Genomic DNA, 115,343 nt, shown 5'->3' on the forward strand with positions numbered 1-115,343 from the left:
TCTTCGGTCGACCAACGCCTTCGGCCCGCCATCTTGCTCCTCTCTCCGGATTTCAGCCTAACCTATGCACTTGGCGTTGCACGCACCGCGTGCATAATGAGGACGTGAGCTGGCCGGGCGGCCCGGCAGGAAGCGGGACGGCCGGCCGCGCGTGCCCTGTTGACCGGGGGCGGGCGACCGTCGCGGAGCTCACCCCGGGGAAAACGAAAGGACGCATGAGGTGCAGAACCCACTGGATCCTTCGGCGCTGGACGCCGCCATCGAAAACGTCCACCGCGCCGGCCTGCCGGGCCTGTTCGCCGAGGTGCGGGACGGCGACCAGGTCTGGCGCGGCGCGGCCGGGACCGCCGATGTCGCCACCGGCCGCCCTGTTACCGCCGGCATGCGGCACCGCGTCGGCAGCATCACCAAGACCTTCACCGCCGCCGCGGTCCTCCAGCTGGTCGAGAGCGGTCGGATAGGGCTCGACACACCGATCGGCCACTACCTTCCGAAGCTGGTTCCCGGAGAACGCGGTGCCGCGATCACGGTCCGGATGCTGATCAACCACACCAGCGGCCTCGCCGAGTACCTCCCGTACGCCTACCCCTCCCTCAAGGCGTACCCCGCCCTCGCGGACACCGGACCCCAGAGCCTGGACGACCACCGGTTCACGCGGTTCGACCCCACTGAACTGATCGAGATGGGGGTCACCGCACCCGCCGTCGGCGCCCCGGGCGGTACGCCGGGGGTGTACTCCAACACCAACTATCTGCTCCTCGTCCAACTCCTGGAACAGGCGACCGGCACCACGGCCGAGCGGTACATCACCCGGAACGTCATCGAGCGCGCCGGGCTCCGGGACACCGAATTCCCCGCCGGACCGTACGTCAACGGGCCGCACTCGCAGCTCTACGAGGCGTGGTTCGGCATGATCGACCCGCCGCGCGACTACAGCGTCTACGACATGTCATGGGTGGGGCCGTCGGCCTCGCTGATATCGACCGTCTCGGACCTCAACCGCTTCTACGGCCTGCTGCTGGCCGGGGAGATCGTCAGTCCGGCGTCGCTGGCGCAGATGCAATGTACTGTCCCGGTCGTCTCCCAGGAGCAAAAGACGATCGACTACGGCCTCGGCCTGCACCCGATGGAGGGGCCTGGTCAGGGCACCTTCTGGGGCCATGGCGGCACGGTCTGGGGTGGTGGAGCGCTGGCCATGACCCGGGCCGACGGCAAGCGGCAGATGGCGGTCGCGGTGAACATGCAGAGGTGGAACAGGCTCGACTCCTCAGGCAAGCCGCAGCCGCATGCCATCGATGTCGCGCTGGCGACTCTGTACCGCGTGGCGATGTACGGCTGACGGGGCCGGTCATCCCACCTGCGGCGCGGCCGTGCGGGCGCCCCGCTCATCGCCGTCCGCCGTCAAGACCGGCCCTGGCCACGTCAGCAGAGCCGGGTGACCGGCCCGGTGCGGCGGCCTCAGGGTCGTCCGCACAACCGCCGCGGACGAGACCCTATGGACGACCGCATGGGCCCCGTACGGATGTCCGGTCACGACGCCCCCGAGCCCGCGCCCTCCTGCTTCAGATTGGTCACCTTCCGGGGGAGTGGCCCCGTGCCGTCGGCCGGCGGGGGAGTGGTGCCGGGCGGGCCGGTGCCCTGCTTCAGGCTGTCGAGAATGGCCAGGGCCTGGCCGACGATGCCGGAGACGATCTCGTTGACCCCGTCGGAGCCGTTGAGGACGGTCAGCCGGGCGCCGGAGAGGCCCTCGGCGGCGGACTCGGCGAGGGCGGGGAGGTTCTCGACGGTGCGGTTGGCGGCGATCAGTTCCTGGTTGCCCTCCCGCAGTGAGACCGCGAGGGCGGTGTTGGCGTCGGCACGTGCCTGGGCGACGGTCCGTTCGGTGTACGCGCGGGCGTCCGCCTCGTACCGGACCTGGTCACGCTGCGCCTCCGCCAGGGTGCGCAGCCGGTACGCCTCGGCGTCCGCGGGGCGGCGTACCTCGGCCTCCAGCCGCTGGGCGGCGAGCGAGGCCTGCCGCTGGGCCAGTGCGGTCTGCTCCTCGATGACCTCCTGCGAGGCCCTGGCCTGGGAGAGCGGGCCGGCCTGCGCGGCGCGGGCGTTGTACTGCTCGGTCTCGGCGAGGAACCCGGCCCGCTTGATCGCGGTGTCCCGCTCGTACTCGGCCTTCAACGCCGCCGCCTGCTGCTCGCGTTCGGTCGCCTCCTGGTCGGCCTTGGCCTGCGCGATCCGGGCCGTGCTGGCCACCGCGGCGGCGTGCGGTGCGGCGAGATTGGTGATGTAGCCGGAGGTGTCGGCGATCTCCTGGATCTGCAGGGCGTCAACGACGATGCCGAGCTTCTCCATCTCGGAGTGGCTGCCGTCCTTGACCTCCTGGGCGACCCGGTCCCGCTCCCGGATGATCTGTTCGACGGTCAGTCCGCCGACGATCGAGCGCAGATGACCGGCGAAGATCCGGCCCACCAGCTCTTCCATGGTGGCCTGCTCGGCCAGAAACCGGCGCGCGGCGTTGGCGATGGACGTCTGGTCGTCCCCGACCTTGAAGACGGCGACCGCCCGGACGCCGAGCCGGATGCCCTGCTGGGTGACGCAGTCCTCGGAGATCTCCGCCTCCCGCAGCGACAGCGACAGCACACTCGCCTTCTGTTTGACGGGCATGACCCAGCAGCCATGGCCGGTGACGATACGGAATTGGGCGTCCCCGGCCCGGCGCTTCGAGCCGGAGATCAACAGCGCCTCGTTGGGCGCAGGAACATGCCAGAACAACATCGGAAGGCTCCTGGTCCGATGCGACCGGTTCCGGTGGGGGTGCGGGCGCGGCCGCGGGAAAAGGGAGTGCTCACGTGGCCGGACACGGTCGGCGGGAGCGCCGGATCACGCGGGCAGCGGCGCGACGATCACCGACCGCGCCGAGGTGTGGTCCACCACGATGACCTGCGTGTGCCGGGCGATGGGCTCGCGGGACCAGGCGGCGAAGGCCTCGGTGCCGCCGCGCACGGGCAGCAGCACCTCACCCGGGCCGTCGGTCGGGATGGAGACGGTCACCCGCCCGATCACCCCGATCGGGCTGAAGTCCGTGTCATCCGTCGCGCTCACCCGGGCTCCGTCGCTGGTCAAAGCCGCTGCCGGCGCAGCCGCCGGACAGCGGGAAATCCTCGACAACTCAACGGTACTCCGGCCGGGGTGCCGCCCGCGCCGCCGGCCCGGCGGGCGTCGTCGACCTGGCTCAGGCGTCCAGCCGGGCGGGCCGGGCCGCCGGCACCGACGGCTTTCTCGGGGGCAGTACGTCGGGCGCACGATGGGGCCGCAGGGCCGTGAGGGCGGTCTCGGTCTCCTCCATCAGCGCGCGGTAGGAGACCAGGCGCTGCCACTCGGGATCGGCGACCCCGGGCACCGTGGCGGCGCGCTCGGTCCACTGCTTCACCAGCCCGGCGTACACCGGTGTCTGCCTGATGACCTCCGCGGTGATCCACCGGGGCATCTGCCCGGGGCGGGGGAGGGACGTCGGTCCGTGACCTGCGACGGTGCCGGAAGAGGGGACGCTCATGGCCGTAGAAACGATTCTTCGACGCTGGGGTCACTGCGTATTTTTGCAGCCGTCCCTAATTCCGCCAGGCAGGCAGGGACGCATCTCCCTCGAATATCACCTTATGCAGTGATCTATAGCCGGGAAGCGGTCCAATCCGGACGAAGGAACGTTGTCGCAGTCATGGAACCGAGGGAGTTGTGGGAGCGCCACGCGGTACTCGCACAGGCGTTTTGCAGCAGCGATGACGAGGTCCGCCGTACACAGGGACTCCTCGACGAGGCCGAGGCCCGTCGTTCGCGGACCCTGGCCGCCTTCGCCGTGACCGTGGGCAGCGACGCGGTGGTGGCGGATCTGCTCGGCCTGGAGGAACGCGAAGTGCGGCTGGCCCGGCGCACGGTGGGCAAGGAAGACGCCCGCGCGGTCGCCAAGAGCCTGCTCGCCCAGCCCCCGTGCGAGCCCGCCCCCGCACCGCAGCAGCCCGCGCCCCAGGCCCCCGCGGCGCAAGCCCCCGCACCGCAGCCCCCTCAGGGCGCCGCCGCGCCGGGCCCCGTCGCGCCGCCGCCCCAACAAGGCCCGGCCGCCGCCCCCCAGCCCTCCGAACCGGCCTGGGCCCCGGCGCTGGACGCGGTCCTGATGAGCAGCTGGCACAACGGCGTCGACCTCACCGCCCTGGCCACCGAACTCGGCCTCGACGTCCGGCTGCTGGTGGCCCGCGCACAACAACTGTCCGCAGAGAGCCGCCCGATGCCGCCCACCCCCTCGGACCGCACGGGACGGCACCGCCGGCTGGTCAATGTCCCGCCCCCACAGCCGGAGACGCCCCATCTGACATGGCGCGAGCGACCACAGCAGCCCCCACGGGAGCACTACGAGCAGGAGCACTGGAAGCAACAGCCGTACCAGCACTACCCGGACCAGCAGCAGTACCAGGAATACCGGGTGTACGAGGAACACCAGCAGTATCAGCAGCCCACCCAGCCCACTTGGGATGCCAATGCCATCACCGCCGCCCAGCACGACTGGGACGGCATCCTCAGTCAATGGGAGGCCACCGCCGCACCCCAGCCACCCCTTTCCGCGCCCGGTCAGGGCGGCGGGTAACGGGGCCGCGCCGCCGGGCGCCGGAGGCATCCGGGCCGGCGGGCGCGTCGGCCGCCGGGCAGTGGCCGGTGCCGCCGCTGGGCGGAAAACCGGACGCCGTTCCATCCTGACGTCGATTACAGTGGGCGCCGAGCCGTGACTGGCGCTTGGGTGGAGTACCACCGGGGAGCGGCTCGGCCATCCACGGTCCGTGCCGCGCGCCTGGGCGATCCCACACGACGCTCAGGAGCAGCCCATGTCCCCGGACGCCCGCCTCATGGACGGCAGCGCACTGGCCCGCAGCATGGTCGAAAAGGCCGCCCGGCGCGCGGCCGACCTCACCGAACGGACCGGCACGGCACCGTGTCTGGCGACCGTACTCGTCGGCGACGACCCCGCCTCGGTGACGTATGTCCGTATGAAGCGCAACCGCTGCGCGAAGGCCGGGATACTTTCCCGGCATGTGGCGCTGCCCGCCGCCACCACGACCGCGGAGCTGGTCGACACGATCACCGCACTGTCGAACGACCCCGCGGTGCACGGCATCCTGTTGCAGCACCCGGCCGGCCCGCACATCGACGAGCGCGCCGCGTTCGAGGCGATCGCCCCCGAGAAGGATGTCGACGGCGTCACCTGCCACTCCTTCGCCGCGATGAGTTTCGGCCTGGACGGCTTCGCCTCCTGCACGCCCGGCGGCATCCTGCGGCTGCTGGATCACTATGACGTCGACCTGGCCGGTAAGCACGCGGTAGTGGTCGGCCGCAGCGCGATCCTGGGCAAGCCCGTGGGGATGCTGCTGCTCGGCCGCAATGCCACCGTCACCTACTGCCACTCCCGCACCACCGATCTGGCGTCGCTCACCAGGGAGGCCGATGTGCTGATCGCGGCCGTCGGCCGGCCCCGGTTCCTGGGCGGTGAGCACATCAAGCCCGGAGCCGTCGTGATGGACGCCGGCTCCAACCCGGGCAACGTCGGTGATGTGGACTTCGACGCGGCACGCACCCGCGCCGCCCTGATCACCCCGGTCCCCGGCGGCGTCGGCCCCATGACCATCGCCACCCTGCTCACCCAGACCGTCGACGCCGCGTCCGCCCAGCTGAACGCGGTCTGACCGCCGCCCGACGCGGGGCCGGGAAGCCGCCCGGCGGAGCGGGCGGTGGCGCCGGGCGCGGCGGCGCGGCTGCGCCCGGCGCGTCCGGTGTCAGTTCAGCGTCCGCAGCATCGAGGCGTCGAACGGCACCAGGGCGTCGGTGCGGCCCTCCAGGATCTTGGCGGCCCACTCCGGGTCGCCGAGCAGGGCCCGTCCGATGGCGACGAGGTCGAACTCGTCCCGCTCCAGCCGGTCCAGCAGCCGGTCGATACCGGAGACCCCCGCCTGTTCGCCCTGGAACGTCCCGATGAACTCGTTGTCGAGACCGACCGAGCCCACGGTGAGGGTGGGCCGGCCGGAGAGCTTCTTGACCCATCCCGCGAGATTGAGGTCCGAGCCCTCGTATTCGGGCAGCCAGTAGCGGCGCGTCGAGCAGTGGAACGCGGTGACGCCGGCGTCCGTCAGCGGTGCCACGATCTCCTGGAGTTCCTCCGGCGTCTCGGCGAGCCGGGCCTCGTAGTTGCCCATCTTCCACTGGGACATCCGGAAGAGGACCGGGAAGCCGGGCGAGACCGCTGCCCGGCAGGCCGCCACGATCTCGGCGGCGAAACGGGTACGGGCGGTGCGGCTGCCGCCGTAGGCATCGGTCCGCCGGTTCGTGCCCGACCACAGGAACTGGTCGATCAAGTAGCCGTGCGCACCGTGCAGTTCGACTCCGTCGAAGCCGAGCCGCTCGGCCGTGGCCGCCGCCTCGGCGAACGCCGCGATGACCTCGTCGAGATCCCGCTGTGTCATGGCGTGCCCGGACGGGGTGCCGTCGAGGGCGATGCCGGACGGGCCGGACGGCGGGGCGTCGGGGAACGGCGGTGCGCCCGCCTTACGGGCCATGCCGACGTGCCACAGCTGCGGCATGATCGTTCCGCCCGCCGCGTGCACCGATTCCACGACCCGGCTCCAGCCGTCGAGTGCGTCCGCGCCGTGGAAGCGGGGGACGGCGCCGCTGGTGCCGGCGGCGGGGTGCCCGACGTAGGTCCCCTCCGTGATGATCAGGCCGACGCCGCCGGCGGCGCGGCGTGCGTAATAGTCCGCGACATCGGCGCCCGGGACACCGCCGGGCGAGAACTCGCGGGTCATCGGCGCCATGGCGATCCGGTTGGGCACGGTGCGGCCGCCCAGGGCGAAGGGGCGGGAGAGCGTCTGGGCCGCACGGGTGGCGGCGGCGCTGGCAGTCACGTGTGGGTCTCCTGGGAAGACAACGCGGGCGCGGAACGACGCCGGCCGGCAGACGTTCCGCTGTTCCGAACACCACACGGCGCTGCCGTCATCCGCCGCGCACTGTCTGCTGCGCCACAGTCGCCACCCCGCGGTCGTCGCACCGCCGCCACGCACCGCCGCGGGCACCCCGCCGTCGCCCCCGCGGCCGTTCCGCTGCCGCGTCGCACCGCCGGCCGCGGTCAGGTGGTGACCGGCTGGGCGGCGCGGGCGAGTTCACGGCGGAGGCGCATGAAGGGGCGGGGGCGGTTGAGGGCCAGGACGGCGGTGGTCCGCCCGTCGCGTTCGTAGCAGGCGAGGAAGCTGCGGTCGTCGGGCGAGCCCTCGACGATGCGCGGGGTGTCGGTGGGCAGGCGCCGGCCGGCGAACTGGATGCGTACGCCGTACTGGTCGGACCAGAAGTACGGCAGGCTCCGATGGGCCGCGACGGTGCGGCCGGCCAGCAGGTTCCGGACGGCGACGGCGGCCTGTTCGGTGGCGCTGGTCCAGTGTTCGGCGCGGGTGCCGTCCGCCCTGGCGACATCGCCGACCGCCACGATGTGGGGCTGAGGGGTGGCCCCGCCGGCGTCGCAGCACACCCCGTCGTCGAGCGGGAGTCCGGAGCCTTCGAGCCAGGCGGTGTGGGGGCGTACCCCGATGCCGATGACGACCACCTCGGCGGGGAGCAGCCGGCCGTCGGTCAGCTCGACCGCGGAGACACGGTTCCCGGTGCCGCCGTCGTGCAGGCGGGCGACACCGGTTCCGGTCAGCAGGGTGACGCCGTGGTCCGCATGGAGGGTGGAGCAGATCCCGGCCATCGCCTCGCCGAGTTGGGGGACGAGGGGGAGCGGGGCGGCTTCGACCACGGTGACGTCATGGCCGAGTGCGGCACAGGACGAGGCGACCTCGGCGCCGATGAAGCCGCCGCCGATCACCACGACCCTGACCGGCCCCCGGGTCAGCTCCGCGCGCAGGGCCTGGGCGTCCTCAAGAGTGCGCAGGGTGTGGGTTCCGGCGGGGGCCGGGCCGGGGAGGCGGCGCGGGGTGGCGCCGGTGGCGATCACCACACCGTCGGTGGTCAGGGACCGGCCTCCGTCGAGGAGTACCGCGCGCCCATGGGTGTCGAGCCCGGTGGCGCGGGTGCCGAGTCGCCATTCGGCGTCCAGTTCGGCGGTCTCCTCGGCGTCGGCGAGGGCCAGTTGACCCAGGTCAGCGGTGGCGCCGGTGAGGAAGCCCTTGGACAGCGGCGGGCGGTCGTAGGGGCGGTGGTGTTCCTCCCCGACGATCACCAACCGGCCGTCGAATCCCTGGGCGCGCAGGGCCCGCGCGGCGTAGAGGCCCGCCAGCGAGGCCCCGATGACAGCGACCGACTTCATGCGGCGGTGCCTTCCTCGGCGGCGTGGTGGTGGACGTAGATCATGCCGTCCTCGACGGTCACGGGGTGGGTGCGCACGGCCCGGCGGGCGGGCAGGCAGGTCGCCGCTCCGGTGCGCAGATCGAACGACGCGGCGTGCAGCGGGCATTCGACCAGGCATCCCTCCAGCCAGCCGTCCGAGAGGGAGGCGTCCTGGTGGGTGCAGGTGTCATCGATGGCGTACAGCTGCCCGTCGGCATGGAAGACGGCGATCGGAGGTGCGGTGTCGATGCGTACGGACTCGCCGGTGGGCAGGTCGGCGAGCGGGCAGACAGGAATCACAGGACCCCCCTGTTACTGTTCGGTATCATCGAGTTTCGCGTTGCGCACGATGAGGCGCCATGCGCAACAGAATCCAGCCGGGGAGCGCCTGCGTCAAGCGGTCCCCGGAAATGCCGAACCTTCGAATCCCGGGCCTCGGCCGGGGTGCCAGGTGGTGAGATCCAACAGATGACGGACAGCGTGGAGGGGCGGGCGGAGGCCAAGCCGCCGAAACAGCCGGGCGGTGTGCAGTCGGTGGACCGGGCCGTGACCGTGCTGGAAATCCTGGCGCGGCACGGCGAGGCCGCCGTGACCGAGATCGCCGAGGAGTTGGGCGTCCACAAGTCGACCGCGTTCCGGCTGCTCGGGGTGCTGGAGAACCGCGGGCTGGTCGGGCAGGAGCAGGAACGCGGCAAGTACTACCTCGCAGCCGGGGTGCTGCGGCTGGCCGGAGCGGCGGCCGTACGGCTGGACATCTCCCAGGAAGGCGCGCCGGTCTGCCGGCAGCTGGCCGAGGAGCTGGGGGAGACGGTCAATATCGCGGTGCTGGAGAGCGACGCCGCGGTCAACGTCACGCAGGCACGCGGCCCGGCCTCGGTCACCGCGCAGAACTGGCTCGGCCGGCGTACGCCGCTGCATGCCACCTCCAGCGGCAAGGCGCTGCTCGCGTACCAGCCCAGGGCGGTCCAGGAGGCCGTGCTGGCACGGAAGTTGCCGCGGCTCACCGAGCGGACGGTCACCTCGGCGGCCGCGCTGCGCCGTGAGCTCGCCGAAGTGGTCGAGCGGGGTTTCGCGGTGGCGATCGAGGAGCTGGAGCTCGGGCTGCGGGCGGTCGCGGCGCCGGTGCGGGGGCCCGACGGCTCGGTGATCGGGGCGATCAGTGTGTCGGTGCCCGCCTACCGGCTGGCCGAGGAGCGGCTGCCCGAGGTCGTCAAGGCCACCGTCTCCGCGGCCGAGGAGCTGTCGCGGCGGATGGGGTACGGCCGTTGACCCGGTGACGGGTCAGGGCGGCGGAGGCGGGGCCGGGGCGTACGTTCCGGCCCCGCCGCCGTGTCCGGGCGCGCGGGCAATCCGTTGCCAAGAGCTGGCTCGTACCTCTTGACGGTGCCGATCCGGCGTTCCCACTATGTCTCTCATCGCGCAACCAGTCGTGCAGTGCGCAACACTGAGGGGTAGGGCATGCCACACCACGTCCATGCCGTCGTCGCGGCGAAACAAGGCGCACCGGTCGAGCCGCAGACGATTCTGGTACCGGACCCCGGCCCGGGAGAAGTGCTCGTCACCGTGCAGGCCTGCGGGGTCTGCCACACCGACCTGCACTACCGGGAAGGGGCGATCAACGACCAATTCCCGTTCCTCCTCGGCCATGAGGCGGCCGGTGTCATCGAGTCCGTCGGCCCCGGCGTCACCGATCTCGCCCCCGGCGACTATGTCGTGCTCGCCTGGCGGGCGCCCTGCGGCAGCTGCCGGTCCTGTCGTCGCGGCCGGCCCTGGTACTGCTTCGACTCCCGCAACGCCACCCAGCCGATGACCCTGCTGGACGGCACTCCGCTCACCCCCGCGCTCGGCATCGGCGCCTTCGCCGAGAAGACGCTGGTCGCCGCCGGGCAGGCGGTCAAGGTCGACCCGCACGCCCGTCCCGAAGCGGCCGGTCTCATCGGCTGCGGAGTGATGGCCGGTTACGGGGCGGCGGTGCACACCGGCGGGGTCGGCAGCGGGGACACCGTCGCGGTCATCGGCTGCGGCGGGGTCGGCAACGCGGCGATCGCCGGGGCCTCGATCGCCGGGGCGCGCCGGATCATCGCGATCGACATCGACGACCACAAGCTGGACGGCGCCACCCGCTTCGGAGCCACCCACACCGTCAACTCCCGTGGCACGGACCCCATCGAGGCGGTCCGCGGACTGACCGGCGGCCATGGCGCGGATGTGGTGATCGACGCGGTGGGCCGGCCGGAGACCTACACCCAGGGCTTCTACATGCGGGACCTGGCCGGCACGCTGGTCCAGGTCGGCGTCCCCGACCCCGGCATGCGCCTCGAACTGCCACTCATCGACCTCTTCTCGCGCGGCGGCGCCCTGAAATCCTCCTGGTACGGCGACTGTCTGCCCAGCCGCGATTTCCCCGTGCTCATCGACCGCTACCTCAGCGGACGGCTCGACCTCGACGGATTTGTCACCGAGACGATCGGCCTGGACGAGGTGGAGTCCGCGTTCGACAAGATGCGCGACGGCCGGGTACTGCGCTCCGTCGTGGTCCTGTAACGGCGTCACACTCACCCCAGTGGACCACCCCGACCAGCAGGAGGAGGGACATGTCCCGTACGCCCGCCCCCAGTTCCCGTGTGGTTGTCATCGGTGCCGGCATCGTCGGCTGCTCCCTCGCCGATGAGCTGACCGCCCGCGGCTGGACCGATGTCACCGTCCTCGAACAGGGCCCGCTGCCGGCCCCCGGCGGCTCCACCTCGCACGCTCCCGGCCTGGTCTTCCAGACCGGCCCGTCCAAGACCCTGACCGAGTTCGCCGCCTACACCGTCCAGAAGTTCCGCTCCCTCGATGTGGACGGGCTGTCCTGCTTCAACCCGGTCGGCGGTCTGGAGATCGCCACCACCGAGGCCCGCTGGGCCGATCTGCACCGCAAGGCCGGACTCGCGGCCTCGTGGGGCGTCCGTGGTGAACTGATCGGCCCACAGCAGTGCAAACGCCTGTGGCCGATGCTGGGCGAGACCACGCTCCACGGCGGATTCCACACCCCCGACGACGGCCTGGCCCGCGCCGTGCTCGCCTGCCGCGCCCAGATCGCACGGGCCGAGAGCCGCGGCGCCCGCTTCCTGGAGCGGCACACCGTCACCGGGATCGAGCGGGCGGACGGCCGGGTCACCGGCGTCACCACCGACCGCGGCACCTTCCCCGCCGACCATGTCGTCTCGGCCGCCGGCTTCTGGGGCCCGGTGATCGGCGCGATGGCCGGGGTGGACGTACCGCTCCTCCCGCTGGCCCACCAGTACGCCACCACCGCACCGCTGCCCGAGCTCGCCGGCGTCAACGACCCGCGGACTGAGGCGAGCAAGCCGATCCTGCGCTTCCAGGACCGCGACCTCTACTTCCGCGAACACACCGACCGGATCGGCATCGGCTCCTACGCCCACCGCCCGATGCCCGTCGACCCCTTCACCGTCGCCGCCTTCGACGACGCTCCCGTGATGCCGTCCTCGCTGCCCTTCACCGCGGAGGACTTCGCGCCGAGCTGGCAGGACAGCATCGGACTGCTGCCCGCACTGGGCTCGTCCCGGGTGGCCGAGGGCTTCAACGGTGTCTTCTCCTTCACCCCCGACGGTATGCCGGTCCTCGGCGAATCCCGCGAACTGCGCGGATTCTGGCTGGCCGAGGCGGTCTGGGTCACCCACTCCGCGGGCGTCGCCAAGGCCGTCGCCGAGTGGATGACGGACGGCCGGCCCGCCACCGACATCCATGAGTGCGACCTCTACCGCTTCGAGGACGCCCAGCGCTCGCCCGCCTACATCGCCGACCGCGGCGCCCAGAACTTCATCGAGGTCTATGACGTCATCCATCCGCTTCAGCCCATGGAAGCGCCGCGGCCGCTGCGCACCAGCCCCTTCTACCCACGGCAGCAGGAGCTCGGCGCGTACTTCCTGGAGGGCGGCGGCTGGGAGCGCCCGCACTGGTACGAGGCCAACGCCCCGCTCGCCGAAGGGCTCCGGCTTCCCGAGCGCGACGCCTGGTCGGCGCGCTACTGGTCACCGATCGCCGCCGCCGAAGCCCGCGCCACCCGGGAAAAGGTCGCCCTCTACGACATGACCCCGCTGCGCAGGCTGGAGGTCACCGGCCCCGGCGCCCTCGCCTTCCTCCAGCGGATGACCAGCAACAACCTCGCGAAGAAGCCCGGCGCGGTCACCTACACCCTGCTGCTGGACGAGACCGGCGGCATCCGCTCCGACCTCACCGTCGCCCGGCTCGCCCCGGACCGCTTCCAGGTCGGCGCCAACAGCGGAGCCGACCTCGACTGGCTGCTGCGGCACGCCCCCGACGAGGGAGTCCAGGTCCGTGACATCACCTCCGGCACCTGTTGCATCGGCGTCTGGGGCCCGCTCGCCCGCGCCCTGGTCCAGCCCCTGACCCGCGACGACTTCTCGCACCAGGCCTTCGGCTACTTCCGGGCCAGGCAGACCTACCTCGGCCATGTCCCGGTCACCGCCATGCGCCTCAGCTACGTCGGCGAGCTCGGCTGGGAGCTGTACACCACCGCCGATATGGGCCTGCGCCTGTGGGACACGCTCTGGGAGGCGGGGCAGGAGCACGGGGTGATCGCCGCCGGGCGCAGTGCCTTCAACAGCCTCCGCCTGGAGAAGGGGTACCGCGCCTGGGGCCATGACATGACCACCGAGCACGACCCCTACGAGGCCGGGGTCGGCTTCGCGGTCCGCCCCGCCAAGGGCGACTTCATCGGGCGGGCGGCGCTGGAGGGCATGACCGAGGAGACCGTCTCCCGCAGGCTCACCTGCCTCACCCTCGACGACCCCGCGGCCGTCGTCCTCGGCAAGGAACCGGTCCATGTGGACGGCGCTCCGGCCGGTTATGTCACCTCCGCCGCCTACGGTTACACCCTCGGCCGCGGGATCGCCTACGCCTGGCTGCCGGCCGGCGCGGCGGCCCCCGGCACCCCCGTACACATCGAGTACTTCGGCGAGAAGATCCCCGCCACCGTCGCCCAAGAGCCCCTCTTCGACCCGCAGATGGAGCGTATCCGCAGGTAGCCCCGGGACCCGTCCACGGTGCTGGTGATCCGCTCGTCCTCCGTACGCAGAAGGAGCAACCGCATGGCTCCCACCTACGACGTCATCGTTCTCGGCCTCGGCGGCATGGGCAGCGCCGCCGCCCACCACCTCGCCGCCCGGGGCGCCCGGGTCCTGGGCCTGGAGAAGTTCGGCCCGGTGCACAACCGCGGCTCCAGCCACGGTGGTTCCCGCATCACCCGTCAGTCCTACTTCGAGGACCCCGCCTACGTGCCGCTGCTGCTGCGCTCGTACGAGCTGTACGAGAAGCTGGAGCGGGACAGCGGCCGGGAGATCGCCACCCTCTGCGGCGGGGTGATGCTCGGCCGCCCCGACAGCCGTACCGTCCGCGGCAGCCTGGAATCCGCCCGCCAGTGGGACCTCCCGCACGAGATGCTCGAACCCAAGGAGATCCGCCGCCGCTTCCCGACCCTGACCCCCGCCGAGGACGAGGTCGCGCTGTACGAGGCACGGGCGGGCCTGGTCCGGCCGGAGTACACCGTCGCCGCACATGTCCAGCTCGCCGGCCAGGACGGCGCCGAGCTGCACTTCGAGGAGCCGGTCACCCGCTGGGAGGAGCTGCCGGGCGCCGCCGGGGTCCGCGTCCACACCCCCGAAAACACCTACACCGCAGGCCAGTTGGTGATCTGCCCCGGTGCCTGGGCGCCCCAGCTGCTCACCGACCTGGGCGTGCCGTTCACCATCGAGCGGCAGGTCATGTACTGGTTCGCCCCGCGCGGCGGCACCGCGCCCTTCGTCCCCGACCGGCACCCGATCTACATCTGGGAGGACGACCGGGGCGTCCAGATCTACGGCTTTCCGTCGATCGACGGCCCCGACGGCGGCGCCAAGGTCGCGTTCTTCCGCAAGGGCACCGTCTGCACCCCGGAGACCATCGAACGCACCGTGCACGACCACGAGGTACGCGCCATGGCCGACCAGCTCGCCCCGCGCCTCCCCGCCCTCCCCGGCCGCTTCCTCAAGGCCGCCACCTGCATGTACTCCAACACCCCCGACGAACACTTCGTGATCACCCGGCACCCCGGGCACCCGGAGACGGTGACCGTCGCCTGCGGCTTCTCCGGGCACGGCTTCAAGTTCGTACCGGTGGTCGGCGAGATCGTCGCCGACCTCGCGCTGACCGGCACCACAGCGCACCCCATCGAGCTGTTCGACCCCCGCCGGCCCGCCGCCGCGGCCGCTTGAGGAGAGCCCCCATGACGACCACGCCCACCGAGTCCTCGCCGGCACCCACCACGCCCGCGCCCGCTGCCGCCCCGAGCCTGATCGCCACCCTCGCCGGACACCACTACACCGACCCCGGGATCTTCCGCCAGGAGCAGGAGAAGATCTTCGAGCGGCTGTGGTTCTGTGCGGTCCGCAGCGCCGACCTGGAGAAGCCCGGCGCCTTCCGCACCGTCCGGATCGGCCGGGAGAGCGTACTGATCACCCGCAACCGCGCCGGTGCGCTGCGCGCCTTCCTCAACATCTGCCGGCACCGCGGCGCGCAGCTGTGCACAGAGGAGTCCGGCGAGGTCCGCCGCAACCTCCAGTGCCCCTACCACGCCTGGACCTACGACCTCGACGGCCGCCTGGTGGCCGCCCCCAACCTCCAGAAGATGCCGGACATCGACCGTACCGAACGCGGCCTGGTCACCGTCCCGCTGCGCGAGTGGCTCGGCTACGCCTGGGTGTGCCTGGCCGACGAGCCGCCGTCCTTCGAGGACACCGTGATCGGCGCGGCCGTCGAGCGGCTGGGGGACGCCGCCTCCCTCGACCGCTACCGCACCGAGGGGCTCGCCCTCGGCAAACGCCTCACCTATGACGTGCGCGCCAACTGGAAGCTCATCATCGAGAACTTCATGGAGTGCTACCACTGCGGCACCATCCACCCCGAACTCACCGAGGTACTACCGGAGTTCGCCGACGGTTTCGCCGCCCAGTACTACGTCGGCCATGGCGCGGCCTTCGCCGAGGAGGCCACCGGATTCACCGTGGACGGCACCGACGGCTTCGGCCGGCTCCCCGGCATCGAGGACACCCAGGACCGCCGCTACTACGCGATCACCGTCCGCCCGCAGGTCTTCGTCAACCTCGTCCCGGACCATGTCATCGTCCACCGGATGTTCCCGATGGCCCCCGACCGCACGGTGGTCGAATGCGACTGGCTCTACCTGCCCGAGGTCGTCGACTCCGGAGCCGATGTCTCCAAGTCCGTCGAACTCTTCCACCGGGTCAACGCCCAGGACTTCGACGCCTGCGAGCGCACCCAGCCGGCCATGAGCTCCCGCGCCTACCGCGACGGCGGGGTGCTGGTGCCCAGCGAGCACCACATCGGCGCCTTCCACCAGTGGGTCACCGACTGCCTGGCGGGCGGGAGCGGCTGATCCGCGGCCTGAGTTACAGTCAGCCCCCGTTGGCGCTCGGGCACATACGAGCGCGGCACAAGGGGGAGCGCACCATGAACCTGTCGTTCGAGCGGCCGGCCGCGTACGACCTGGGCGCGGACGCGGATCTGGGCCTGTGGCTGGCCGAGTGGGCGGAGTACGCCGACCGGATCGTCCATCTCGGGCCGGACGACGGCCGGGACCACGGGCAGCTGTGCTGGGACGTCCTGGCGCCCACCGGCCTGCTCGCACCGCACTGCCGGGAGTGCCGGCACCCGCACGGCGGCCCGCGCCGACCGCAGCAGATGGCCTCCGCCCTGCACCGGCACATCCCTCCGGCCGAGGCATCGCCCTGGATCGCGGCCACCCTCATCCGCAGCCTCGTCTTCCCGGGCGGGGACGGCCCGATGCGGCCCGTGGCCGACGCGCTCGGCGACGGGCTGGTGGAGCTGCTCGGCCCGGACGCCCAGTGGCGTGCCAATGGCTACGCCGCGTACCGGGAAGGCGCCGAAAGGAACGTCTCCTGGAAACCGGTCACCGAGGCCACCTTCGACGCGGCCGTGGTCGGCATCGGCGGTGGCCATGCCGTGGTCGTGGTGGCCACCGGCGAGGACTGACCCGGCAGTTCGGCCTCGTGCGGTGCTGCGGCGAGGGGCCCGGCCTCAGCCGTCGTCGCGACGGCGCCGGGGCCGCGAGGACGGCTCCAGCGGCCCGGGCGGTGGGGTGAGGCCGGACGGGGGAAGACCGGAGGCGTCGAGCGGGGGACCGGCGGCGAGGACGTCCTCGCCGTACAGGTCCTGCACCCAGTTGTCGTGGTAGACGGTGTCGAGATAGCGCTCGCCGAGGTCCGGGGCGATGGCCACCGCCGTACGGCCCCGGGCGTCGTGCCGGGTCAGCCAGTCCGTCGCGCCGCTGACCACGGTGCCGGTCGAGCCGCCGAACACGAAGCCGCGTTTGGCCAGCCGGTGGCAGGTGCGGATGGTGTCCGCCTCCGCGACCCGTACCACGTCGTCGACATAGGACTCGTCGAGCAGCGGCGGCTGGACGCTCATGCCCAGGCCGGGGATCATCCGGTGCCCCGGAGTGCCGCCGAAGGTCACCGAGCCGACACTGTCCACGGCGACGATCCGTACCGGCCGGTGCCACTCCCGGAAGTAGCGGGCGCAGCCCATCAGGGTGCCGGTGGTGCCGGCGCCGACGAACAGCAGGTCCAGCCGCGGGAAAGCGCGGGCGATGGCCGGTGCCGTCCTGCGGTAGTGCGCCTTCCAGTTGCTCGGGTTGGTGTACTGGCTGAGCCACAGACAGCGGTCGTCGGAGGCGCACAGATTGCGGATGTAGGCGAGCCGGGCACCGAGGAAGCCGCCGTTGGACTCCTGGTCGGCGACCACATGCACCTGGCTGCCCAGAGCCTCCATCATCAGCCTGGTGGCCAGGTTGCAGCGGGAGTCCGTCACGCACAGGAAGCGGTAGCCCTTGCTCGCCGCGATCATGCTCAGCGCCACGCCGAGGTTGCCGGACGAGGACTCGACCAGGACCGTCTCCGGACGCAGGTCTCCGGCCCGTTCGGCGGACTCCACCATCTCGGTCGCGGCCTTCAGCTTGATCGAGCCGGCGAAGTTGAAGCCCTCGCACTTGAGGAAGAGGGAGTGCCCGAAGATCGACCGGAGGTCGACATAGAGATCCTCCTCGTTGAACGCGTAGGGCGCGGATATGACTGGCACGATGGTCTCCTCACCTGCGACAGCGCACCGTTGGACGGTCCGTCCGACCGTGGCCGCTCATCCGTACCGGCGCAGTTCGTGGAAGAAGCCGTCGACGACCCGCAGTTCCCCGGACCGGACCACCTCGTCGTAGACGTACTTGCCGACCGCGAGATCGAGCACCCCGAGGCCGAAGGGGGAGAAGACGGCGGTCCGGTCCGCGGGCACCGCGACCCGGCCGGCCAGCACGTCGTCCAGCGTGCCGTGCAGGAACTCCCGGTTGCCGGTGAGCTGTTCGGTCAGATGCGGGGAGGTGGCGGCGCGCAGACAGTGCTCGATGTCGTCGACGATATTGGTCGAGGTCAGCAGGATCTGCGGGGCGAGGTCGCGCAGCGACACATGCACCACCACCGGGTGGTGACCGAACCACGAGACCTCGTGGACATGGGGCCGCGGGGCGACGGTGGCGAAGACCACCAGATCGCTTGCGCGGATCAGCTCCTCCGCACTGTGGTGCACGGTGACCCGCCCGGTGGTCCGGGACTGCTCCAGGTACAGACGGAAGCCGGCCGCGCTCTCCGCGGAGAGGTCGTGCACGCCGATCTCGTCGAACGACCAGCCGGTGCCTTCCAGGAAGGTGTGGATGTAGCGGGCGATCAGGCCCGCGCCGAAGAACCCGACGCGGGTCGGGCGGGGGCGCCCGCGGCTGAGCCGGTCGGCCGCCGAGGCCGCCGACGCCGCGGTCCTGGTCGCGCTGATGATCGAGCTCTCCAGGCAGGCGAACGGGTAGCCGGTGTCATGGTCGTTGAGGATCAGTACGGCCGAGGCCCGGGGGATTCCGGCGGCCACGTTCGGCGGGAAGCTGGAGATCCACTTCAGGCCGTCCACCCGGGTCTCCCCGCCGATCGAGGCGGGCAGCGCGATGATCCGGGACGACGGGCGGTCGGGGAGGTGCAGGAAGGACGAGGGCGGGTTCACCGACTCACCGGCGCCGTGCAGCCGGTAGGTGGCCTCGACCACGTCCACGATCTCCTTCTCGCGGCCCTCCAGCGCCTGCTGCACCTGGGCACCGGAGATCACCGCGAAGGACGGCGTGGGGGGCGGCCCGGGTGTGGGCCGGGACGGGGTGGGACGGACGGTGGTCATGGGTCAGTTCACCTCAACGGTCGGCGAGCAGTCGGCCAGGCGTACGGGGTCGGCCAGGGCCACCACCACGTCCCGCGGCCCCTCGAAGGCCTCCCGGCTGTGCGCGCTGCGGACGTTGTCGACGAGCAGCAGGTCACCGGCCTCCCACGGCCGGCGCACGGTGTGGGCGTCGTAGACCTCGTTGAGCAGGAGGACGACGTCCTCGGCGAGGGGCTCGCCGTTTCCGTAGCGGGTGTTGAACGGCAGCCCGTCGGGCCCGTACTCGTCGATCAGGTACTCCCGCACTTCGGGCGCCATCGTCCACTCGTTGAGGAACGCGATCTGGTTGAACCAGCAGCGGCGGCCGCTGACGGGGTGGTGCAGCACGGCACTGCGGCGCTGGGTGGTGCGCAGACCGCCGTCGGGCTGCCAGGCGAAGTCGATGGCGTGGGCGCGGCAGTAGCGCTCGACGGCGTCCCGGTCCTCGGTGCCGAACGCCTGGTCCAGCGTGGCCCCGATCTCGGGGTGGTAGCTGCGGGTCAGCAGCCAGCCCTCCCGCTCGAACCGCTCGGCCAGGGCCGGGGGCAGCGCGTCCAGCACGGCCGCCGAGTCGGCCACCCCGGTGGCCCCGCCGGTGGTGGGGGCGCCCAGGCACGCGAACAGCATCAGCCCGGGGAACTCCAGGGTGTAACTCAGCTCGTGATGCATGCACATCGGCTGGTTCGGGGGCCACTTCGACGAGGAGTAGACGCCCTCGGAGTAGGTCTGCCGGAGGGCGAAGGCCTCCCGCTCGGTCAGCGGGGCGACGCCCAGGCCGTGGCGCACGGCGCCGACCCCGGCCGGGTCGCGCATCCCCAGGCCCCGGATCAGTACCGCACCGTGCTCGGCGACGACGGCGCGCAGGGCGTCCCGTCGCTCGGCCGCCCAGTGCGCCGCGCTGTCGGTGGTGCCGACCCGCAGCATCGGAGGTGTGCCGGGTTCCCGTTCCAGTTCGGGCAGGGAGATCGAAAGTGACGACACCATGGTGGTTCTCCTCTCCGTGGCGGCTCGGGACGCAGCCGGCCGTGCGGTGTCGCACCGCACGGCCCGTGCGGCGTCGTTCGGTTGGGTCCGTGGCAGTCCGGCCCGGTCGTCGATCTGCCGGGCGAGATCGGCGAGGACCGGATGCCGGGTGAGGTCCCTGACGGAGACCGCACGGCCCAGGGAGACCGCGAGGGCCACGGCGGACAGCGAAGTGCCGCCGCAGTCGAAGAAGTTGTCCTGCCGGCCGATCCGGTCCCGGGGCATGCCGAGCACCTCGGCCCAGGCCGCGGCCAGCCGTCGCTCCGTCGGCGTACGCGGTGCGTGGTAGTCGTCCTCGACCGTGTCGAGTCCGCCGGCGAGTGCCTCCAGCGCCTTCTTGTCGATCTTGCCGTTGGCGGTCAGCGGAAGACTCTCCCGCCAGAGGAAGACGGACGGGACCATGTACTCCGGCAGCAACTCGCCCAGCCGGCCCCGGAGGACATCGGCCTCCAGCGCGTGCCGGCCGGAGTAGAAGGCCACCAGGCGTTTGCCGTGTCCCGCCCGCTGGGTGACCACCACCGTGCCGTCACCGACTCCGGGCACCCGGAGCAGGGCGTTCTCGATCTCACCCATCTCGATACGGAAACCCCGGATCTTGACCTGGCTGTCCCGGCGGCCGAGGAACTCCAGCTTTCCGTCCGGGAGCCAGCGTCCGTGGTCACCGGCCCGGAAGAGCCGCTGCCCCGGACGGTGCGGATCCGGCACAAAGGCCAGCCGGGTGCGCTCAGGGTCGTTGATGTACCCGCGGCCCACGCAGACCCCGGAGAAGACGATCTCTCCGGGGGCGCCGAGCGGCACCGGCGCCAGGTGTTCGTCCACGACGTACACCCGCACATTGTTGACGGGGCGTCCGAGCGGCACCCGCTCGGTGTCCGGCACCCCGTCCATCACCTCGTGGTGGGTGTCGTCCGAGGTCTCGGTCAGCCCGTAGGCGTTGACCAGATGGATCCCGGGCCGGGCCGCGAACCAGCGCTGCACCAGCTCCTTCTTCAGCGCCTCCCCGGTGACCGACACACACCGCAGATCCGGCAGCGCGCCGGGCCGCTGCGCGAGGGCGGACAGCACGACATCGAGGTACGACGGGACCACCTGGAGCACCGTGGCCCCTCCCTCGCCCACCGTGTCGAGGAAACGTCCCACGTCCAGCACGGCGGCCTGCTCGACCAGCAGGGTCCGGCCGCCGACCAGCAGCGCCGAGAGCAGCTGCCACAGGGAGATGTCGAAGCACTGGGGCGCGGTCTGGGCGACCACCTGCCCCTCGTCGATCGCCAGGTCATCGATCTTGGCGTAGAGGTGGTTGAGCATGCCCAGGTGCTCACACATCGCGCCCTTGGGCTCACCGGTGGAGCCCGAGGTGAAGTAGATGTACGCCAACTGGTCCGGGCCGACCCGGACCTCGGGGTCGCTGTCCGCGGGGCTCGCCGCGCAGACGGCGTCGATGAAGAGGGTCCGGACCCCGGGCACCGAGGCGAGGGCCCGGTCGAGACCGGCGGTGCTGCCGGGTTCCGTCAGCACCTGCCGGCACCCGGCGCGCGAGAGCATCAGCGCGATCCGGCCGGGCGGAAAGTGCGGCTCCACCGGCAGGTACACCCCGCCGGCCTTGAAGATCGCGATCACCGCGGCCAGCCACTCCAGATTGCGTTCGGTGACCACCGCGACGACGTCTTCCCGGCCCAGCCCGCGGGCCAACAGGGCGTGCGCCAACCGGTTGGCGCGGACGTTGAGTTCCCGGTACGTCCACCGCCGGCTCCCGTGTACGGCGGCGATGGCGTCCGGGTGCGCCCGGACCCGCTGCTGGAACACCTCGTGGAACCGGCGGTCCGGCAGCGGCCGGCTCGGTCCGGCCAGTCCTTCGAGCTGACACCGGAGTTCCTCGGCGGAGAGCAGGGACTGCCGCCGGTGCTCGGCGTCCGGATCGGCGGCGAGCAGCGCGAGCGCCGTACGGTAGTAGCCGCCGATCCGGGCGGCGCAGTCCGCGTCGAGGACCTCGGTCCGGAACCGCAGCCGCAGCACCTCCCGGCCGTCGTGGCGCACGAGGGCGACCCACAGCACGGTGTCACCGACCGGACCGCCCTCCGCACCGGGCAGGTCGAACACGGTCTCCGGGTCCCCCTCGGCCGGAGCCGGTTCCGGCCCGGATCCGGCGGCCGGGAAGCCCCGGCGCCGCAACAGCTCCACCTCGGCCCGGTGGGTGTCCAGCAGGAGGGTCCGCCAGGAGCCGGCCGCGGTCGTCAGCCGGCACGGCAGCGGAGTGCCGCCCCGCTCGGCGAGGTAGCCGGTCGTGACCTCGTGGTCGCCGGACAGCACGGCCAGCACCTTGGCGTGCGCGGCCAGCAGCACCGAACTCAGCGGCATCCGCAGCCGGTCGGCCAGCCGGCGCAGGGTGGCCGGCAGGTGTTCCGGAAGGGCCGTCGTGTGCTCGGCGGTCCCCGGAACCGGGATGCGGGTCCAGCGCGGAACCCTGGTGTACGCGCCGTCGGCCGACCCACCGCGATCGCGGCGGGTGTGGGCTGTCATGGATGTGGTCATAGGCTCCTACCTCCAGCCCTCGCCGGTGTCCTGGCCGCAGGTCTGCCGGGCCGGATTGCCGCCCCAGTGCGTATGCGGCGGGACGGCCTCGCCCTTCATGAGGAAGGAGTCGGGCGCGAGCACCGCGCCGTCACCCATGGCCACGCCGTAATGGACGAAGGCGCCGACGCCGAGCGTGCAGCCCGCGCCGAGCGTGCTGCGGTCGGATTTGAAGGTGCCGTCCTCCTGCGAGTGGCACTGGACGACACTCCCCACGTTGAGGGTGCAGCCGTCCCCGATGGCGGCCAGGGTCCGCTCGGTCAGATAGCAGCCGTCGTCGAAGACCCTGCGGCCGATCCGGACCCCCAGCAACCGCCAGATCAGGTTCTTGAACGGGGTGCCGTTGAAGAACAGCAGATAGGTCTCCGAGGGCACCTTCCAGAAGCGTTCCCGCCGCCAGAAACGCGGATCGTAGATCGAGCAGAACAGCGGGCTCAGGGGATGGAACGCCGTCACGGCCCGTTCGACCAGCACGAAGTAGACGACACCGGACACCAGCACCAGGACGTTGCCCAGCGCGATCGCCAAGGCGCCGAGGGAGTCATAGAGCTCCGCGGCGACGGCCACGAGCAGGGTGACCCAGAAGAAATAGAGCCAGCGCACCAGGAGGTAGAGCGCCATGGTGGCGGCGTTGTGCCGGTTCTTGGCGGTGAGGTGGCGGCGCAGCTGCTCGCCGCTCTTCAACTGGTCGAAGGTGCTGTCCCGTTGGACCGAACGGGGGATCTCGAAGCTGGGCGAGCCGAGGAGCCCGACGCCCTCCCGGACCTCGCCGTCGACCGGGACCATGACCTTCGTCGCGAGCAGGCAGTTGTCACCCGTCTTCCCCCGCGAGGGGTAGGCGATCCGGTTCCCGAGGAAGTTGCGTGGCCCGATCGAGGTCCGGCAGACGCGGAAGGACGTGTCCGAGAAGTCGGCGTTCATGACGGACAGACCGTCGGCGACCATCGTCCCGCTCCCGACGGAACTCAGGTACGGGGTCTCGTGCTTGACCTCGGTACCGAAGTTCGACCCGGTCTGTTCGATCCGGGAGAGGTCGTAGCCGAGGCCCCGCAGGTAGTGCACGATGGCGGAGCTGTCACCGAACAGCCGCATCAGGAACTTCCGGTTGGTGGTGAGAGCGATCAGCCGGTGCACCGCGTAGTGGAAGCCGTACAGCGGATAGACCCTGCCCGGTGTGATGGTCCGGCTGAGCAGCCGGGGGACCGTGGCCTGGAAGAGCAGCCCGAGCGGCACGGCGGCGAAGAAGAGCAAGGACAGCAACAGGGCGTCCATGTAGAACGTCCCGTCGCCCAGCGCCGTGGGGCCGGGCTCCAGGACCGCGGTGAGCTGCGGCGCCTCGGCCAGCAGGATGCCCACACCGCCGACCGCCAGCGGCACGTACAGCAGCAGCACGGTCACCAACTGGAGTGCGCTGTGCACCGTCCTGCGCAAGGCACCGCAACGGGCCGGCCCCACCACGCGGTAGTCCACGTCGGTCCGCTGTGCCGGCGATCCGTGCCAGTGTTCGCCGTCCGGCACCACCTGCCCGCTGTGCAGCGACGAGGCATGGCCGAGCTGCGCCCCGTCACCCAGCGCCGTCTCGATGTCGAGCACCGTGGCCTCACTGATGACCACGTTCTTGCCGAGGACCACCGTGCCCGTCTGCATCAGACCGGCCTGTGCCCGGTAGCAGTTGAGGAACGCGTCCTTACGGATGACGGTGCCGTCGCCGAGGGCCAGCAGATCCGTGCACACCGGCACATTGCGCGAGAAGACCGTGACGCCGCGCCCGATTTTCGCGCCCAGGGCCCGGAGATAGAGCGTGTAGAGCGGCGAACCGACGAACAGCACCAGCGGGTTCGCGCGGATCAGCGTTTTGACGACCCAGAAGCGGAGGTACGGCAGGCTCCAGACGCGGAACTGCTGGGGCTTCCACCGGCCGATGAGGACCCACTTCACCAGGATCGGAAGGGCGCACAGCAACAGCAGACCGGCCGTGCCGCACAGCACCGAGCGCAGATATCTGCCGAACATGCCGGACCCGGCGGCGATCCACTCATAACCCCAGGCCGTGGCGACCGCGACGAGGGAGGTGTACCCGAGGAACGTCAGCAGTTGCAGCGCTCCGCACAGGACGTACCGAGAGGTGCCCCTGACAGCGGGAGCCGGCGCCGACGGGGGAGTCGGTGCCGGGGGCGGGGTCTCGACCGGGAAGGACGGTGGGGAGCCCGCCAACGCCGTGGCCAGCGCCCGGATCGTGGGATACCGGTAGATGTCCTTCATCGACACCGGCGGCAGGTCGGCACGCTTCCTGACCCGCGCACAGAAATGTGCCATCACCAAGGAGTCGGCGCCCAGGTCGTCGAAGAAATTCCGGTCCACCGGCGTCTGCCCCGTACCCATGACCTCGGCCAGCGTGACGGCGAAGGCGGCCTCGACACCGGGGGCCGGACCGTCCGCGCCGCACCGGCCGGCCGGGGATTCCTCCGGATACGAGGTCAGTTCTTCGACCGGCTCTCCGACCATGGCGACCTCCCTGACAAGCGCCGACGACCGTCGTCCCGTCACCGGGTCCCGCAGGCGCTCGATGGGCGTCGCACGGGCAGTTCCTAATGTGTATTCGAGGCCCGTACGGGTGTGGATTGCACCAAATGCCCATTTTCTCCTGCGGGGATCTCCCCGTTCCCTTACGCAAGAGCTCCGCAGCGGGGATGACCTGCTGCTTCGGCCCCTTGGAGACCCGGTCTACGGACGTCGTCCACATCCCGCACGCCATGGCGCGCCGAGCGGCACGGTGCGCGCGCCAGGAGGGCGCCCGCTCAGCCGAACGGGCCCCGACCGGCTGCGGTCCGCGTGAGGGAACGTCAGCCTGGGAGGGCGCGGCCGGTACGTGGCAACGCGTCCCGCCGCGCTCCATCCCGGGGAACCGGGCCGCACCGGACTGACGAGGGGACGGTCGACACGTCGTGAGGCGCATTTCGCACACCGCACCCGAGGGGCCCCGGCCGCCGGAGCGGTCTGCCGCGGACCGTCACGTGGACGATCTGCTCGTGCGGGTCGCCCAGGGTGACGAGCGTGCGTTCGTCGGCGTGTACGACGCCCTCGTGGTGCCCGTCATGGGCTTGGCCGCTCGGATCCTGCGCGATGAGGCGCAGGCTGAAGAGGTGGCTCAGGACGTGATGATCGAGGTGTGGCGGAAGGCCGACCGGTTCCGCCCCGAGCGCGGTGCCGCGAAGTCCTGGGTCCTGACGCTGGCCCACCGGCGAGCGGTGGAACGGGTGCGATCGGTGCGGGCCGGCGCGGAACGCGAGCGGAAGGCCGCGCAGCTGGCCCACCAGACCCCGTTCGACGAAGTGGTGGAGGCCGTGGAGGAGCGGGAGGAACGGGCGCAGGTCTACCGCTGTCTGGCCGGCCTCGGGAACACCCAGCGCCTGCCGCTGGTCCTCGCCTACTACCAGGGAATGACCTACGCGGAGGTCGCCGAGGCCCTGTCCACCCCCGCGGGCACGGTCAAGACGAGGATGCGCACCGGCCTGCGGAGACTGCGCGTCTGTATGGGAGGCGACTGATGTCTGCTGCCGAGGATCCGCACGAGGCGCTCGGGGCGTATGTCCTGCACGCCCTTCCGCCTGAGGAGGCGGCCGCCTTCGCCACCCACCTGGCCGGCTGCGACGCCTGCACCCGGGAGGTCGCCGACCTGGAGGCCACCGTCGCGTGTCTGGCCGAAGCGGAAGCGGTCACCCCGTCCGACGCGCTGCGCCGGCGGGTCCTCGAACGGATCGCGACCACCGCCCAGGAACAGCTGCTCCGCCGCGAGCCGTCCCGGCGCGAGGGGCCGCGACTGGACCTGGAGGTCTGACCCGCCGCGACGGCCGTACGCGCGGCTCGCGATCCGACGGCCGAGCCTCCCGTGGCGCCGGGCAGTGTGGTCCGACCACACGTCCTGTGTGACATAGTTTTTGCACGGGGGCATGAGGGCCGAGCCGGGGAGTTGGGGATGACCGCCGAATGGCGACCTGTGCGGCAGTCGCGTACGCATGAGCTCGTGCTGGAGCGCATCGAAGAGCGGGTGCTCGCCGGTGAGCTCAAGGCCGGGGACCGGCTGCCGCCCGAGCGCGAGCTGGCGCCGGTCCTGGGCGTCAGCCGGTCCGCGCTGCGCGAGGCGCTGCGGGTGCTGGAGACGATCGGAGTGCTGGTCGCCCAGGCCGGGCGCGGGCCGGACGCCGGGGCGCGGATCGTACGCAACCCGGACGACGCGCTGGGCCGGCTGCTGCGCCTGCACTTCGCCCTGGGCAGTTACCGTCTGCACGATGTGCTGGAGGCCCGGGTGGTCCTGGAGCGCTCCAGCTTCGAGGCGGCCGCGGAGCACGCCTCGGCGCAGGACCTCGACGAGGCGGAAGCGCTCCTGGAGCGGATGCGCGAGCCCGGCGTGGGGGCCGCCGACTTCAATGACCTCGACACCCGGTTCCATGTCGCCATCGCGCGCAGCTCGGGCAACCAGCTGACCTCCACCCTCACCTCGGCCGTACGGGAGTCGGTGCGCCCGCTGATCCTGCGGGCGCTGGAGACGGCGGAGGACTGGCCGGCCACGGCGGCGGCGCTGAACGCCGAGCACACCGAGCTGCTGCGACTGGTGCGCGCCGGCAAGGGAGCGAAGGCCGCCGATCTGGCGGAGGCACATATCCGTGGTTTCCACGGCCGGCTGGTCGACGAGAACGCCCCGGCGGAGCAGGAGCAGGAGCAAGGGGACGAGGGCCGGGCGGGCACGGACCGCTGAGCCCGCCCGGCCTCTCCCGTACGCCTACGGCAGCATCCAGGACAGCACCGGCAGCGACTGGAGATAGACCAGCACGCACAGGACCGCCAGCATCGCGACGCTGTAGCCGGCGACCTTGCGCAGCAGGATCCGCTCGGTGCCGGGCCGTTCCACCGCGGTCGCCGCGATGGTCAGGTTCTGCGGGCTGATCAGCTTGCCGACCACGCCGCCCGTGGTGTTGGCGGCCACCAGCAGGGTCGGGTCGATGCCCGCGGTCTTGCCGGCGGTCTGCTGAAGGGTGGCGAACAGCGCGTTCGACGAGGTGTCCGAGCCGGTCACGGCGGTACCGAGCCAGCCGAGGACGGGGGAGAGCAGGGCGAAGAGCCCGCCCGCGGCGGCGAGCCAGGTGCCGATGGCGAGGGTCTGCCCCGACTGGTTCATGACGTAGCTCAGGGCCATCACGGTGGCGACCGTGGCGATGGCGGTGCGCATGTTGCGCAGGGTGCGCACGGCGCAGGACAGTCCCGTGCGCGCGGTCATCGGGAAGCGGTCGGCGTCCTTCGCGCGGCTGTAGATCAGCATCACCAGGAGCCCGGAGAGCAGCAGCAGGGTGCCGGGATTGGCCAGGACCTCCAGCTTGTAGACGGCGCTGCCCGCGGGCGAGCCATCGGGGGCGAGGAGGTGGCCGTACAGGCCCGGCCAGTCGAGCTGGAGGGTGAGGGAGCCGAGCAGCCCGGGTATGTCGAGTCCGCCGACGTCGAGCTTGGCGAGCGCGAAGACCGCGATCACCAGGAGATACGGCAGCACGGCCAGGAAGGTGCGGCGGCGGGTCAGCGGTTCGGCCGTGACCTGGGAGCGCTGGTCGTCCGGTGTCGTGGGGGTCCAGAAGCGCAGCATGACCACCGCGGCCCCGAAGCCGGCGAGCGCGGCGACGACATCGGTGAGCTCGTAGGCGAAGTGGGCCGAGCACCAGAACTGGGCCAGGGCGAAGACGGCGCCGGTGACCAGGGCGACGGGCCACAGCTGCCGCAGACCGCGCCGGCCGTCGACGAGGAAGAGCAGCAGCTGCGGCACGAAGAGGGCGAGCAGCGGGCTCTGCCGGCCGATGACCGCGGCGAGGGACTCCGCGGGGATGCCGGTGAGGTTGCCCGCGGTGGTGATGGGAATGGCCATGGCGCCGAAGGCGACCGGCGCGGTGTTCGCGACCAGGACGGTGACGGCCGAGGTGAGCCGGGGCAGTCCGAGCGCCATCAGCATGGCGGCGGTGATCGCGACGGGCGCGCCGAAGCCGGCCAGGGCTTCGAGCAGTCCACCGAAGCAGAACGCGATGAGCATGGCCTGGATGCGCAGATCGCCGCGGCCGACGGCGTTGAAGGAGCGGCGCAGATCGTCGAAACGGTGGCTGACCACGGTGAGTTCGTAGAACCAGATGGCCGACACGACGATCAGCATCACCGGGAAGAGCCCGAAGGCCGCGCCCTGGGTGGCGGACAGCGCGCCGAGCCGCAGCGGCATGCCGAAACCGAGGACCGCGACCAGGAGCGCGGTCAGCAGGGCGCCGAGGGCGGAGTGCAGCGCGGAGCGCTTGGCCGCCATCAACAGCAGGAAGAAGGCCGCCAGGGGCACCAGGCCCAGTAGCGCGGTGGTGGTGAGGCTGTCCCCGACGGCGGCCACGTCGGGGGTGTAGGCCGCCAGGGCAGCGGGCGGAGTGGTGGCCACGGAGTGCTCCTCATCGAGTTCTGCGCGCCGTCCGGCCGGTGGTGAACGTCCGGTTCCGGCCATCGCGGCGCCGTGTGGCTGACGATCGGTCCTCAGTAGCCCACCGAAGATGTCGCATGTCAATAAGGTCGGACCAAACTGCGTCCTTACTTTTCTCTCTCGGTTCGAGGGGAGTATGGTCGGACCATAAGCGCCAGGGAGGCTCTATGCGCATCGCTCTCTTCGCCACCTGTCTGGGAGACACGCTCTTCCCGGAGGCGGTGAAATCCACCGCGGTACTCCTGGCCCGCCTGGGCCATGACGTGGTCTTCCCGCCGCAGCAGACCTGCTGCGGCCAGATGCATGTCAACACCGGCTATCAGCGGGAACCGGTGCCGCTGGTGCGGAACTTCGCCGAACAGTTCGGCGATCCGGCGATCGAGGCCGTGGTGGTGCCGTCGGGCTCCTGCGCGGGCTCGGTCCGTCATCAGCACGAGCTCGTCGCCGAACGCTACGGGGACGCGGCCCTCCGCGCCGGTGTGGCCGCCGTCCGGACCAAGACGTACGAGCTGTCCGAGTTCCTCGTCGATGTCCTCGACGTGACGGACGTCGGCGCGTACTTCCCGCACCGGGTGACCTACCACCCCACCTGTCATTCGCTGCGCATGCTGCGGGTCGGCGAGAAGCCGCTGCGGCTGCTGCGTGCCGTCGAGGGCATCGACCTGGTGGAGCTGCCCGAGGCCGACGCCTGTTGCGGCTTCGGCGGCACCTTCGCGGTCAAGAACGCCGAGACCTCCACCGCGATGCTGCGGGACAAGATGGACCACATCACCGGCACCGGCGCCGCGGTGTGCACGGCGGGCGACTCGTCCTGTCTGATGCATATCGGCGGTGGCCTCTCGCGCATCAGGTCCGGTACGCGGACCCTGCACCTGGCCCAGATCCTCGCCGCCACCCGCACCGCGCCGCACGTCCTGACGGAGGCCGCCCGATGAGCAGTCCGACCGGCCCCGCGACGCGGGGCACCTTCCTCGGTATGCCGGCCGTCCCCCCGCGCTCCCCGTACGGGACGGGCCATCTGCGCGGAGAGCACAGCTTCCCCCGGGCCGCTCACGACGAGCTGGGCAATGAGCAACTGCGCCGCAACCTGGGCAAGGCCACCCACTCCATCCGCGCCAAGCGCCTCGCCGTCACCGGTGAACTGCCCGACTGGGAGCAGCTGCGCGACGCCGGCTCGGCGATCAAGACCGACACCATGAACCGGCTGCCCGAACTGCTGGAGCAGCTGGAACGGAAGGTCACCGAGCGCGGCGGCACCGTCCACTGGGCCCGGGACGGCGTCGAGGCCAACGAGATCGTCACCCGGCTGGTGCGGGAGACCGGCAGTGACGAGATCCTCAAGGTCAAGTCGATGGCCACGCAGGAGATCGGCCTCAACGAGCATCTGGCGAGCCAGGGGATCGCGGCGCTGGAAACCGATCTGGCCGAGCTGATCGTGCAGCTCGCCGACGACCGGCCGTCGCACATCCTGGTGCCCGCGATCCACCGCAACCGCGAGGAGATCCGGGAAATCTTCCTCCGGCACATCCCGGGCGTCGACCCCGCGCTGGACGCCGACCCCGCCCGGCTCGCGGCCGCGGCGCGCGCGTTCCTGCGCGAGAAGTTCATGACGGCCAAGGTGGCCGTCTCCGGCGCCAACTTCGGCATCGCCGAGACCGGCACCCTGGCCGTGGTCGAGTCCGAGGGCAACGGCCGGATGTGTCTGACGCTGCCCGAGACGCTGATCACCGTCATGGGCATCGAGAAGGTCCTGCCACGTTTCCAGGACCTGGAGGTCTTCCTCCAGTTGCTCCCGCGCTCCTCGACCGGTGAGCGGATGAACCCCTACACCTCGCTGTGGACGGGCGTGACACCGGGCGACGGCCCGCAGGAGTTCCATCTCGTGCTGCTCGACAACGGGCGGACGGCGGCGCTCGCGGACCGGATAGGGCGCGCGGCGCTCCACTGCATCCGCTGCTCGGCCTGCCTCAACGTCTGCCCGGTCTACGAGCGGACGGGCGGCCATGCCTACGGATCGACGTACCCCGGCCCGATCGGTGCGGTGCTCACTCCGCAGCTGGCCGGAATGCACGGCGCCAAGAACGATCCCAACAGCTCGCTGCCGTACGCCTCCAGTCTGTGCGGAGCCTGCTTCGACGCCTGCCCGGTGAAGATCGACATTCCGTCGCTCCTCGTCGAGCTGCGGCACCAGCACACCGAACAGTCCGGGACGACCGCGGAGAAGCTGGCGATGAAGGCCGCGGCCGCGGTCATGAAGCGGCCGGGGCTGTTCACCGCCGCGCAGAAGGCGGCCGGACTCGGACGGGGGGCGGCGGGGCGGGACGGCACCCTCTCCCACCTGCCCCCGCCGCTCAACGGCTGGAGCGACAGCCGTGACACCCCCGCCCCGCCCAAGCAGACCTTCCGCTCCTGGTTCGCCTCCGCCGAGGGCGCGGCCGCGATGCGGGCCGCGGCCGAAGAAGGCGCCCGGCACACCGACGACGATCCGCAGGAGGCATCGTGACCGCGACCGCACGGGAGACGGTGCTCCACCGTGTCCGGGACGCCCTGGCCCTCTCCGACGGGCCCGAGGTGACCGTCCCCCGCGGCTATCGCACCGGCCGCTCGCTCCCCGACGAGGAACGGCTCGCCCTCTTCGTCGACCGGCTCGTCGACTACCGGGCGCAGGTCCGCACCTGCACCGCCGCAACCACCGCGGCGGTGCTCGCCGAGGTGCTGCAGGCACACGGAGCACGGAAGATCGGAGTGCCCCCGGGGCTCGATCCGGCCTGGCTGACCGGGTACGACGGGGAGACGGTGACGGATTCCGCTGACGTGCCCGCGCCCTCGCTCGATGGGCTGGACGGGGTGGTGACGGGCTCCGCCGTCAGCTGCGCCGAGACCGGCACGATCTTCCTGGACGGCGCCGCCGCGGACCAGGGGAGGCGCGCCCTGACCCTCGTCCCCGATCTGCACGTCTGTGTCGTCGAGCTGTCGTCGGTGCGGACCGGAGTGCCGGAGGCGGTGGCCCAGTTGACGCCGGAGCACCCGATCACGCTGATCAGCGGCCCCTCGGCCACCTCCGACATCGAGCTGGAGCGGGTCGAGGGGGTGCACGGTCCGCGCACGCTGGCGGTGGTGATCCGCACCGACCGCTGAGCGGCTCGGCGTCCTCCGGGGCGCGGCCGCCCTCACGGGACGGGCCGCGCCGCCCGCCGCCCATGCCGCTGCGCGCAGCAGCCGCAGGCCGTTGAGGCCGACCGCCGCGGCGAGTTGCACGGCGGCCGCGGATGGTCACCGGAAGGGCCTGCCTACAGGCTCCGGTTGTCCAGTACCGCCACCGCCCGTCGCACCCGGGCGGTCTCCTCGGTGTCCACGTCCCCGACGAGCAGGTCCGGCCGGTCACCCAGCTGTCCGCGTACGGTCCCGTCGGGGCCGATCAGCGCGCTGTGCCCGACACCGGTCGGCGCCTTGGTGGGGGCCTCGGGATCGGCCTGCGGATCCGGAGCGGCCTGATTGACCGCCGCCAGCCAGACCGTCGCGTCCAAGGCACGTGCCCGTACGAGCAGGTCCCACTGTGCGCGCTTGCCGGGCCCCGCGGCCCAGGCGGCGGGCAGCACCGACACCGTTGCCCCCGCATCGGCGTGGGCCCGGAACAGTTCGGGGAACCGCAGGTCGTAGCAGGTCGCCAGGCCCACCCGGACCCCGTCGACATCGATGGTCACCACGCGCTTCCCCGGGGCGACCGCGTCGGACTCCCGGAACCCGAAGGCGTCATACAGATGGATCTTGTCGTAGAACTCCTCGACCCCGGGCCCGGTGGCCAGCAGGGTGTTGGTCACCCGCCCGTCGTCCGCCGGGGTGAACATGCCCGCCACCACGGTCACGCCGGTCTCCCGGGCCACCGCCCGCACCCCCTCCGCCCACGGGCCGTCCAGCGGCTCGGCCACCTGCCCGAGCGCGGCCCCGAACCGCACCATGGCCGCCTCCGGAAGGACCGCCAGCCGGGCCTCCTCGCGTGCCGCACGGCGGACCTGGTCCTGGACGATCGCGAGGTTCTCCTTCGGATCGGTCGATGCCGTCATCTGGCACAGCGCGATACGCATGCGGATCTCTTCTCTCTCGTGCGGTGTCCTCAGGGCCTGGTTCCGGCGCCGCCCGGCCCGTCTCACCGCCGGGAGCGCCGGTGACCATCCTGCCTGCCGACTGCCCGGGGCCGGACGTCAGACAGGTGCACTCCTCCTCATCGTGCGCCGGAACCCGCCCCGGGAGCACGTCCGGGAGCACGTCCGGGAGGGGTACGGCGATCCCGGCCCCATCCGGACGGCACGGCGGGTGGCCTCCTCACGGTCGGTTACCGGGCTGAAATCCTGCGTGAGGCATCCCGGTGCCGGAGCCCTTCGGCGGACGGCCGGGCGGGCCGGTTTCAGACCGCGCTCAAGTCACCGCCCGTACCGGCGATTTCCTCCGGGCGCAGCAGTGCCGCGAGCCGGTCGGCCGGGAGCAGCCCCTGTTCCAGGACGAGTTCGGCGACACCGCGTCCGGTGGCGAGTGCCTCCTTGGCGATCGCGGTGGCGGCGGTGTAGCCGATGTGCGGGTTGAGGGCGGTGACCAGGCCGATGGAGTTCTGCACGCTGGCCCGGAGCGTCTCGGTGTTGGCGGTGATGCCCGCCACGCAGCGCTCGGCGAGGGTGCGGCAGGCCGCCCCGAGATGGGTGATGCTCTCCGAGAGGGAGTGCAGGATGACCGGCTCGAAGGCATTGAGCTGGAGCTGGCCCGCCTCGGCCGCCATGGTGATGGTGACGTCGTTGCCGATGACCTCGAAGGCGACCTGGTTGACGACCTCGGGGATGACCGGGTTGACCTTGCCGGGCATGATGCTCGAACCGGCCTGCACCGGCGGCAGATTGATCTCCGCGAGCCCGGCGCGCGGGCCGGAGGACAGCAGCCGCAGATCGTTGCAGCTCTTCGAGAGCTTGACGGCGATGCGCTTCAGGACGCCCGACAGATGGACGAAGGCGCCGCAGTCCTGGGTGGCCTCGACGAGGTTGGCGGCGGTGACCAGCGGCAGCCCGGTGAGGGCGGCCAGATGGGTGCGGGCCGCCTCGGCGTAGCCCTTGGGGGCGTTGAGGCCGGTGCCGATGGCGGTGGCGCCGAGGTTGATCTCGTGGATGAGCAGGACCGCCTCGGCCAGCCGGCTCTGGTCCTCCTCCAGCATCACTGCGTACGCCGAGAACTCCTGGCCCAGGGTCATCGGCACCGCGTCCTGGAGCTGGGTGCGCCCCATCTTGAGGATGTCGCGGAACTCCTCGGCCTTCGCCGCGAAGGCCGTACGCAGGACGGTCATCGAGTCGAGCAGTTCCCGGACGGCGATGATCGTGGCGACGTTGACGGCGGTCGGGTAGACGTCGTTCGTCGACTGGCTCAGATTGACGTGCTCGTTGGGGTGCAGATGGCGGTAGTCGCCCTTCTCATGGCCCAGGATCTCCAGCGCCCGGTTGGCGATCACCTCGTTGGCGTTCATGTTCGTCGAGGTCCCGGCACCGCCCTGGATGACGTCGACGACGAACTGGTCGTGCAGCTGTCCGCCGGACCGGATCTCCCGGCAGGCGGCGGCGATCGCGTCGGCCCGCTCGGTGTCGAGCAGTCCGAGGTCCTGGTTGGCCCGGGCCGCGGCCTCCTTGACGGCGGCGAGCGCATTGATCAGGTGCGGGTAGGTGGCGATCGGCGTACCGGTGATGGGGAAGTTCTCCACGGCGCGCAGGGTGTGCACGCCCCAGTACGCCTCGGCGGGTATCTCCCGGTCGCCGAGCAGATCGTGTTCGCGGCGGTGGCCGGCGGAAGTCATGGTGCAGCGGGTCCTTTGTGAGGTGGAGCGGAGGGGGAGGGGGCCGGGCGGGTGAGCCCGGCGGAGAGGTGATGGAGCGTCAGGTCACTTACGGAGCAAGGGTGTCCGCCGCCCGCAGCGCCCCGACCGGGGTGCCGCCCCCGATGACGGGTGTGGTGGCGAACGGGGCGAGGACGCCGGGATCGATGCCGCAGCGCGCCAGGGCCGCCGCGGTCACCGGCATCCGGGCGCGGTCACCGCCGTCGGCGATCTTCACGCCGACCGCCCGCCCGTCCGGCAGGGCCGCGATCTGCACGCCCTCGAAGCCGTCCTTGGCGAGCAGACCCGGCACCGCCCGCACCAGCCGGGCGACGTCCCGCCGGCTGCCGGACACCATCTCCGGGTGCGTGCGCATGGCGTGGGCGACCCGGCCCTCCTCACTGCCGGGCGCGGCCGTCGCCAGCCGGGCGGCGGCCCGGGTCAGCCCGTGGAGGGAGACGGAGAACAGCGGGGCGCCGCAGCCGTCGACCGTGACCCGCGCGATGCCCTGGCCGGTGAGGTCTTCGACCGTCGCGGCGAGTTCCCGCTGCAACGGATGGCCGGGGTCGAGGTAGCTGTCCAGGTCCCAGCCGCGGGCGCGGCAGGTCAGCAGCATGGCGGCGTGCTTGCCCGAGCAGTTCTGTGCGAGCCGGGTGGGCCCCAGACCGCGCCGGATCCACTCGTCGCGTACGGCGGGGTCGTACGGCAGATCGGGGACGTTGCGCAGCTCGTCCTCGGTCAGCTCGCCGGCGGCCAGGATGTCCCGGGCCGTGGCCAGATGCCGGTCCTCGCCGGAGTGGCTGGCCGCGACCAGGGCCAGCGACGGATCGTCCAGCGGCGGCAGGCCCGCGCGCAGCAGGCCGACCGCCTGGACCGGCTTGAGTGCCGAGCGCGGGTAGAACGCGGCCTCGATGTCGCCCGCCTGGAATGCCACGCTCCCGTCGGCCGCCAGCACCACGACGGAGCCGTGGTGGACGCCCTCGACGATGCCTCCGCGGACCACATGGGCGACGGGGACATGGGCCGGTTCGCGGACCGCGGGCGGCGCGCCCGCGGTCCGGTGCGGCGGCAGGGTGGTGCTCTGACTCATGATCAGTTCTCGGTGCTTTCGGTGCCGTGGGGGTTGTCTGTGCCGTGGGTGTTTTCGGTGTGCTGAGCGGGGGGTGCGGTGTGCGGGTGCGCGCCGCTCGCCTGCGCCGCCGCGGCGTCCTGGAGGATGCCGACCCGGCGCCGTACCAGGAACCAGCCGCCGACCAGCGCGGCCACGATCAGCGGCAGCGACAGCACGGTGGTGCGGCCGGCTCCGCCGTCGGCCCACATCAGGACCAGGACCAGGGCCAGGAAGGCCAGCGTCACGCACTCGGTCCACGGCGAGCCGGGGAGCCGGTAGCTGGGGCGGATGAGCTGTCCGGCGCGCGCCTTCCGCCAGAAGAGCAGATGACAGAGCATGATCATCGACCAGGTGCTGAGGATGCCGATCGCCGCGAAGTTCAGCACGATCTCGAAGGCCTCGCTCGGCACGACGTAGTTGAGGCCCACGCCCAGCACACAGACCCCGGAGGTGAGCAGAATGCCGCCGTACGGGACCTGGCTGCGGCTCATCACGCCGGTGAACCGCGGCGCGGAGCCGGACATCGCCATCGAGCGCAGAATGCGCCCGGTGGAGTAGAGGCCGGAGTTGAGGCTGGACATCGCGGCGGTCAGCACGACGAGGTTCATCACACCGCCCGCGGCCGGTATCCCGATCTTGGACAGCACGGTGACGAAGGGGCTCTCCCCGGCCGAGTACGCGCTCCAGGGCAGCAGCATCGCCAGCAGGACCACCGAGCCGACGTAGAAGACGGCCACCCGCCACATGATGGAGTTGATCGCCTTCGGCATGACCTTCTCCGGCTCCGCGGTCTCGCCCGCCGTGACACCGACCAGCTCGACCGACGCATAGGCGAACACCACACCCTGGATGACCAGCAGCATCGCCAGGGTCCCGGTCGGGAACACGCCGCCGTGGTCGGTGACCAGCGAGGGGCCGGGGGAGTGGCCGGCGACCGGGTGCTGGGTGACCAGCAGGAAGATGCCGATCAGCATGAAGACGACCAGCGCGCCGACCTTGACGATCGCGAACCAGAACTCCAGCTCGCCGAAGATCTTCACGGAGATGAGATTCACGGTCAGCACGACCGCGAGCGCGATCAGCGCGATCACCCACTGCGGTATCTCGGAGAACATGCCCCAGTAGTGCGTGTACGTCGCCACCGCCGTGATGTCGGCGATTCCGGTGGTCGCCCAGTTCAGGAAGTACATCCAGCCCGCGACGAACGCGCCCTTCTCGCCGAGGAACTCCCGGGCGTAGGACACGAACGCACCCGAGGACGGCCGGTGCAGCACCAGCTCGCCCAGCGCGCGCACCACCAGGAAGGCGAACAGGCCGCAGAGCGCGTACGCCACGGCCAGCGACGGTCCGGCACTGGCGAGCCGGCCGCCCGCGCCGAGGAACAGCCCGGTGCCGATGGCCCCGCCGATCGCGATCATGTTGATGTGCCGGGAGGTGAGGGACTTCTGGTAGCCGGCGTCACCGGCGTCCACATGCCCGCCCGCCTGCTGATGCGCGTCCTGTGAGGCGCTCTGTTGTTGCTGCCGTTCCGCCTGCCGGAGGGATTGCTCGCTCACGCGTGATCCTCGTCTTCCGTGGAGGGGTCCGTGCGGTGTTGCGACCGCACGATGGTGGTCAGCGTCGTCTCGACGCGGGCGAGGTGGTGCGCCATGGCTTCCACCGCGTCGTGTTCGGAGCGGTCGACGAGTGCCTCGACGATCGCCCGGTGTTCCCGGTTCGACTGCTCGCGCCGGCCGCCGAGCTCATTGAGGAAGGCCGACTGGCGGGCCAGCGCATCGCGGATCTCCTCGATGACCCGGCGGAAGACCGGATTGCCGGCCGCCTGGGCGATGGCGAGATGGAAGAGGCTGTCCATCGCCACCCACGCGGTGGTGTCGGTCTCCTGCTCCATCCGGTCCAGCAGATGGTTCAGCTGATCGAGGTCCTCCGCCGTGTGGCGCACCGCCGCGTAACCGGCCACCGGGATCTCCACATGGCGGCGCACCTCGAGCAGGTCGCTCGCCGCGTAGTCGCCGAAGGTCGGGTCCGCCACGGCGCCGTCGGAGATGACGAAGGTGCCCTTGCCGGTGCGCGAGACCGTCAGCCCCATGGTCTGGAGCGCCCGCAGCGCCTCCCGGAGCACGGGTCTGCTCACTTCCAGCCGTCGGCAGAGCTCCGCCTCGGAGGGGAGCTTGTCCCCGACCGCGTACTCGCCCCGCTCGATGGCGCCGCGCAGATGGTTCAGGACCGCTTCCATCGCGCTGATCCGCCGGGGCATCTCGCCAGCTGTCTGGCTGTCTGACAGGTTCACCCCGGGATCGTCGATTCCAGCCGGGGGAGCTGTCAAGGGGTGCGGCGCAGATCATCCTCGGATCCGGGCCCGGACCCGGGAGTCCCGCGCCCCTCCCTCCCGATGTCGTTCCGCTCCGTGCCGGATCCGCTACTGCGGGTGCGGCCATTCCCCGTCGTGCCGTCCGTCGCCGCGGAAGTCCAGCATGTAGAAGACCTTGTCGTAGCGGCGTCCGCCCATCGCCACGAAGTCGGGCAGCCGGCCGTACTCACGGAAGCCGAGCGACCGGTAGAGGGTCAGTGCCCTGGTGTTGTCGGCCCGGGCGTCCAGGGTGAGGACCTCGATCCCCGCACCCCGCGCGTCCTCGACCAAGGCGCTGGTCAGCGACCGTCCGAGGCCCTGGCCATGAGCCTCGGAGGCCACCGCGATCTTCTCCAGATCCGCGTGCTGCCGATTGGTCGGACGGGCATAGCGCAGCCAGTACCCCAGCCCGACCAGCCGGGGGCCCGCGTACGCCGCCCGCAGCGCCCCGTCCCCGGTGTGGGCGGCACGCACGACACGGTCGACCAGCTCCGCCACCTCGCCCCGTCCGGGCGGGTCGACCCAGCCGAGCGGTGCGCCGCCGCTGACCAGGTCCGCCAGGATCCGGTGGGCCGCCTCGGCGAAGTCCGTCGCCCGGTCCGCGTCGGCGGCCAGCTGGAGGGCGTCCAGGATCTCGGGCTCGGGGTCCATTCCGTTATGTGTCGTCGGATTCATGATCGGCAGCCTAGGGGGCGGTCGGCGTCCGCTGCCATGGAGCGGCGGAGGGAGCAACTCCGCCTGCGGCCAAGGGGTATGGGAGCGCCGGGGGAGCCGGCCGGGTCCCGCGAGCGCCGGCTGTGCGGCGACTGCGGGACGGCGCGCACCGGGCCGGGGGCGATCGACGGGGCGCACCGGGCCGGGGCGGTCAGTGGGTGCCGGCCCAGCGGTAGCGGTGTTCGGGGCGCCCGGTGTCGCCGTATTTCAGGGTGAGGATGATGTGGCCGCTGCGTTCGAGGTGCTTCAGATAGCGCTGGGCCGTGGAGCGGCTGACACCGGCGCGTTCGGCGACCTCGTGGGCGGACAGCGGGTGTCCGGACGCGCCCAGGACCCGGCGGATCAGGTCGACGGTCGCGGCCGAGTGCCCCTTGGGGAGCTCGGTGTGCGGGGAGTCGGTGGTCCGGAAGGCGCCGAAGATCCGGTCCACCTGTTCCTGGCCGGCCTCGCCGCGGCCGCCTATCCCCTCGACGGTCCGGCGGAGGGCGGCATAGCCGTCGAGCTTGGTGCGCAGACCGGAGAAGCCGAACGGTTTGACGAGATATTGCAGCGCCCCGGAGCGCATCGCGTCCTGGACCGTGCCGACGTCCCGGGCCGCCGTCACCATGATCACGTCGGTGCGGTGGCCGAGCTGCCGCAGCCGCCGGACCAGGCTCAGGCCCGTCTCGTCGGGCAGATAGTGGTCGAGCAGCACCAGATCGACATGGGTGCGCTCCAGTGTGGCCAGCGCCTGGGCGGCGGTGTGTGCGCGGCCGGTGACCCGGAAGCCGGACACCTGGGACACATACGCGGCATTGATCTCGGCGACGTGGAAGTCATCGTCCACGACCAGGACATCGATCATCGTGAGGTTCCGCTCCCCAAGGGTCTTCGCTTCCGTGACTCCATGCCTTCCGGGCGCTCCGGGCGCTCCGGACGCCGGGGCGCGCCCCGCACCGAGGCGTCCTCCGGGGCGAGGGCCTCGGGCAGGACGACGGTGAAGACCGCGCCGCCGCCCGCGCGGGCGGTCACCCTGGCCATCCCGCCATAGCGTTCGGCGAGCCGGCGCACCAGTGCCAGGCCGATGCCCCGGCCGCGGTGGAAGGCCACCGGGCCCGCGGGCGCTCCCTCCCCGGCAACGGGCCGGGCGGCCTTGGTCGACCAGCCCTCGGCGAAGATCCGCTCCCGTAGCTCCGGCGGCACCCCCGGCCCGGTGTCCGAGACCCGCAGTACGGCGGTGCTGCGCTCGGCCCGCAGCTCCACCTCGACGAACGGCTCGGCGCAGCGGCGCTCCGCGGCGGCGTCCAGCGCGTTGTCGAGGAGATTGCCCAGCACCGTCACCAGGTCGCGCGGGTCGACCACGGTGTCGGGCAGCAGCGTCGACGGTGACACCCGGAGCGACACACCGCGTTCGGCCGCGATCGCCGCCTTGCCGACGAGCAGCGCGGACAGCAGCGGATCGGACACCCGCTCCGCGATCTGTTCCGCGGACGCCCGCTGCGCACTGGCCGCTTCGGTGACGAACTCCACCGCCTTCTCGTACCGGCCGAGCTCCAGCAGCCCGCGCACGGTGTGCAACTGATTGGCGTGCTCGTGGTCCTGGGCCCGCAGCGCGTCCAACAGCCCCTGGGTGCTGTCCAGTTCACGGCCCAGCAACTCCAGCTCGGTACGGTCCCGCAGCGTCACCACCGCCCCGCCGTCCTGGGTCGGCATACGGTTGGCGACCAGCACCCGGCCGCCGCTGACGGCCAGCAGATCCGGGCCGGCCACCCGCCCGGCCAGCACCTCCGTCGTCCGGCCCGGCGGCAGCACCTCCTCCAGCGCCCGGCCGGCGGCCCGGCCGTCCAGCCCCAGCAGCCGTCCGGCCTCGTCATTGACCAGCCGGATCCGGCCGCGCCGGTCGACGGCGACCACCCCCTCGCGAATGCCGTGCAGCATCGCCTCGCGCTCTTCGAGCAGTGCGGAGATGTCGGCGAACGCCACCCCGTGCGTCCGGCGGCGAAGCCGGCGGGAGAGCACGATCGCGGCCAGCACCCCGACGGCCAGCGCGGCGCCCGCGTACCGCAGCAGCCCGGGGATGGTGCCGAGCAGCCGCTCCCGGACGCTGTCGTAGGCGATCCCGACCGATACCGCGCCGACGATCCGGCCGCGGGCGTCGCGCAGCGGCACCTTGGCGCGGGCCGAACGCCCCAGCGTGCCGGTGTCGATCTGGCGCACCTGCCGTCCGGCGAGGGTCCGGCTCGGGTCGGTGGAGACATGCCGGCCGATCTCGGCGGGGTGGGTGTGCGACCAGCGCACTCCGCGGGTGTCCATCACCACGATGTACAGCGCGCCGGTCGCGGTACGGATCCGCTCCGCGGCGGCCTGCACCGGTCCGTGGGTGTCTGGCGCGGAGGCGACCAGCTCCCGGGCGAGGTCCGGGTCGGCGGCGGTGGTCTGGGCGATGGACTGTGCCCGGCGCATCGCCTGGTCGTCCAGCTCGGTGCCGAGCGGGGCGAGGAAGAGACTGGTGGCGAGCACCATGACCCCGGTGGTCAGGGCCACTTGCGCGGTCAGTACCTGCGCAAAGACCCGTCGGGGCCAGCGGATCCGCATGGGCTCTCCCTTGTCTCCGGCCCTCCGCACTCTTGCGGAACCGAATCTTCCTTTTTCTTGGGGGTGCCGGCACCGTAAGCCGTGCGTGAGCACCTGTGTACCCCCTGGTAGCCCCTTAGTGGTTCTAGCGTGAGCAAAATGAGCACAACAGGGTTTGCGCGCAGAAAGGCGGCTTGCGCCCACAAGGCTGCCGTTGCGGCCCGTATCGCTCCTAGCCTCGCGGGCCATGAGCAGCCACACGAGCCCCGCGATCGAACTGCGGGGTACGAGCAAGGCATTCCGGACGCCGTCGGGGGCGCTGCACACCGCCGTCCGGGATCTGGATCTGGTCGTCGAGCGCGGTGAGTTCGTCGCGGTCGTCGGGCCCACCGGGTGCGGTAAGTCCACCACGCTGACGCTGGTCAGCGGCCTGGAGGAGCCCACGGAAGGCGAGGTGCTGGTCGGCGGTGAGCCGGTCCGCGGCATCGGGGACAAGATCGGGTTCGTCTTCCAGCAGGACGCTGTCTTCCCCTGGCGCACCGTGCTGTCGAACGTGATGGCCGGTCCCCGCTTCCGCGGCGTACCGAAGGCGGAGGCCCGGCAGCGGGCGCGGGACTGGCTGGCCCGGGTCGGGCTGGCCGCCTTCGAGGACCGCTATCCGCACCAGCTCTCCGGCGGACAGCGCAAACGGGTCGCCCTCGCCGCGACCTTCGTCAACGACCCCGAACTCCTGCTCATGGACGAGCCGTTCTCCGCGCTCGACGTCCAGACCCGGGCGCTGATGTCGGACGAACTCCTGGAGCTGTGGTCGGGGACCGGCGCCTCCGTCGTCTTCGTCACCCACGACCTGGAGGAATCCATCGCCCTCGCCGACAAGGTCGTGGTCATGACCGCCGGCCCGGCGACCGTGAAGGAGGTCTTCGAGATCGGTCTGCCACGCCCCCGGAAGGTCGAATCGGTCCGGCTGGAGCCGAGGTTCATCGAGATCTACCGGGAGATCTGGTCCTCGCTCGGCGAAGAAGTCCGGATCACCCGCGAGAGGGGTGCCGCAGATGTCGCCTGAGACCGTCGCCCCGGCCAAGACCCCGGCCGGCGCGGGCCGTACGGACCGCTCCCGGACCAGGGAACGGGCCGCGCGCCGGCACAGATTCCTGGTCCACGGCACCCGGGTGCTGCTGCTCGTCGGGCTGCTCGGGCTGTGGGAGTGGCTGGCCCGGGCCGCCGTCATCGATCCGTTCAACTTCTCGATGCCCTCGAAGATCTGGGACCAGATGAGCCAGTGGGCGCTGCACGGCACCCCGCAGGGCTCGCTGTGGGAGCAGATCTGGTACACGCTCCACGAGGCGCTGCTCGGCTGGGTGATCGGTGTCATCGGCGGTGTGGTGCTGGGCATCGCGCTCGGCCGGATCCGCTTCCTCGCCGATGTGCTCGGCCCGTACATCAAGGTGCTCAACGCCCTCCCGCGGATCGTGCTCGCCCCCATCTTCCTCATCTGGTTCGGCCTCGGACCGGCCTCCAAGGTCGCCTCCGCCGTCGTCCTCGTCTTCTTCCCGGTCTTCTTCAACGCCTTCCAGGGCGCCCGGGAGGTCGACCGCAACCTGGTCGCCAACTCCCGGATCCTCGGCGCGAGCAACCGCCAGGTCACCCTGCACGTGGTCATCCCCTCCGCCACCTCGTGGATCTTCACCAGCCTGCATGTCAGCTTCGGCTTCGCGCTGATCGGCGCGATCGTCGGCGAGTACATCGGCGCGACCAAGGGCCTCGGCCTGCTGGTCTCGGCGTCCCAGGGCACCTTCAACGCGGCCGGGGTGTACGCCGCCATGGTGATCCTCGCGGTGGTCGCGCTGCTCGCCGAAGGGCTGCTGGCCTTCCTCGAACGGCGGCTCTTCCGCTGGAAGCCCGCCGATCCCGAGGGCGGCCGCTGAGTCCATCCCACCGACCCGTTCCCACCTCACAAGGACGTGACCCATGCGCACCGCACGGAAGTTCCCGGCCGCTCTGGCCGCCGCCACTCTCGCCCTGACCACCCTCACCGCCTGCGGCGGCGCGTCCGGGGCCGGCGCCTCGGACGACGCGAACGGCAAGATCAAGATCATGGTGGGCGGGCTCGACAAGGTCATCTATCTGCCCGCGAGACTCACCCAGCAACTCGGCTATTTCGAGGACGAAGGCGTCCACGTCACCCTGCTCACCGAACCGGCCGGTGTACAGGCCACCACCTCGCTGGTCTCCGGTGACGTCCAGGGCGTCGTCGGCTTCTACGACCACACCCTCGATCTTCAGGTCAAGGGCAAGCAGGTCGAGTCGGTGGTACAGCTCGCGCATGCCCCCGGCGAGGTCGAGGTCGTCTCGAACAAGGCGGCCGGTGAGCTCACCTCACCCAAGGACTTCAAGGGCAAGAAGCTGGGCGTCACCGGCCTCGGCTCCTCCACCGACTTCCTGACCAAATACCTCGCGGTGAAGAACGGTGTGCGGACGAACGAGTTCACCCCGGTCGCGGTCGGCGCCGGCCAGACCTTCATCGCCGCCCTCCAACAGGGCTCCATCCAGGGCGGGATGACGACGGATCCGACGGTCGCGCAGATCGTGGACAAGGGCCTCGGCAGGGTCCTGCTCGACATGCGCACCCCCGAGGGCTCGCAGAAGGCGCTCGGCGGCCCCTACCCCTCGTCCAGCCTCTACATGAACACCGACTGGGTGAACAGCCACAAGGAGACCGTGCACAAGCTCGCCAACGCCTTGGTGAAGACCCTCAAGTGGATGTCCACGCACACCCCCGAGCAGATCGCCGCGAAGATGCCCGCCGACTACGCCCAGGGCGGCAAGAAGCTGTACGCCCAGGCGATCAAGGACACCCTGCCGATGTTCACCGAGGACGGCGTGATGCCCGCCGAGGGGCCCGCGACCGTCGAGCGTGTGCTGAAGGCCTTCAACCCCAACCTCAAGAACGCCACGGTGGATCTGAAGAAGACCTACACCACCGAGTTCGTCAAGAAGTCGGGCTGACCGAGCGGACCGGGCTGACCGGCGGACCGGGCCGCCCCGCGGACGCGCGGCGGCTCAGACGAAGTTGATCTCCGCCCGGGCCAGCAGCGGATCCTCCACCAGCTGCCACAGCGGTACGGCGAAGTTGCCGAAGCCGTAGCGGCCGCCGAAATGCAGCCCCAGGACCCGGTGGTCGGTGAGGTCGATGACGGGGGAGCCGCTGTTGCCGCCGAGCGTGGAACAGTCGTGCTTGATGATGTTCTGGCCCGGCACCAGCTCCGTGGCGGTGCCGGGCTGAAGCCGCTTGACGTTGTAGATGTCCATGAAGATCCGGCGCATCGACTCCGGCTCATTGCGCCGGCCGTCGTACGCCGGATAGCCGACGCAGTACACCGGACGACCGGGCAGATCGGCGGGCGCGTCCGCGGCCACGGCCAGCGGCGCGGGCAGCGCCCCGCCTCCGGCCGGCGGCGCGACCCGCAGCAGGGCCAGGTCCACGTCCTCGTGGATGCCCAGCACCTCGACGACGTCATAGGCGGGGCCGCCGCCTTCCGCGTCCCCGCCGTACTCCTCGCCCATGTCGAGCCGGGCGCTGATGCCCTGCTGGAAGGTCCAGCCGGCGCCGTCGCCACGGGCGAACTCCGCCGCCACATGACGGTTCGTCAACACCACGTCCGGACCGACCAGGAACGCCGTACCCAGCCAGTCCAGGCTCAGATGCCCGGACAGCTCGACCCGGCCCACCCGCGAGAGCGACTCCCGGATCGCCGCCCGGTGTCCGTCCAGCACCGCCCAGTCACCCTGCTGCGGTGCGAAGTCATGGTTCTGGACGAGGATGGCGGGGCGGCCTTCGAGCAGCACGATGGCTTCCATACCGAAGGACTCGTCGTCGCCGATCTCGTCCGCCCGCCCCTCGGCGAGCTTCTCCAGACCGCTGACGCCCGCCGACAGCACCCGGGCCCGCTCCTGCTGGGCGAACTGCGCGATCTGCCCGGCGGGCAGCTCCGCTGCGGGCAACTCCTCCAGAGATTCCGGGATCTCCCAGGTCAGCCCCTCCTTCACCCGCGCCGCGACCTCCCGCAGATCCGAGAAGACCTGCTCCGGACCGGCCGCCACCGGTGATCTGCGCCGACTGTGCATCTCGCCTCCTCAGCCGCGCTGGGCGGCCTGTTGCGCCGTCTCGATCTCGGCATGGACACCGGGACTGCTGGTCTGCAGATGGCGCATGATGCTGCGCATCTGGGTGCCGACATTGACGAAGGCCGTCGTCCTGCCCTGGAACTGCACGTTCTCCACCCGCCGCGTCCCCCGGTGGAGCGCCACCACCTGCCAGTCGTCCGTGAAGACCGGCGACCCCGAGGACCCGCCCCGAGTGTCGGTGAAGTAGCGGACATCGGTCTCGTCCGCCTCGTAGACGAGGTTGTTGCGCAGCGCGACCCGCTTCGGCTGGCCACCCGGGTGCTGGATGATGTTGACGGCCACATAGTCGCCGCCGGTGACCCGCAGCGGTTCCGCCGCCAGCTTCAGCACCGGCCGCGCGGGCTCGGCGGCCAGCCGCAGCACGGCGTAGTCCAGCTCCGCGTCCGCGGCGACGAGTGCGCTGACGGCGGCCTCCGCCGTCTCCACGTCCTCGGTGTCGAAGTCGAACCGGGCAAGGGTGTGCTGAGCCTGGAGGCCCAGGTCCCCGGCGTCGGCCAGCGGCCGCCCCGCCCCGGTCCCGGCCCTGGCGTTGACCACATGGTGGTTGGTGACGAGCAGATCCGGCGCGATCAGCCACCCCGTACCGGAGTGCGGGAAGCCGTTGGGCCGGAGCGGAGCGCCCCCTTGGTACGGCGGCACCTTGAGCCGGGCCACCGCGCCGCCCGCCAGCTCACCACCGCGGAGGAAGCCGATCGGCACCGTGTCGTCCCGGTGGACGATCTGTTCCTTGATCTCCGCCGTGGGCGAGGGCAGCCCGGCCAGCACATCCGGCTCACCGCCCGCCTGCCGCGCCACATCGTCCAGCGCCTTCTGGAACACGGTGAGTGGTGCGGCCTCGGTGGTCTCGGCGACGGCGTTGCGCAGCCAGATCTCCAGCGGCACCGAGCCGTCCACCAGCCGCTCCACCCGGTTCATCTCGTTCAGGTCGGAGTGCGTCTGCCGCCCGGGCGCCGGATGCAGCGGCAGCGTGCTGCGGTAGCGGGGCATGATGCCGTCGAGCAGCAGCGGCCGGACGGTGGGGTCGGCGAGCCCGGTCTCCACCGCGGCGTCCAGCACCCGGCGGATCTCGTCGGGCGAGAGATAGGCGGTCATCGGTCCTCCGGCCCCGCGGGGCCGCTCCCTTCGTCCTGGGGACGGCCCCCGTGCTCCGGCCCGGAGGCCGCGTGGCCCGCCGTCCGGGCACCGGTGCCCACGCCCATGGCCGCGGCCACCCCGGCGACGATCTCCCCGCTCTTGTCGGGGACCGCCAGCAGCCGCCGGGCGAGCGTGTCGAGGGTGCCGCGGTCCCGGGCCAGCCGCAAAATCCCGGCGATACCGGTCGGCGCGCCGCCGGACGGCTGCCGGGACGGTCCCGCCGCCTCGTCGAGGATCTCCATCACCCGGCCCAGCAGCGCCGGTTGCCGGCTGGTCGCGCGGCGCATCGCCGCGCCCAGCGCGTCCAGTGTCTCGTCGTCGGCGGGCAGCCCCACCACCTCCAGCGCATGGTCGAGCGCGCCGGGCGCCCGGTCGTAGATCTGCGAGGCGACCGCGCGCACCAGCACCGGCCGGTCGGCGAGCACGGCATCGGGCAACTGCCGCAGCCGCTCGGCGAGTTCCCGGTCCGCCTCCGGGTCGGCGCCGTCCGCGCCCGCCGTCAGCCGGGCGCGGGCCAGCAGCGCGCCCATCGCTTCGAGGTCCTGCCCCAGACCGACCGCGACGTCTTCCGCGATCCGCAGCGCACGTCCCGCGCTCGCCAGGTCGCCGGCCTCCTCCGAGAGCCGGGCGGAGAGCAGCAGCAGCTCCAGCCGGCGTTCCCCGCACCCCGCGCGCTCCGCCGTGTCGATGGCCTCCGCCGTGGCCCGGCGGGCCTCATCCTGCCGGCCGAGCCGGTTGAGGGCCTCGGCGAGCAGGGCGTGCAGGGGGCTGCACGGTGTCCAGGGCTGTCGTCTGCCCAGCCGGTCGAAGGCCGCCTGGGCGTAGCCCTGTGCGAGCAGATCCTCCACCTCGCGGGCCGCGATCCGTTCCCAGTCCTCCTGGTCGGCGCCCGCCGCGACCTGATCGGGGGTGCCGCCGCCGAGCCGGGCGGTCAGCAGGCCCGCGGCTCTCGGCGTCATGTCCTGCTGCGCCCCGGCCAGGAACTGTTCGACACCCGGCAGCCACCGCTCCTCCACCGAGCGCGGGTTCTCGTCGAGCCGCAGCCGGTGGTAGATCTCCTCGGCCCGGGCCTCCAGGCCGTCGCGCGCGGCGTAGTGCTCGACCGCGCGCCGCTCGACCTCGCGCATCACGGCGGTACGGTCGCCGCCCGGCAGCCGCAGCATGATGGCGCGGACATCGCTGCGGTAGCGCACGGCGTCCGGGCGGGTCGGCTCGACCAGGTCCAGGCGGCTGAGCTCCGCGAAGAGCGCGCGGGCCTCGTCCGGGGTCGTCACCCGCAGCCCGCACGGTTCGGCGAGCACCTCCTGGATGATCTCCGGGGTGATGAACCGGAGCACCAGCCCGGGGTGGGCGAGCCGGCGGACGTCCTCGTCGCTGATGTGGCTGAGGATGCGGTCGTAGAGAATCCCCTGGACCAGCAGCTGGTCGACCCCGCGGAAGACCTGATGACGGCGTTCGGGCAGGCTGCGGATCAGCTCGCAGGTCCGCTCGGCCCCGGCGCCCGCGAGGGTGGCGGCGCGGGCGGCCAGTTTCAGACTGAGCGGATGGCCACCGACCCGGTCCGCCAGCGCACGGGCCACCTCCGGGTCCTTGACCCCGCAGGACGTCAGCAGGCCGACGGCCGCCTCCGGATCGAGTTCACCGAGCTCGATGCCGAGCGATTCGACGGTCTTCGCCGGATGCTCCACCGGCGCCCGCCCGGAGACGATGAGCCGCATCCGCGGATAGATGCTCTGGAACGAGAGATAGATCGCCACCATCCGGCCCACCACTGGCGAACCGCGGTACTGAGCCTCCTCGAACGAGTCGACGACCAGCGCGAACGGCGGGTCCTGCGCATGCTCCCCGTCCTTCCGCTCCGCCACCGCCCGCCGCAGGACCTCGGCGAGCCGGCGGATCAGATCGGTCTCCCGTCCGGCGGCCAGCGACTGGAACTGCTGCGACGAGCGGCGCCCCAGCACCGCCCGGGTGGTGGCGAGTTCATGCAGCTGGCTCACCCGCTCCTGCCCCTCCCGCTGGCTGCGGGCCGCCTCCTGGCACTCGTGCGCCAGCGCGTCCAGCTCGGCGCGGTGGGCCGGGAACTGGATGCCGAGCTGCCGGGCCACCTCGGCGATCAGCGTGAGCGGTTCCTGGATGGAGAGGGTGGGCCGCTCGAAGTCGATATAGGCGAACGGGAAGCAGCCGGCCGGGTCGTGGAGGGTGTCGAGCACGAACTTGGCGAGGAGGGTGGTCTTGCCCATCCCGCCGGGCCCGTGCACCACCAGCGGAGGGACCGGGCCCGGATGCTGCGGAGCACCGCCCGGCCGGGCGCCGGGCGCAGTGGGCCCGACGGACGGGACGACATAGTCCCGCAGCTCCGCGAGTTCGCGGGTACGCCCCTGGAACGGCGACCGTACGAGGCGCTTCAGGGGATCGAGCAGCCTGGCCCGCTCCAGGGTGAGCTGGAGCTCCGCGAGATCCGGCAGCCCGGTCGTGCCCGGGACCCGTGAGAGCCACAGCACCGCCTGGAGGGCATCGGCCAGCTCGTCGGTGGTCAGCCGGTCCGTCTCCGGCGGGTGGCCGGAGAGATAGGCCAGCGCGAAGCGTTCCGGACCGGGTTCGCCGGGGAGCTGGTCGAGATGGCACTCCAGGACGTGCCGGGCGGCCGCGGGCCCGGCCAGCCCCCGGAGCGTCCGGTCCCTGACATCGGACTTGAGGGACCACCCGGCCTGGTCCTGCATCCCCAGGGTCGTACAGTCGTCGACCAGTTCCAGGACCGCGCCGCCGGTGGCGGTCTCCTCGCCGGGCAGCCGGAGCCGCTGGGGATCGAAACGGCTCAGCAGACAGACCGCCTCCCGGTAGGCGCGGCGGGCGTCGGAGACCTCCTGGGGCCGCTCGTCGCCCGGGTGCAGCTCCGCGCGCAGCCGGGCGACGAACAACTCCCGTGCCGCGGCAGGGTCCAGCGGGCGACCGTCAGAGGGACTGGTAGACACGGATGGCCCCCTCCGCTGCCGTGCAGAGCTTGCGCATATAGCTTTCGCGGTCCGCCCCGTTGGGCCCGGTGGCCCGGAGCACCTCGTGCACGGCCGCGTCCACGAGCGCGGTGATGGCGGATTCCCGGAGCTGCCCCGTACCGAGCATCTCCGGTGGCGACTCATGGAATGCCTGGTCGAAGAAGGTGCGCAGATCGTCGGGTTCGGCGATCCGCGCGGTGTCCCAGGCCAGATTTCCCCGCAGGTCGTAAGGGAGTTGACGCATCGAGCGCCCGTACCCGAGGAGCACCAGCCGGGGTGCCTGGTCGCCGCGGACGGCGGCGTGCTCGTAGATGGCCATGCCGAGTTGTCCGATGAAGTCCCACACATCGGAGCTGGGATCGAGCTTGTCGCATTCGTCGAGGACCAGCCACAGCCGTTCCTCGACGGCGGTGGCCCGGCCGGCCACCCAGTGCGCGGCCTCATCGATCGACGGCAGCGGGTCGTTGAGTTCCGTGGGATTCAGCGGTGCGGCGCCCTCCTGCGGATCGGCGACGAAATCGGCCAGCCGCCGGACGACCTTGGCGGCGGTGGCGGTGTGCGACAGGGTGACCCGCACCGGACGGAATCCGGCGTGCTGTCCGATGTGGCGGAGGAAGTTATAGGTGTACGACCTGCCGCTGCCCGGCTCGCCGTCGACCAGCAGAATGAACTTGTGCGGGTCCCCGACGAACCGGCGCAGGGTCTCCCGCAGGTCCTGGCGGTCGATGAAGGCCTCGGCGCCGTTCTTCAGCACGCAGGTACGGAAGTTGTCCCGCGCGGCATGGGCACGGAAGTCCTCCCGCAGCCGGCCCAGGAATTCCTGTGCCTTCACGATGTCCGGAAGCACGGCCAGCCGGTCGACGGTGGTGAGGGCCTCGACGAGCCGCAGCTGCCGCTGGATGTCCGTGCGGGACTGGTGCACGAGGGCGCGGGCGTTGTCCGAGCTGATCTGCGTCAGCCGCAGCCCGCCGATGAATTCCGGCGGGAAGCCGTACTGGGCGAGCTGGGTATGCGGATCGGTGGTGTCGAGCAGATAGTTCCGCGCCCATGTGGTGACCAGGTCCCACTCCGTTTCGGTCAACGGCATACCGCACCTACCCGGTACCGTCGAAGATCCGCTGAACCGGTGCCCTGACCTCGTGCTGCGACAGATACTCGCTGATGCCGTGGTGATTGCCGCTGTCGTTCGTGACCAGCAGATCGGTGACCCGTTCCTGCGGGGCGAACTCGGGCCGCAAGGTGTGGTCGAGAGCCACCAGATCCCGCAGGTCCGAGGCGTTGTGCCAGGCCGCGACCCCGGCCGGGACCGCCGGCGGCCGCGCCAGATGGTCCTGCACCTCGGTGATCGCCAGCGGCGATCCCACGGTGACCAGCAGCTCCACCTCCCGCCCCTGCTCCATCAGCACCTCGTAGGCGAGGATCGTGCCCAGGCTGTGCCCGACCACCACCAGCGGGCCGCCGTCCACCCCCGCCAGCGTCTCCTCGACCACCTCACGCATCGCCGGCCCCGACCCGCCGAAGAAATAGCCGTGCACGTCCTTGAAGGCGTGCTTGACCAGCAGCCGGAACACCGCCGTACGGCCGGTCCGGGGCAGCGGCAGCGTCTCCAGCGGCAGCTTTGCACCGGGCTCCTCGGGCTCGCCGGCCTGTGCCAGCGTGTCCGCGAGGTAGGTCATCTTCCGCAGCCAGTCGACCAGCGCGCTCTCATCGGCCCCGGCCCGTCCCTCCAGCGCGAACTCCCCGGCTTCGAGCCGCGCTTCCCCCAGCGTGCGCGCCACGAAGTCCTCCGGCGGCTCCGTCGCGGCCCGGTCCACGGCGGCCGGCGTCTCCTCGATCAGCTCGGAACCGCCGTCCAGCGGATCCGGCCGCAGGTCGGGGAGCGGCTCCGGATAGCGCACCGGGGCCCAGTACGCCATCCGCGAGGCCTCGGCCATGTCCCGGCCGAACAGCGCCGTGTCCCACTGCGATTTGAGCAGCTCCGAGCGGACCTTGTTCCCGTTCCCGTGGACGTAGACGACCCTGGGTCGCATCGCTCGCGCCTCCCGGCCTCAGCCGCGCCGCAGCACGATGTCGTCGTGCGACGCGAGCCGCTTCCAGCGCTCGGCCGGCGCAAGGGTGACGGGCATCAGATCGACGTCGGGCAGCGGCCCCAGGTCCAGCGAGGTCAGCTCGGCGACATCCCGCACCGGCACCTGGAACGTCCGGAACGCCCCCAGCGGCGGCGGCGCGCCCGCCTGCGCCCCGGCCAGCGCCCGCTCCGCGTCCCGGGTCAGATCGGGGCTCTGGTCGAGGACGTACCCCGTCGCCGCCAGCGCGCCGTCCTGAAGGAACGCCGCCACTTTCCAGAAGCGCAGCGGCACTTGCACGCCCCGGTACGGCGGATCGGAGTCGTGCAGTACCGGCCCGGTCAGCACGGCGAGCTTGCGGTCGAAGTCGGCGGCGTGGTCGAGCAGATAGTTCTCCAGCCCCTGCCACAGCTTCTTGCCCTGGTTGAAGACGTCCGCCTGCGGGGCCGCGTTCGTGTAGTGAAAGGTGTCCTCGTTGGCCTGGTCCGCCTCCGCGGCCGCACCCCACACGGGGTCGAGCCGGCGCACCAGATGTCCCTTGTCCAGCGAGTTGTCGCGGTACAGGTCATTGCCCGCCTGGTGCGCCTTGTCCAGCCGCGGATCGAACTGCCAGCTGCTCTCCCGCGGCACATGATCCAGCAGACGCCGGCCATCGATGCAGACCGCGGTGGCCGCCGCCATCCGCCGGTCAGGACGCAGCACCACGGTGAAGTGGGTGTAGGGCAGCACCACCGTCGCCACCTCGGGGCGGCTGGGCATCGGCAGCGGCACCGGAACCCCGAGGAAGTGCTCGTCATAGCCCGCGCGGTCCGCCAGCGGCGGCCGGAAGGTGGTCCCGGCCGCCGGACCGGCGGCCCGCGGGGAGTCTGATGGGATCATGGGATTAGCGCTTCCCGGTGGTGCGGACCGCCGATCGGTGCCCACCTCGAAGCCACTCGAACAGCCGGGCGCACCGGCGCCGCTCCGGCCGCGGAGGAACCGGTCAGGCGGTGGGGCGCGGCGCCGCGTACGGACGCCGGCGGGCCATGGAACGCAAGCAGCGGCCCTTCACGGTGTGACGGAACACGGCGGACGCGACGCGCCCAAGGGGTGCGTCCCGTCCGCCGTCTCCATCCGTGCTTCCGCTCCTCGGGCGAGCACCGTGGCCTTCAGTCGGCGGGGTAGATGTCTCCGCTGGCCATACCGCTTTCCTGCTCGCTCTGGGACCGGAGCCTGCGCGCCTTCTCCCGGAGCCGCTTCTGCTCCTCCGGGTCACTGGTCCGCTCCGCGGCGGCCTGGAGTTCCTGGGCCTTGTCACGCATCTGCTGGATTCGTGCGCGGGATTCTCCTGATGCGCTCATGATCTGTCCTTGAACGGTGTATGGAGAGCTGCACTTACCAGCTAAACAGGGTCGACGGCCCTTGGCACCTCGGTAATCACGCTCCGTATGGGCGGGTATCCGGGCGTGATTTCCGGAGCGGAACAGGCGCCGCTCATGCCGTTTCCCGGCGTGTCCGCAACCGGACCGAGTCCGGCCGGGACGGGACCGCCGACCGCGGCGCGCCCGGGCATTTCGGCGTGTCTCCACCGGATGGCCTTCCTGAATGGCGAGAGCGGCCAGTAGGGACGTTGGCTGAAGCACAGCACGCTCACAGTCCGCCGAGTGTCAGCGCTTCTGGTGTTTGACGCTCCCCTCGTTCAGTGGAGTCCCTCCATGTCATCCGAACCAGCTCTTTGTGGGGGCGACGCCGAACTGTCCTCGACAGAACCCGGCGAGCACTTTCCGCCCATGACCCCTGAGAAAAACTCGGCCCGCACACTTCTGTGGGAGGCAGTCACCCATCGGCCCTTGGAGGAAGTCGCCGCCCTGGTGGAACGGCTCAAGCGCAGTGGCGACGTGCCCAACCCCGGCGACGAAGCCCTGCGTATGGCGGTCGTTTCCCGGCCGGTGAGCGAGGTCGCCGCGCTCTTCGACATGCTCAGAGCCACCCCGCACACCGCGGAATCGAGCCATGAGGCCCTGCGCGCGGTGGCCGTCGACAGATCCGTGGAGGAGGTCGCCCAGCTGATCGAGCTGTTCGGCGGGGCGAGAGACGGCGGCGCCGATGTCCACGGCCTCGTCGAGCAGTTCCCGCCCGGCCCCGGTGGCTTCGGTGGCCCGGGCGGTCCCGGTGGCCCCGGTGATCCCCTCGAACCGGAGCGCACCGCGTCCATGCACGTCCTCGACCCCGACGTCCGCCCCCTGGGCCGCGACGGACAGCCGCTGTACGGCGCGCAGAGCGAAGCCCCGATGAACCAGCCGCCCAGTCGCCCCCCGTGGGCCCAGCGGTCCGCGAGCCCTACGCCGCAGGGCGGTCCGCGCTGGGCCCCCGCGGACGAAACTCCCCGCCAGCCGGGCTATGCGATGCCCGGTGTGCTGCGGTCCGTCCTGCGCTGGCCCGCGGCCCTGGCGCTGGCGCTGTGCGGGCTGAGCCATCTGCCGGTGAACTCGACGCACCTCCAGGGCGCCCAGGCGACCGCGGGGCTCTCGATGGCCATCGCCATCGTCTACCTGCTGCTGGCCGGCTGGCTGGCGATGCACGACACCGCCCTGGTCTGGACGGTGAGTGCCGCCGCGGCGATGATCATCATCGCCCTGCACGCCCTGTCCCGCGCCGGGGTCTTCGCCCCACTGGGCAGCGGCCTGGGCGACACCGGCATGTGGCCCGAACTGCTCGCGGTGGGGCTGGCGATCGTCAGCGCCGGGCTCGCGGGTGCGGCGCTTCTCTACCGCCCGCGCCGTATGGGCGCGGCCGCCGCGGGCGTGTGACCGCCGACAGCACACGGCCGCTCAGGGCGCGGGCCGGGACCTCATGTGGTCCCGGCCCGCGCCCTTGCCCGTGGTGCGGCAGCTCATTCCCGGTCCGAGTACCGGTGCAGCACCCAGGCGGGCAGCGCGAACCAGCAGAGCATGAACCAGGCGACGAGTCCGGTGACGATCCAGGGGACGGCGGTGTCGTCCATGGCGATGCGCAGGATCAGCAGCAGTGCGGAGGCGACCGTCGCCAGCAGGAGCACGATCCCCACCATGGCCAGCCGCCCGGCCCAGACCACCGTCTCCGGCTTCAGCCGGTGCCCGGTGACCAGCCGGTGGAAGGTCACCGTCCCGATCAGCGCGCCGGTCGTGGCCGCCCCCAGCAGGACCGTCACCACGTAGATGGTCTGGTCGGTCTGACTGAGCGTGGGGAAGCGCGGGGTGAAGGCGACGGTGAGCAGAAACCCGAAGAGGATCTGCACCCCGGTCTGGATGACCCGCACCTCTTGCAGCAGCTCGTTCCACCGCCGGTCGGCACGCTCCTCCGGCGACTCATGGCGTCCCTGGGACGTGTCACGCGGGCCGAGTGGCGTCACCCGGACTCCTGCTGTCTCTTGCCGGTACGGAACGCCAGCTCATTGGCCTCCACCTCGATGCGCACCTCGTCCCCGTTCGCCAGGGCGCCGTCGAGCAGCAGCCGCGAGAGCATGTTGTCGATCTCGCGCTGGATGGTGCGGCGCAGCGGCCGGGCCCCGTATTCGGGCTGGTGGCCGCGGTGGGTGAGCCAGTCCACGGCGCCGGGGGTGAACTCCACGGCGATGTCCTGGGAGTGCAGCCTGCGGCGGGTCCCGTCGAGCAGCAGCTCGGTGATCTGGCGCAGCTGATCGTCGGTGAGCCGGCGGAAGACGATGATCTCGTCGAGCCGGTTCAGGAACTCCGGGCGGAAGTGCTCACGCAAGGAACTCAGCGCCCGTTCCCGCGCGCCGTCGCCGGCCTCCGCCCCCGAGATGTCCGGGCCGAAACCGAGCACCCCGCGACCGCCGCTGAGCGCCTCGGAGCCGAGGTTGCTGGTCATCACGATGACGGTGTTCTTGAAGTCGACCGTGCGGCCCTGGGAGTCGGTCAGATGCCCGTCGTCGAGGACCTGGAGCAGCATGTTGAAGACATCGGGATGAGCCTTCTCCACCTCGTCGAGCAGCAGCAGCGAATAGGGGTGGTGGCGCACCGCCTCGGTCAGCTGGCCGGCGTCCTCGTGGCCGACGTATCCCGGGGGCGCGCCCACCAGCCGGCTGACGGTGTGCCGCTCCTGATACTCACTCATGTCCAGCCGCACCATGCGCTCCTCGCTGCCGAACAGCGCCTCGGCGAGCGCACGGGCCAGTTCGGTCTTGCCCACGCCGGTCGGGCCGAGGAAGAGGAAGCTGCCGATCGGGCGGGCCGGGTCGGCGAGCCCGGCCCGCGAGCGCAGGATCGCGTCGGAGACGGCCGTCACCGCGTCGTCCTGCCCGATCACCCGGGTGTGCAGCCGTTCCTCCAGCTTCAGCAGCCGTTCCTTCTCCTCCTGGGTCAGACTGCTCACGGGCACGCCGGTCTGCCGCGACACGATCTCCGCGATGTCCTCCGCGGTGACCTGCACGATGTGGCAGTCGCTCGGCGGCTCCGCCTGCCCGGCCTCGATCCGCGCGGTGAGGTCGGCGATCCGGTCCCGCAGCTCGGTGGCCCGTTCGTACTGCTCCGCGGCGACCGCCTGGTCCTTGTCCCTGACCAGCTGCTCCACCTCACGCTCCAGATCGCGCACATCGGTCGCCTTGGCACCCGTACGGAGCCGGACCCGGGCGCCGGCCTGGTCGATCAGGTCGATCGCCTTGTCGGGGAGGAAACGGTGGGCGATGTAGCGGTCCGAGAGCTCGACCGCCGCCACCAGCGCCTCCTTCGTGTAGCGCACCTGGTGGTGTGCCTCGTAGCGGTCCTGTAGTCCGCGCAGGATCTCCACGGTGTCGGAGACGCTCGGCTCGGGCACGAGGATGGGCTGGAAGCGACGGGCCAGCGCGGCGTCCTTCTCGATGTGCCGCCGGTACTCCTCCAGCGTGGTGGCGCCGATGACATGCAGCTCCCCGCGCGCCAGGGCGGGCTTGAGCATATTGCTCGCTTCCAGGGAACCGCCGTCCCCGCTGCCGCCGCCGGCCCCGACGACGGTGTGCAGCTCGTCGATGAAGACGATCAGCGAGTCGGGGTGCGCCCGGACCTCCTCGATGATGCCGTTCATCCGCTCCTCGAAGTCACCGCGGTAGCGGGTCCCGGCGAGCACCGCCGTCAGGTCCAGGGCGACGACGCGGCGCCCCGCCAGGGTCTCGGGGACGTCCCCGTCGGCGAGGCGCTGGGCCAGGCCCTCGACGATCGCCGTCTTGCCGACTCCGGCGTCGCCGACCAGCACCGGGTTGTTCTTCCCCCGGCGGGAGAGCACCTCGATGGTCTGTTCGATCTCCTCGCCGCGGCCGATGACCGGGTCGATCCGGCCCGCGCGGGCCAGGTCGGTCAGATCGCGGCTGTATTTGTCGAGCGTCGGGGTGTCGTGCTTCGGTGCGGCGCCGTGCTCGGAGCCCGGGTGCGGGGCGCCGTGGCCGCCCGGCGGGGTGCCCTGCGGCTCGAAGTGGGCGAGGTTGAGAATGCGCCCCGCCGCCGAGTCCGGATTGGCCGCCAGGGCGTCGAGCACATGCTCCGGGCCGATGTACGAGGCACCGTTGTCCCGTGCCAGCTCGTGCGCGCTCAGCAGCGCCCGCTTGACCGCGGGCGTCACGGCGACGCTGGACTGTTTCGGGCCCGAACCGGCGGCGCGGTCGATCTCGGCCGCCAGCGCGTCGGGGTCCGCCCCGGCGTGCTGGAGCATGCTGCGGGTCGGTTCGGACGCCAGGGCGGCCCGCAGCAGGTGCTCGGTGCCGAGCTCCGGACTGCCGTGCTCGGCGGCGTAGGCGGCTGCGGAGGTCACCAGATCCCGGGCGGGGGCGCTCATCATGCGCGCGATGTCCGCCTGCCGGGGCATGCCCTTGCCCTGCTCGCCGCCGGCGGACTGCGCGGAACCGAAGAAGCGCGCGAGGAAGTCACCGAACGGGTCCGGGCCGTAACCCTCCGGACCCATGAATCCATTGCTCATGTGTGTCCGTTCCGCTGTCACGGCGGTACCGCGACATGCTGCCTTGTCGGGTGCCTTGTGCTGTTGCCTCGTGCTCCTGCCCTGCCGGGTGCCCGGGAGACGCGATGCGACACGTCGTACGCGGCCCCACTGCTTCAGGATCAGGGCCAGCAACTCCATCCGCACCCGGGCGACGGGAGCCGGGCCCGCCCCTCCCGGTGTTCATACGTCCGGCCCGACGCGCACCACGGCACCGGACGGCGCGCGGCCGCGGCGGCAATGCTCCCCGGGCCCGGCGGCGACGACGTCACATCTCCTTGTGGAGACGGGGCAGATCGGCGGTCAGCGCGTCGAGCCAGATCACCGAGTCGAGCAGCAGCGCGGCGGAGAGCGCGCGGGTCTCCGTGTCGGGGCTGTGGTGCGGGATGGCCGGGGCGACCGCCAACAGGGCGCGGATGTCGAGCGGTTGCGGGTCGTCCCGGGGCGTGCCGTCGTCCGTGCGGAGGTGTTGGGCGAGGGACCGGTAGGCGGCCGCCGTCCGGTCGGCCGCGTGCCGTAGCCAGGCACCGACCTCCGGCGAGGCGATCCGGCCGGGGCGGCCGGGCAGCAGCCGCTCACCGCGCCGCGCGTCCTTCCCGGCGACCAGCAGTGTGGGCCAGTCCGGCTGCACGGTGTCCTCCCGTGGCTCGGACTGGTACTGGGCCAGGCTCTCCTGCGCGAGGCTGAGGGCCCGGTTGAGGGCGAAGAGCTCGGTGCTGCCGGAGCGTTCGACGACCCGCGTGGTGGTGTGCCCGATGGTGTCGGCGATGGCCGAGCACAGCGTCGCCATGCTGCGGCGCACCTCGCCGCTCGCGCCCCGTGGCCAGGCCACCAGCCCGCAGGCCAGCCCGATCAGGCTGCCGACCAGCACATCCACCAGCCGCACCGGCGCCAGCTGCCAGGTGACGGGGGAGACCTGGGCGAACAGCGTGGCGACGACCAGCGTGAAGCCGCCCTGCGCCCAGGCCAGCCCGCGCAACGGCCCCGCGGTGAACGCCACCAGCATGACCACGGGCAGGACGATGGCGTACACCGTGTCCCGGTCGTGGACCAGCGCCAGCATCCCGCCGGCCAGCACCGCGCCGACCAGCGTGCCGGTCAGCGCCTGCCGGACCGCGGACCAGGTCTCCAGGCTGGTGGTACGGGTCAGGGTGAGCGTGGCGAGCAGGACCCAGAAGCCGTGCTGGAGGTCGAGGAGACCGGCGATGGCCCGCGCCGCGGCCAGCCCGAGCGCGAACCGGCAGGCGTTCTGGAAGATCACCGAGCGAGGGGTGAGGTGCATGGTCAGCCGTTGCCACCACAGCTCGAGGGCGCCGGCCCGCGCGTACGCGAAGGTGTGCCCGGCGGGGTTCCGTTCGACGGAACGGTCACCGAGCATCAGCCGGGTGGCCAGGACGAGGACGACGGCACAGTCGGCGGCCTGCACCACCTGGGACCGGCGCCGCAGATAGACCAGCCGGTCATCGGTGCTGAGCCGTTCCAGGGTGTCCACGGCCCGGTGCGCCCGGACCGGGGCCAGCTCCTCCTGGAGGGCCTTGGCGGACGGTCCCTCGCCGGGCCGCAGCCGCTTCCTCCGCTGCCGCAGCGCGCCCGCCGCCTCACGGGCGGCGACGCTGATGCGCTCCAGCAGCGCCACCGTCTCCGGCTGGTACTCCCGCTGCGGCCCGGCCCCGGTGTGCAGGGCGTCCAGCCGCGCCAGCAGGGTGCGCACGGACTCGGCGGCGTGCGCCATGGCCTTGTGGGCGACGCCGGGGGAGGCGGGCCGGTCGGCGGGCGGCACACAGGAGGGACGCAGCGCCTCACCGGCCGTGCGCGCCGCGGCGAGCGCCTGTACGGGAGGAAGCCCGCCGTGGTGGTCCGCCAGGCGCGCGGCGGCGTCCGCGGCGTCGGCCAGCAGCCGGCGGAAGGACGGGGTGTCCGGTTCGGGCATCACGAAGCGCTCGCCCAGGGCGAGCAGGACCGCTCCCAGCAGGAAGCCGGACAACCGCTGCCCCAGGGTGTCCGGGGCGTACGGCGGGAAGCACGGCAGGATGTAGAGCAGCTGCATCCCCGGCGCCGCCCCCGCGATCCGCGGGCCGGTGGTGCCCGCGTAGGCCACCATGAAGCCGATGACGAGCATGCCGACGACGGCTGCCCAGGTCTGGACGGCGAGCAGGGTGCCCAGCGTGATCAGCACGAGCCCGGCGGGGAGCGCGGTGAGGACGGTCGTGGCACGCTGCCGTCCGGAGCCCGGAATCCGGGCGAGCGCACCGAGCGACACCACGGTGAAGGTGGCGTAGACGGACATCACGGTCAGCCCGAGCCCGTAGCGGCAGAGATAGAAGGCGGCACAGGAAGCGACCGTCACCCGGACCGCGTTGCCGACCACCGTGTGGTGCCCCTGCACTCCGTGTTTGCCGTGCTCCAGCAGGTAGCGCAGCCTGCGCAACCCGGCCCTGACGGGGCCACCGGCCGAACGCCGCGGTCCGGACCCCGGAGAACCCTCCTGCTGCGAACTCACCTTTCCACTATTGGCCAGCGGGTCCGGGTCCGCACCGCGTGACGCCTGCCACTCCCGCCCCTCCCGCCCCGCAGCGCCCTGTACCGCACCGAGACCGTCTCCCCGCAGTATTTCCAACCGGCATAGCTCTAGCAGGAATGCCAAGGAGCGGAACGGCAGTTGGCGATGAGCGGAGGGGCGCGGACCGTAGGATGCCGCACGTGACGGAGACGAGGGCGGACACCGGCGATGCCGAGCGACCGGCGCTGCCGGCGACCAGTTGGGCGGTACTGGGCCTGCTCTCCTTCGGCGAGGAGCTGTCCGGCTACGACCTGAAGAAATGGTCCGACTGGTCGCTGCGCCTCTTCTACTGGAGCCCGTCCTTCAGCCAGATCTACGGTGAGCTGAAGCGTCTGGAGAAGGTCGGTTATGTCACCTCGCGGATGGTCGCCCAGGAAACCGGCAACCGCGACAAGCGCGTCTACGTGATCACCGATGCCGGAATGGCGGCAGTACGCCACTGGGCCCGCGAGGCACCCGTGGAGCCCCCCGTCCTCAAACACGGCGTGATGTTGCGCATGTGGCTCGGGCACCTACTGGAGACCGACCGGATGCGCGACGTACTGGGCCAACACCGCCAGTACGCGGAAACCATGCGGCAACGCGCCGAGGTGGACGCCGAGGACACTCGCGACGAGGAGGCCTGGGCCTGTCCCGCCCTGGTCCTGAAGTGGTCGGAGCGCTACTACGCCGCCGAACGCGACCTGGCCGACGCCATGCTGGCCGATTTGGACGAGCGGGAACGGCGGCGTCTTTGAGGACTGTGCGGCGGGGCACGCCTCCCTCTCACTCCGCCAGGACCCGGGCGCGGCAGTCGGCCGGGGTGCCCCAGGCGTCGCGCAGGGGGCGGGCCTTGCGTATCCAGAGGGAGAGGGGCAGCTCCTCCGTGTAGCCGATGGCGCCGTGGAGTTGGAGTGCGGTGCGTGCGGCGGCGTACCCGGCCTCGCCTGCCGCGACCTTCGCCGCCGCCACCTCCCGGCCCGCCGATGGGGAACCGGCCGCCAGTGCCAGGGCCGCCGCGTGGACCAGCGGCCGGGCGAATTCCAGTCCGATGAGGGTGTCCGCCAGCCGGTGCTTGACCGCCTGGAACGAGCCGACGGGTACCCGGAATTGGGTGCGTTGCTTGACGTAGGAGACCGTCGCCGCGAGCAGGGCGCGGCCGAGGCCGAGGGACTGTGCGGCGGTGAGCAGCCGTGCGACCTCGACGGCATGCGCGGCGGCCGCGGTCACCGCGGGGCCCCGGGCCAGCACCGTGCCGTCGAGCGGGCGGGCCAACCGCCGGGCCGGGTCGAGGGAGGACTGAACCGGGCCGTGGGTGTCCGAACGGCACACCGTGTCGCCCTGTATGACGAGGACGGCATCGGCGGCGTCGGCGTCCAGGGCGTACGGTGCCGGGTCGGCGGCGTTCGCGTGCCGGGCGTACGGGCCCGCCCCGGCGCACAGGCTGAGGACGGCCCCGCCCGAGGCGATCCGCGGCAGCCATTCCCCGGCCTCCGTGCTCGCGCCGAGACGTTCCAGGAAAACGGCCGCCGCCACCGTCTCCACCAGCGGCCCCGGGACGGCGTGGCGGCCCAACTGCTCGAAGGACAGCGCCAGTTCGACCGGCAGTAGCCCCGACCCGCCGTGCTGCTCCGGAACGCCGAGCCCCCACACTCCCGCCTCGGCGATCCGCGTCCACAGCGCCCGGCCCGGCCGGTGGTCGCCGGCCGCCCAGGCCCGTGCCACGGCCGGGGTGCCGGACGTGCCCAGCATGCCGTCCAGCGCCTGTGCGAACTCCCGCTGCTCATCGGTCAGGAGGAACCGCATCAACGGCGTCCCTTCGGCAGGCCGAGCAGTCGCTCGGCGATGATGTCGCGCTGGATCTCGTTGGTGCCGGCGTAGATCGGACCGGCGAGTGAGAAGGTGTAGCCCTCGGCCCAACTTCCGTGTGCGGGCGCCTCGTCGGCGTCGTCGGCGAGCATCCCGTACGGGCCGAGCAGGTCCAGGGCGGTCTCGTGCAGGGCGAGGTCCAGCTCGGACCAGAAGACCTTGTTCAGGCTGGACTCGGCGCCGAGGTCGCCCGCTTTCGGCTGTGCGTGAGCGGGGGCGGCCCCCTCGCCGTCGGCGAGCCGGGAGGCATGGGCGTAGGTGAAGAGCTGGTAGGCGCGGGCGCCGATCAGGGCGTCGGCCACCCGGTCGCCGAGGGCCGGGGCCCTCCCCTCGGGGGCCTCGCGCCACAGTGTGGCCAGTCGCTCGGCGACCGCGGTGAAGCGGCCCGGACTGCGCAGCGTCAGACCGCGTTCCTTGCCGGTGGTGCTCATCGCGATCCGCCAGCCCTGGCCCGGCTCGCCGATGACGTCCGTGTCGGGCACGAAGACCTCATCGAGGAAGAGTTCGGCGAAGGCGGGCTTGCCGTCGAGGCGGCCGATGGGGCGTACCGTCACGCCCGGGGCGTCCAGCGGGAACATCAGATAGGTGAGCCCCTGGTGCGGCCGGGCGGTGTCCGGATCGCTGCGGAACAGCCCGAAGGCGCGGTCGGCGAAGGCGGCCCGGGACGACCAGGTCTTCTGCCCGCTCAGCAGCCAGCCGCCGTCGGTCCGTACGGCCGCCGAGCGCAGCGACGCCAGATCCGACCCCGCCTCCGGCTCCGACCAGGCCTGCGCCCAGATGACCTCGCCACGTGCCATGGGGCCCAGCACCCGGGTGCGTTGCTCCTCGGTGCCGTGCTCGAACAGGGTCGGGGCGAGCAGGCTGATGCCGTTCTGGCTGACCCGTCCGGGGGAGCCCGCGGCGTAGTACTCCTCCTCGAAGAGCAGCCACTGCCAGAGCGAGGCGGCCCGGCCGCCGTACTTCTCGGGCCAGGAGACGACCGACCAGCGGTCCGCGGCGAGTTGGTGCTCCCATTGCCGGTGGGCGGCGAACCCTTCCGCGGTCTCCAGTGACGGCAGCGGGGTGGTGGGTACGTGGCCGGCGAGCCAGGCGCGGGCATCGGCCCGGAACTCCTCCTCGGCGGCCGTGAAGTGGAGGTCCATCAGGCGTCCGCCTCCGGTGGTGGCCAGGGGAGCGGCCTGGCGCGCGGGGGTGTCTTGTCGTGGGCAGCGGGCATCGCCATCGCGCTCCTTCTCTAACAAGTGTTTGGTAGGTTAACGTAGCGCCATGAGCAGCGTCGAGGCCCCGCCGCTCGCGAGTGCCCGGGCTGCTCCGTGACCGGATCGCCCGCACCCGGACCGGCCCGGAGACCATCCGCTGGAGGCTCGCGTATGACACCGCCCCCGTACGTGCCCGGCCACCATCTGCTCGACGGCCGGACCGCCGTCATCACCGCGGCCGCCGGAGCCGGCATCGGTGGCGCCACCGCCCGCAGGTTCCTGGAGGAAGGCGCCCGCATCGTCATCGGTGACGCCCATGAGCGCCGGCTGAAGGAGAGCGCCGCGGCGCTCGCCGCGGAGTTCGGGGCGGGGAAAGTGGCCGCGCTGCCCTGCGATGTCACCGACGAGGGCCAGGTCAATGCCCTGCTGGAGCTGGCGGAAGAGCAGCACGGGCGGCTCGACATCGTGGTCAACAACGCCGGGCTCGGCGGTACCGCCGATCTCGTCGAGATGACCGACGAGCAGTGGGGCAAGGTGCTCGATGTGACGCTGAACGGCACCTTCCGCTGCACCCGGGCCGCGCTGCGCCGGATGAAGGCTGCCGGCGAGGGCGGAGTGATCGTCAACAATGCCTCCGTCGTCGGCTGGCGCGCCCAGCGCGGCCAGGCGCACTACGCCGCGGCCAAGGCCGGGGTCATGGCGCTGACCCGGTGCGCCGCCGTGGAGGCCGCCGCGTACGGCGTCCGCGTCAACGCGGTCTCGCCCAGCCTCGCCCTGCACCCGCATCTGGTGAAGGTGACCACCCCCGAGCTGCTCGCGGAGCTCACCGAGCGTGAGGCGTTCGGCCGCCATGCCGAACCCTGGGAGGTCGCCAATGTCATCGTCTTCCTGGCCGGCGACTACGCCTCGTACATGACCGGCGAAACGGTGTCCGTCAGCTCCCAGCATGCGTGAGCCGCAGTGGCCGGACCGGCACTGCCCGGGCCCGCCGAACGGCCTCCAGGAGTTCGCCGCCCGCATCCGCCGGCGGCACCGCCTTGCGGAACCGACCGGCACCTCCGCAGAATCTGACCAGGGAGACCACCATGCCCGAGGCATACATCGTTGACGCGGTCCGCACCCCGGTCGGCAAGAAGGGCGGCGGGCTCTCCGCCGTCCACCCCGCCGATCTGGGCGCCCATGTACTGACGGCGCTGATGGCACGCACCGGCGCCGACCCCGCGGCCGTCGAGGACGTGGTCTTCGGCTGTCTGGACACGGTGGGACCGCAGGCCGGGGACATCGCCCGGACGTGCTGGCTGGCCGCCGGGCTGCCCGAGGAGGTGCCGGGCGTGACGGTGGACCGCCAGTGTGGCTCGTCCCAGCAGGCCGTCCATTTCGCGGCCCAGGGTGTCCTCTCCGGCACCCAGGACCTGGTGGTCGCGGGCGGCGTACAGAACATGTCGCAGATCCCGATCGCCTTCGCCAGCCGCCAGGCCGCCGCCCCGCTGGGACTGACCGACGGACCGTTCGCCGGCTCGGAGGGCTGGCGGGCCCGCTACGGCGCGGCGCCCGTCAACCAGTTCCACGGCGCCGAACTCATCGCCGCCAAGTGGCAGATCTCCCGTGAGGAGATGGAGGAGTTCGCGCTCCGTTCGCACCGGCGGGCCGTCCGCGCCATCGACGAGGGCCGTTTCGACCGTGAGCTCGTCGCCTACGGGGACGTCACCACTGACGAGGGGCCACGGCGTACCACCTCGCTGGAGAAGATGGCCGGGCTGCCGCCGGTCGTCGAGGGCGGCCGGCTGACCGCGGCGGTCTCCTCGCAGGTCTCCGACGGCGCGGCCGCCATGCTCCTGGCCTCCGAGCGGGCGGTGGCCGGCCACGGTCTCACCCCGCGCGCCCGCATCCACCATCTGTCGGTGCGCGGCGAGGACCCGATCCGGATGCTGTCCGCACCGATCCCGGCGACGGCGTACGCGCTGAAGAAGACCGGGATGTCCATCGGCGACATCGACCTGGTGGAGATCAACGAGGCGTTCGCGCCCGTGGTGCTGGCCTGGCTGAAGGAGACCGGCGCCGATCCGGAGCGGGTCAATGTCAACGGCGGCGCCATCGCACTCGGCCATCCGCTCGGCGCGACCGGCGTCCGGCTGATGACGACGCTGCTGCACGAACTGGAGCGCACCGGCGGCCGGTTCGGACTACAGACCATGTGCGAGGGCGGCGGCCAGGCCAATGTCACGATCATCGAGCGGCTCTGACGGCCCCGCGGAACGAGGTCTTCACCCACCCTGCCGCGGGCCGGCCGGAAGCTCCGGCCGGTCCCGGCGGCAGCGGGCCGCTCAGCGCGGCGGGTCCGGCGGCGGCAGCCCGGCCAGTGTCCGGCGCGCCTCGGCCATGATCCGGTCGACGAGCTCCGCGCACGACGGCAGATCCTCGATCAGCCCGGCGACCTGGCCGGAGGCCATCACCCCGAGATCGGTGCGCCCCTCGACCATCGACGCCTTGAGCAGCATGGGGGTGTTGGCCGCGAGCAGGACCTGGCTCCAGGAGAGGTCCCTGCCATGTCTCATCGCCAGGCCGTCGCGGACCATCTGAGCCCAGCTCAGACCGGACAGCTTCCGGAACGACGCGGCATGGCGCACCGCCCGGAGCAGCGCGGTGGCGCGCCCGGACCGCTCCAGCGCCTCGACCAGCTCGCTGCGCAGCATCCGGTGCGGCAGCCCGTCCACCTTCGTGGTGACGGTGATGTCCTTGACGGCCGCCGCCAGATAGCGGGCCTGGACGGCGGGCGGCACGGTGCTGTCGGACGTCAGCAGAAAGCGGGTGCCCATCGCGACACCGGCCGCACCGTAGGCCAGCGCAGCGACCAGGCCGCGGCCGTCGAAGAAGCCGCCCGCGGCGATCACCGGGATATCGACGGCGTCCACGACCTGCGGGAGCAGTACGGTCGTGGCGACGTTTCCGGTGTGCCCGCCGCCCTCCCCGCCCTGGACAATGACCGCGTCCGCGCCCCAGGCCGCGACCTTCTCGGCATGGCGGCGGGCCCCGACGGACGGGATGACGACGACCCCCGCGTCCTTGAGCCGGGCGATCAGCTCACTGGAGGGGGCCAGGGCGAACGAGGCGACCCGTACGCCCTCCGCCACGACGAGCCGCACCCGCTCCGCCGCATCCCCCGCGTCCGCCCGCAGATTGACCCCGAACGGCGCGTCCGTACGGGACTTGACCTCGCGGACCGCCGCCCGCAGCTGCTCGACGGTCATGGTGGCCGAGGCGAGGATGCCCAGGGCGCCCGCGTTGGCCGCGGCGGAGACCAGCCGGGGCCCGGCCACCCACCCCATGCCGGTCTGCACCAGCGGGTGGCGCACGCCGACGAGCCGGGTCAGCGGGGTCTCGATGCCCGTAGTGGCCGTCATGCCGGCGGCACCTCGCGGTCGCGCAGCCCGTCCGGGTCGAGGACCGTACGGATCAGCCGCAGTTCCGCGACGGTGGGCTCCCGGGTGCACGGCACCTCGGGGGGCCGGGCGAGCGGGAACCCGGTGGCCGCCTGGACCTCCTCGGCCGTCACCCCGGGATGGACGGAGGTGAGCCGCATGGTCCGGTCCGGGGTCTCGAAGTCCAGGACGGCGAGGTCGGAGACCACCCGCGGAATGCGGTGGTAGCGGGTCGCGGACGGGCCGGCGGCGGCCGCGCTGTCGTAACCGACCCCGCTGATCATGTCGACCTTCTCGACGAAGACCCGCCGTGAGTGCTTCGGCACCCAGTAACTCACCGGATTGTTGAGGGTGTTGACGGGCGCGCCGCGTACCCCGAGGAGCTGGCGGGCGGGCTGCTGCCAGTCGCCGATGCAGGAGATGTTCTGGTTGCCGAAGCGGTCGAGCTGGCTCGCGCCCATCATCACATGGCGTCTGCCGCCGGTGACCATGGTCAGATGCCGGCGGTACGGCAGCCAGCCCTCGGGCGCCCCGTCGAGTCCCACGAGCGTCGCCTCGCCGTCGGTGAGCAGCAGATCGGGCGAGAAGGTGTGCTTGGCGAGCCGGGCCCCGATCGACGGGATCAGACCCATGGGGCTGGCGAGCACCTCGCCGTTGTCGCGCCAGGCGTCGGCGCAGGCGATCACGCAGTACTCGGCGCGGGTCGTCGTGGTGATGGTCCGGCTCACGTCTGCTCCTCGTGCCAGGTCTCGACCGCGGACTGGTAGCTCTTCTCGTCCCCGCCCAGGAACCGCTCGGCGAACTCCGGCCAGGGCGTGGTCGCGTACAGCTTCTGGAAGGCCTCGTCACGGCCGTAGTCCGGCACACAGGAGGTGAAGTGCGCGCCGTGGGGGGCCTCGACGACCCCGGTGACCGAGTGCCGGTTCACCAGCAGGGTCTGCGGGGCCGCGCCGGCGAAGTCGTCCACGAGCCGCTCGCAGGAGAGATACGCGCGGTCCGCGGCCTCGCAGAACAGATCGTCGAAGTACGGGTCGGGGCCCAGGTACTGGCCGTTGCCGAGGCGGTCGGCCCGGTTCAGATGGACCAGCGCGGCGTCCATGCGCAGGGCCGGCACGGCGACCAGGGTCTCGCCGTCCTCGTACGGTGAAGTGACGGTACGCAGGCCCGGGTTGACACGCATCACATCCGAACCGAGACCGGCCCGTACGGGCAGGAACGGCAGCCGGTTGGCGGCCGCGTGCAGGCCCCACATGAACATCGCCTCATCGATCTCCATCAGCTCGAACGCCCCACGCTGCCGGGCCGCGCGGAAGTGCGGTTCGAGCGGGATCGAGTCCAGCGTCGCGAACGCCGCGACCAGCTTGCGGATCCGGCCCGCGGCGGCGAGCAGGCCGACATCGGGACCGCCGTACGAGATCACGGTGAGATCGGTGATGTCGGAGCGGAGCAGCGCCCGCACCAGCGCCATCGGCTTACGGCGCGACCCCCAGCCGCCGATGCCGAGGGTCATTCCGCTGTGCAGCCGGCCGACGACGTCCTCGGGCGTCATGGTCTTGTCGGTCATCGCTCAGCCCTCCCTGTCCGGTGCGCCGTGCGGCGTACCGAAGGTGTCGCGGACGCGGTCGGCGACCCCGCTGAGGTTCGCCTCGAAGGTGAAGCCCTGCTCGAAGCGGTAACTGCGCCGCACGTCGACGGGGTCGATGCCGTTGAGGGCGGCCTTGGCGAGACGCAGGAGACTGCCGTCCTTCCGTGCGATCTCCCGCGCCAAGTCCCGTGCGGCGAGCGGCAGTTCGGCGCGTGGGACGACCTTCCAGACCGAGCCGTGCGCATGCAGTTCGGCGGCGGTGGCGGTGCGTGAGGTGTAGTAGAGCGCGCGCATCAGATGCTGGGGGACCAGCCGGGCCAGATGGGTGGCCGCACCGAGCGCCCCGCGGTCCAGCTCCGGCAGCCCGAAGGTGGCGTCCTCGCTCGCCACGATGGCGTCCGCGTTGCCGACCAGGCCGATGCCACCGCCCAGACAGAAACCGTGCACCGCCGCGACCACGGGCACCTCGCAGGCGTACACCGCCGAAAAGGCCTCGGCACAGCCGTGGTTGGCGCCGATCAGGACGCCATGGCCGCCGGCCGCGGTGTCCCGCTGCATCTCCTTGATGTCGACGCCCGCATTGAAGCCGCGGCCCGTGGCCGTCAGGACGACACAGCGGATGCCGGGGTCGTGGCCGGCCGCGCGCACCGCGTCGGCGAGGTCGTACCAGCCCTGTACGGGAAGGGCGTTGACCGGAGGGAAGTCGACGGTGATGACGGCGATGCCCTTGTCCGGTGTGGAGGTGGAGACACCCATGAGGCGATCAGCTACCTTTCCACCAAGCGTTTGTTAGGTAGCGAAGCTAGCAGCGGATCGCGCGCTGCGGGAGGGGTGCCGAATGAGCCTGACCCTCGATCTGAGCGGCCGGGTGGCCGTCGTCACCGGCGGCACCCGGGGCGTCGGCGCAGGCATCGCCCGGGCGTTCCTTCAGGCCGGTGCGGAGGTCGTGGTCTGTGCCCGCCGGCCACCGGACACCCCCGTCACCGCGGCCGGCCGCACCGCACACTTCCGCCCCCTCGACCTGCGCGACCCGGCCGCCGTCCGGGCCTTCTTCCCACAGGTCGCGGCGGCGCACGGCGGGCTGGACTGCCTGGTCAACAACGCCGGGGGCACGCCGTACCGGCTGCTCGGGCAGACCGCCGCCGAGCGGCACACCCGGGTCGTCGAACTGAACCTCCTCGCGCCGCTGACCGCCTCGCTCGCGGCGTACGAGGTGCTGCGCGACCGGCCGGGCGGCGGTTCGGTCATCATGATCGGCAGCGTCAGCGGCACCCGGCCCTCGCCCGGCACCGCCGCCTACGGCGCGGCCAAGGCCGGCCTGGACCACCTGGCCCGCTCCATGGCCGTCGAATGGGCTCCCAGGGTCCGGGTCAACACCCTCGTCCTCGGCATGGTGCGCACCGAACTCGCCGCTCTGCACTACGGAGACGAGGCCGGCATCGCCGCCGTCGGCGCCACCGTCCCGCTCGGCCGGCTCGCCGAACCCGCCGAGATCGGCGACGCCTGCGTCTTCCTCGCCTCCGACCGTGCCGCGTATCTGACCGGCGCGAGCCTGCTCATGCACGGCGGCGGTGAGCGCCCCGCCTTCCTCGACGCCGCCACCGTCAACCACCCCACCTCGCCCGAAGTCCCCGAGGAGATCCGCCATGACGGAACAGGAGATGTGCGATGACCGGTAACGGAATCTGCGCGGGACGTGTCGCCGTCGTCACCGGAGCGGGCCGCGGTCTGGGCCGCGCCCATGCCCTGGCCCTCGCCGCGGAAGGAGCCGACGTCGTGGTGAACGACCTCGGGGTGGCTCCCGACGGAGGCGGTGCCTCGGCCGGACCGGCCCAGCAGGTCGCCGACGAGATCCGCGCACACGGCGGCCGGGCCGTCGCCCACACCGGCGACATCACCACCACCGACGGCGCCGCCTCGCTCGTCACCACCGCCCTGGACACCTTCGGCCGCCTCGACGCCCTCATCAACAACGCCGGGTTCCTGCGCGACCGGATGCTCGTCAACCTCGACGAGGGCGACTGGGACGCCGTCATGCGGGTCCATCTCAAGGGCCACTTCCTGCCGCTGCGGCAGGCCGCCGCACACTGGCGCGCCGAAGCCAAGGCCGGCCGTACGCCCGACGCCCGGATCATCAACACCGGTTCGGGCGCCGGGCTGCTCGGCAGCGTCGGCCAGGGCAACTACTCCGCCGCCAAGGCCGGCATCATCGGCCTCACCCTCGTCGCCGCCGCCGAGATGGCCCGCTACGGCGTACAGATCAACGCCATCGCACCGGCCGCCCGTACCCGGATGACCGAGCGGACCTTCGCCGCGACGATGGCGGCGCCCGCCGACGGGGAGTTCGACGCGATGGCCCCGGAGAATGTCTCCCCGCTGGTGGTCTGGCTGGCGTCCGCCGGCAGCGCCGGGGTCACCGGCCGGGTCTTCGAGGCCGAGGCGGGCCGGATCACCGTGATGGAGGGCTGGCGCCCGGGCCCCACCGCGGACAAGGGCAGCCGCTGGACCCCCGCCGAGGCGGGCGAGACCGCCCGCAAACTGCTGGCCGATGCCGAGACGCCGCGGCCGGTTTACGGCGCACGGTGAAGGGGCCGGCGCGTCCGCAGGCCCGGCGGCCGGCCCACGGGCCTGCCGCAGGCGCTGCCGCGCCCGCCGCCGCTACTGACGACCTGTCAGGTGGTGTCCTCCGCTGCCACGCTTCGCGCCCGCAGCCGTGGCCGGCAGATCGCGAACAGTCCGAAGGCGCCGAGGAAGGCCAGTACGGACGTGCCGCGCAGAACGGCCTCGATGGCGGGGCCGTCGGCGGCCGCGGTGGTGGGGGAGCCGCTGACGGCCTCCAGTACCGTCGCCGCGATCGTCACGCTCACCGCACCGAACAGCACCAGCGACGTCAGCACCAGACCCGACGCCGCGCCCGTCCGCTCCGCGGGGACGTGCGCCTGGGTCGCCACATTCGTCAGCGCCCACCCCAGTCCGATGCCCACCCCGCAGATCACGAAGACCACCGCGTACCAGCCCAAGGGCCGCACCCAGGTCAGCGCCAGCAACCCGGCACCGCTGGTGAGCATGCCGCAGGCCATCAGGGTCTCGGCACGCCAGCGCAGGGCCAGGTGACCGGCCCGATAACTCGCCGCTCCGACGCCACAGGAGAGGGCCAGGAAGATCACCCCCGCATGGGCCGGTGACAGCCCCCGCGCCTGCTGGAGATAGAGGGCCGACAGCACCGCGATCAGGCAATAGACCACATTCGACAGCGAGCCCGCGAGGGTGATCACATCGAACTTCACATTGCGGAACAGCGACAGCTCGATCAGCGGTTCCGGCGCCCGCCGCTCCACCGCCACGAACAGCACGAGGAAGGCCACCCCCAGCGCGAAGGTGACCAGTGTGGGTGCGGAGGCCCACCCCCAGCCCGGCCCCTGGTCGACGGCGAGCATCAGACACGCCAGACCGAGGGCGACGGTCGCCGCGCCGGGCAGGTCGAGACGGCGGGTCGCGTGCTCGTCGCGGCTCTCGGGGACAAAGCGCAGCACCAGCAGCGTGGCGGCCAGGCACACCGGCACATTCAGCAGGAACACCGCCCGCCAGCTGACGTGTTCGGCGAAGACACCACCCACGAACGGCCCGAGCGCGGTACCGATGGAACTGAACGCGAGCACCGTACCGACCGCGGGCCCCTGCCGCGCGTCCCGGAAGTAACTGGTCACCACCGCCACGGACACCGGGAAGATCAGCGCCGCACCGGTCCCCTGCACGACGCGCGCGCCCACGAGCCAGGGGGCGTTCTGTGCGGCGCTGCACACCACGGACATGACGGCGAACACGATCAGGCCGATCACGATGACCCGCCGTCGTCCGTGCACATCGGCGGTCCGGCCGCCGACGATCATCAACGCGCCGATGGCCAGCATGTATCCACTGATCAGCCACTGGAGGTCGGTCGATGAGGTCCCGAAGTCCCGGGCGATGACCGGCAGCATCAGATCGAGCGCGAACCAGTCCATCTGCACGATGAGCATGGACAGCGCGGCAGCGGCGATCACTGCCCGGTCCTGACGCGAGAAGGAGCCGACCGATGCGGACTCCTCGACCTCATTCGCCACGCGCACTCCTCTGCGTTCCGCGGAAAGTGCCGAGCCGTCATGCGTCAGCGGCTGCGTCGTGGCGGGTCGCGCAGTTCCCCACGCCCCTCCGGGCGCACTGCCCACCGGTCCGTGCAGCCTGCTCCAAGGATAGAAGTCGGGGGCGGGGGCCGCACGGCGGCGGAGTGGCGCCGGGCCTGCTCGGTGAAGGCCTGGCGGGCCTCGGGAGTCAGCCCGCGGGCGGTGTCAGGCCGGCGGCGTCGGCGGCATGGGCGAGCAGCTCGATGAGCATGTCGGAGGTGAGCCGGCCGGTGAACGTATTGCGCTGGCTGGGGTGGTAGCTCCCGAACACCTGGAGTTCCTGCCGCTGCCCGGTGGCGGGCAGGGTCAGCCGCACCCCGTGGCCGAACGCCGGGCGGGGCCGGGGGAGGGGCCACCCCGTTTCGCCGAGTACGGGCAGCAGCGCCTGCCAGCCGAAGGCGCCCAGGGCCACCACCGCGCGCAGGCTCGGGCTGAGGAGTCGCAGCTCCGCCGACAGCCACGGCCGGCAGGTACGGCGCTCTGCGGGCGTCGGCCGGTTCTCCGGCGGAGCGCAGTGCACCGGCGCGGTGACCCGTACCCCGTACAGCTCCAGTCCGTCGTCCCGGTCCGTCGCGGTGGGCCGGGAGGCGAGGCCGACCGCGTGCAGTGCGGCGAACAGGAAGTCGCCGGAGGCGTCCCCGGTGAACATCCGGCCGGTGCGATTGCCGCCGTGTGCGGCCGGCGCCAGTCCGACGATGGCCAGCGCCGCGTCCGACGGCCCGAACCCCGGGACGGGGCGGGCCCAGTACTCCTGGCCCCGGAACGCCGCGCGCGGCTGTGCGGCGGTCTCCTCGCGCCAGGCCACCAGACGGGGGCAGGCCCGGCAGCGGACCAGCTCAGCGTCCAGCTCGGCGAGCCCGCCGCAGCGCCCCGCGTGATAGGCGGGAAAGCCGGTCTCGTCCGTGCCCGGCGGTGATCCCTCCGCCCCGGATTTCTCCATCCCCCCACGCTAGAGGACGCGAGACCCGCACTCGGTGTCTCGCGACACGACTGCCCCGGCGGCACGGCGTCACCACGTGCGCGGCGAAGGCGCCGTGGATCGCCGCCATCAGGCAATTGTCGCAACGTGACATTGTACGCTGGCACTTCGCGGCAACTCGGAGGAGCACGATGGGTGAACTCAAGCATCGCAGCCTGATCACCGCTCAGGAGCGGCTCCGTGATCAGGTCGCCCATCAGCTGCGCGCGGCCCTTGTGGCGGGAGAACTCCGCCCGGGATCGGTCTACTCGGCCCCGGGTCTCGCCGCGGACTTCGGGGTCTCCGCCACCCCGGTGCGCGAGGCGATGCTCGACCTGGCCCGGGAGGGGCTGGTCGAACCGGTCCGCAACAAGGGCTTCCGGATCACCGAGGTGAGCGAGCGCGACCTCGACCAGTACACCGAGATCCGGGCACTGATCGAGGTGCCGGTCGTCGGCCTGGTCACCCGCACCGCCGGCCGCGCCGAGCTGGAGGCCCTCCGCCCGGCCGCGCTGGAGATCGTCGCGGCGGCCCGTGCGCATGACCTCATCGGCTATCTGGAGGCCGACCGCCGCTTCCACCTCGAACTGCTCGGCCTCGGCGGCAATGACCGCCTCGTCGAGACCGTCGGCGATCTGCGCAAGCGCTCCCGGCTCTACGGCCTCACCCGGCTCGACGAGCGCGATCAGCTGCTGCCCTCCGCCGAGGAGCACGGGGAGCTGCTCGATGTGATGCTGACGGGCGATGCCGAGGCGGCCGAGTCCTGTATGGCCCGCCACCTCGGTCATGTCCGCTCGCTGTGGGCCGGGGACGGGGACGAGCCGCTGGTGCCGCGGCTCCATCTGCCGGGCGTGCGCCGGGCCTGAGGGCCGCCGGCTCAGGCCCCTCAGGCTCAGGCCCCGCCGGTTCAGGCCCTCAGGCGAGGAGTCCGGCCATCCACTCCTCCACGCCGTCGGCGGTACGCGGCAGCGCCGAGGACATCAGCCGTGCCCCGTCCGCCGTGATCACCAGATCGTCCTCGATGCGGATACCGATACCGCGCAGTTCGCGTGGCAGGGTCTCGTCATCGGGCTGGAGGTAGAGCCCCGGTTCGACCGTGAGGACCTGTCCCTCCGTCAGCACACCGTCCAGATATTGTTCCGCGCGGGCCCGGCCGCAATCGTGTACATCGAGCCCGAGCATATGTCCCGAACTGCACAGCGTGTAACGCCGGTACAGACCGCTGTCGGGGGCGAGCGCCTCCGCCGCCGGAACGGGCAGCACACCCCAGTCGGCCAGGCCCTCGGCCAGGACGGTCGTACAGGCCCGGTGGAAGTCGCGGAAGCTCGCCCCCGGCTTGAGGGCGGCGATGCCCGCGTCCTGCGCGGCGAGCACCAGCTCGTACACCCGGCGTTGGACCGGGGAGAAACGCCCGGACAGCGGCAGGGTACGGGTGAGGTCGGCGGTGTAGAGCGAGTCGGTCTCCACGCCCGCGTCGAGCAGCAGCAACTGGTCCGGGTCGAGCGGACCGTCGTTGCGGATCCAGTGGAGCACACAGGCGTGGGCGCCGGCGGCGGCGATGGTCTCGTACCCGGTGCCGTTGCCCTCGGCGCGGGCGCGCAGCTGGAAGACCCCCTCGATCCAGCGTTCCCCGCGCGGATGGCGCAGCGCGGCGGGGAGGGCCCGTACGACGTCCTCGAAGCCGGTGACGGTGTGATCGACGGCCTGCTGAAGCTGCCCGACTTCCCAGGCGTCCTTCACCAGCCGCAACTCGCTGAGCACACAGGCCAGTTCGGGATCGCGGGAGGCGTCCCGGTCGGCCGGGTGGCGTACCAGGTCGTCCAGATGGGCGCAGCGGATGCCGGTGAGTCGCGCGGCCTCGGCGAGATCGGGGCGTCGCCCCACCCAGAACTCCCCGTATTTGCGGTCCCGGTAGAACTCCCCGCCGCCGTCCCGCGGTGAGCGCGGGCGTATGTACAGCACCGCCTCGCCGTCCGGCTCCAGCACCAGTACATGTCCCGGCTGGTCCTCGCCGGTCAGTCCGGTCAGCCAGGCGTAGGCGCTGTGCGGCCGGAAGCGGTGATCGCAGTCATGGGATCGCACCCTCAACTCGCCTGCGGGGACGAGGAGTCGCTCGCCGGGGAAGCGGGCGGCGAGCCGGGACCGGCGGCCCGCGAAGAGCGCGAAGCCGGGGACACGGGAGCCGGCGGGGAGCGGGGTGGCGGCCCATTGGCCGGTCATGTAGTCGGCGAGGGCGTCCGAGACCGGCAAGTCATGGCTTCCGGTGTGGAGTTGGGCGGTGCGCGAGGTCATTGTCGACGCCTCCGGGAAAGGTGGGTTCTGAAGCCTTGTCAGTGCAATTTCACATTACTATGTTATAGGTCACACCTCGTTGAGTGAAGGCCCACACCCCCCACCCCCCACACAACCCCCCACCCCCTCCCGGAGGTTCAGGTGTCACATTCGCCCACGCCGCGCAGGATTCTGCTGGCCGCGACACTCGTCACGGCCCTCGCCCTGCCGGTCGTCCAGTCGGCCCAGGCCGCGCCGCACGCGCCGGCCACCCCCGCACAGCAGCTCGCACAGCGGGCCGCCGCGCCCACCCCCAACCCCTTCGACCATGCCCAACGCCTCGCCAGAACACCGAAGTTGAGCCCGTCCCCGGCGCCGGCACCCCGCTCGCTCACCGAGCGGGGCCGGATACCGGGCCCGCAGACCAGACCCGCCGCCGGGTCACCCGGCTCCAGACCCGCCGTCGCCCCCTGCACCCTCGACGGCATCACGGGGCTCAGTCCCGAACGGTTCGCGGACTTCCTCGCCGACCCGGCCGTCACCGCCGACGACTGTCTGCGCAAGCTCGTGTGGACGTGGGACGCCCGGCTCATCCCCGTCATGTCGGACGCCCATGTCCAGGCCGTGGCCCGTCGCATCACCGGGCTGGCCGCCGCCCACGACGGGAAGAACTCCAGCCATCTGTACGAGATGTTCACCTATCTGCACGCGGTGGCCTACCAGGACTTCTCGCACGACGAGATCGACATCACCGACGGCCCCACCGTCGACGCCATCCGCCGTGCGGTCGACGCCTTCGCCGCCGCGGCCCGTACCTTCGACGTCACCCGGACCAACGCCGACACTCTGCGCGAGGCCCTGTACGCCGCCAGCGCTCCCGGGCTGCGGCAGCATCAACTCGGTCTGATCCGCAAGGTCCTGGCGACCATGGACCCGTCCCACACCGCCACCCACAAGGACCCGGCATGGGGGAACGCCGCCCTCGCCGCGCTCTCCGTCAACTACCTGGGCGTCTACCCCGGCAACCAGGACACCGCCTTCCAGGCCGCGGTCACCGCCGACCCCGGCTACCGCGCCGTCTTCAAGGGCTTCGTCGGGTACACCCACCTCAAGGGCACACCCAACGCCTGGGTCGTCCGCGACGCCCTGAGCGAGTACGGCCGCTTCGGTGAGATCGCCTCGCTCAAGCCCGGCATCATCACCGACCTGGGCGTGCTGCTCCCCACCACCGTGCGGAACTACGGGGAGGGCAGCGAGCCCTGGGCCAAGATCGCCAGTTGGCTCAACTACTTCGGGGCCTGTGCCCCGTACAAGGTGTGCAAGGCGGACATCGAAAAGCGGATCTTCCCGCGCACCTACTCCTACGACAACGGCGCCATCAAGGTCCGCACCGCCCTCGACCGTGCCACCGTCGACCAGCTCTACTATGCGTCCAAGCAGGTCAGGGCGCAGTTCCACCGGGTGGTCGGCACCACGGAGCCGCTCGCCGGCGACCCCAACACCACCCTGAACATCGTGCTGTACGCCTCGCGCGCCGACTACGAGATCTACCACCCGCTGCTCACCGGCATGGGCACCAACAACGGCGGGGTCTACATCGAGCGCGGCGCCACCTTCTACACCTACCAGCGCCGCGTCCCCCAGGACTCCACCCTCACCCTCGAAGAACTCTTCCGGCACGAGTACGTCCACTACCTCAACGGCCGCTTCGCCGTCCCCGGCTTCTTCGGCGAAGGCCCCTGGTACCAGGGCGACCGCACCACCGCCATGGACGAGGGCAGCGCCGAATTCTTCGACGGCTCGACCCGTGACGACGGGATCGCCGTACGCCGGTCCCTCGTCAAGGGCATCATCGCGGACACGGCGGGCGGCGGACCGCGGATGAGCATCAACCAGCTGCTCCACGCGACCTACGACGGCGACGGCTTCCGCTTCTACAACTACGCCGGGACGTTCTTCGAGTTCCTGTGGCGCGACCACCCGGGGAAGCTCCAGGAGATGTACCGCCATCTGCGCGCCGACGATCCGGCCGCGTTCGACTCCTGGCGCAACCGCATGGGGTCCGATCCGGGGCTCCAGCAGCAGTACGACGCCTTCCTCAACGCCCAGATCGCCATCGTCGACGACCTCTTCGTACCGAAGACGGTCTTCGTCCCCAACGGCTCCCTGAAACTGTCCCGCCCCGCCGACGTCCAGAGCGCCTTCACCGCCGCCACCGCCGCCCGGCCCATCTGCAAGGACGGCGGCGACCCGGCCTACGGCCGGTTCATCTGCACCGGCCGGATCACCGCCAACCTCAGCAACTCCGGAAGTCCCGACCAGGTCTTCAAGGACATGGCCGAAACCGTCGACTACTTCATCCTCGACCGTGCCGAGCCCGCGGCGAACAACTTCGCCGATATGAACTGCTCCTTCGGCCCCACCGAGATCTGGTCCTCGGGCAAGGCCGGCACCGCGGACTTCAGCTGCGAGGGGCCGCTGCGGAGGTGATCGACCCGCCACCTCCAGGGGGGCACGGCCCGTCGTCCACCGGACGGGCCGTGTCCGGAGCGGCACCGAGGATGTCGAAGCTGCCGGTGAGACCGACGGCGTCCAGCGTGCGCAGGAAGCGGGGGTCGGTGATCACCAGGGAGAGCCGGCCGCCGTGCGCGCGGGCGCGGCGGCGGGCGCGGCACAGCACCCCGATACCGCCGCAGTCGAGGAAGTCCACCCGGCTCAGATCCAGGATCATGTGCGGACGGTCCCCGGCCGTCACCGGGTCGAGACGCCTGTTGGTGCGCGCCGCGCTCGGGTAGTCCAGTTCTCCGAAGAGTGTGACGACGATCGGCGCGCCCGTGGGGCGCTCGCGCCTAGGTGTCGTCGACTGCCGCATGGTTCTCACCTGTCCGCACGATTCCGGCCTCCGGGCCGCTGTCACCATGAAAGGCGGCAAGCACGCCGGGCAGGAGGGCCGGGCGGGCCATGACCGATAGGGCCCTTCGGCCCCCTCAGTCCCCGGGCAGGTCCAGCCGCCGGGACGTACCGGGCACCAGGCTGAACGAGCGGTCGCGCAGGTTCACCCGTACCGCGGCGTTCTCGGAGGCCGGTACCGCGATCCGTACCTGCTCGGCACGGATGCGCAGATCGATGTCCCAGTGACGTCGGTAGCGGATGCGCACCCCGAACTTGGAGAGCTCGCGCAGCGGCGCCGGATCGAGCCAGAGTGCCTGGTCACGGGTTTCCAGCCCGGTCATCCCGCGCTGGACGAAGTCCAGGGTGCCGGCCATCGCGCCCAGGTGGATGCCCTCCGCCGTGGTCCCGCCCTGGACGTCCGCCACGTCCCCGGTCAGCGCCTCCTCGCAGTACGTCCAGGCGTCCGGCCGGTGTACCCGGGCCAGGACCCAGGCATGGACCAGGGCGCTGAGCGTCGAACCGTGACTCGTGCGGTGCAGGTAGTAGTCGACCGTGGCGTGCCAGGTCTCCTCGTCGAGGGGGTAGCCGAGCCTGCGGAACACCGAGGCGAGCTCCGACGGTGCGAAGAGATAGCCCAGCATCAGGACATCGGCCTGTTTGGAGGCCTGGTAGCGGTTGACCGTGTCGCCCTCCGCCTCCAGGATCCGGTCCAGCCGGCGGATGTCGCCGTAGCGCTGCCGGTATCCGTGCCAGTCGAGCTCGGCGAGCTCCCCGTACCCGGCGAACTGGCTGATCACCCCGCGGTGGTAGGGCACATGGAGCCGGTGTGCGACGTCCTCCCAGCGCTCGGGCTCCTCCGGGGCGAGCTGGAGCTGTTCGAAGAGCTGCCGCTGATGGGGCTCGGGCAGCGTGCGGCACAGGTCGAGCGCGCGCATCAGCACCCAGGCCGCCGTGACATTGGTGTAGGCGTTGTCGTCCACCCCCGGTTCGGCGGCGTCCGGATAGCCGTCGTGGTACTCGTCGGGACCGACCACCCCACGGATGCGATAGCGGCCCAGGGAGGCGTCCCAGTCCGCGGCCGCGGACCAGAAGCGGGCGATCTCCAGCAGCATCTCGGCACCCCTGGTGTGCAGGAACTCGGTGTCGCCGCTGGCCTGGCCGTACTGCCACACGTTGTACGCGATCGCCGACCCGACGTGGTGCTGGAGCCGGGAGTGATCGGGCAGCCAACGCCCCGAGCGCGGATTGAGATGGAGCTGCTGGGTCTCCTCGCGGCCGTCGCCCGCGCTCTGCCACGGGTACATCGCCCCGGTACGGCCCGCCTCCCGCGCCGCGTGACAGGCCGCCGGCAGCCGCCGGTAGCGGTAGTCGAGCAGGGCCCGGGAGACCTGCGGGAGGTGCAGGTTCAGGAACGGCAGGACGAACAGCTCGTCCCAGAAGACATGCCCGCGATACGCCTCGCCGTGCAGGCCCCGGGCGGGCACCCCGACATCCAGCTCGGCGGTGTGCGGCGAGAGGGTCTGGAGCACATGGAAGAGATGCAGCCGCAGGATCCGGCCCGACTCTCCGGGGACCTCCAGCTTGGCCTGCCGCCACAGGTTCTCCCAGGCGCGGCGGTGGGCGGCGCGCAGCTGCCGGAAGTGCGGGGCGAGGGCCACCGCGTCCACGGCCGTGTGCCGCGGGCTCTCGATCGCCGGGTCGCGGGAGGTGTACAGCGCCACCGTTTTGTCGACGACCGCGGGGGAGCCGGGGACGAGCGGCACCACCAGGGTGTGGAACGCCCGCAGTGCGGACAGCTGCGGTCGGGCCACCCCGTTGTGGCCGGCCGGGACCCGGGTCCGGGCGGCCAGCGCGATACGGATGTCCGAGTCGAGGGTGCGGCAGCTCAGCCACACCGCGTCCGGCTGCTCGGCGCCGGTCTCCCAGCCCGTCAGATGCTGGTCCGCCAGACCGCGGTAGCGCGCCACGCCGGCATTGCGGACCGCACCGTCGATCCCGGACTCCACCTCCACCGCGCCCGTCCACCCGTCGGACGCGAAACAGGTGCGCAGCGCGGCCAGATGAGGCTCGCCCATGTGCACCAGGCGGCACTGCTCCACGGTCAGCCGCCGTCCCGCCTCGTCCTCGTAGACCGACCAACGGGTCAGGGTGCCGTGCCGCAGGTCCAGCGTCTGCCGGTGCTCCGTCAGATACGGGTGGTCGGGGGAGAGCCAGGGGCCGGGGGCCGCGTCGGCGGGGCAGATCCGGTAGCGCAGCGGGAGCCAGTTGGGGAGGTTGACCATGTCCTCGTTCTCGACGGAGCGGCCCGCCACGGTGGAGAGGAGCCGGTTGTAGCAGCCGGCGGCATAGGTGCCCGGATAGTGCACGGGCCCGGCGAGCACCTCGGACGCCGCGCCGCGGGTGGCGAAGTAGCCGTTGCCGAGGGTGCACAGGGTTTCCCGCAGCCGCTCCGTCTCCGGGTCGTACCCCTCGTACGACCAGGTCCAGGCGTGGGTCATCCGTCCTCTCCCGACGTCAGCAGCTCGCCGGGGTCGGCCACGACCACATCGGCGCCGCGGCGGCGCAGGGCGGTCGCGCTGTACGGGCCGGCCGTCCGGTCCACGCCCACCACCAGGCCGAATCCGCCGCGGCGGCCGGCCTCGACCCCGGCCAGGGCGTCCTCCACCACGGCGGTGTCCGCGGGCGGGACCCCGAGCCGCCGGGCCGCCTCCACGAAGAGCGCCGGGTCCGGTTTCCCCGGCAGTTGCAGCCGGTTCGCCTCGTTGCCGTCCACTACTGCCCCGAAGAGCGGACGCACCCCGGCCGCGGACAGCAGCTCGGTCGCATGGCGCGAGGCCGAGACGGCGGCACACGGCACCCCTTGGCGCCGCAGCTCCTCCAGCAGCCGCACGGTGCCGGGGAAGGGGGCGACGGGGTGGTTCCGCAGGCGTTCGCTGAACAGCTCTTCCTTGCGGGCCGCGACGGCGCCGACGGTGTCCGTGCCCGGCGCGTCGTCCGGGTCGCCGGGCGGCAGGTCAAGGCCCCGGGAGCGCAGGAAGGCGGCCGCGCCGTCCTGCCGGGACCGGCCGTCGACATGGCGCAGATAGTCGTCCACCGGGTCGAAGGGGCGCTGCCCGCCCACGGCCGCGAGGCAGGCGTCGAAGGCGCCCTTCCAGGCCGCGGCGTGTACCGCGGCGGAGTCGGTGATGACCCCGTCGGTGTCGAAGATGACGGCCCGCAGGGAGTGCAGGCACGCTGCCAGGGACGGCGCGCCGGTCATGGTGACGGTTCCGTTCGTCGGTGTCCCTTCCATGGCACCACGGCTGCGGTCCATGGGCGCGCCGCACGGAGCCCCGCGCCGGACCGGCCCCGGTGGCAGCCCGCCGTGTCACGTCGCCCGCTGCCCCCAGCGGGGGTCCTCCGCCGCCCACTCCCGCTCCCACTGGGCGTAGCGGTGGCGGTTCAGCAGGGCGCGGCCGGTGCGCTGGGCGCCGAGGAGCAGCAGCCCGGCCGAGGTGCCGGCCACGGTGCCGACGGCGATGCTCTCGCCCGTCGCCTCCCTGGGGGAGACCGGGTCGCGTACCAGCGCCCCGTGGCGGTCGAGCCAGGCGGTGGTGCGGTCACCGGCCCGCAGCTCCGGCGACACCGTCGTGACGCCCGTCCGGGCCGAGCCGTCGGCGGCCGTCCAGCGCACCGTGGCATGGACCCGCGTGCCGACGCCGCCGGAGACATCCACCCCGATCCGGGACGGCGGGTTCTCGGTCAGTACGGCCGATACGGTCTGCCGGCCCTGCCGTTCCTGGCCGGTTCCGGCGTCCACCGCCTGCGCGGCGGCCAGTCCGGCGGCCGGTGCGCCCAGGGCGATCAGCACGGCGGTCACCAGAACCAGCCAGGCCTCCGCCACGTCCGAACGCCGCCGGAGCGGGCTGTGCCGCCACGGCCGGAGGAACTCGCTGCGAGCCATCACGCACCCCCTGCGCCTGTGGCCCGACCGTCGCACGCGGCGCGAAGCCGGCAGGAGGGGCCGAACGGCCCTCGCGGGGGGCCGGTCGGGGTCGGCCCGGCGGGGGCGGCGGCCCCGTTCGGCCCTGGTGTGGGCACCGTGGCAGGACGACGATGAGAAGCACCGCCGCACCGGACGAGGAGAGCGTGGAGGACGCCATGGGCGACGTACGCGAGTTCTCACCGCAGCGGCCGATCCGGGTGTTCCTGCTCGACGACCACGAAGTGGTGCGCCGTGGTGTGCAGGACCTGCTCGACGCGGAACCCGATATCGAGGTGGTCGGGGACGCGGGCACCGCCGAGCGGGCGCTGGCCCGTGGTCCGGCCCTCGACCCGGATGTCGCCGTGCTCGATGTGCGGCTGCCGGACGGTGACGGGATCAGCGTCTGCCGGGAGTTGCGGTCACGGCTGCCCGGACTCGGCTGTCTGATGCTCACCTCGTTCGACGACGACGAGGCGCTGCTGGATGCGATCATGGCGGGCGCGGCGGGCTACGTCCTCAAGGAGATCAAGGGATCCGACCTGGTCGCCGCCGTGCGTACGGTCGCGGCCGGCCGCTCGATGCTGGACCCGGCGACCACCGCGCGGCTGATGAACAGCCTGCGCGGCGTGGACACCGACGAGGCGCCCGCGGCGGACGCGCTGTCCGGGCTGTCACCGCGGGAGCGGGAGATCCTCGGGCTGATCGGCACAGGGTTGACGAACCGTCAGATCGGGCAGCGGCTCTACCTCTCCGAGAAGACGGTCAAGAACCACATCTCGCGGCTGCTGGCCAAACTCGGTGTGGAACGCCGTATCCAGGCGGCCGTCCTCGCCGCCCAAGGACCGCCGCCGGCCGCCGGGGACACCGGGCCCTACCGCCTCTGACCCGGGAGCGGCTCAGGCCGACGGGAGCGGCGCCTGCCACAGCAGGAGGGTGCCACCCTGCGCCGGTGCCGCCAGCGTCATCTCGCCACCCACGCTCGCCGCCCGCTTGGCGAGATTGCTCAGCCCGCTCCGCCGCCCGTCGCGCGGCATCCCCACCCCGTTGTCCGTGACGCTCAGGCTCAGCGCACCGCCGCCGACGGCCAGCGAGACCTCGACCGTGGTGGCGTGCGCATGCCGCGCGGCATTGCTCAGCGCCTCGCCCAGCACCGCCACCACATGTTCCGCGAGCTCGGCCGGCACATCGGTGTCGATGAGGCCCTGCATCCGGAGCGACGGGGTGAACCCCAGGGCGCGGGCGGCCTGTTCGACCACCGTGACGGTGCGGGCCCGCAGCCCGTGGCCGGCCCGGCCCGGCGTATGGGCGCGCAGCCCGAAGATGGTGGACCTAATGATCTTGATCGTCTCGTCCAGATCGTCCACCGCGCGCAGCAGTCGCTCGCGCGCCTCCGGATGATCCACGAAACGGACCGCGCTCTGGAGCGTCATCCCCGTCGCGAAAAGCCGCTGGATCGCCAGATCGTGCAGATCACGGGCGATCCGGTCGCGGTCCTGAAGGAGGGTGAGCTGCTCGGCGGACCGGCGCTGGTCGGCCAGTTCCATGGCGAGGGCGGCCTGCCCCGCGAAGGTCAGCAGCGGGCCGGTCTCCAGCTCGGTGAACGGGGGCCGCTCCAGCACCCGCGCCACCAGCAGCACACCACGGGGCCGGCCACCGGTGATCATCGGCACGGCGACCGCAGGCCCCAGCCCCATCCACCGCGGCGGCCCCGCGGTGATCCGTGGATCCTGCTCGACATGGGTGCTGATCATCGGCTCCCGTGCGTCGAGCGCCGCCCCCATGAACGACCCCTGCCGGGGGAGGACCAGCCCGCGGTGCGCCTCGGCGTCGACCCCGGATGCCAGGGCGACATGCAGCGCCCTGCCGTCCTGCTCGGGGAACGCGATCACACCGAGATCCGCGGTGAGAATCTCCCGCGCCTTGTCCACGATCAGCCCCAGGGCCGCCATCTCGTCCGTCCCCGGCAGCAGCAGCCTGGCGACGATCTCACCGTTGGCCTCCTGCCACCGCTGCCGGTAGCGCGCCTCCTCGTACAGCCGCGCGTTCTCGATGGCGACTCCCGCCGCCACCGCGAGCGTCGAGAGCACGGTCTCGTCCTCGGCGTCGAACTCGCCGCCGCCCCGCTTCTCGGTGAGGTAGAGGTTCCCGAACACCTCGTCGCCGACCCGGATGGGCACCCCGAGGAAGGAGTGCATGGGCGGGTGGTGCGGCGGAAAGCCGTACGACGACGGGTGCTCGGACAGCTCCGGGAGCCGCAGCGGCCGGGGGTGACGGATGAGCTCACCCAGGATGCCGTGTCCCGCGGGCAGCCGGCCGATCGCCTGCTGCTGTGCGTCGGTGACCCCCACCGGCAGGAACTGGGAGAGCCGGGTGCCCTCCGAGACCACGCCCAGCGCCCCGTACTCGGCGTCCACGACCATCACCGCCGCTTCCACGATGCGGCGCAGCACCTGCGGCAGATCCAGCCCCCGGCCCACCGACAGAACGGCTTCCAGCAGCAGATTCACCGGCTCGCCGGGACCCTGCCGCAGTGCGTCGAGGCGCTGTTGCAGCTCGTCCGGCAGCGCATCGAGCCGACGCCGGGCGGTATCGCGCCGGCCGTTTCCGTGGTCGCCCACCTTGGCCTCCGCTGGAGGGCCCCTCACGCGTGCGGGGCCGTACTTCCACCGTAGCCGCGGTGACCTTGCGGGGCTTGGCGCGGCGGCGCGGGCCCGCCGCCGCGCCACGGAGGACCGGGCCGCCACCGCCCGGTGTCCGTCCGGACCTGCACGCACCCCGGACCCGGTGCGACGGTGGCAGTAGGGACATGTCCGCGCCGATGCGAGGAAGGAGGTGGGGGCGATGGAGCATCCGCTGGTCGTGGGCACCGATGGATCGGATTCCGCATCCCGGGCGCTCGACTGGGCGGCGGACGAAGCGGCGCGCCACGGCCTGCCGCTGCGGGTCGTCTACGCCTCCCGATGGGAGCGTTTCGAGGGCGAGGTACCGCCGGACGGCGGGGAACGGCCCAGCGAGCAGGTACTCGCCGAGTCCGTCGTCGCCTCCGCCGCGGACGTCGCCCACCGCCGGCAGCCGGACGTCAAGGTCTCGGGCGAGGTGCTCGCCACCGACGCGGTCACCGCCCTGCTGAACGAGGGGCTCCATGCCACGGCGCTGATCCTGGGCTCCCGGGGGCGTGGCGAGATCGCCGGGCTGCTGATGGGCTCGGTCAGCCTGGCGGTGTCGGCCCGCGCCCGGTGCCCGGTCATCGTGGTGCGGGGGGACGTGGCCGGACTGGCGGGCACACACGGCCGTATCCTCCTCGGCGTTGCCGACCCGGCCAGGGAAACGGCGGCCGTCCGCTTCGCCTTCCACGAGGCGGCGGCCCGCCAGTGCACGCTGGAGGCGGTATGCGCCTGGCCCCTCCCGATACGTGACGCGACCGAGGCCCCGCTGCTCGCCGCGGACGCCCGGCGCTACCACGAGAAGCAGGCCTCGGCGCTGCTGGACGCGGCGCTGGACGAGGTGGCCAGGGCGTTTCCGGCGGTGCGGGTGCGGCGGGTCACCGTCGAGGGGCCGGCCCACAAGGTCCTGGTGCACCGTACGGCCGCAGCGGATCTGCTGGTGACCGGAGCACAGCACCGCCAGGGCCACTTCGGCCTCCAGCTCGGGCGGGTGGCGCACACCGCGCTCTGCCACGCCACCTGCCCCGTGGCCGTGGTGCCGCAGCAGGCCTGAAACGGGACCGCGGCCCCGTCGTCACTGCTCCAGCCCGGCCGCGTGATCGGGAACGTAGGTCTGTAGGTCCCGGGGCGGCCGCTGATAGCCGGTGGCGGACGGCCGCGGCGGGAGTTCCAGCGACGGCGGGGTGATGTCGCGATAGGGCACCGTCGACAGCAGATGGGCGATCATGTTCAGCCGGGCCCGGCGTTTGTCATCGCTCTCGACGACGAACCACGGTGACTCCGCGATATCCGTGTGGACGAACATGTCGTCCTTCGCCCGCGAGTACTCCTCCCAGCGGGTCAGCGACTCAAGGTCCATGGGGGAGAGCTTCCAGCGCCGCGTCGGGTCCTTCAGCCGGCGCCGGAACCGCTGCTCCTGCACCTCGTCACTCACCGAGAACCAGTATTTGCGCAGCAGGATCCCGTCCTCCACCAGCATCCGCTCGAAGACCGGGCACTGCCGCAGAAACCGCTGGTGCTCGGCCGGCGTGCAGAATCCCATGACCCGCTCGACCCCGGCCCGGTTGTACCAGCTGCGGTCGAACAGCACCATCTCGCCCGCCGCGGGAAGGTGCTCCGTATAGCGCTGGAAGTACCACTGGGTGCGCTCGCGCTCGGTGGGCCGGGGCAGTGCGACGATCCGCGCCACCCGGGGGTTGAGGTACTCGGTGACGCGCTTGATCGTGCTTCCCTTGCCGGCCGCGTCGCGCCCTTCGAAGACCACCACCAGCCGGGCGCCCTCGGTCCGTACCCACTCCTGGAGCTTGACCAGCTCCGTCTGGAGCCGGTACAGCTCCCGCTCGTACAGCGACCGCGGCAGCTTCCGGGGGCCGTTGCCGCCCTGTTTCTCCGCCATAGGACGACGGTACGGAGAAAAGCCCCGGCGGGCCTCCCGGCCTCAGTTGTGCGAGCCGAACGGGGCCAGGACCTCGCGCTCGATCCGCCGCCGGACCCGGTCGGTCAGGGCGGAGAGCCGCTTCGACATCCGCGGCCGCACCGCGTGCGGCGACCGGATGTACCGGGCCGTCGCGGGCAGCTCCGCGACATCCGCCACGACCCGCCGCCGGGCGTCCGGCAGCCGGCCACGGGGGGCGCTGCGCACGCCGTCGCGCATCAGCGTCTCCAGCAGCGGTGTACTGCCCGCCGGGAGCGGCTCGTCGGCCAGGCCGATCACATCGTGGCACCCGGGCCGGCGGAAGACCTGCTTACGCCCCGGGGCGGTCATCTTCGCCGACGACAGCTTCATCACGGGCCGGCCGTCGTAGGCGACGAGCTTGTACGCCGAGTCCAGGGAGGGCGCGTCGGCGCTCACCCCGACGCGGGTGCCCACGGCGTAGACATCGATCGGCGCGCCCGCCCGTACCAGGTCGTGCACGGAGCACTCGTCCAGTCCGCCGCTGGCGATGATCCGCACCTGCGGCAGCCCCGCGTTGTTCAGGATCGAGCGGGCCCGTACGGCCAGTTCCGCCAGGTCACCGCTGTCCAGCCGGATGGCCGAACCGTCACCGCGGCCCAGCCCGTTGAGCACCCGGGCCGCCGCCGCGACACCCGACTCGGTGTCGTAGGTGTCCACCAGAAAGGTCACCGGCCCGGGGTGACAGAGCGCGAACGCGGTGAACGCCGCCTCCTCGTCCTCGAACGCCTCGATGTACGAGTGCGCCATCGTGCCGACGGCCGGCAGATCCTCGGCATGCGCGGCCGCCACATTGCTGGTGCCCGCGAAACCGGTCATGGCGCCGAGCCGGGCCACCTGGAGGGCGGCGGCGGTGCCGTGGGTGCGCCGCAGCGAGAAGTCCACGACGGGGCGGCCCCGTGCGGCGAGCACACAGCGGATGCACTTGGAGGCGATGGCCGTCTGATGCGTGAGGTGGTTGAGCACGAAGGACTCCACCAGCTGCGCCTGCGGCAGCGGCGCGGTGATCTCCAGCAGCGGCTCACCCGCCAGCACCACCCGCCCCTCCGGCACCGCCCGGACCTCGCCGGTGAACCGCATGCCCAGGAGCGGGGCCAGGTCGCGTGTGGGCCGCTGCAACGCCTCGGCGAACACCTCGACATCCTCGTGCCCGACCGTGAAACCGGCCAGGAAATCGAGGACCGTTTCGGCCCCCGCGGCGATCAGGAAGCCCCGCTCCGGCGGCAGCGCCCGCACAAAGCAGCTGAAGGTCGCCGGTTGCGTCATGCCCTCGTGGAGATACGAGAGGGCCATGGTGACTTCGTACAGATCGGTGGTCGTCGCATCCGACATGGCCGACTCCTTCCACGGACGGCGAGGCCACCGCCTGCCCGGTGCCGCCGCCCGCACCGGGCTCACGCCATGGCGTCCGTCCAGCCGTAGGCGACCCGACGCTCACGCCGGGGCGGTGCGGCACCGATACCTTCGAGGTCGCTGTCGGCCACCCGCAGCAGCTGCCCGGCGAGGTCCTTCACCGCACGCCCGGCCGCGATCTCGTCGCCGATCTCCGGTACGTCCCGGTCCTCGGGGCTGCACCGGGCCCTGCCGTGCCCGGTGAGGGTGGTGGTTCCGGTACGGAGCTCCACACGCGCCTTGGTCGTCCCGTCCTCCTCGAAGAGGTAGAGACGGACGGGCCACTCGACTGTCTTTGCCATGGTTTGCCTCCGCTTCCTTGCCGAGGGCTGCCACCGGAGGACGAGACCCGGACACACGACCGGAGCCGCCGGGCCGTCGGCGGCTGAATCCGCTGGATGAGCCCTTACCGTCATCATCCGCCTTCTGCCGCGGCGCGTCCTGGCACGGCCCCTGGGCCGTCACGGACCGTGGCGCCCGCTGCCGTGCGGTCATTCATGGGGCACCACGGCCACCGGACACGGAGCGTGGTGGACGACCGCCTGCACGACATGGCCGATCTTGGGCCCCGGCAACCGGTGCCGGTGCCGGTCCCGGTGCCGGCGGCCGACGACGAGCAGCCCCGCGTCCGCGGCACTGTGCAGCAGCGCCGGCGCCGGACTCTCCATCACCACCCGGTCGTCCACCCGCACCTCCGGGAACTTCTCGCGCCAGGCCTCCAGGGCGGCGGCGAGATCCTCCCGCGCGTCCTGCGCCGCCTGCTCGGCGGCGATCGGCTCCACACCGCCCCCGCGGTTGTAGGCGTACGAGGGAAGGTGCCGGCCATGGATGGCGCGCAGGGTGACGCCCCGTCGTGCGGCGCTGGCGAAGGCGAAGGCGAGGAGCGCCTCGCACGGCTCATGGAGGCTCAGCGCCACCATCACCTCGCCGGCTCCCTCGTTCGCCGTGGAGTCCTGCCGGGCGCGTACCAGGACGGTGGGGCATTCGGTGTGCGCCACCAGTTGCAGCCCGAGCTCACCGAGCCCATAGCGTGCTATCGGGCCCAGATCCCGGGAGCCGAGGACCAGCAGATCCGACTGTTCCGCGGCTTCGTGCAGGGCGTCCAGTGGGTTCTTGGCAACCAGCACCTCGTCCACCGGAAGGTCCGGGAAGCGCGCGCGGGCCGTCGTGGCGGCCTCGTCCATCATCCGGTGGGTCCAGTAGTTCTGGCCCTGGCCGGCCTCGGGGTGGGACGCGGGCTCCGGCGCGAGCAGCACCCAGGCGTGCAGCAGCCGCAGCCGCGCACGACGCAGCCGGGCTTCCTCGGCCGCCCACCGGATCGCGGACAAGGACTCGGGCGTACCGTCCACACCGGCGGTGATGACATCCTTCATGGCTCGCTCCGTTCCCTGCGCGCTCGTCGCTTTCGCGCCCCCACCTCAAGGGTGCTCGACCTCGTCCGCCGCGGCATGAGCCACTCGGCCCCCAACCCGCCGCCGGAGGTCCGCGCGTCCGCTGTGCCCGCGGCCCGAACTCCCGCCGTCGCGGCGCCCCGTCAGACCCGCCCGTGTGCCCGTTGAGCCCGCCGCGACAGCGAGTCGATGACCACGGCGATCAGCAGCACACCGCCCGTGATCATGAACTGCACGGCCGTCTGGATGCCCATGAGGGCCACGCCGGAGGCGATCGACTGGATCACCAGCACACCGAGCAGGGCCGACCAGGTCCGGCCCCGTCCGCCGAACAGACTGGTGCCACCGATGACCGCCGCGGCGATGACGTCCATCAGCAGCAGGCCCGCCCCTGAGGTCTGGCTGGCCGAGGTGACGCGCGAGGCCAGGAAGAGACCGCCGACCGCCGCCATCGTGCCGGACATCATGAAGACCGAGATGCGGACCAGGTCCACATTGAGGCCGGTGCGGCGGGACGCCTCGACGCTGCCGCCGAGCGCGAAGATCATGCGGCCGTAGCGCGTGCGGCGCAGCACACAGTCGAGGCCGACCAGCACGACAAGGAAGATCAACAGGGCCAGGGGGAGCCCCAGGAACTGGTTGAGGACGAACGCCGAGGCCATCGCGATCGCCGCCAGCACGCCCGTGCGCAGCAGGATCTCGTTCAGCGACCGGGCGGGCACACCGGCCGTCCGGCGCCGCCGCGCATCGTGGTACGACGCGAGGAAGTACCCGGCGGTGCCCAGCGCCGCCAGGCCGTAGGCGGCGGCCACATTGTGGAAGTAGTAGCCGGTCAGCATCGCCAGCAGGCCCTTGTCGTCCAGGTTGATCGTGCCGTTGGCGCCCAGGATGTAGAGCATCAGACCGTTCCAGCCCAGCAGGCCCGCAAGGGTGACCACGAACGCGGGCACCCCGACCTTGGCGAGGAAGAAGCCCTGGACGGCTCCGATCGCCGTGCCGCCGAGCACCGCGATCAGCAGCGCGAGCCCCTCCGGCACCCCGTGGCTCACGTTCAGCACCGCGAACGCGGCCGCCGCCAGGCCGCTCACCGAGCCGACCGACAGATCGATCTCGCCCAGCAGCAGCACGAAGACGACACCCACCGAGATCATCCCGGTGCCGACGATGTCCACGCTCAGATTGGAAAGGTTGCGCGGCGAGAGGAAGTTCTCGTTGAGGCTCTCGAAGATGATCCACACCACGATCAGTCCGAGGGCGACCGGGACCGAGCCGAGCTCACCGCTGTGGAATCTGCGCTTGAGGATCACCAGGGGGTTCTGTGCGCCGAGCTCGGGCGTGAGCCGGCGGCGGTCGGCAGCGGTGACCGCGGCGCCGGCCGCCTTGTGCTTCCGGAGCGCCCAGGTCCGGCTCATGGCTCCGCGTCCCACTCCGGCGCCTTGCGGCGGGTCACGGCGTTGTCCGTGGCGCCGGTGATCGAGGAGATGATCTGTTCGTGGGAGGTGGTCGTCACATCGAAGAACCCGTTGTTCCGGCCGAGCCGCAGAACGGCGATCCAGTCCGCGACGGCCTTGATGTCCCCCATGTTGTGGCTGATGAGCAGCACCCCGAGCCCGCGCTCACGGAGCTGGTCGACGAGGTCGAGGACCTGGGCGGTCTGTTCGATGCCCAGGGAAGCGGTGGGCTCGTCGAGGAGGACGAGCCGGGGTTCGCCGAGGAGTGAGCGGGAGATCGCGACGGTCTGGCGCTGGCCGCCGGAGAGCGAGGCGACCGGGAGGCGGACGTCGGGCATCCGGATGGCCAGCTTGTCCAGCAGGTCGAGGGTGAGGCGCTCCATCTCCACCTCGTCGAGGACGCCGGCCCGGTGGATCTCGCGGCCGAGGAAGAGATTGCCGACCACGTCGAGGTTGTCGCACAGCGCGAGGTCCTGGTAGACGGTGGCGATTCCCAGGTCCTGGGCGTCGTGCGGGCGGGTGATCGGGGCGGGCCGGCCGTCCCACTCGATCACGCCCCCGTCGGCGGGGTCGACCCCGGCGATCACCTTGATCAGGGTGGACTTGCCGGCGCCGTTGTCGCCCACGAGAGCGACGACCTGACCGGCGCGGACCTCCAGATCGACATCGGCCAGGGCCTGGACGGCGCCGTACCGCTTGAAGATGCCGTGCAGCGCCAGCAGGGGCGGTGCCGGCCTCGGCCGCCGGAGGGTTGCGCCGGACTCCATGAATGCCTGCCTTACCTGAGGAGTCCCGCCTTCTTGCAGGCGGACTCGAATTTCGGGGTACAGATCTGATCGATCGTGTACATGCCGTCCTTGACCACGGTGTTCCTGATGTTGTGCACGTTCACGGAGACCGGGGTGAGCAGCACGGCCGGGATGCCGCGGTGGGTGGGGCTGTTGACCGTGTGCGTCGTGATGCCTTTGAGCTTCTCGCCGCGTCCCAGCGCGACGGCCATGGCGGCGGCGGTGCCGGCCTCGGGCGCGAAGGGCTTGTAGACGGTCATGATCTGATCACCCTTGACGAGGCGCTGAATGGCGGCGAGTTCGGCGTCCTGACCGGTGATCGGCGGCAGCGGAGTGACCTTCGCGGCCTGAAGGGCGGCGATGATGCCCGCGGCCAGGCCGTCGTTGGCGGAGTAGACACCGTCGATGCGGTCCGCGCCGAGGGCCGAAATGGCGGCGGCCATATTGCGATTCGCGTTCTCCGGCCGCCAGTCGCCGGTCTCATAAGCCTTGCCGATCTTCACCTTGCCCTTGAGCGCGGCGAGCGCACCCTGCTTGAACCAGGCGGAGTTGGGGTCCGTCGCCGCGCCGTTCATCATGACGATCTGGGCGTCGCGCGCCTTGGGACCGAGCGCCTTGAGCAGCGCCTCGCCCTGAAGCCTGCCGACCGTCGCGCCGTTGAAGGAGACATACGCGGACACCGGCCCCTCGACGAGGCGGTCATAGGCGACCACCGGAATCCCGGCCCGCCGCGCGCTCTCGACCGACGAACGGAGCGACTTGGAGTCGACGGCGTCCAGGATCAGCACCTGCACCCGCTTGGTGATCATCGCGTCCATCTGCTGCTGCTGAGTGGCCACATCGTGCTGCGCGCTGACGGTCTCCACCGTGCACTTGGGGCACAGCCGATGGATCTTCTTCTCGATCAGGGGCTTGTCGAAGTGGTAGAGGCGCGAGGTGTTGTCGGGGAGCAGCACCCCGATCTTCGGGGCGCCGCCGGAGGCGGGCCCGTTCGGCTCCCGGGCCCCGCCGGCCTCCCCGCAGGCGACCGGCCCGGCCACCAGACACACCCCGACCAGGACGGCAGCGGCACCACGCAGGCGAGCACGCACCTCAGCGCACCTCCTCACCGTTCTGCCGGCCGTCCGCGGCGGCCGGTGTCTCCGTGCCGAGCCGCTCGCCCGGCTCCACGGTGATCTCGCTCCACACCTGCTTGCCGCCGCTCAGCGGCACCGAGCCCCACGACACCGACATCGCCTCGACGAGCAGCAGCCCGCGGCCACCGGTCGACTCCCAGTCCACACTCGTCGGCTTGACGGGGGCACGCGGCGAAGCATCGTTCACCCCGATCCGCAGCCGGTCCGCGGCCAGCGTCAGATCCAGCCGCACCTCGCCCTGGGTGTGCGCGATGGCATTGGTGACCAGCTCGGACACCACCAACAGGGCCACGTCCTGCTCCTCCGTCACGCCCCAGGACCGCAGGGTGCGCCCGGTGAAGCGCCGGGCGTGCATGACGGCATCCGGGAGCCGCCACACCGTCCAGCGGGCGCGGGTCGGACGCACCCGCATCCCGTCGTAGCGCAGCACCAGCAGGGCCACATCGTCGTCGCGCCGCTTCGCGCCCCCGAGCAGCGCATCGGCGAGCTGACCGGCATCGGCCGGATCGGCCGCGGCCAGCGCCGCACGCACCCGGCGGATGCCGTCCTCCAGCGGGAGGGTGGAGGACTCGGCCAGGCCGTCCGTGAGCAGGGCGAGCACGGTGCCGGGGGCCAGGCCCACCTCGGTCAGCGGGAACTCCCCGGCCTCGGCCACCCCCAGCGGAGGGCCGCCCTCGACCGGCAGTTCCTCGGTGCTGCCGTCGGGGAGCCGCAGCAGCGGCGGCAGATGCCCGGCCCGGACGAACCAGGCGATGCCCTCCTCCATGTCCAGGTCCACATAGCAGCAGGTCGCGAACAGATCGGTCTCCATGCCGAGGAGCAGCCGGTTGGCATGGGCGATCACCACATCGGGCGGGTGGCCCTCCACCGCGTAGGCCCTGATGGCCGTGCGCATCTGCCCCATGATCGTGGCGGCGCCGGCGCTGTGCCCCTCCACATCGCCGATGACGAGCGCGACATGGCTGTTGGAGAGCGGAATGACGTCGTACCAGTCGCCGCCCACTTCGAGCCCCATCGTGGCGGGCAGATAGCGGGCGACGGCCACCCCGCCGGGCAGTGACGGCAGCTTGCGGGGCAGCAGACTCCGCTGGAGCATCGTGGCGAGCTCGTGCCCGGCGTCCAGCGCATGGGCGCGCACCAGGGCCTGCCCCACCAGGCCCGCGGACGCGGTCAGCAAGGACCGTTCCTCCGGCCCGAAGTGGTGCTCCTCGTCCCAGCCGATCAGGCACACCCCGACGATCCGGCCCTCGGCCGGCAGCGGCAGCACGGCGAGCCCACCGGGCCCGATGCCCGCCAGATCGGCTTCGAGGGCAGCCCCCGGCGGCCACAGGGCGACATGCCCGGAGCGCAGCACGCTCTCCAGCGTGGGCATCGAGTGACAGGCCGCATCGGGCCACTCGGACCGCCATTCGGACCGCCATGCGTCGGGCCAGGCCGCGGGCTCCGGCGGGTCCAGCACGGACACCACGATCCGGTCGGCCTCCAGCTCGGCCACCGCCACCCGCTCGGCCGCCAGCGGAGCCCGCAGCGCGGCGACCACCACCCGGCTGACGTCCCGGATCGTCGTGGCACCGGCCAGCGCGGCCGACAGCCGCTGCACGATGGAGACCTCGTCGGCGGTGGGCCGCAGATACGAGGCGTCGGCGACCACGCCCAGCATCCGCTCCGGGGTGCCGTCGGCGTCGAGCAGCACCCGGCAGCGCAGGCTCAGCCAGTGCAGCTCGCCGTTGGGCCGGCGAATACGGATCGACAGCTGCTGGCCGGACGCGGTCAGCCCGCCGGGCTCCACGATCGACATCAGCGCCGGCACATCGTCCGGCACGGTGCGCTCCAGCAGCGTCTCCACCCGCCGGTCGAACTCCTCCGGGCTGATACCGAACAGCTCCAGCACCTGGGCGTCCGCGTCCATCCGCCCGGTACGCAGCACCAGCGTGAAGGCGCCGCCCCGGAGGGTGTCCAGCCCCGGGCCCAGCAGCGAGCGCCGCTCCGTCTGCGCCATGACCCGGGCCGCGACGGCCTCCAGCCCCGCGGCCACCTGGTCGGCGTGCAGTTCCAGGAGATGGCGACGGTCCGCGTCGAAGGCGTCGGTGGCCTTGTCCATCACCACCAGGCACCCCAGCCGCCGGACGGTCCCGCCCAGGGGCAGCACGCACAACGAGACATCGGCCGGCGGCTTCCCGGCACCGTCCCAGGCGTCCGCACCGGGGCTGTCCGCGGCACCGCTGAGGTCGTACTCCGCGAGCTCCGCCGGGCTCAGCCACAGGGCGTCGCCGCTGCGGAAGGCCGCGGCCACCGGAGAGTTGCCGGACAGCGGATAGCTCGTCGGCAACCCATAGGGGACGCCGGAGCCTCCGACCATCTCGGCCAGCTGAAGAACGCCGTCCCCTTCGGCCGGCACATAGACGGCGGTCAGCTCAGCCCCGGTAGACCCAAGGACTCGTGCGGTCACTGCCTGCACCGCCTCCGTACGCCGGAAGCCGTCGTCATAAGCCACGGTCGCCGTATCCGCCCTCGGGGGCCAGGGCGTCCACCCCGCCACCGCCTCATCGGATATGTCGTGAATTAACCGTCTTCCCTCCATGGTGCGGCACGCAGGGAGCCGGGAGCTAGTCGGCGCGGTGGTCACGGTGTGTGATCGGGGAAGTCCTCCGCCAGCAGCACGGCGAGGTCGAGGAACGCGTCCTGCGTACGGGACCGCAGCCGGGCGAGATCGATGTCCCGCTGGCTGTCGAGGCGGTAGTCGAACGGGATGAAGACCATCCCGCCCGGATGGCCGCGGAACTGCTCGGCGAAGTCGTCCCGCCGGGCCGGCCGGTCCGGCCCGGGAAGGCCGGTGACCGCGAGGACGGCACGCTCCGCCAGCTCCGGATAACCCCGCTGCGCGAGACGGGTCAGCAGCGCCTGGGTCTGCCCCATGCCGCGCTCGGTCATCCGGGCCACGACGACCAGACGGTGCGTCATCGACAGCGCGGTGTCGGTGACGCTCTCCGTCCGCAGATGCGCCCAGTCCGCGAGGACGACGGAGAAGTGCCGGCTCAGCAGCTCCATCAGCCGGCGGTACTCCTCCTCGTACACCGGAACCGGCGTGGTGCGGCCCAGGCCGTGGGTGAGCGCACGCAGCCCTGACGGTCCGTCCAGCGTGTGGCGCAGCACGTCCTCGTAGCTGTCGACCGCGGGCAGCGTACGGAGCAGATTGTGGCGCAGACCGGCGGTGCCGCCGCGGTTCAGCCGGGCGGCCAGCTCACCGACCGCGTGGCCGGCGTCGAGCGCGATCACCCGCCCGCCGCGCGCCGCGGCCAGCAGCGAGCCCAGGGCGACCGTGACGGTGCTCCGGCCGACCTCGCCGTCGACGCCGACGACGGTCGTCCGATAACTGAACCGCAGCCGGGCACGGATCACTTCCAGCTTCCGCTGCTGCTCCGGCCCCATCCGCCGCCGTCCCAGCCGGGGCGCCGGCGCGCCGCCCCGCGACGGCCCGGCCGCCACCGCGTCGGACGCCGCGGAGTCGTCGTCGAGCGGGATCTGCGGCCCCGGACGGAACGAGTAGTGCGCGGCGCTCCGGGGGCCGTCCGCGCCACCGGCCTCGCCACCGCCCGTCCGCAGCTCCGTCGCCATCGGCACGTAACGGGCGAACGCCTCGGCGACCTCACCGGCGGTCGGGCGCCGGGCCGGGTCCTCGGACAGACACGCCGTGACGATCTCGCGCAACGGCCGCCAGGTGTCGCCCTGCCACAGCGCCATGTCGCTCTCCGCGGACACCGGGACATGGTGCTTGTCCCCGAGCCGGCGCAGGATCTGGCCCAGGGACTCGACGTTGTCCGCCATCGTGGGGACGGCTTCCGCCCCGCGGGCCCGGAACTCCCCGTCGATGCCGCACCGGCCCAGCCCGGTCAGCATCAGGGAGCGCCCGACGACATGCACGCTCTGCGGTGTCAGTTCGGGGAGCACCAGCCCCTTGAGGTGGCACAGGTTGACGGCGCTCGCCAGATGCCATCCGTAGGCGATGGACAGCAGGGTGTCGCGGCGCAGCTGGGAGCCGGTGGCGGCCCGCAGCAGGCTGCTGAGCTGCGGCGGCGGCCCGCCCTGGTCCTGCCCGGACGGACGGTACAGCTGCATGGCCAGCCACGGCGGCTCATCGTGCGGGCCGGTCGCCAGCAGCAGCGGCGCATACTGGCCGGCCATCCGCCCCAGCGCCTCCGCCTCGGTGGCGAGCATCGCCGCCGCCTCGTCCGGCGCGCCCGGCCTGATCACCCGGACCGCGGCCTCTTTGCCGTGGCGATCGCGGCCCAGATACACGAGCGAACGCGCGCCGGGCTGCCGGCCGTGCAGGGTGTACGGGCCCAGCCGGCGCGGATCGCGCGAGGTGAGGGGGCGCCAGCCGTCGGGGCCCGCGGGCTCGGTGTCGTCGTCCGGCGGCGCCACCTGCACGGAGGCGCCGAGCCGGGCCATCAGCCGCCGCTCCACGGAGGAGAAGGCGCGCGAGCCGGCCGGGAGGTGGTCCATCCCGTCCGGATGCGCCAGCCAGGCGGGGAAGTCGGGGGAGCGCCCGGCCAGTTGCTCCAGACGGCGGCCGATGTGCCAGCCGGTGCGCAGGAGTTCGGGCGTGGACACCGCGTCCAGGAGCGCCGACTTGGCCGCCTCGGGGAAGTCGAAGATCCGGTGCTGATCCCGCAGCGGACCGGCCACCGGCGCCTCGACGGGGTGCATCAGCCCGCCCAGGAACACCTCGGCCAGATGGGCGGTGTCCGCGGACCACGGCACCGCGGACTGCACCAGCCGCATCACCGGCACGGAAGCGGGCGCCACCGCCGCGATATGCGCGGCGAGCCGGTACGCCTCGGGCGAGGCCGCCGCGCGGAAGTGCCGTACGGAGTCCGTGCCGTCGCCGGACGGGACGACGGGGCGCCCGGCCGGGGCGTGCAGCAACGGGAGCTGGACCGTGCCACCGGTCGAGGCGAGCAGCCGGGACCAGGCCGAGACGGGGCCCGCGGAAGTCTCCAGCACCGGCACCGGCAGCCCGTGGAACGGCGCGAGATCGGCAGGCAGAACCGGATCGCTGACGCTCCACGAGGCCCCGGCGGCACCGCGCCGGCGCGTCGTCACCCGCCAGCGGCCGGCCTGGATGCCGGAGCCGCCCCACAGCCGCGGCGGCAGCGCATGCAGCACCGCCACCGGCCCGTTCGCCGCCCAGCGCCCCAGCACCCGGTGCATCCGGCCGTCCCGCCAGGCGGCCCCCATACCGTCGCTCAGCAGCAGGATCAAGGTCTGGCCCGACGGGTCGGCCAGCACCGCCGGCGGCAGCGAGGTGGTGTCCGGATCGAACGGCCGGCCGCGCAGCAGCGGGGCATCGGGCCCGCGGGTGTCCAGCCCGTGCACATGGACCATGCGGAACGCCCCGACCCGCTGCATCATCGTCCGCCACTCGACGGCGAGCCGCCGCCACAGCAGCATCGACATGCCGTCGTCCACCACGAGCGCCAGGTCGAGCCAGCGCTCCTGCCCGGGACGCAGCACGACATCGGGCAGCCCGCTCTCGGCCAGCGCGGCCGCCGTCGCCGCCTCGTCGAACTCCTGGATGCGGGTGGTGGTCCGGCGCTGCCGCAGCGGGCGCAGGGCGCGGCCGACGCCCAGTTCGCCGAGGAGCGCCTTGTTCTCCGGGACCCGCAGCGGGATGGCCGCACTCGTCTTCGGCGGCAGCGGGAACTCCCGCCGGGGCGGCCGCGGCACCGTTCCGGTCTCCGGCGCGGCGTGCAGATCGCCGCCGAGGTCGTCCAGCGGCAGGACGTCAGGGGGTTCCGCTTCCGCCAGGGCACCGTCGTCCGGCGGGGGCGGCGGCGGTGGCTCCGGGCACGGCTCGCCGGCCACCGACCGGTGCCCGGGGCCCAACGCCCGGGCGAGAGGCGCCGATTGCGGGCCGGTCGGCAGCCGGCCGGCCAGCCAGAGCGCATCGAGCAGGGAGTGCCGGTCGAGCTGGACACCGGCCCCCGCGAAGACCGCGAGCACCTCCCGGAGCCGGTCCGATCCGCCCGTCATCGCTCAGACGGTCCCGCCGAGTTGGTGGAGCACGGCGTCCAGCAGCCCGTCGGCGTCCAGATCGACGCCGCCGGCGCGCAGGAAGACGGCGTTGAGCAGCTGGTCGGTGGCGAGTTCGCCCGGACCACGGCGCTGGAGGAACGACCGGAGCAGGTCCTCGACACCGTCCAGCGCGCCGTCGCCGAGGTGGGCCGCCACGATGGCCCGCAGCCGCTCCTCGTCGGGAGTGGGCAGATCCAGCCGGATGCAGCGGCGCAGGAACGCCGGCGGGAAGTCCCGCTCCCCGTTGCTCGTGATCACCACGACCGGGAATTCGGTGCACAGCACCTTGCCCCGCTCCACCGTGACCGGGTCCTGGGAGTCGGCCACCAGCACCTGGATCACCGACTGCGCCTCGGGCAGCCTGGCCAGCTCCGGGATCTCGAAGACGCCCTCCTCGAACACGGTCAGCAGGTCGTTGGGCAGATCGACGTCCCCCTTGTCGAGTTCGTCGACGAGCAGCACCCTCGGGCGCGGGCCCGGCACCAGCGCCGTTCCCAGCGGGCCGAGACGGACGAAGCTGCCGATGGAGGGCTCGGCCTCCCCGCGGTCCCGGCTGAGGGTGGTCTCCCGCAGCCGCCCGATGGCGTCGTAGCGGTACAGGGCGTCCTGGACGTTGGCCCGGCTGTTCACCGGCCAGCGCAGCACCTCACCGAGGTCGAGCTCATGGGCGACCGCCCGGGCGAGCGAGGACTTGCCGGTGCCGGCCGGCCCGGTGACCAGGAGCGGCCGGCGCAGATGCAGCGCGGCATTGACCACGTCGGCGTGCTCCGGAGCGATCAGATACGGCAGCGGCCCGGGGGCGCCGCGCCGCGAGCCGCCGAACCTGCGCCAGGGCGGGGCCTGCGGCAGGGTGACCCGGCGCTGGGTGCCGTCTCCCTGGAACAGCCGCCAGTCGGCGGCCGGTTCGGCGTTCATATGAGCTCCGTGGGTTCGGAAAGCTGGAGTTCGGGCAGGGCGCGGTCGGGGTCGGCCCAGGCGAGCACGGGCCTGCCCGGGTGGTCGGCGGGCCGGTGCAGGGTCTTGGCGCGGTAGGAACGGACCTGCTCGGGAAGGGCACGGGCCGGGGCGTCCGACACCTGCTGGACGGCGTGCGAGACCTCGTGCGCCGGCCCGCGGTCCCACAGCACGACGGGAACGCCCATGGCCAGACACACCTGGATGATCTCCATCCGGGCCCGTGCGGACACCTCGACCGACACCCGGGCGGCATCGCGCCGGTCGAGCAGCTTGCCGTACACCTCGCGCACTCCGGTGGACGGGCCGGTGATGCGAAGGGGGCCAGAGGACTCCAGATGTTCCCAGCGGTGGCGCCAGTCGGCGAGAAAACGCTCGTTGCGGCGCAGGAGTTCCGGGCAGTGCACCACCAGGGCGTACTCCGCGCCCAGCACCCCCGGGATCAGCCCGTCCGCATCGGCGAACTCCCACTCGTCCACGGGGAGTTCGAGGCAGTCACGGTCGAGGAGGACCTCGACGACCGGCCGGACGCCCTCGGGAGCGGACCGGCAGAGCCGTTCCAGGAGCGCCAGCACCGCCCCGGCGGTCTCGGCCGCGCTGTACCGGCGGCCGGTCTCGGTCGGCGCCCGGTGCGGGCCCATACCGTCATCGCTCCACAGGCGCAGATGGAAGGCGTCCGCACCGGCCTTGACCAGATGCACCAGCAGCCTCGGTGGCCGGGTGCGCCGGCGCCGCCCGAGGGCCCATTCGTCCGCGTCCGCACGGCGTTCCCGCAGCGAGGACGGGGGGAGGCCGAGCCGGGCGGCGACACCGTCGGCCCACAGCCGCAGCCGGGCCCGCTCCGGGGCGGGACACAGCACCGCCACATACTCGACCGCCCGCAGCAGGCCGGGCACCCGCAGTTCGCCCGGCCCGGAACGGCTGTCGCCGGAGAGCTGCTCCAGCCTCCCGAGCAGCTCGGGAAACCCGGCGTCACAGGGGAGTTCGGCGACCAGCGGCAGCGCGGCCCGTACGGCTTCGGGCAGCAGATCCACGAGCTCGTCCGACAGTCCGGTGAGCAGGGCCAGTAGCCGGTCGTGCTCCCGCGGCGACAGCAGCCGGGGCACCGCGGACAGCTTCCCCGCCGCGATCAGCGCGGTCACGGCTCCCGGGTCCCTGGAGCGCAGGACTTCCGTCAGCGCGGCCAGCGCCCGCTCCTCGGTCACCAGGATCCGCGCGAACTCCTCCGGAGACGGGGCGGACCCGTCCGTGGGGTGCCCGAGACCGCAGCGTTCGGCGACCGCCCTGGCGTAGTCGGCCCGGAACATCGGCGCGGGCAGCACATTCGACAGCAGATCGGCCAGGACGGTCTGCGCGGGATCGTCGTCGCACACCGGCCGGTCGAGCAGGGACCCGGCGCCGGCCGCCCGCAGCTCCGCCTCGATCCGCTGCCACGGGATGCCCCAACTGCGGCGGGTGACATGCCGGGAGTCGTAGACCTGATCGACGGGCGGCAGCATGCAGGCGGCGACGAGTCCCACGACGGCGCCCTCGGCCTCCGACCACAGGGGGCCGCCGCTGTAGGCGGGCCCGATCGCCATCCCGGACAGTGCGCCGTCCAGGTAGCCGACCCGGCTGTCACAGGTCTTGACCCGGACATCGGCGTACGAGCCGCTCAGCGCGCTGCCGTGCCAGGCACGCACGGACTGGCCGACCCGCATCTGCCGGAACTCCGGCGGAGCCGGGCAGCTCAAAGCGGCGCCGACCTTGAGGACCGCCAGATCGCCCGCCCACTCCAGCTCGCCGCGGCCCGGTGGCCCGTCGCCTCCGTCGAGCCGCCGCGGCGGGATCCAGTGGACGGTCTGCGCTTCGTGCAGCTGCGCACCGGACGGACCGTGGGTCTGCACCCGCAGAGTGGCCCCCTCCGGCCGGCTGTCGTCGAAGAGCTCCTTCCCGAGCGCGTCATTGACCACATGGGCGCAGGTGAGCAGGTGATGCGGCGTCAGCACCACGGCCGCGCCCGCCGCTTTGCAGTCCCCGGCATCCAGCACCGACGCCACCCGGAACCGGGGGTCCGCCGGATCGTCGGTGCCCGATACGGCGCGGAACCAGCCCATTACTCCGCCCGCTGCGGCTGCCAGGTCGCCGTGATCGTCAGACTCGCATGGCCGTTGGCCCCGACGATCCCGAGCTTGAGGTCCTGGCCGACCTGCACCCCGAACTGCACCGACATCTCGTGCGGCGGTCGTTCGGACGCGGTGACCGCATCGTGGATCTCCTGGAGCAGGGGCCCGAGCGGACGCAGCGTCGTGCGCATCGCCGCGACGGCACCGGCTCCGGCCGCCGCACCGCCACGGGCCACGGGTACGGTCGGGCCCATGCCGTCCGGCAGGTCGGTCTCCGGGGACTGCGCCGGGGGTGCGGCGGCGGCCGCCGGGGCCAGCTCCAGGCGGACCGACGTCCCGTCGGCAAGGCTGAGTTCTGAGAGTTGGGGCACGCCTCCATTGTGCCGATCGGCCGTGCTCACGGCAGCGGAACGGACGGATCATCCCCACGGACCACCGTGACGCGGTCAGCGTGTGTACGGCTGAATGGACTGGGCGTGACGGAACACATTGCGTGGGTCCCAGTGCTCCTTGACCGCTTGTAGGCGCGCGTAGTTGTCGCCGTAGTACAGGCGGTGCGAGGACTCGCCGGAACGGTTCCACTCGGGGTCGTCGAGGTCGGTGTCCGGATAGTTGATGTAGCACCCGTCGGTCATCGGCTCCGGCTGCCCGCCTGCCGGGCCGCCGGTCGGCGCCAGGATCGGCACCCCGCCGGTGTCCCGGTAGACGTCGCGGTAGAACTCACGGATCCAGCGCAGATGCGGCGCCGCGATCGCGGGGTCGATCTCGGCGTCGAGATGGTCGGTGACACCGTCGTGGTTGGCGTCCTGATCCCAGCTCCAGTACGTCTGGTACTGAAGCTTGAGTACGGAACTGCGTTGGTAGACCGCGGTGGCACCGCTGTCGGGGAGGTTGATCGCGCCACCGTACGAATCGACCTGGAGCAGTGCCTGGGGGTTGTCGTAGTCCTCGGTCGACAAGTGGTCGTAGATGGCGTCGAGTTGTGCTTCGGTGAAACCGCGCCGCATGTACGCCGACTTGTACTTGCCGCACTGGTTGTCGCCGGAGCCGTTGAGCGTCTGCGTGGCGGTGAGCCACGGCAGCCGGGTCGGCACCACCAGGCCGCACATGGGGGCGTGCTCACCCATCCGCCGGTCCAAGGGGGTGGGCTCGACGCCCAGATCCTGGGTGATCCAGTCGAGGAAGGCGTTCAGCCGCTCCACGCTGTCCGGCCTGGTGGCATCGAGCTGGGTGATCAGACCGATCTTGCCGTTGGCGCGCTGGTTCAGCTTCAGCAGGGTGAACATATCGCTGTAGTCGCCGCGGAGGGATGCCGGGAGCCGGGTGGTGTTCTCGTACTCGAAGAAGAGCCCGTAGTTGCGCACCAGCGACTTCAAGCGCTCCGGGTACCCCAGCAGTTCCTCCCACGGCCATGCCACGGCGTGCAGCAGGACCTGGGAGGGGGGCTGGGGCAGGCCCTTGAACCAATACCGGGTGACCACACCGAAGTTCCCGCCGCCCCCGCCGGTGTGGGCCCACCACAGCTCCCGCAGCTCCGGTTCGGGCGAGTCGCGGCGCGCGATCACGACCTCCGCATGCTGCCCGTCGCGGACCACGACGACCTCCACCGCGTAGAGATAGTCGACGGTCAGCCCGTGCTGCCGGGACAGCAGCCCGTAGCCCCCGCCGGCCACATGGCCGCCGGCGGCCACGGAGTAACAGGAGCCGCCGGGCAGGGCCACCCCGAACGGGGCGTAGAGATGCGTGGCGACATGCCAGTTGTTCGCCCCCGACTCCACGCAGTACGCGCCCATCTCCTGGTCCAGGTAGGCCCGGTCCAGGAGACCCAGATCGACGATCACGCCCACGTCGTTCCCGCAGACGAAGTTCTCGTAGCAGTGGCCGCCCGAGCGGACCGTGAGCCGCCGGTGGAGATCCTCGTCGGAACGGTGGCTCGCCAGATACTTGTTGACCGCGGCGACGACCTCGGCTGTGGAACTGACCACCGACACATAGTCAGGTGTCGCGATGAAGCGCTGGTTGAACCCTCTCCGCAGGGCCTCGTAGCGGGCGTCTCCCCGGCCCACCTCGATCCCGCACTCGACTCCGGCCTGGACCTGCTCGACGGCCATGGGGCTCCCCTCGTCCGCACACTCGAAACACACGAACTGACAGCATTGCGTAACCGGTGACTACTATCCGTGACGGTTGTGGGTGTGGCGAGTACCCGAAAGGGGTCATCTCGTGGATCAGGGTTGACGCTCGCCGTATGTGCGCAGGGCCTGGTGGCCGCCTCCCCTCCGGTCAGCCGGGCGTCAGCACGGCGGCCCCGTGAACCCGGTCCGCGGCCAGGTCCGCGAGCGCCTCCGGGGCGCGGCTCAGCGGGTAGCGGCTGACGGTGACCTGGATGCCGATCCGCGCCGCGGTCGCCAGGAACTCACGGCCGTCCTCCCGGGTATTGGAGGTCACGCTGCACAGATTCCGCTCGTAGAAGAGATGGCGTTGATACGTGAGCGGCGGGATGTCGCTGAGGTGGATCCCGGCCACGGCGAGGGTGCCGGAGCGGTCCAGCGCCTCCAGTACCACCGGCACCAGGTCACCCACCGGCGCGAAAAGAATCGCCGAGTCCAGCGGTTCGGGCGGCCGGTCGTAGGCGGCGCCGGCCGAGGACGCGCCCAGTTCCAGGGCGAGTTCACGGGCCTGCGCGGACCGGGTGAGCACATGGACGGTGGCCCCTTCGGCCAGGGCGACCTGCGCGGCCAGATGCGCCGAGGCCCCGAAGCCGTAGATGCCGAGGCGGCCTCCGGCGGGCAGCGCACTGCGGCGCAGCGCGCGGTAGCCGATGATCCCGGCGCACAACAACGGCGCCAGCAGGGTGGCATCCTCGGTCTCCGGGAGCGGGTAGGCGTAGTCCGCGGGCACGAGGACGGCCTCGGCGAAGCCGCCGTCGGCGTCCCAGCCGGTGTACACGGAGGCCGGACAGAGGTTCTCGTGGCCCGCACGGCAGTAGCGGCAGATTCCGCAGGTACCGCGCAGCCAGGCCCCGCCAACCCGGTCCCCGGCCCGGAACCGGGTGACCGCCGCGCCGGCGGCGGTCACCCGGCCGACGATCTCATGGCCCGGAACGGTCGACGGGTGGTGCGGGGGCAGGTCGCCCTCCGCCAGGTGCAGATCCGTACGGCAGACACCGCAGGCCTCCACCTTGAGCAACACGTCATCGGGGCCCGGCTCGGGAGCGGGGCGGCGGACCGACGCCAGCGGCCCGGAGGCAACCGGGCCAGGATGCCGGACGGCCCACCCGGACAGGGTCTCCGGGCCTGAATCGGGGGCCATGACTCCAGGATGGCGCCCACCGGGGAGTCGGACAAACGGTGCGCCGCCGGGGCCTGCTGCCGCTCCGCCGGGTTCGCCGTGTGGTGCCGCCCACGGGGACCGGGCTGCCGGGTCCGGGCGCCCGCCTCAGCCGATGAACGTGGTCAGCTTCTGCATCAGCCTGCTGAGCGGATGCCTCCTTTTGGCGGGGGGAGCGGGGGCGGCGGTGGTGTCCGGCGGTTCGACCGGCGGGGGTGCCGGGCTGTTCGAGCGCTGTGCCGGAGGCTGGTCCGTGGGGGGCTTCGCGGGCTTCGTTCGGGTGCGTGCGGCCTCGGCGCGGACGAGCGCGCCAAGAGCGGCAAAGACGTCGAGGGGCATGCCGGATCTCCTGCGGTGGTGGTCCCGAGAGCTGATGACGGCAGGCCGCAGTCGCCCCGGGCCCCGGTGCGGGGAGGGGTGGACGCATGCGGCCGGGCCCGCTCAGCAGCGCAGGATGGCCACGCGCTTCGGCGATGCGGGGGCGGCGGCGGTGACGACAGCCGTGACGGAGGCGTTCTCCGGCGCGCTGATGGTTTCCTCGACGAGGGAGTCCCCGAGCGCCTTGCCTCCGGCGCCCGTGGGGATCTGATGGCGGAGATGGCAGGCCGAGGCGTCGCACTTACGGCGGACGCCGCTGCCCGGATGTTTCCCGCCGCCCTCGGTGGACGCCAGCACCGGCCCCGCCGGAAGGCAGGGCCGTTCGGCCGGGACGGTCACGGCCGGAGGACCGCTCTGGACACGGCAGCCGGCATCGGTCATCAGGACTTCGGGGCAGCCGGTGCTGAGTGCGGCGTGCAGCAGGGCCAGTAACGCGAGCAACACCAGCACGCGCCCGCCAGTTGCCGCCGAGCGGCCGGTGCTGACGGTGTGGCGCATGCGAATCTCCCAACCCTCTTCCAGGAGGGGATCCCCTGGAAGGTGCGGGGGCACGCCAAATACGCCGCAAGAGGCGACAAAATCACCCGTTCCGGCTATCTGCCCGCAACATGCGCACCGTGCTTCGTACGCATGTCCGCCACGAGCGTGGTGGGTTGCCGGTCGGTACTGTCCGTCAGCGCCGTCGGCCCGTGGAGCCGCTGTCGGGGTCGCCGGTCGCATAGCGGCCGTGGTAATGCGAGAACCGCTCCAGCGCGTCCCCGTCCAAGCTCCACGGCCAGGGGGTCACCACGCCTCCGGTGGCCCGCAGCACGGTCCCGGCCTCGGTCGTCCGGCCGGCCTTGATCAGGGCGTACGCCAGCAGGTTGAGATCGGCCAGGGCCGCCGCGTGGGTCAGGAACCCCGGGCCCGGCCAGTAGTGGGCCGCGTGGTCAAGGGCCTTGGCGGCGTCGGGCCGCCGCCAGATCTCGCCGGCGCCGAGGGCCATCAGACCGCCGCCGAGGACCGCCCGCTGGTGGCTGCTGATGAGCGCGGTGAGCTCCAGCCCGGCGGCGGGGGCGTCGGGCGGCATGGCGGCGCGGACGCCGTCGAGCAGATCCAGGACCAGTGCGCTGGAGCCGCACTCGTCCGGCGACAGATAACCCAGCGCCTGTAGATGCGCCTCGCGGTTCCACGGATCGCGGGCCTTGATCTCGCGCCAGATCGCCGACAGCTCCGTGGAAGGACGCTGCTCCAGGCGGAGCGTGGCCAGGTGCAGGATCCACGGGGTGGGATCGGCGGGGAGCATGTCGGCCGCGAGCCGGCAGGTCTCACGGGTCTCGTACAGATCGACGCCGGATCCCTCCTGCCGCGCCTGCATCAGATCCGACCAGGCGTGCAACAGCAGCGCGTTCTGGTCCTGCGGGTTGTGCTGCCGCCAGATGCCGGGCAGCGACCGCCCCGCGGCCCGGGCGAGCACCGCCAGCCGGTGGGCCTTGCGGTCCCAGTCCTGGCCCGCCTCGTTGATCACGTCCGCCATCGAGGCCATCACGGCGGTGTCGAGCGAACCGCGGGACCAGCACGTCTCGACGCGGCGCCGGACCTGTCCCAGTGTGCGGTCGTCGAGCTCGGGGACCAGGCGGGGAAGGCTGCCTTTGCGGCGTCTGAAGACGGGCATGTGTTCGGGGAGCCTTCCGTTGGTGGGTCGTATACGGAGATCAGCAGGAGTGCTGCTGAGAGTGACGCTCAGGCGAGACTACGGGCAGGGGTATGCATAGGCATACCCCTGCCCGTATGGCAGACGGTTCGGTCAGCGGGAGGCGACGGCCTCCTTCTCGGTGGCGCCGCGGCCGAGCCGTTCGCGGACCAGGGAGACCGCGACGACCACGGTGGCGAGCAGCACCGACAGCACGACCTGGATCCGGCCGCCGCCCTCACTGTCGTCGGTGAGCATGTAGACCAGCACGAACGAGATCATCGCGATCGTCGCCCAGGTCAGGTACGGGAAGAGCCACATCCGGACGATCAGCTTGTCGGGGTTCTCGCGGAGGATGATCCCGCGCATCCGCAGCTGCGAGAAGCAGATGACCAGCCAGACGAACAGCGCGACCGCGCCGGACGAGTTCAGCAGGAACTGGAAGACCGTGGTCGGCCACAGGTAGTTGAAGCCGACCGCGATGAAGCCGAAGAGGACGGAGGCGAGGATCGCGGCCTGCGGGACGCCCCGCGTGTTCGTCCGGGCGAAGGCCTTGGGGGCGTCGCCGCGCTGGCCGAGGGAGAAGGCCATCCGGGACGCGGTGTAGAGGCCGGAGTTGAGGCAGGAGAGCACCGCGGTCAGCACGATGACGTTCATGATCTGGCCGGCGTGCGGGATGCCTATGGAGTCGAGGGCCGCGACGTACGAGCCCTTCTTGGCGATCGACGGGTCGTTCCACGGCAGCAGGGAGACGACCACGAGGATCGAGCCGAGGTAGAAGATGCCGACCCGCCAGATGACGCTCTTGGTGGCCTTGGTGACCGCGCGCTGCGGGTCCTCGGACTCACCGGCGGCGAGGGTGACGATCTCGCTGCCCATGAAGGAGAAGACGACCATCAGCACACCGGTGAGGATCGCGCTGGGGCCGTTCGGCAGGAAGCCGCCATGGGAGGTGAGGTTGGCGAAGCCGGTCGCCGCGTTGTCGGAGCCGGGCAGCACACCGAAGATCGCCAGACCGCCGAGGACGATGAAGGCCGCGATGGCGACGACCTTGATGCCCGCGAACCAGAACTCGAACTCACCGAACGAGGAGACCGAGGCGAGGTTGGTGGCGGTGAGCACGACCATCACGATCAGCGCCCAGGCCCACTGCGGGACGGCCGGGACCCAGCTGGTGAGGATGGCGGCACCGGCGGTCGCCTCCACGGCGAGCACCACGACCCAGAAGAACCAGTACAGCCAGCCGATCGAGAATCCGGCCCAGCGGCCGAGCGCCCGGTCCGCGTAGGCGGAGAACGAACCGGAGGTCGGGTTGGCGGCCGCCATCTCACCGAGCATCCGCATCACGAACACGACCAGCGCGCCGACCAGGGCGTACGACAGCAGGATGCCGGGGCCGGCCGCGGTGATGCCGGAGGCGGATCCCACGAAGAGGCCGGCGCCGATGACCCCACCCACGGCGATCATGGACAAATGGCGGTTCTTGAGGCCCGACTGAAGACCTGACTGCTGCGGAGACTGCCCGTGCCCCGGCGGAGCGGGCGGAGCGGCCACGGGGCTGGGGGGAGGTGTAGTCATCTTCGACATCCATTGAGGGTTGGAGGGGTCATGCACGTGGTGACTGCTGGGATCGCCTCGGTAGGTGGACGCACGAAAGGGCCGGGTGCTGGTGATGGCGATCGTGGCCCTGACGATGTGCGAAGGAGCGGCGAGTGGCCGTGGCCTTCGGATGCCTGCGCGGGTGGGGGAGCGCTTCTTTGCGCCGCCGCGCTGATGCCCGACCTCCTCGTGAGAGGTGAGCCGCATCACGTCCGGATTGGGATTTGCGTAAGCGTATGTGGCGGTGCGCGGCGGCGTATTTGTGAGACCGGACAAATTCGTCCCCGATGGCTGTCCGTTCGGCTAATGCGGAGGGCCGGAACGGAGGGCTCGCACCCGGGGCGCACGAGGAGACGCGGGTGCGCCGGCGACGCGCCACGCCCGTCCCGGCGGGCATCGGGACGGGGCTGGTGCGGGCGGACAACGCCGTCGGCGAAGCCTTGGCCGACGGAACAGATGCCCCGGACCACCCGCGCTCTAGCGTGAGTTCGGCCCTGGGGCCTGGTGACCGGCCCCGCCGCCGGCCGACGAGCAAGGGGACTCCATGGCCACCCTTCCCTCCGCCCGACAGACCCGGACCGCTCCCGCGACCGCGCCCGCACCCAGACCACCAGGGGTGGGCGACCGCCGCGCGTCGGAGGACGGAATGCCATGTGAACGGCGCGGTGAACCTCCGGAGCCGCACCAGGCGCAACTGGTAGATGAAACCGTAGAAATGGTGGCAAATCAGACAGAAGGGGATGCCGGGATCCTCGTGATCGGCGCAACGACGCTGGCGCGCCGGGTCTGTGCCTCTCTGGGGGAGAGCGGGCATCCGGTCGACCACCTCGCCGCGCCGGACGACCAAGACCTCCGCCGCGCCCTCGCCACACCGCCGGCCGCCCTCGCGGTCCTGGTGGGCGACGATCTGTCCGCGCTCCGCTACGCCCTCGCCGTACGCCATGTCTGCGACTCCGTCCGGATCGTCGTCACCGTCTTCGACCGCACCGTGGCGCAGCAGCTCCGGCTGCTGCTGCACGACTGTGTGCCGGTCTCGCCCGCCGACCTCCTGGCGCCGACGCTGGCCGGACTGTGCGTCGACCCCGACGCGCTGGCCGTGTGGGACGACGGGCAGGGGGCGGTCGCGGTCCGCCCGCGGGAGGACCGGCTGGTGGAGACGGCGTGGCGGCCGAGCCCGGCCGCCCGGCGGCGGGCGCTGCTGGGACGGCTGCGGGGGCAGCTTCAGCCCCATGACGCGGACGCCCGCCTGCTGCTCATCGGACTGCTGGGCATCGTGGCCGTCTTGGTCCTGGACTGGATCTGGCTGGTGGGTGTCTTCCACAAGCCGGTCAGCACCGCGTTCCTGGAGGCCGCCCGGGTGGTGGCGGGCGTGGGTCCGGCCGCTCCGCACGCCGGCCATCCCGGGTACGAGGTGGTGTCCGGCGTGGCGATGCTGGTGACCGTGGGATTCACCGCGCTGCTGACCGCGGGCATCGTCGACCGGCTTTTCGGCCCACGGCTGGTCGGAGTGCTCGGGCCGCGGGTGCTGCCGCGTGCCGGGCACGTCATCGTGGTGGGGCTGGGCCAGGTCGGCCTGCGGCTGTGCCAGACCCTGCGGCAACTGGGGGTCCCGGTCGTCGGGGTCGAGCGTGAGCCCGCCGCCCCGAACCTGCGCCTCGCGCGGTCGATGGGGATACCCGTGGTGCTGGCGCACGGGGAGGACCGTGCGGTGCTGGCGCGGCTGGGCCTGGGGCGGGCCCGTGCGCTGGCCGCCGTCGGCTCCCATGAGCTGGACAACATCGCCGTGGCGGTCGCCGCCCACGGCGTGGCACCCGACATCCGGGTGGTGCTGCGGGCCGGCGAGGACGAGGCGACCGCCGAGACCCGCGCGCTGCTTCCCCTCGGGCTGACCCGCGACATCATCAGGACGAGCGCGGCCTTCGTGACCGCCCAGCTGACCACTGAACGGGCCGGCGCGGCGCCGCGCCGCGTGGTGGCCGGCACCGACTGCGACTATGTCGAGCTGCCCGGACGCGGACTCGTCGGCTGGCCCGTCCCGGCCGGGGACGACTGCGGCCATGTGCCCGGCGGGGGCGAGCGCGACGGCGTGCGGAGCGCTCTCGGGGCGGGGTGAGCGCGGCGCCCCGGGGTGCTCCGGGGCGCCTGGAGGTGTCCGCCCGCGAGCCCGCCTCAGTCCTCCTCGTAGGCCCCGCCCGCGTCGGACGACAGGCTCTGCTCGGTCCAGATGATCTTGCCGGTCGGGGTGTAGCGGGTGCCCCACCGCCGGGTGAGCTGCGCGACGATGAACAGTCCGCGGCCGCCCTCGTCGGTGGTCCGGGCGTGGCGCAGGCGCGGCGACGTACTGCTGGCGTCGGAGACCTCGCAGATCAGCACGTCCTGCCGGATCAGGCGCAGGGTGATCGGCGCGGTGGCATGGCGGATGGCGTTGGTGACCAGTTCGCTGACGATCAGCTCGGTGGTGAACAGCAGAGCGTCCATGCCCCACTCGGTCAGCTGCCGGTCGGCGAGGCCACGGGCGGTGCCGACGACGGCCGGATCGCAGGTCAGCTCCCAGGAGGCGACCTGTTGCGCGTCCAGGGCGTGGGTCCGGGCGAGGAGCAGCGCGGCGTCGTCGGACGGCGGGCCGGTCAGCAGGGACTTGATCACATTCCCGCCGAGCTCCTTCAGCGTCTCCCCGGGCACCGCGAGGGCATCGCTCAGCCGGGACAGCCCGACCTCGATGTCCCGGTCGCGGGTCTCGATCAGCCCGTTGGTGTAGAGCGCGATCAGGCTGCCCTCGGCCGGCTCCAGCTCGACGGCTTCAAAGGGCAGCGATCCGAGGCCGAGCGGCGGCCCGGCGGGCAGGTCCGGGCAGTCCACGGCGCCGTCCGGGCCGACGATCAGGGGCGGCAGATGCCCGGCCCGCGCCATGCTGCACCGCCTGCTGACCGGGTCGTAGACGGCGTACAGACAGGTGGCGCCCATGAACGTCGAGGCCACGCTCGGGTTCCCGGCGTCCGCCGCCGGGTCGGCACGGTGCGTCTTGACCAGGCCGATGACCAGGTCGTCCAGACGGGCCAGCAGTTCATCGGGCGGCAGATCCAGATTCGCCAGTGTGCGGACGGCGGTACGCAGCCGCCCCATGGTGGCCGCGGCGTTGATGCCGTGGCCCACGACATCCCCGACGACCAGGGCGACCCGCGCCCCGGACAGCGGAATCACATCGAACCAGTCGCCGCCGACCCCGCTCGGCGCGTCCGCCGGGAAGTACCACGACGCCACCTCCAGCGCGGACCCGCCGGTCAGCTCGTGCGGCAGGAGGTTCTGCTGCATCACCCGGGCCGCGGCCCGCTCGCGGGTGAAGCGGCGCGCGTTGTCGACACACACCGCGGCCCGTGCGACCAGTTCCTCGGCCAGCTGCACATCGTCCGGCGCGAAGGGCCCCAGACGCCGGGAACGGAAGAAGGTCGCCGCGCCCAGCGTGATCCCACGGGCCTGCACCGGTGCCACCATCACCGAACGGAACCCGAATTCGCGGATGACGGCGGCCCGCACCGGGTCCTCGGTGACCCAGGCGCTGGTGGTGAGGTCCAGGACCGGCTCCACCAGGGACGCGCCCTTGAGCAGACAGCGCGCGATCGGTGACGAGGGGGACCGCTGGACGGCTTCGCCCACGGCCGGACCGGCCTCCGGACAGCCTTCGTGGACCGACTGCTGACCGCAGCGGCGCAGGGTGGGCGTGCTGTCGACCGGCCCGGGCACCGGCTCCTCGCCCCGGAGAACCGAATCCAGCAGATCGACGGCGACGAAGTCGGCGAGCGCCGGCACCGCCACATCCGCCAGTTCCTGTGCGGTCCGGGTGACATCGAGCGTGCTGCCGATCCGGACGCTGGCGTCGTTCAGCAGGGCCAGACGCTCCTGCGCCCGCCAGCGCTCGGTGACATCGATGACCATGTACCAGAGGCCGATCCGCCGGCCCCGGGGGTCCGCCAGCCCGAAGAAGGACGCCGAGTAGGCACGCTCCTGGTGGGGGTCCGCGTAGGTGGGGCTGCGGAACTCATAGTCCATCACCGGCGACCCGGTCCGCAGGACCCGCTGCATCCGCTCCGCGAACGCCGCGGCCTCCAGCCTCGGCAGGACCTCGTGCACCCGCTTCCCGAGCCGCTGGTCCAGGGGGATCAGGCGCTCCAGCACGTCGTTCACCCAGACGTACCGCAGATCGGTGTCGAGCACCGCCATGCCGACCGGCGCGTGCGCCAGGAACGGTTCGAGCATCAGCTGGTTCACCCCGCCGCCCGGCACCCGCCACTCCTCCATGGCGAGGACGGACCACCGCTCGGGCCCCGCGCCGTCGAGCACGGGCGTGACCTGCACCGCCAGCTGCACCTCCCGCCCGTCCCGGTGCCGCGCCGCGACCGAGCCGCCCCAGCCGTCCCCCGCACGGCACCACCGCGCCACTGCGGCCACCCGCACCTCGTCGCCCGGTATCGCCAGCAGCTCCGTGGCGGGGTGGTGCAGGATCTCCGCGGCCGGATAACCGAGCAGCCGCTCCGCCGCCCGGGTCCAGGCCACGACCCGGCCGTGGCCGTCCAGTTCGGCGGTGGCCGCCTTCGCGATATCGCACGCGCGGTCCGAGCCACCCGTCAGGGCATTCTCCGCACTCATCATCGCCAGCCCGTCAGCTGAATGGAGCAATATCGCCCAGTTTAGGAGAACCGCTGATGATCGGCGGTGCGGAGGATTCGAGGGCCCGGGCACCGGACCCCGCGGCTCTGCCGGGCCCGGGCATTGGACCCCGCGGCGCTGCTGCCCGACCGGCGTTCCCGCTCGGACCGGCGCGCCACCGGTGTCTGCCCGCCCGCTTCAGCCGGCGGGCGGCAGCCGCAGCTGGAGCATGGCCAGCAGCCGCTGATCCGGGCGGCTGAGGTCGAGACCGGTCAGATCCTCGGCCCGGCGGATCCGGTAGCGCAGCGTGTTGGGGTGCACATGCAGCTCGGTGGCGGCGGCCCGTACGTCGCCGAAGGCGTTCAGATAGGCGAGCACGGTCTCGGCCAACTGCCCCTGGTTGCGGCTGTCGTGGGTGACCAGGGCGGTCAGCCGGGGGTCGCGCATCTCGGGGTGCGCCGACAGCAGCGCCAGCACCTCGCTGACGAGTACCTCCGCCTGGATGTCCGGCAGCGCGGCGACCGTGGTGGCGACCCCGACGCTCAGCATGGCGTCCAGGATCCGGTCCGCCTCCCGGCGCGACTCGGGAACGTCCCCGAGTCCCGGCACGATGCAGCCGACGGAGCCGCGCAGCGACAGGCCCAGGTGGCGCCCGGTGGCGTCGGTGATCTCCTGGCCCCAGCCGCGCAGTGTGCCGGTGTCGATGCTGCGCGGCAGTTGCGGCAGCAGCACATAGATCCGCGCGTCGACCTGGGTGACCACGGCGCTGCTGTGCCGGGCGGCGGTGTGCACCGAGATCAGGTTGCTGACCTCGCCACGGGTCAGCTCCGGCGGGGTCGCCTCGGCCGTCCCGTACGAGAAGCCCAGGACGGCGGCCGGGCGGGCCGCGTCCAGGGCCAGATGGCTCGCCAGCGGCTGCGGCCCGGTGCTGCCCTCCAGCAGTCCGGCCGCCAGCGTGCGGGTCAGCGTCAGATCGGCGGAGAGCTCCCGGCGGCGGCGCACCAGATGCAGTGCGGCGACCCGGGCCGCGCCCAGCAGCGCCTGGTCCGCGCGCTCGGTCAGCGGTGTGGAGCCCTCCTGCACCCAGATGACGCCCAGCTGCCGTTCCCCGGACCGGATGGCCACCGCGAGCCGCCGGCGGATGCCCAGCTCGGGGTGGGCATCGATGTTGATCACTTCGTCGGAGGTGCGCAGCCGCTGGAAGACGCCCCACTCGCGCAGCCTCGACAGATACGCCTCCGGGCCGTGCCACCCCAGGATGGACCGGCGCCGCAGGTCATCGACCTCGTCGTCGTCGGCGGAGCG

General features: G+C 72.0%; 93 protein-coding genes and 1 riboswitch (2 of these 94 only partly in view). Of the genes, 29 read left to right on the forward strand and 64 right to left on the reverse strand.

The window, feature by feature from the left end; genetic code table 11:
* Positions 1-32 carry the 5' portion of a TetR/AcrR family transcriptional regulator gene (locus TU31_RS10445; RefSeq protein WP_042152563.1) on the reverse strand. 628 nt of this gene lie to the left of the window's left edge, so the window shows 32 of its 660 coding nt (coding positions 1-32); it begins with the start codon at positions 30-32; the stop codon falls past the left edge of the window.
* Positions 33-220: 188 nt separating this feature from the next.
* Between TU31_RS10445 and TU31_RS10450 the strand changes: the two genes are divergently transcribed.
* Complete coding sequence (locus TU31_RS10450) at positions 221-1,339, forward strand: serine hydrolase domain-containing protein (RefSeq protein ID WP_042152565.1); 1,119 nt, start codon at positions 221-223, stop codon at positions 1,337-1,339.
* Between the two features lie 191 nt (positions 1,340-1,530).
* On the opposite strand, the gene TU31_RS40235 is transcribed toward TU31_RS10450, so the two are convergent.
* The 3 genes from TU31_RS40235 to TU31_RS10465 all read right to left on the reverse strand — a co-directional run bounded on the left by TU31_RS40235 (position 1,531) and on the right by TU31_RS10465 (position 3,547).
* A complete protein-coding gene (locus TU31_RS40235) occupies positions 1,531-2,769 on the reverse strand; it encodes an SPFH domain-containing protein (protein ID WP_042152569.1) in 1,239 nt (412 codons plus the stop codon).
* Between the two features lie 105 nt (positions 2,770-2,874).
* On the reverse strand, positions 2,875-3,096 hold the full coding sequence (locus TU31_RS10460; RefSeq protein ID WP_078885681.1) for an NfeD C-terminal domain-containing protein: 222 nt from the start codon (positions 3,094-3,096) through the stop codon (positions 2,875-2,877).
* Positions 3,097-3,226: 130 nt separating this feature from the next.
* Positions 3,227-3,547 (reverse strand): hypothetical protein, encoded by a 321-nt coding sequence (locus tag TU31_RS10465; RefSeq protein WP_052718878.1) that lies wholly within the window; start codon positions 3,545-3,547, stop codon positions 3,227-3,229.
* 162 nt (positions 3,548-3,709) lie between these two features.
* On the opposite strand from TU31_RS10465, the gene TU31_RS10470 reads away from it, so the two are divergent.
* Entirely contained in the window at positions 3,710-4,630 is a 921-nt protein-coding gene (locus TU31_RS10470) for a hypothetical protein (protein ID WP_052718879.1), read from the forward strand.
* A 125-nt stretch (positions 4,631-4,755) separates the two neighbouring features.
* A riboswitch (ZMP/ZTP riboswitch) is annotated at positions 4,756-4,844 on the forward strand.
* Between the two features lie 21 nt (positions 4,845-4,865).
* Positions 4,866-5,720 carry a bifunctional 5,10-methylenetetrahydrofolate dehydrogenase/5,10-methenyltetrahydrofolate cyclohydrolase gene (locus TU31_RS10475; RefSeq protein ID WP_042152571.1) on the forward strand — a complete coding sequence of 285 codons (855 nt, stop codon included), beginning with the start codon at positions 4,866-4,868 and terminating at the stop codon, positions 5,718-5,720.
* Positions 5,721-5,810: 90 nt separating this feature from the next.
* Here TU31_RS10475 and TU31_RS10480 read toward each other — a convergent pair whose 3' ends face one another.
* From TU31_RS10480 to TU31_RS10490, 3 genes are all read right to left on the reverse strand, one after another.
* Positions 5,811-6,932: an NADH:flavin oxidoreductase gene (locus TU31_RS10480; RefSeq protein WP_042152575.1), complete on the reverse strand. Its 1,122-nt coding sequence runs from the start codon at positions 6,930-6,932 to the stop codon at positions 5,811-5,813.
* Positions 6,933-7,153: 221 nt separating this feature from the next.
* Positions 7,154-8,326 carry an NAD(P)/FAD-dependent oxidoreductase gene (locus tag TU31_RS10485; RefSeq protein ID WP_042152577.1) on the reverse strand — a complete coding sequence of 391 codons (1,173 nt, stop codon included), beginning with the start codon at positions 8,324-8,326 and terminating at the stop codon, positions 7,154-7,156.
* Complete coding sequence (locus TU31_RS10490) at positions 8,323-8,646, reverse strand: bifunctional 3-phenylpropionate/cinnamic acid dioxygenase ferredoxin subunit (RefSeq protein ID WP_042152581.1); 324 nt, start codon at positions 8,644-8,646, stop codon at positions 8,323-8,325. Before TU31_RS10490 ends, TU31_RS10485 begins: the two co-directional genes overlap by 4 nt.
* A gap of 168 nt (positions 8,647-8,814) precedes the next feature.
* Between TU31_RS10490 and TU31_RS10495 the strand changes: the two genes are divergently transcribed.
* The 6 genes from TU31_RS10495 to TU31_RS10520 all read left to right on the forward strand — a co-directional run bounded on the left by TU31_RS10495 (position 8,815) and on the right by TU31_RS10520 (position 16,422).
* Positions 8,815-9,615, forward strand: coding sequence for an IclR family transcriptional regulator (locus TU31_RS10495; RefSeq protein WP_181018581.1), 801 nt, complete (start codon positions 8,815-8,817; stop codon positions 9,613-9,615).
* Between the two features lie 189 nt (positions 9,616-9,804).
* Positions 9,805-10,890 (forward strand): S-(hydroxymethyl)mycothiol dehydrogenase, encoded by a 1,086-nt coding sequence (locus TU31_RS10500; protein ID WP_042152584.1) that lies wholly within the window; start codon positions 9,805-9,807, stop codon positions 10,888-10,890.
* Between the two features lie 50 nt (positions 10,891-10,940).
* Entirely contained in the window at positions 10,941-13,400 is a 2,460-nt protein-coding gene (locus tag TU31_RS10505) for a GcvT family protein (RefSeq protein WP_042152586.1), read from the forward strand.
* A gap of 63 nt (positions 13,401-13,463) precedes the next feature.
* A complete protein-coding gene (solA, locus tag TU31_RS10510) occupies positions 13,464-14,624 on the forward strand; it encodes an N-methyl-L-tryptophan oxidase (RefSeq protein WP_042152589.1) in 1,161 nt (386 codons plus the stop codon).
* Positions 14,625-14,635: 11 nt separating this feature from the next.
* Positions 14,636-15,805, forward strand: a complete 1,170-nt coding sequence (locus TU31_RS10515; protein ID WP_042152592.1) for an aromatic ring-hydroxylating oxygenase subunit alpha — start codon at positions 14,636-14,638, stop codon at positions 15,803-15,805.
* A gap of 74 nt (positions 15,806-15,879) precedes the next feature.
* Positions 15,880-16,422, forward strand: a complete 543-nt coding sequence (locus TU31_RS10520) for a hypothetical protein (protein WP_042152595.1) — start codon at positions 15,880-15,882, stop codon at positions 16,420-16,422.
* A 45-nt stretch (positions 16,423-16,467) separates the two neighbouring features.
* Here the strand turns inward: TU31_RS10520 and sbnA are convergent, their stop codons facing one another.
* From sbnA to TU31_RS10540, 4 genes are read right to left on the reverse strand one after another with little or no spacing between them, the layout of a single operon-like run.
* Positions 16,468-17,526 (reverse strand): 2,3-diaminopropionate biosynthesis protein SbnA, encoded by a 1,059-nt coding sequence (gene sbnA, locus TU31_RS10525; protein WP_078885682.1) that lies wholly within the window; start codon positions 17,524-17,526, stop codon positions 16,468-16,470.
* 57 nt (positions 17,527-17,583) lie between these two features.
* On the reverse strand, positions 17,584-18,651 hold the full coding sequence (gene sbnB, locus TU31_RS10530; protein ID WP_042152597.1) for a 2,3-diaminopropionate biosynthesis protein SbnB: 1,068 nt from the start codon (positions 18,649-18,651) through the stop codon (positions 17,584-17,586).
* Positions 18,652-18,654: 3 nt separating this feature from the next.
* Positions 18,655-22,209: a non-ribosomal peptide synthetase gene (locus tag TU31_RS10535; RefSeq protein WP_042152600.1), complete on the reverse strand. Its 3,555-nt coding sequence runs from the start codon at positions 22,207-22,209 to the stop codon at positions 18,655-18,657.
* A gap of 18 nt (positions 22,210-22,227) precedes the next feature.
* Positions 22,228-24,765, reverse strand: a complete 2,538-nt coding sequence (locus tag TU31_RS10540) for a Pls/PosA family non-ribosomal peptide synthetase (RefSeq protein ID WP_078885683.1) — start codon at positions 24,763-24,765, stop codon at positions 22,228-22,230.
* A 449-nt stretch (positions 24,766-25,214) separates the two neighbouring features.
* On the opposite strand from TU31_RS10540, the gene sigK reads away from it, so the two are divergent.
* The 3 genes from sigK to TU31_RS10555 all read left to right on the forward strand — a co-directional run bounded on the left by sigK (position 25,215) and on the right by TU31_RS10555 (position 27,016).
* Positions 25,215-25,808 (forward strand): ECF RNA polymerase sigma factor SigK, encoded by a 594-nt coding sequence (sigK, locus tag TU31_RS10545; RefSeq protein ID WP_078885748.1) that lies wholly within the window; start codon positions 25,215-25,217, stop codon positions 25,806-25,808.
* A complete protein-coding gene (locus tag TU31_RS10550) occupies positions 25,808-26,098 on the forward strand; it encodes a zf-HC2 domain-containing protein (RefSeq protein ID WP_042153719.1) in 291 nt (96 codons plus the stop codon). The genes sigK and TU31_RS10550 overlap by 1 nt, the downstream gene beginning before the upstream one ends.
* A gap of 138 nt (positions 26,099-26,236) precedes the next feature.
* Complete coding sequence (locus TU31_RS10555; RefSeq protein ID WP_042152609.1) at positions 26,237-27,016, forward strand: FadR/GntR family transcriptional regulator; 780 nt, start codon at positions 26,237-26,239, stop codon at positions 27,014-27,016.
* 24 nt (positions 27,017-27,040) lie between these two features.
* Here the strand turns inward: TU31_RS10555 and TU31_RS10560 are convergent, their stop codons facing one another.
* Positions 27,041-28,714: an L-lactate permease gene (locus TU31_RS10560; RefSeq protein ID WP_042152612.1), complete on the reverse strand. Its 1,674-nt coding sequence runs from the start codon at positions 28,712-28,714 to the stop codon at positions 27,041-27,043.
* A 206-nt stretch (positions 28,715-28,920) separates the two neighbouring features.
* Between TU31_RS10560 and TU31_RS10565 the strand changes: the two genes are divergently transcribed.
* Genes TU31_RS10565 through TU31_RS10575 form a run of 3 tightly spaced genes read left to right on the forward strand, consistent with a single transcriptional unit; the run spans position 28,921 to position 31,891 of the window.
* Positions 28,921-29,688 (forward strand): (Fe-S)-binding protein, encoded by a 768-nt coding sequence (locus TU31_RS10565; protein ID WP_042152615.1) that lies wholly within the window; start codon positions 28,921-28,923, stop codon positions 29,686-29,688.
* The gene (locus tag TU31_RS10570) at positions 29,685-31,256 is read left to right on the forward strand and encodes a LutB/LldF family L-lactate oxidation iron-sulfur protein (RefSeq protein WP_042152617.1); all 1,572 of its coding nucleotides are present in this window, start codon (positions 29,685-29,687) and stop codon (positions 31,254-31,256) included. Before TU31_RS10565 ends, TU31_RS10570 begins: the two co-directional genes overlap by 4 nt.
* On the forward strand, positions 31,253-31,891 hold the full coding sequence (locus TU31_RS10575; protein ID WP_107070663.1) for a LutC/YkgG family protein: 639 nt from the start codon (positions 31,253-31,255) through the stop codon (positions 31,889-31,891). Before TU31_RS10570 ends, TU31_RS10575 begins: the two co-directional genes overlap by 4 nt.
* A 152-nt stretch (positions 31,892-32,043) precedes the next feature.
* Here TU31_RS10575 and TU31_RS10580 read toward each other — a convergent pair whose 3' ends face one another.
* The 8 genes from TU31_RS10580 to TU31_RS10615 form a co-directional block, all read right to left on the reverse strand.
* Positions 32,044-32,838, reverse strand: coding sequence for a carbon-nitrogen hydrolase family protein (locus TU31_RS10580; protein WP_042152623.1), 795 nt, complete (start codon positions 32,836-32,838; stop codon positions 32,044-32,046).
* Between the two features lie 320 nt (positions 32,839-33,158).
* The gene (gene aspA, locus TU31_RS10585; protein WP_042152625.1) at positions 33,159-34,580 is read right to left on the reverse strand and encodes an aspartate ammonia-lyase; all 1,422 of its coding nucleotides are present in this window, start codon (positions 34,578-34,580) and stop codon (positions 33,159-33,161) included.
* Between the two features lie 88 nt (positions 34,581-34,668).
* A complete protein-coding gene (locus TU31_RS10590; RefSeq protein ID WP_042152628.1) occupies positions 34,669-35,688 on the reverse strand; it encodes an asparaginase in 1,020 nt (339 codons plus the stop codon).
* A 2-nt stretch (positions 35,689-35,690) separates the two neighbouring features.
* Positions 35,691-37,265, reverse strand: coding sequence for an amino acid permease (locus tag TU31_RS10595; RefSeq protein WP_370682718.1), 1,575 nt, complete (start codon positions 37,263-37,265; stop codon positions 35,691-35,693).
* On the reverse strand, positions 37,262-37,999 hold the full coding sequence (locus TU31_RS10600; RefSeq protein WP_078885685.1) for a FadR/GntR family transcriptional regulator: 738 nt from the start codon (positions 37,997-37,999) through the stop codon (positions 37,262-37,264). The genes TU31_RS10595 and TU31_RS10600 overlap by 4 nt, the downstream gene beginning before the upstream one ends.
* 129 nt (positions 38,000-38,128) lie before the next feature.
* Positions 38,129-38,734 (reverse strand): GNAT family N-acetyltransferase, encoded by a 606-nt coding sequence (locus TU31_RS10605; RefSeq protein WP_245698487.1) that lies wholly within the window; start codon positions 38,732-38,734, stop codon positions 38,129-38,131.
* A gap of 190 nt (positions 38,735-38,924) precedes the next feature.
* The gene (locus TU31_RS10610) at positions 38,925-39,617 is read right to left on the reverse strand and encodes a response regulator (RefSeq protein ID WP_042152634.1); all 693 of its coding nucleotides are present in this window, start codon (positions 39,615-39,617) and stop codon (positions 38,925-38,927) included.
* The gene (locus tag TU31_RS10615) at positions 39,614-41,347 is read right to left on the reverse strand and encodes a sensor histidine kinase (protein WP_078885686.1); all 1,734 of its coding nucleotides are present in this window, start codon (positions 41,345-41,347) and stop codon (positions 39,614-39,616) included. Before TU31_RS10615 ends, TU31_RS10610 begins: the two co-directional genes overlap by 4 nt.
* A 226-nt stretch (positions 41,348-41,573) precedes the next feature.
* Between TU31_RS10615 and TU31_RS10620 the strand changes: the two genes are divergently transcribed.
* The 3 genes from TU31_RS10620 to TU31_RS10630 are packed head-to-tail and all read left to right on the forward strand — an operon-like array spanning position 41,574 to position 44,332.
* Positions 41,574-42,389 (forward strand): ABC transporter ATP-binding protein, encoded by an 816-nt coding sequence (locus TU31_RS10620; RefSeq protein WP_042152637.1) that lies wholly within the window; start codon positions 41,574-41,576, stop codon positions 42,387-42,389.
* Positions 42,379-43,251, forward strand: a complete 873-nt coding sequence (locus tag TU31_RS10625) for an ABC transporter permease (RefSeq protein ID WP_042153726.1) — start codon at positions 42,379-42,381, stop codon at positions 43,249-43,251. Before TU31_RS10620 ends, TU31_RS10625 begins: the two co-directional genes overlap by 11 nt.
* Before the next feature lie 43 nt (positions 43,252-43,294).
* Positions 43,295-44,332 (forward strand): ABC transporter substrate-binding protein, encoded by a 1,038-nt coding sequence (locus tag TU31_RS10630; protein WP_042152641.1) that lies wholly within the window; start codon positions 43,295-43,297, stop codon positions 44,330-44,332.
* Positions 44,333-44,386: 54 nt separating this feature from the next.
* On the opposite strand, the gene TU31_RS10635 is transcribed toward TU31_RS10630, so the two are convergent.
* From TU31_RS10635 to TU31_RS10665, 7 genes are all read right to left on the reverse strand, one after another.
* Positions 44,387-45,451 (reverse strand): trypsin-like serine peptidase, encoded by a 1,065-nt coding sequence (locus TU31_RS10635; RefSeq protein ID WP_042152643.1) that lies wholly within the window; start codon positions 45,449-45,451, stop codon positions 44,387-44,389.
* 9 nt (positions 45,452-45,460) lie between these two features.
* The gene (locus TU31_RS10640; protein WP_042152644.1) at positions 45,461-46,603 is read right to left on the reverse strand and encodes a trypsin-like peptidase domain-containing protein; all 1,143 of its coding nucleotides are present in this window, start codon (positions 46,601-46,603) and stop codon (positions 45,461-45,463) included.
* Positions 46,600-49,617 (reverse strand): AAA family ATPase, encoded by a 3,018-nt coding sequence (locus tag TU31_RS10645; protein ID WP_245698488.1) that lies wholly within the window; start codon positions 49,615-49,617, stop codon positions 46,600-46,602. The genes TU31_RS10640 and TU31_RS10645 overlap by 4 nt, the downstream gene beginning before the upstream one ends.
* On the reverse strand, positions 49,598-50,725 hold the full coding sequence (locus TU31_RS39635) for a P-loop NTPase family protein (protein WP_042152646.1): 1,128 nt from the start codon (positions 50,723-50,725) through the stop codon (positions 49,598-49,600). Before TU31_RS39635 ends, TU31_RS10645 begins: the two co-directional genes overlap by 20 nt.
* A gap of 7 nt (positions 50,726-50,732) precedes the next feature.
* Positions 50,733-51,668: an alpha/beta fold hydrolase gene (locus TU31_RS10655; RefSeq protein ID WP_042152647.1), complete on the reverse strand. Its 936-nt coding sequence runs from the start codon at positions 51,666-51,668 to the stop codon at positions 50,733-50,735.
* 18 nt (positions 51,669-51,686) lie between these two features.
* On the reverse strand, positions 51,687-52,583 hold the full coding sequence (locus TU31_RS10660; protein ID WP_078885687.1) for a DNA/RNA non-specific endonuclease: 897 nt from the start codon (positions 52,581-52,583) through the stop codon (positions 51,687-51,689).
* Between the two features lie 269 nt (positions 52,584-52,852).
* On the reverse strand, positions 52,853-53,044 hold the full coding sequence (locus TU31_RS10665) for a DUF6381 family protein (RefSeq protein WP_042152648.1): 192 nt from the start codon (positions 53,042-53,044) through the stop codon (positions 52,853-52,855).
* 429 nt (positions 53,045-53,473) lie between these two features.
* On the opposite strand from TU31_RS10665, the gene TU31_RS10670 reads away from it, so the two are divergent.
* A complete protein-coding gene (locus TU31_RS10670; protein WP_245698489.1) occupies positions 53,474-54,493 on the forward strand; it encodes a hypothetical protein in 1,020 nt (339 codons plus the stop codon).
* Positions 54,494-54,576: 83 nt separating this feature from the next.
* On the opposite strand, the gene TU31_RS10675 is transcribed toward TU31_RS10670, so the two are convergent.
* From TU31_RS10675 to TU31_RS10685, 3 genes are all read right to left on the reverse strand, one after another.
* Positions 54,577-55,074, reverse strand: coding sequence for a DUF6328 family protein (locus TU31_RS10675; protein WP_042152651.1), 498 nt, complete (start codon positions 55,072-55,074; stop codon positions 54,577-54,579).
* Positions 55,071-57,629 carry an ATP-dependent Clp protease ATP-binding subunit gene (locus tag TU31_RS10680; protein ID WP_042152655.1) on the reverse strand — a complete coding sequence of 853 codons (2,559 nt, stop codon included), beginning with the start codon at positions 57,627-57,629 and terminating at the stop codon, positions 55,071-55,073. Before TU31_RS10680 ends, TU31_RS10675 begins: the two co-directional genes overlap by 4 nt.
* 286 nt (positions 57,630-57,915) lie before the next feature.
* Entirely contained in the window at positions 57,916-60,147 is a 2,232-nt protein-coding gene (locus TU31_RS10685; RefSeq protein ID WP_158894353.1) for an FUSC family protein, read from the reverse strand.
* Positions 60,148-60,338: 191 nt separating this feature from the next.
* Between TU31_RS10685 and TU31_RS10690 the strand changes: the two genes are divergently transcribed.
* Complete coding sequence (locus tag TU31_RS10690; RefSeq protein WP_042152660.1) at positions 60,339-60,944, forward strand: PadR family transcriptional regulator; 606 nt, start codon at positions 60,339-60,341, stop codon at positions 60,942-60,944.
* Positions 60,945-60,972: 28 nt separating this feature from the next.
* On the opposite strand, the gene TU31_RS10695 is transcribed toward TU31_RS10690, so the two are convergent.
* Together TU31_RS10695 and TU31_RS10700 are read right to left on the reverse strand one after the other, a co-directional pair.
* The gene (locus tag TU31_RS10695; protein WP_042152663.1) at positions 60,973-61,992 is read right to left on the reverse strand and encodes an acyl-CoA dehydrogenase family protein; all 1,020 of its coding nucleotides are present in this window, start codon (positions 61,990-61,992) and stop codon (positions 60,973-60,975) included.
* Entirely contained in the window at positions 61,992-63,197 is a 1,206-nt protein-coding gene (locus TU31_RS10700; protein ID WP_042152665.1) for an acyl-CoA dehydrogenase family protein, read from the reverse strand. Before TU31_RS10700 ends, TU31_RS10695 begins: the two co-directional genes overlap by 1 nt.
* Before the next feature lie 228 nt (positions 63,198-63,425).
* On the opposite strand from TU31_RS10700, the gene TU31_RS10705 reads away from it, so the two are divergent.
* Together TU31_RS10705 and TU31_RS10710 are read left to right on the forward strand one after the other, a co-directional pair.
* Positions 63,426-64,208, forward strand: coding sequence for an SDR family oxidoreductase (locus TU31_RS10705; protein ID WP_042152666.1), 783 nt, complete (start codon positions 63,426-63,428; stop codon positions 64,206-64,208).
* Positions 64,209-64,339: 131 nt separating this feature from the next.
* Positions 64,340-65,497, forward strand: a complete 1,158-nt coding sequence (locus tag TU31_RS10710; RefSeq protein ID WP_042152670.1) for an acetyl-CoA C-acetyltransferase — start codon at positions 64,340-64,342, stop codon at positions 65,495-65,497.
* Positions 65,498-65,578: 81 nt separating this feature from the next.
* Here TU31_RS10710 and TU31_RS10715 read toward each other — a convergent pair whose 3' ends face one another.
* From TU31_RS10715 to TU31_RS10730, 4 genes are read right to left on the reverse strand one after another with little or no spacing between them, the layout of a single operon-like run.
* On the reverse strand, positions 65,579-66,637 hold the full coding sequence (locus TU31_RS10715) for an NAD(P)H-dependent flavin oxidoreductase (RefSeq protein WP_370682727.1): 1,059 nt from the start codon (positions 66,635-66,637) through the stop codon (positions 65,579-65,581).
* Positions 66,638-66,651: 14 nt separating this feature from the next.
* Positions 66,652-67,401 (reverse strand): CoA-transferase subunit beta, encoded by a 750-nt coding sequence (locus TU31_RS10720; protein WP_042152677.1) that lies wholly within the window; start codon positions 67,399-67,401, stop codon positions 66,652-66,654.
* Positions 67,398-68,237 (reverse strand): CoA transferase subunit A, encoded by an 840-nt coding sequence (locus TU31_RS10725; RefSeq protein WP_042152680.1) that lies wholly within the window; start codon positions 68,235-68,237, stop codon positions 67,398-67,400. The genes TU31_RS10720 and TU31_RS10725 overlap by 4 nt, the downstream gene beginning before the upstream one ends.
* 3 nt (positions 68,238-68,240) lie before the next feature.
* Complete coding sequence (locus TU31_RS10730; RefSeq protein WP_042152682.1) at positions 68,241-69,014, reverse strand: enoyl-CoA hydratase family protein; 774 nt, start codon at positions 69,012-69,014, stop codon at positions 68,241-68,243.
* A gap of 82 nt (positions 69,015-69,096) precedes the next feature.
* On the opposite strand from TU31_RS10730, the gene TU31_RS10735 reads away from it, so the two are divergent.
* Positions 69,097-69,930, forward strand: a complete 834-nt coding sequence (locus tag TU31_RS10735; RefSeq protein ID WP_042152685.1) for an SDR family oxidoreductase — start codon at positions 69,097-69,099, stop codon at positions 69,928-69,930.
* Complete coding sequence (locus tag TU31_RS10740) at positions 69,927-70,844, forward strand: SDR family oxidoreductase (RefSeq protein WP_042152688.1); 918 nt, start codon at positions 69,927-69,929, stop codon at positions 70,842-70,844. Before TU31_RS10735 ends, TU31_RS10740 begins: the two co-directional genes overlap by 4 nt.
* A gap of 86 nt (positions 70,845-70,930) precedes the next feature.
* On the opposite strand, the gene TU31_RS10745 is transcribed toward TU31_RS10740, so the two are convergent.
* Complete coding sequence (locus TU31_RS10745) at positions 70,931-72,361, reverse strand: MFS transporter (RefSeq protein WP_052718881.1); 1,431 nt, start codon at positions 72,359-72,361, stop codon at positions 70,931-70,933.
* Positions 72,362-72,569: 208 nt separating this feature from the next.
* Positions 72,570-73,361, reverse strand: a complete 792-nt coding sequence (locus TU31_RS10750; RefSeq protein WP_042152691.1) for a uracil-DNA glycosylase — start codon at positions 73,359-73,361, stop codon at positions 72,570-72,572.
* A 170-nt stretch (positions 73,362-73,531) separates the two neighbouring features.
* Here TU31_RS10750 and TU31_RS10755 point away from each other — a divergent pair, with 170 nt between their 5' ends.
* Positions 73,532-74,245: a GntR family transcriptional regulator gene (locus tag TU31_RS10755; RefSeq protein ID WP_042152692.1), complete on the forward strand. Its 714-nt coding sequence runs from the start codon at positions 73,532-73,534 to the stop codon at positions 74,243-74,245.
* A gap of 49 nt (positions 74,246-74,294) precedes the next feature.
* Here the strand turns inward: TU31_RS10755 and TU31_RS10760 are convergent, their stop codons facing one another.
* Positions 74,295-75,671 carry an aminopeptidase P family protein gene (locus tag TU31_RS10760; RefSeq protein ID WP_042152695.1) on the reverse strand — a complete coding sequence of 459 codons (1,377 nt, stop codon included), beginning with the start codon at positions 75,669-75,671 and terminating at the stop codon, positions 74,295-74,297.
* 141 nt (positions 75,672-75,812) lie between these two features.
* Between TU31_RS10760 and TU31_RS10765 the strand changes: the two genes are divergently transcribed.
* The gene (locus TU31_RS10765) at positions 75,813-78,140 is read left to right on the forward strand and encodes a collagenase (RefSeq protein ID WP_042152697.1); all 2,328 of its coding nucleotides are present in this window, start codon (positions 75,813-75,815) and stop codon (positions 78,138-78,140) included.
* On the opposite strand, the gene TU31_RS10770 is transcribed toward TU31_RS10765, so the two are convergent.
* From TU31_RS10770 to TU31_RS10785, 4 genes are all read right to left on the reverse strand, one after another.
* Positions 78,112-78,522, reverse strand: coding sequence for an STAS domain-containing protein (locus tag TU31_RS10770; RefSeq protein WP_063770789.1), 411 nt, complete (start codon positions 78,520-78,522; stop codon positions 78,112-78,114). The genes TU31_RS10765 and TU31_RS10770 overlap by 29 nt on opposite strands.
* 115 nt (positions 78,523-78,637) lie before the next feature.
* Entirely contained in the window at positions 78,638-81,040 is a 2,403-nt protein-coding gene (locus TU31_RS10775) for a glycoside hydrolase family 65 protein (protein ID WP_042152700.1), read from the reverse strand.
* Positions 81,037-81,801 (reverse strand): HAD family hydrolase, encoded by a 765-nt coding sequence (locus TU31_RS10780; protein WP_042152702.1) that lies wholly within the window; start codon positions 81,799-81,801, stop codon positions 81,037-81,039. The genes TU31_RS10775 and TU31_RS10780 overlap by 4 nt, the downstream gene beginning before the upstream one ends.
* A 108-nt stretch (positions 81,802-81,909) precedes the next feature.
* Entirely contained in the window at positions 81,910-82,485 is a 576-nt protein-coding gene (locus TU31_RS10785; protein WP_042152704.1) for an Rv1733c family protein, read from the reverse strand.
* Between the two features lie 197 nt (positions 82,486-82,682).
* Here TU31_RS10785 and TU31_RS10790 point away from each other — a divergent pair, with 197 nt between their 5' ends.
* Positions 82,683-83,390, forward strand: coding sequence for a response regulator (locus tag TU31_RS10790; RefSeq protein WP_042153741.1), 708 nt, complete (start codon positions 82,683-82,685; stop codon positions 83,388-83,390).
* Between the two features lie 12 nt (positions 83,391-83,402).
* Here TU31_RS10790 and TU31_RS10795 read toward each other — a convergent pair whose 3' ends face one another.
* Positions 83,403-85,124: a sensor histidine kinase gene (locus TU31_RS10795; RefSeq protein WP_042152707.1), complete on the reverse strand. Its 1,722-nt coding sequence runs from the start codon at positions 85,122-85,124 to the stop codon at positions 83,403-83,405.
* 223 nt (positions 85,125-85,347) lie between these two features.
* Between TU31_RS10795 and TU31_RS10800 the strand changes: the two genes are divergently transcribed.
* Entirely contained in the window at positions 85,348-86,223 is an 876-nt protein-coding gene (locus TU31_RS10800; RefSeq protein ID WP_078885689.1) for a universal stress protein, read from the forward strand.
* A 21-nt stretch (positions 86,224-86,244) separates the two neighbouring features.
* On the opposite strand, the gene ppk2 is transcribed toward TU31_RS10800, so the two are convergent.
* From ppk2 to TU31_RS10890, 18 genes are all read right to left on the reverse strand, one after another.
* Positions 86,245-87,066, reverse strand: coding sequence for a polyphosphate kinase 2 (gene ppk2 / locus TU31_RS10805; RefSeq protein ID WP_042152713.1), 822 nt, complete (start codon positions 87,064-87,066; stop codon positions 86,245-86,247).
* Between the two features lie 42 nt (positions 87,067-87,108).
* Positions 87,109-88,455, reverse strand: a complete 1,347-nt coding sequence (locus TU31_RS10810; protein ID WP_042152715.1) for a nicotinate phosphoribosyltransferase — start codon at positions 88,453-88,455, stop codon at positions 87,109-87,111.
* Between the two features lie 62 nt (positions 88,456-88,517).
* Positions 88,518-88,817: a dsRBD fold-containing protein gene (locus tag TU31_RS10815; protein ID WP_042152718.1), complete on the reverse strand. Its 300-nt coding sequence runs from the start codon at positions 88,815-88,817 to the stop codon at positions 88,518-88,520.
* Positions 88,818-89,006: 189 nt separating this feature from the next.
* Positions 89,007-89,888, reverse strand: coding sequence for a universal stress protein (locus TU31_RS10820; protein WP_042152720.1), 882 nt, complete (start codon positions 89,886-89,888; stop codon positions 89,007-89,009).
* Positions 89,889-90,049: 161 nt separating this feature from the next.
* Entirely contained in the window at positions 90,050-91,318 is a 1,269-nt protein-coding gene (locus TU31_RS10825; RefSeq protein WP_052718882.1) for a sugar ABC transporter permease, read from the reverse strand.
* Positions 91,315-92,124, reverse strand: a complete 810-nt coding sequence (locus TU31_RS10830) for an ATP-binding cassette domain-containing protein (protein ID WP_042152726.1) — start codon at positions 92,122-92,124, stop codon at positions 91,315-91,317. Before TU31_RS10830 ends, TU31_RS10825 begins: the two co-directional genes overlap by 4 nt.
* A gap of 11 nt (positions 92,125-92,135) precedes the next feature.
* Complete coding sequence (locus TU31_RS10835; protein ID WP_078885690.1) at positions 92,136-93,236, reverse strand: substrate-binding domain-containing protein; 1,101 nt, start codon at positions 93,234-93,236, stop codon at positions 92,136-92,138.
* Position 93,237: 1 nt separating this feature from the next.
* Positions 93,238-95,640 (reverse strand): SpoIIE family protein phosphatase, encoded by a 2,403-nt coding sequence (locus TU31_RS10840; RefSeq protein ID WP_245698525.1) that lies wholly within the window; start codon positions 95,638-95,640, stop codon positions 93,238-93,240.
* A 263-nt stretch (positions 95,641-95,903) separates the two neighbouring features.
* Complete coding sequence (locus TU31_RS10845) at positions 95,904-99,314, reverse strand: SAV_2336 N-terminal domain-related protein (RefSeq protein ID WP_042152731.1); 3,411 nt, start codon at positions 99,312-99,314, stop codon at positions 95,904-95,906.
* 3 nt (positions 99,315-99,317) lie between these two features.
* Positions 99,318-100,271: an AAA family ATPase gene (locus TU31_RS10850; RefSeq protein ID WP_042152733.1), complete on the reverse strand. Its 954-nt coding sequence runs from the start codon at positions 100,269-100,271 to the stop codon at positions 99,318-99,320.
* A complete protein-coding gene (locus TU31_RS10855) occupies positions 100,268-102,406 on the reverse strand; it encodes a VMAP-C domain-containing protein (RefSeq protein WP_042152736.1) in 2,139 nt (712 codons plus the stop codon). Before TU31_RS10855 ends, TU31_RS10850 begins: the two co-directional genes overlap by 4 nt.
* Positions 102,406-102,786, reverse strand: a complete 381-nt coding sequence (locus TU31_RS10860) for a CU044_2847 family protein (protein ID WP_042152740.1) — start codon at positions 102,784-102,786, stop codon at positions 102,406-102,408. Before TU31_RS10860 ends, TU31_RS10855 begins: the two co-directional genes overlap by 1 nt.
* 75 nt (positions 102,787-102,861) lie before the next feature.
* Positions 102,862-104,526, reverse strand: coding sequence for an FAD-binding oxidoreductase (locus TU31_RS10865; RefSeq protein WP_042152741.1), 1,665 nt, complete (start codon positions 104,524-104,526; stop codon positions 102,862-102,864).
* A gap of 172 nt (positions 104,527-104,698) precedes the next feature.
* Positions 104,699-105,727 (reverse strand): zinc-dependent alcohol dehydrogenase family protein, encoded by a 1,029-nt coding sequence (locus TU31_RS10870; protein ID WP_042152743.1) that lies wholly within the window; start codon positions 105,725-105,727, stop codon positions 104,699-104,701.
* Positions 105,728-105,853: 126 nt separating this feature from the next.
* Positions 105,854-106,084: a hypothetical protein gene (locus tag TU31_RS10875; RefSeq protein ID WP_042152746.1), complete on the reverse strand. Its 231-nt coding sequence runs from the start codon at positions 106,082-106,084 to the stop codon at positions 105,854-105,856.
* A gap of 102 nt (positions 106,085-106,186) precedes the next feature.
* The gene (locus TU31_RS10880; protein ID WP_042152747.1) at positions 106,187-106,621 is read right to left on the reverse strand and encodes a hypothetical protein; all 435 of its coding nucleotides are present in this window, start codon (positions 106,619-106,621) and stop codon (positions 106,187-106,189) included.
* A gap of 175 nt (positions 106,622-106,796) precedes the next feature.
* Positions 106,797-107,777 (reverse strand): hypothetical protein, encoded by a 981-nt coding sequence (locus tag TU31_RS10885; protein WP_042152749.1) that lies wholly within the window; start codon positions 107,775-107,777, stop codon positions 106,797-106,799.
* A gap of 132 nt (positions 107,778-107,909) precedes the next feature.
* Entirely contained in the window at positions 107,910-109,373 is a 1,464-nt protein-coding gene (locus tag TU31_RS10890) for an amino acid permease (protein WP_042152752.1), read from the reverse strand.
* Positions 109,374-110,109: 736 nt separating this feature from the next.
* Here TU31_RS10890 and TU31_RS10895 point away from each other — a divergent pair.
* Complete coding sequence (locus TU31_RS10895; RefSeq protein WP_042152753.1) at positions 110,110-111,507, forward strand: NAD-binding protein; 1,398 nt, start codon at positions 110,110-110,112, stop codon at positions 111,505-111,507.
* A gap of 56 nt (positions 111,508-111,563) precedes the next feature.
* On the opposite strand, the gene TU31_RS10900 is transcribed toward TU31_RS10895, so the two are convergent.
* Positions 111,564-114,041 (reverse strand): SpoIIE family protein phosphatase, encoded by a 2,478-nt coding sequence (locus TU31_RS10900; RefSeq protein ID WP_042152755.1) that lies wholly within the window; start codon positions 114,039-114,041, stop codon positions 111,564-111,566.
* A gap of 195 nt (positions 114,042-114,236) precedes the next feature.
* Positions 114,237-115,343, reverse strand: partial view of a helix-turn-helix domain-containing protein gene (locus TU31_RS10905; RefSeq protein ID WP_042152757.1) — the 3' portion only. It continues 525 nt past the right edge of the window; only the last 1,107 of its 1,632 coding nucleotides appear in the window; its start codon lies beyond the right edge, outside the window; it ends in the stop codon at positions 114,237-114,239.

Origin of the sequence: Streptomyces lydicamycinicus, from assembly GCF_000829715.2 — a bacterium.
GTDB classification, from domain to species: Bacteria; Actinomycetota; Actinomycetes; order Streptomycetales; family Streptomycetaceae; genus Streptomyces; species Streptomyces lydicamycinicus.

What these genes read in the sequence shown, in the direction of transcription:
- TU31_RS10615 (WP_078885686.1), bottom strand. Translation starts at nt 41,347, where the DNA reads ATGCGGATCCGCTGGCCCCGACGGGTCTTTGCGCAGGTACTGACCGCG.
- TU31_RS10825 (WP_052718882.1), bottom strand. Translation starts at nt 91,318, where the DNA reads ATGAGCCGGACCTGGGCGCTCCGGAAGCACAAGGCGGCCGGCGCCGCG.
- TU31_RS10730 (WP_042152682.1), bottom strand. Translation starts at nt 69,014, where the DNA reads ATGGGTGTCTCCACCTCCACACCGGACAAGGGCATCGCCGTCATCACC.
- TU31_RS10725 (WP_042152680.1), bottom strand. Translation starts at nt 68,237, where the DNA reads ATGACCGACAAGACCATGACGCCCGAGGACGTCGTCGGCCGGCTGCAC.
- TU31_RS10475 (WP_042152571.1), top strand. Translation starts at nt 4,866, where the DNA reads ATGTCCCCGGACGCCCGCCTCATGGACGGCAGCGCACTGGCCCGCAGC.
- TU31_RS10895 (WP_042152753.1), top strand. Translation starts at nt 110,110, where the DNA reads ATGGTGGCAAATCAGACAGAAGGGGATGCCGGGATCCTCGTGATCGGC.
- TU31_RS39635 (WP_042152646.1), bottom strand. Translation starts at nt 50,725, where the DNA reads ATGCCGTTGACCGAAACGGAGTGGGACCTGGTCACCACATGGGCGCGG.
- TU31_RS10635 (WP_042152643.1), bottom strand. Translation starts at nt 45,451, where the DNA reads ATGCACAGTCGGCGCAGATCACCGGTGGCGGCCGGTCCGGAGCAGGTC.
- TU31_RS10695 (WP_042152663.1), bottom strand. Translation starts at nt 61,992, where the DNA reads ATGCGGTTCCTCCTGACCGATGAGCAGCGGGAGTTCGCACAGGCGCTG.
- TU31_RS10890 (WP_042152752.1), bottom strand. Translation starts at nt 109,373, where the DNA reads ATGACTACACCTCCCCCCAGCCCCGTGGCCGCTCCGCCCGCTCCGCCG.
- TU31_RS10840 (WP_245698525.1), bottom strand. Translation starts at nt 95,640, where the DNA reads ATGGTCGGAGGCTCCGGCGTCCCCTATGGGTTGCCGACGAGCTATCCG.
- TU31_RS10775 (WP_042152700.1), bottom strand. Translation starts at nt 81,040, where the DNA reads ATGACCCACGCCTGGACCTGGTCGTACGAGGGGTACGACCCGGAGACG.
- TU31_RS10495 (WP_181018581.1), top strand. Translation starts at nt 8,815, where the DNA reads ATGACGGACAGCGTGGAGGGGCGGGCGGAGGCCAAGCCGCCGAAACAG.
- TU31_RS10665 (WP_042152648.1), bottom strand. Translation starts at nt 53,044, where the DNA reads ATGAGCGCATCAGGAGAATCCCGCGCACGAATCCAGCAGATGCGTGAC.
- TU31_RS10625 (WP_042153726.1), top strand. Translation starts at nt 42,379, where the DNA reads ATGTCGCCTGAGACCGTCGCCCCGGCCAAGACCCCGGCCGGCGCGGGC.
- TU31_RS10655 (WP_042152647.1), bottom strand. Translation starts at nt 51,668, where the DNA reads ATGCGACCCAGGGTCGTCTACGTCCACGGGAACGGGAACAAGGTCCGC.
- TU31_RS10865 (WP_042152741.1), bottom strand. Translation starts at nt 104,526, where the DNA reads ATGGCCGTCGAGCAGGTCCAGGCCGGAGTCGAGTGCGGGATCGAGGTG.
- TU31_RS10850 (WP_042152733.1), bottom strand. Translation starts at nt 100,271, where the DNA reads ATGAACGCCGAACCGGCCGCCGACTGGCGGCTGTTCCAGGGAGACGGC.
- TU31_RS10555 (WP_042152609.1), top strand. Translation starts at nt 26,237, where the DNA reads ATGACCGCCGAATGGCGACCTGTGCGGCAGTCGCGTACGCATGAGCTC.
- TU31_RS40235 (WP_042152569.1), bottom strand. Translation starts at nt 2,769, where the DNA reads ATGTTGTTCTGGCATGTTCCTGCGCCCAACGAGGCGCTGTTGATCTCC.
- TU31_RS10815 (WP_042152718.1), bottom strand. Translation starts at nt 88,817, where the DNA reads ATGGCAAAGACAGTCGAGTGGCCCGTCCGTCTCTACCTCTTCGAGGAG.
- TU31_RS10735 (WP_042152685.1), top strand. Translation starts at nt 69,097, where the DNA reads ATGAGCCTGACCCTCGATCTGAGCGGCCGGGTGGCCGTCGTCACCGGC.
- TU31_RS10515 (WP_042152592.1), top strand. Translation starts at nt 14,636, where the DNA reads ATGACGACCACGCCCACCGAGTCCTCGCCGGCACCCACCACGCCCGCG.
- TU31_RS10680 (WP_042152655.1), bottom strand. Translation starts at nt 57,629, where the DNA reads ATGAGCAATGGATTCATGGGTCCGGAGGGTTACGGCCCGGACCCGTTC.
- TU31_RS10875 (WP_042152746.1), bottom strand. Translation starts at nt 106,084, where the DNA reads ATGCCCCTCGACGTCTTTGCCGCTCTTGGCGCGCTCGTCCGCGCCGAG.
- TU31_RS10640 (WP_042152644.1), bottom strand. Translation starts at nt 46,603, where the DNA reads ATGACCGCCTATCTCTCGCCCGACGAGATCCGCCGGGTGCTGGACGCC.
- TU31_RS10885 (WP_042152749.1), bottom strand. Translation starts at nt 107,777, where the DNA reads ATGCCCGTCTTCAGACGCCGCAAAGGCAGCCTTCCCCGCCTGGTCCCC.
- TU31_RS10580 (WP_042152623.1), bottom strand. Translation starts at nt 32,838, where the DNA reads ATGCGTATCGCGCTGTGCCAGATGACGGCATCGACCGATCCGAAGGAG.
- TU31_RS10520 (WP_042152595.1), top strand. Translation starts at nt 15,880, where the DNA reads ATGAACCTGTCGTTCGAGCGGCCGGCCGCGTACGACCTGGGCGCGGAC.
- TU31_RS10565 (WP_042152615.1), top strand. Translation starts at nt 28,921, where the DNA reads ATGCGCATCGCTCTCTTCGCCACCTGTCTGGGAGACACGCTCTTCCCG.
- TU31_RS10710 (WP_042152670.1), top strand. Translation starts at nt 64,340, where the DNA reads ATGCCCGAGGCATACATCGTTGACGCGGTCCGCACCCCGGTCGGCAAG.
- TU31_RS10820 (WP_042152720.1), bottom strand. Translation starts at nt 89,888, where the DNA reads ATGAAGGATGTCATCACCGCCGGTGTGGACGGTACGCCCGAGTCCTTG.
- TU31_RS10465 (WP_052718878.1), bottom strand. Translation starts at nt 3,547, where the DNA reads ATGAGCGTCCCCTCTTCCGGCACCGTCGCAGGTCACGGACCGACGTCC.
- TU31_RS10750 (WP_042152691.1), bottom strand. Translation starts at nt 73,361, where the DNA reads ATGGAGAAATCCGGGGCGGAGGGATCACCGCCGGGCACGGACGAGACC.
- TU31_RS10590 (WP_042152628.1), bottom strand. Translation starts at nt 35,688, where the DNA reads ATGAGTCAGAGCACCACCCTGCCGCCGCACCGGACCGCGGGCGCGCCG.
- TU31_RS10485 (WP_042152577.1), bottom strand. Translation starts at nt 8,326, where the DNA reads ATGAAGTCGGTCGCTGTCATCGGGGCCTCGCTGGCGGGCCTCTACGCC.
- TU31_RS10870 (WP_042152743.1), bottom strand. Translation starts at nt 105,727, where the DNA reads ATGGCCCCCGATTCAGGCCCGGAGACCCTGTCCGGGTGGGCCGTCCGG.
- TU31_RS10780 (WP_042152702.1), bottom strand. Translation starts at nt 81,801, where the DNA reads ATGACCGGCGCGCCGTCCCTGGCAGCGTGCCTGCACTCCCTGCGGGCC.
- TU31_RS10790 (WP_042153741.1), top strand. Translation starts at nt 82,683, where the DNA reads ATGGGCGACGTACGCGAGTTCTCACCGCAGCGGCCGATCCGGGTGTTC.
- TU31_RS10785 (WP_042152704.1), bottom strand. Translation starts at nt 82,485, where the DNA reads ATGGCTCGCAGCGAGTTCCTCCGGCCGTGGCGGCACAGCCCGCTCCGG.
- TU31_RS10855 (WP_042152736.1), bottom strand. Translation starts at nt 102,406, where the DNA reads ATGGGCTGGTTCCGCGCCGTATCGGGCACCGACGATCCGGCGGACCCC.
- TU31_RS10755 (WP_042152692.1), top strand. Translation starts at nt 73,532, where the DNA reads ATGGGTGAACTCAAGCATCGCAGCCTGATCACCGCTCAGGAGCGGCTC.
- TU31_RS10620 (WP_042152637.1), top strand. Translation starts at nt 41,574, where the DNA reads ATGAGCAGCCACACGAGCCCCGCGATCGAACTGCGGGGTACGAGCAAG.
- TU31_RS10705 (WP_042152666.1), top strand. Translation starts at nt 63,426, where the DNA reads ATGACACCGCCCCCGTACGTGCCCGGCCACCATCTGCTCGACGGCCGG.
- TU31_RS10605 (WP_245698487.1), bottom strand. Translation starts at nt 38,734, where the DNA reads ATGAATCCGACGACACATAACGGAATGGACCCCGAGCCCGAGATCCTG.
- TU31_RS10810 (WP_042152715.1), bottom strand. Translation starts at nt 88,455, where the DNA reads ATGTCGGATGCGACGACCACCGATCTGTACGAAGTCACCATGGCCCTC.
- TU31_RS10740 (WP_042152688.1), top strand. Translation starts at nt 69,927, where the DNA reads ATGACCGGTAACGGAATCTGCGCGGGACGTGTCGCCGTCGTCACCGGA.
- TU31_RS10670 (WP_245698489.1), top strand. Translation starts at nt 53,474, where the DNA reads ATGACCCCTGAGAAAAACTCGGCCCGCACACTTCTGTGGGAGGCAGTC.
- TU31_RS10540 (WP_078885683.1), bottom strand. Translation starts at nt 24,765, where the DNA reads ATGGTCGGAGAGCCGGTCGAAGAACTGACCTCGTATCCGGAGGAATCC.
- TU31_RS10550 (WP_042153719.1), top strand. Translation starts at nt 25,808, where the DNA reads ATGTCTGCTGCCGAGGATCCGCACGAGGCGCTCGGGGCGTATGTCCTG.
- TU31_RS10535 (WP_042152600.1), bottom strand. Translation starts at nt 22,209, where the DNA reads ATGACAGCCCACACCCGCCGCGATCGCGGTGGGTCGGCCGACGGCGCG.
- TU31_RS10500 (WP_042152584.1), top strand. Translation starts at nt 9,805, where the DNA reads ATGCCACACCACGTCCATGCCGTCGTCGCGGCGAAACAAGGCGCACCG.
- TU31_RS10770 (WP_063770789.1), bottom strand. Translation starts at nt 78,522, where the DNA reads ATGCGGCAGTCGACGACACCTAGGCGCGAGCGCCCCACGGGCGCGCCG.
- TU31_RS10900 (WP_042152755.1), bottom strand. Translation starts at nt 114,041, where the DNA reads ATGATGAGTGCGGAGAATGCCCTGACGGGTGGCTCGGACCGCGCGTGC.
- TU31_RS10880 (WP_042152747.1), bottom strand. Translation starts at nt 106,621, where the DNA reads ATGCGCCACACCGTCAGCACCGGCCGCTCGGCGGCAACTGGCGGGCGC.
- TU31_RS10830 (WP_042152726.1), bottom strand. Translation starts at nt 92,124, where the DNA reads ATGGAGTCCGGCGCAACCCTCCGGCGGCCGAGGCCGGCACCGCCCCTG.
- TU31_RS10700 (WP_042152665.1), bottom strand. Translation starts at nt 63,197, where the DNA reads ATGGACCTCCACTTCACGGCCGCCGAGGAGGAGTTCCGGGCCGATGCC.
- TU31_RS10690 (WP_042152660.1), top strand. Translation starts at nt 60,339, where the DNA reads ATGCCGCACGTGACGGAGACGAGGGCGGACACCGGCGATGCCGAGCGA.
- TU31_RS10845 (WP_042152731.1), bottom strand. Translation starts at nt 99,314, where the DNA reads ATGACGGGCGGATCGGACCGGCTCCGGGAGGTGCTCGCGGTCTTCGCG.
- sbnB (WP_042152597.1), bottom strand. Translation starts at nt 18,651, where the DNA reads ATGACCACCGTCCGTCCCACCCCGTCCCGGCCCACACCCGGGCCGCCC.
- TU31_RS10660 (WP_078885687.1), bottom strand. Translation starts at nt 52,583, where the DNA reads ATGATCCCATCAGACTCCCCGCGGGCCGCCGGTCCGGCGGCCGGGACC.
- TU31_RS10505 (WP_042152586.1), top strand. Translation starts at nt 10,941, where the DNA reads ATGTCCCGTACGCCCGCCCCCAGTTCCCGTGTGGTTGTCATCGGTGCC.
- aspA (WP_042152625.1), bottom strand. Translation starts at nt 34,580, where the DNA reads ATGACTTCCGCCGGCCACCGCCGCGAACACGATCTGCTCGGCGACCGG.
- TU31_RS10470 (WP_052718879.1), top strand. Translation starts at nt 3,710, where the DNA reads ATGGAACCGAGGGAGTTGTGGGAGCGCCACGCGGTACTCGCACAGGCG.
- TU31_RS10760 (WP_042152695.1), bottom strand. Translation starts at nt 75,671, where the DNA reads ATGACCTCGCGCACCGCCCAACTCCACACCGGAAGCCATGACTTGCCG.
- TU31_RS10610 (WP_042152634.1), bottom strand. Translation starts at nt 39,617, where the DNA reads ATGATCGATGTCCTGGTCGTGGACGATGACTTCCACGTCGCCGAGATC.
- TU31_RS10630 (WP_042152641.1), top strand. Translation starts at nt 43,295, where the DNA reads ATGCGCACCGCACGGAAGTTCCCGGCCGCTCTGGCCGCCGCCACTCTC.
- solA (WP_042152589.1), top strand. Translation starts at nt 13,464, where the DNA reads ATGGCTCCCACCTACGACGTCATCGTTCTCGGCCTCGGCGGCATGGGC.
- TU31_RS10570 (WP_042152617.1), top strand. Translation starts at nt 29,685, where the DNA reads ATGAGCAGTCCGACCGGCCCCGCGACGCGGGGCACCTTCCTCGGTATG.
- ppk2 (WP_042152713.1), bottom strand. Translation starts at nt 87,066, where the DNA reads ATGGCGGAGAAACAGGGCGGCAACGGCCCCCGGAAGCTGCCGCGGTCG.
- TU31_RS10800 (WP_078885689.1), top strand. Translation starts at nt 85,348, where the DNA reads ATGGAGCATCCGCTGGTCGTGGGCACCGATGGATCGGATTCCGCATCC.